Origin of the sequence: Helicobacter pylori NCTC 11637 = CCUG 17874 = ATCC 43504 = JCM 12093, from assembly GCF_900478295.1 — a bacterium.
Classification (GTDB): domain Bacteria; phylum Campylobacterota; class Campylobacteria; order Campylobacterales; family Helicobacteraceae; genus Helicobacter; species Helicobacter pylori.
In genome coordinates, this window is the sequence record NZ_LS483488.1 from 230,686 (window position 1) to 346,028 (window position 115,343).

Annotated in this window: 100 protein-coding genes, 2 tRNA genes and 8 pseudogenes (1 of these 110 running past the window's edge); 52 read left to right on the forward strand and 58 right to left on the reverse strand. The window is 39.5% G+C overall.

Going from position 1 to position 115,343, the window contains the following annotated elements; genetic code table 11:
- Positions 1 to 67: 67 nt before the first annotated feature.
- Positions 68 to 2,143 (reverse strand): Hop family adhesin SabA/HopD, encoded by a 2,076-nt coding sequence (sabA, locus tag DQL14_RS01105; protein WP_108169549.1) that lies wholly within the window; start codon positions 2,141 to 2,143, stop codon positions 68 to 70.
- Positions 2,144 to 2,724: 581 nt separating this feature from the next.
- Entirely contained in the window at positions 2,725 to 4,005 is a 1,281-nt protein-coding gene (locus DQL14_RS01120; protein ID WP_000117433.1) for a citrate synthase, read from the reverse strand.
- A 198-nt stretch (positions 4,006 to 4,203) separates the two neighbouring features.
- Between DQL14_RS01120 and icd the strand changes: the two genes are divergently transcribed.
- Both icd and DQL14_RS01130 read left to right on the forward strand, forming a co-directional pair.
- Positions 4,204 to 5,481, forward strand: coding sequence for an isocitrate dehydrogenase (NADP(+)) (gene icd / locus DQL14_RS01125; protein ID WP_000323961.1), 1,278 nt, complete (start codon positions 4,204 to 4,206; stop codon positions 5,479 to 5,481).
- A gap of 71 nt (positions 5,482 to 5,552) precedes the next feature.
- Positions 5,553 to 6,080 carry a DUF1523 family protein gene (locus DQL14_RS01130; RefSeq protein ID WP_162296841.1) on the forward strand — a complete coding sequence of 176 codons (528 nt, stop codon included), beginning with the start codon at positions 5,553 to 5,555 and terminating at the stop codon, positions 6,078 to 6,080.
- Here the strand turns inward: DQL14_RS01130 and bioD are convergent.
- Entirely contained in the window at positions 6,057 to 6,713 is a 657-nt protein-coding gene (gene bioD, locus DQL14_RS01135) for a dethiobiotin synthase (protein WP_108169552.1), read from the reverse strand. The two genes, DQL14_RS01130 and bioD, sit on opposite strands and share 24 nt — an antisense overlap.
- A gap of 3 nt (positions 6,714 to 6,716) precedes the next feature.
- The gene (locus DQL14_RS01140; protein ID WP_108169553.1) at positions 6,717 to 8,441 is read right to left on the reverse strand and encodes a hypothetical protein; all 1,725 of its coding nucleotides are present in this window, start codon (positions 8,439 to 8,441) and stop codon (positions 6,717 to 6,719) included.
- Between the two features lie 109 nt (positions 8,442 to 8,550).
- Here DQL14_RS01140 and DQL14_RS01145 point away from each other — a divergent pair, with 109 nt between their 5' ends.
- The 14 genes from DQL14_RS01145 (at position 8,551) to DQL14_RS01210 (ending at position 20,752) form a co-directional block, all read left to right on the forward strand.
- Entirely contained in the window at positions 8,551 to 8,964 is a 414-nt protein-coding gene (locus DQL14_RS01145; protein WP_033587787.1) for a universal stress protein, read from the forward strand.
- A 14-nt stretch (positions 8,965 to 8,978) separates the two neighbouring features.
- Positions 8,979 to 9,254, forward strand: coding sequence for an ATP-dependent Clp protease adaptor ClpS (locus DQL14_RS01150; protein WP_000784903.1), 276 nt, complete (start codon positions 8,979 to 8,981; stop codon positions 9,252 to 9,254).
- Positions 9,254 to 11,479: an AAA family ATPase gene (locus tag DQL14_RS01155; RefSeq protein WP_108169554.1), complete on the forward strand. Its 2,226-nt coding sequence runs from the start codon at positions 9,254 to 9,256 to the stop codon at positions 11,477 to 11,479. Before DQL14_RS01150 ends, DQL14_RS01155 begins: the two co-directional genes overlap by 1 nt.
- Positions 11,469 to 11,822, forward strand: a complete 354-nt coding sequence (gene panD / locus DQL14_RS01160) for an aspartate 1-decarboxylase (protein WP_000142226.1) — start codon at positions 11,469 to 11,471, stop codon at positions 11,820 to 11,822. The genes DQL14_RS01155 and panD overlap by 11 nt, the downstream gene beginning before the upstream one ends.
- Positions 11,823 to 11,824: 2 nt before the next feature.
- Complete coding sequence (locus tag DQL14_RS01165; RefSeq protein WP_000347928.1) at positions 11,825 to 12,127, forward strand: YbaB/EbfC family nucleoid-associated protein; 303 nt, start codon at positions 11,825 to 11,827, stop codon at positions 12,125 to 12,127.
- Positions 12,127 to 13,122, forward strand: coding sequence for a PDZ domain-containing protein (locus DQL14_RS01170; RefSeq protein WP_108169555.1), 996 nt, complete (start codon positions 12,127 to 12,129; stop codon positions 13,120 to 13,122). The genes DQL14_RS01165 and DQL14_RS01170 overlap by 1 nt, the downstream gene beginning before the upstream one ends.
- Positions 13,123 to 13,129: 7 nt before the next feature.
- Positions 13,130 to 14,185 carry a type IV secretion system protein gene (locus tag DQL14_RS01175; RefSeq protein WP_108169556.1) on the forward strand — a complete coding sequence of 352 codons (1,056 nt, stop codon included), beginning with the start codon at positions 13,130 to 13,132 and terminating at the stop codon, positions 14,183 to 14,185.
- Between the two features lie 15 nt (positions 14,186 to 14,200).
- Positions 14,201 to 14,314, forward strand: a complete 114-nt coding sequence (locus tag DQL14_RS01180) for a hypothetical protein (RefSeq protein ID WP_001217873.1) — start codon at positions 14,201 to 14,203, stop codon at positions 14,312 to 14,314.
- Complete coding sequence (locus DQL14_RS01185) at positions 14,311 to 15,048, forward strand: VirB8 family type IV secretion system protein (RefSeq protein WP_000660523.1); 738 nt, start codon at positions 14,311 to 14,313, stop codon at positions 15,046 to 15,048. Before DQL14_RS01180 ends, DQL14_RS01185 begins: the two co-directional genes overlap by 4 nt.
- The gene (locus tag DQL14_RS01190) at positions 15,048 to 16,028 is read left to right on the forward strand and encodes a TrbG/VirB9 family P-type conjugative transfer protein (protein WP_108169557.1); all 981 of its coding nucleotides are present in this window, start codon (positions 15,048 to 15,050) and stop codon (positions 16,026 to 16,028) included. The genes DQL14_RS01185 and DQL14_RS01190 overlap by 1 nt, the downstream gene beginning before the upstream one ends.
- Positions 16,021 to 17,157 (forward strand): DNA type IV secretion system protein ComB10, encoded by a 1,137-nt coding sequence (locus DQL14_RS01195; RefSeq protein ID WP_108169558.1) that lies wholly within the window; start codon positions 16,021 to 16,023, stop codon positions 17,155 to 17,157. The genes DQL14_RS01190 and DQL14_RS01195 overlap by 8 nt, the downstream gene beginning before the upstream one ends.
- 70 nt (positions 17,158 to 17,227) lie before the next feature.
- A complete protein-coding gene (locus DQL14_RS01200; RefSeq protein WP_108169559.1) occupies positions 17,228 to 18,640 on the forward strand; it encodes a mannose-1-phosphate guanylyltransferase/mannose-6-phosphate isomerase in 1,413 nt (470 codons plus the stop codon).
- Between the two features lie 41 nt (positions 18,641 to 18,681).
- Positions 18,682 to 19,827, forward strand: a complete 1,146-nt coding sequence (gene gmd / locus DQL14_RS01205; RefSeq protein ID WP_111735917.1) for a GDP-mannose 4,6-dehydratase — start codon at positions 18,682 to 18,684, stop codon at positions 19,825 to 19,827.
- Entirely contained in the window at positions 19,820 to 20,752 is a 933-nt protein-coding gene (locus tag DQL14_RS01210; protein WP_108169561.1) for a GDP-L-fucose synthase family protein, read from the forward strand. The genes gmd and DQL14_RS01210 overlap by 8 nt, the downstream gene beginning before the upstream one ends.
- A 350-nt stretch (positions 20,753 to 21,102) precedes the next feature.
- On the opposite strand, the gene DQL14_RS08485 is transcribed toward DQL14_RS01210, so the two are convergent.
- The 13 genes and pseudogenes from DQL14_RS08485 to DQL14_RS01290 form a co-directional block, all read right to left on the reverse strand.
- Entirely contained in the window at positions 21,103 to 21,561 is a 459-nt protein-coding gene (locus DQL14_RS08485) for a hypothetical protein (protein ID WP_331837352.1), read from the reverse strand.
- A gap of 118 nt (positions 21,562 to 21,679) precedes the next feature.
- Positions 21,680 to 22,678, reverse strand: coding sequence for a hydrogenase expression/formation protein HypE (gene hypE, locus DQL14_RS01235; protein WP_108169563.1), 999 nt, complete (start codon positions 22,676 to 22,678; stop codon positions 21,680 to 21,682).
- Positions 22,679 to 22,680: 2 nt separating this feature from the next.
- Entirely contained in the window at positions 22,681 to 24,933 is a 2,253-nt protein-coding gene (hypF, locus tag DQL14_RS01240; protein ID WP_162296904.1) for a carbamoyltransferase HypF, read from the reverse strand.
- Positions 24,930 to 25,922: an agmatine deiminase family protein gene (locus DQL14_RS01245; protein WP_108169565.1), complete on the reverse strand. Its 993-nt coding sequence runs from the start codon at positions 25,920 to 25,922 to the stop codon at positions 24,930 to 24,932. Before DQL14_RS01245 ends, hypF begins: the two co-directional genes overlap by 4 nt.
- A 51-nt stretch (positions 25,923 to 25,973) precedes the next feature.
- Positions 25,974 to 26,672, reverse strand: a complete 699-nt coding sequence (locus DQL14_RS01250; protein WP_108169566.1) for a DNA-methyltransferase — start codon at positions 26,670 to 26,672, stop codon at positions 25,974 to 25,976.
- A complete protein-coding gene (locus DQL14_RS01255; RefSeq protein ID WP_108169567.1) occupies positions 26,650 to 27,738 on the reverse strand; it encodes a DNA cytosine methyltransferase in 1,089 nt (362 codons plus the stop codon). The genes DQL14_RS01250 and DQL14_RS01255 overlap by 23 nt, the downstream gene beginning before the upstream one ends.
- The gene (locus tag DQL14_RS01260; protein WP_108169568.1) at positions 27,735 to 28,961 is read right to left on the reverse strand and encodes an HNH endonuclease; all 1,227 of its coding nucleotides are present in this window, start codon (positions 28,959 to 28,961) and stop codon (positions 27,735 to 27,737) included. Before DQL14_RS01260 ends, DQL14_RS01255 begins: the two co-directional genes overlap by 4 nt.
- 357 nt (positions 28,962 to 29,318) lie before the next feature.
- A complete protein-coding gene (locus DQL14_RS01265; protein ID WP_001180462.1) occupies positions 29,319 to 30,350 on the reverse strand; it encodes a site-specific DNA-methyltransferase in 1,032 nt (343 codons plus the stop codon).
- Positions 30,351 to 30,359: 9 nt separating this feature from the next.
- Positions 30,360 to 31,141: pseudogene (locus tag DQL14_RS01270) on the reverse strand (restriction endonuclease).
- Between the two features lie 135 nt (positions 31,142 to 31,276).
- Positions 31,277 to 31,369, reverse strand: a pseudogene (locus DQL14_RS08805) (DNA cytosine methyltransferase); the annotation flags it as partial.
- Positions 31,370 to 31,433: 64 nt separating this feature from the next.
- Positions 31,434 to 31,556 (reverse strand): annotated as a pseudogene (locus tag DQL14_RS01280) (DNA cytosine methyltransferase); the annotation flags it as partial.
- A gap of 37 nt (positions 31,557 to 31,593) precedes the next feature.
- On the reverse strand, positions 31,594 to 33,084 hold the full coding sequence (gene putP, locus DQL14_RS01285) for a sodium/proline symporter PutP (RefSeq protein ID WP_108169569.1): 1,491 nt from the start codon (positions 33,082 to 33,084) through the stop codon (positions 31,594 to 31,596).
- Positions 33,085 to 33,110: 26 nt separating this feature from the next.
- A complete protein-coding gene (locus DQL14_RS01290; RefSeq protein WP_108169570.1) occupies positions 33,111 to 36,668 on the reverse strand; it encodes a bifunctional proline dehydrogenase/L-glutamate gamma-semialdehyde dehydrogenase in 3,558 nt (1,185 codons plus the stop codon).
- Positions 36,669 to 36,994: 326 nt separating this feature from the next.
- On the opposite strand from DQL14_RS01290, the gene DQL14_RS01295 reads away from it, so the two are divergent.
- The 11 genes and pseudogenes from DQL14_RS01295 to DQL14_RS01365 all read left to right on the forward strand — a co-directional run bounded on the left by DQL14_RS01295 (position 36,995) and on the right by DQL14_RS01365 (position 47,003).
- On the forward strand, positions 36,995 to 37,204 hold the full coding sequence (locus tag DQL14_RS01295; RefSeq protein ID WP_108169571.1) for a hypothetical protein: 210 nt from the start codon (positions 36,995 to 36,997) through the stop codon (positions 37,202 to 37,204).
- Positions 37,205 to 37,502: 298 nt separating this feature from the next.
- Positions 37,503 to 38,269: pseudogene (locus tag DQL14_RS08570) on the forward strand (M protein).
- Between the two features lies 1 nt (position 38,270).
- A complete protein-coding gene (locus DQL14_RS01310; protein WP_108169573.1) occupies positions 38,271 to 39,044 on the forward strand; it encodes a centrosomin N-terminal motif 1-containing protein in 774 nt (257 codons plus the stop codon).
- A gap of 34 nt (positions 39,045 to 39,078) precedes the next feature.
- Positions 39,079 to 41,507, forward strand: a pseudogene (locus DQL14_RS08575) (hypothetical protein).
- Positions 41,504 to 42,073 carry a hypothetical protein gene (locus DQL14_RS01335; RefSeq protein ID WP_108169576.1) on the forward strand — a complete coding sequence of 190 codons (570 nt, stop codon included), beginning with the start codon at positions 41,504 to 41,506 and terminating at the stop codon, positions 42,071 to 42,073. The pseudogene DQL14_RS08575 and the gene DQL14_RS01335 overlap by 4 nt, the downstream one beginning before the upstream one ends.
- Before the next feature lie 15 nt (positions 42,074 to 42,088).
- Positions 42,089 to 42,349 carry a type VII secretion protein gene (locus DQL14_RS01340; RefSeq protein WP_108169577.1) on the forward strand — a complete coding sequence of 87 codons (261 nt, stop codon included), beginning with the start codon at positions 42,089 to 42,091 and terminating at the stop codon, positions 42,347 to 42,349.
- A gap of 10 nt (positions 42,350 to 42,359) precedes the next feature.
- A pseudogene (locus DQL14_RS08435) lies at positions 42,360 to 43,840 on the forward strand (HNH endonuclease).
- Complete coding sequence (locus tag DQL14_RS01355) at positions 43,810 to 44,235, forward strand: SMI1/KNR4 family protein (protein WP_108169578.1); 426 nt, start codon at positions 43,810 to 43,812, stop codon at positions 44,233 to 44,235. Before DQL14_RS08435 ends, DQL14_RS01355 begins: the two are co-directional and overlap by 31 nt.
- Before the next feature lie 23 nt (positions 44,236 to 44,258).
- Positions 44,259 to 44,585: a hypothetical protein gene (locus DQL14_RS01360; protein WP_231952869.1), complete on the forward strand. Its 327-nt coding sequence runs from the start codon at positions 44,259 to 44,261 to the stop codon at positions 44,583 to 44,585.
- Positions 44,578 to 45,006, forward strand: a complete 429-nt coding sequence (locus DQL14_RS08810; protein WP_331837354.1) for an ATP-binding protein — start codon at positions 44,578 to 44,580, stop codon at positions 45,004 to 45,006. The genes DQL14_RS01360 and DQL14_RS08810 overlap by 8 nt, the downstream gene beginning before the upstream one ends.
- Positions 45,007 to 45,104: 98 nt before the next feature.
- Complete coding sequence (locus tag DQL14_RS01365) at positions 45,105 to 47,003, forward strand: FtsK/SpoIIIE domain-containing protein (protein ID WP_331837355.1); 1,899 nt, start codon at positions 45,105 to 45,107, stop codon at positions 47,001 to 47,003.
- A gap of 56 nt (positions 47,004 to 47,059) precedes the next feature.
- Here the strand turns inward: DQL14_RS01365 and DQL14_RS01370 are convergent, their stop codons facing one another.
- The 10 genes from DQL14_RS01370 to glmM form a co-directional block, all read right to left on the reverse strand.
- Positions 47,060 to 47,857, reverse strand: coding sequence for an urease accessory protein UreD (locus tag DQL14_RS01370; RefSeq protein WP_108169580.1), 798 nt, complete (start codon positions 47,855 to 47,857; stop codon positions 47,060 to 47,062).
- Entirely contained in the window at positions 47,857 to 48,456 is a 600-nt protein-coding gene (ureG, locus tag DQL14_RS01375; RefSeq protein ID WP_000238761.1) for an urease accessory protein UreG, read from the reverse strand. Before ureG ends, DQL14_RS01370 begins: the two co-directional genes overlap by 1 nt.
- Before the next feature lie 28 nt (positions 48,457 to 48,484).
- The gene (locus tag DQL14_RS01380; protein WP_111735918.1) at positions 48,485 to 49,204 is read right to left on the reverse strand and encodes an urease accessory protein UreF; all 720 of its coding nucleotides are present in this window, start codon (positions 49,202 to 49,204) and stop codon (positions 48,485 to 48,487) included.
- 68 nt (positions 49,205 to 49,272) lie between these two features.
- Entirely contained in the window at positions 49,273 to 49,785 is a 513-nt protein-coding gene (gene ureE, locus DQL14_RS01385) for an urease accessory protein UreE (protein ID WP_000583042.1), read from the reverse strand.
- Between the two features lies 1 nt (position 49,786).
- The gene (gene ureI / locus DQL14_RS01390; RefSeq protein WP_108169582.1) at positions 49,787 to 50,374 is read right to left on the reverse strand and encodes an acid-activated urea channel protein UreI; all 588 of its coding nucleotides are present in this window, start codon (positions 50,372 to 50,374) and stop codon (positions 49,787 to 49,789) included.
- Between the two features lie 220 nt (positions 50,375 to 50,594).
- Positions 50,595 to 52,304, reverse strand: a complete 1,710-nt coding sequence (gene ureB, locus DQL14_RS01395; RefSeq protein WP_000724287.1) for an urease subunit beta — start codon at positions 52,302 to 52,304, stop codon at positions 50,595 to 50,597.
- 3 nt (positions 52,305 to 52,307) lie between these two features.
- On the reverse strand, positions 52,308 to 53,024 hold the full coding sequence (gene ureA / locus DQL14_RS01400) for an urease subunit alpha (protein ID WP_000779223.1): 717 nt from the start codon (positions 53,022 to 53,024) through the stop codon (positions 52,308 to 52,310).
- A 251-nt stretch (positions 53,025 to 53,275) separates the two neighbouring features.
- Positions 53,276 to 53,351 (reverse strand) — tRNA-Val (locus tag DQL14_RS01405).
- An 18-nt stretch (positions 53,352 to 53,369) separates the two neighbouring features.
- Positions 53,370 to 53,843: a signal peptidase II gene (lspA, locus tag DQL14_RS01410; protein WP_108169583.1), complete on the reverse strand. Its 474-nt coding sequence runs from the start codon at positions 53,841 to 53,843 to the stop codon at positions 53,370 to 53,372.
- Complete coding sequence (glmM, locus tag DQL14_RS01415) at positions 53,837 to 55,174, reverse strand: phosphoglucosamine mutase (protein WP_108169584.1); 1,338 nt, start codon at positions 55,172 to 55,174, stop codon at positions 53,837 to 53,839. The genes lspA and glmM overlap by 7 nt, the downstream gene beginning before the upstream one ends.
- An 89-nt stretch (positions 55,175 to 55,263) precedes the next feature.
- On the opposite strand from glmM, the gene rpsT reads away from it, so the two are divergent.
- From rpsT to DQL14_RS01440, 4 genes are all read left to right on the forward strand, one after another.
- Complete coding sequence (gene rpsT / locus DQL14_RS01420) at positions 55,264 to 55,533, forward strand: 30S ribosomal protein S20 (protein WP_108169585.1); 270 nt, start codon at positions 55,264 to 55,266, stop codon at positions 55,531 to 55,533.
- 109 nt (positions 55,534 to 55,642) lie between these two features.
- Positions 55,643 to 56,701: a peptide chain release factor 1 gene (gene prfA, locus DQL14_RS01425; protein ID WP_108169586.1), complete on the forward strand. Its 1,059-nt coding sequence runs from the start codon at positions 55,643 to 55,645 to the stop codon at positions 56,699 to 56,701.
- A 413-nt stretch (positions 56,702 to 57,114) separates the two neighbouring features.
- Positions 57,115 to 57,897, forward strand: a complete 783-nt coding sequence (locus tag DQL14_RS01435; RefSeq protein ID WP_108169587.1) for an outer membrane protein — start codon at positions 57,115 to 57,117, stop codon at positions 57,895 to 57,897.
- A gap of 251 nt (positions 57,898 to 58,148) precedes the next feature.
- Positions 58,149 to 59,930 (forward strand): dentin sialophosphopreproprotein, encoded by a 1,782-nt coding sequence (locus tag DQL14_RS01440; protein WP_108169588.1) that lies wholly within the window; start codon positions 58,149 to 58,151, stop codon positions 59,928 to 59,930.
- A 275-nt stretch (positions 59,931 to 60,205) separates the two neighbouring features.
- Here DQL14_RS01440 and tlpC read toward each other — a convergent pair whose 3' ends face one another.
- The 9 genes from tlpC to fabD all read right to left on the reverse strand — a co-directional run bounded on the left by tlpC (position 60,206) and on the right by fabD (position 70,396).
- Positions 60,206 to 62,227 (reverse strand): methyl-accepting chemotaxis protein TlpC, encoded by a 2,022-nt coding sequence (gene tlpC / locus DQL14_RS01445; RefSeq protein WP_108169589.1) that lies wholly within the window; start codon positions 62,225 to 62,227, stop codon positions 60,206 to 60,208.
- Between the two features lie 140 nt (positions 62,228 to 62,367).
- Positions 62,368 to 62,757, reverse strand: a complete 390-nt coding sequence (rpsI, locus tag DQL14_RS01450) for a 30S ribosomal protein S9 (RefSeq protein ID WP_001227269.1) — start codon at positions 62,755 to 62,757, stop codon at positions 62,368 to 62,370.
- Positions 62,754 to 63,179 (reverse strand): 50S ribosomal protein L13, encoded by a 426-nt coding sequence (gene rplM / locus DQL14_RS01455; RefSeq protein ID WP_000167671.1) that lies wholly within the window; start codon positions 63,177 to 63,179, stop codon positions 62,754 to 62,756. Before rplM ends, rpsI begins: the two co-directional genes overlap by 4 nt.
- Before the next feature lie 353 nt (positions 63,180 to 63,532).
- Positions 63,533 to 63,721, reverse strand: coding sequence for a DUF5408 family protein (locus DQL14_RS01460; protein ID WP_001168428.1), 189 nt, complete (start codon positions 63,719 to 63,721; stop codon positions 63,533 to 63,535).
- A 6-nt stretch (positions 63,722 to 63,727) separates the two neighbouring features.
- Positions 63,728 to 65,080, reverse strand: a complete 1,353-nt coding sequence (locus DQL14_RS01465) for an FAD-dependent oxidoreductase (RefSeq protein WP_108169590.1) — start codon at positions 65,078 to 65,080, stop codon at positions 63,728 to 63,730.
- 53 nt (positions 65,081 to 65,133) lie between these two features.
- On the reverse strand, positions 65,134 to 66,507 hold the full coding sequence (locus DQL14_RS01470) for an SH3 domain-containing C40 family peptidase (RefSeq protein ID WP_108169591.1): 1,374 nt from the start codon (positions 66,505 to 66,507) through the stop codon (positions 65,134 to 65,136).
- A gap of 20 nt (positions 66,508 to 66,527) precedes the next feature.
- Positions 66,528 to 68,567 carry an RNA polymerase sigma factor RpoD gene (rpoD, locus tag DQL14_RS01475; RefSeq protein WP_108169592.1) on the reverse strand — a complete coding sequence of 680 codons (2,040 nt, stop codon included), beginning with the start codon at positions 68,565 to 68,567 and terminating at the stop codon, positions 66,528 to 66,530.
- A gap of 193 nt (positions 68,568 to 68,760) precedes the next feature.
- Positions 68,761 to 69,456, reverse strand: a complete 696-nt coding sequence (locus DQL14_RS01480; protein WP_108169593.1) for a 5'-methylthioadenosine/adenosylhomocysteine nucleosidase — start codon at positions 69,454 to 69,456, stop codon at positions 68,761 to 68,763.
- Between the two features lie 10 nt (positions 69,457 to 69,466).
- Positions 69,467 to 70,396: an ACP S-malonyltransferase gene (gene fabD / locus DQL14_RS01485; RefSeq protein WP_108169594.1), complete on the reverse strand. Its 930-nt coding sequence runs from the start codon at positions 70,394 to 70,396 to the stop codon at positions 69,467 to 69,469.
- Between the two features lie 129 nt (positions 70,397 to 70,525).
- Here fabD and DQL14_RS01490 point away from each other — a divergent pair.
- The 3 genes from DQL14_RS01490 (at position 70,526) to DQL14_RS01500 (ending at position 72,646) form a co-directional block, all read left to right on the forward strand.
- Positions 70,526 to 70,617, forward strand: a tRNA-Ser gene (locus tag DQL14_RS01490).
- Positions 70,618 to 70,833: 216 nt separating this feature from the next.
- The gene (locus DQL14_RS01495; RefSeq protein WP_108169595.1) at positions 70,834 to 71,811 is read left to right on the forward strand and encodes an HTH domain-containing protein; all 978 of its coding nucleotides are present in this window, start codon (positions 70,834 to 70,836) and stop codon (positions 71,809 to 71,811) included.
- A gap of 13 nt (positions 71,812 to 71,824) precedes the next feature.
- Positions 71,825 to 72,646 carry a DNA-methyltransferase gene (locus DQL14_RS01500; RefSeq protein ID WP_108169596.1) on the forward strand — a complete coding sequence of 274 codons (822 nt, stop codon included), beginning with the start codon at positions 71,825 to 71,827 and terminating at the stop codon, positions 72,644 to 72,646.
- A 22-nt stretch (positions 72,647 to 72,668) separates the two neighbouring features.
- Here the strand turns inward: DQL14_RS01500 and futC1 are convergent, their stop codons facing one another.
- The 3 genes from futC1 to DQL14_RS01515 form a co-directional block, all read right to left on the reverse strand.
- Positions 72,669 to 73,109, reverse strand: a complete 441-nt coding sequence (futC1, locus tag DQL14_RS01505; RefSeq protein ID WP_108169597.1) for an alpha-(1,2)-fucosyltransferase FutC1 — start codon at positions 73,107 to 73,109, stop codon at positions 72,669 to 72,671.
- Positions 73,106 to 73,570 carry an O-fucosyltransferase family protein gene (locus DQL14_RS01510; RefSeq protein ID WP_111735919.1) on the reverse strand — a complete coding sequence of 155 codons (465 nt, stop codon included), beginning with the start codon at positions 73,568 to 73,570 and terminating at the stop codon, positions 73,106 to 73,108. Before DQL14_RS01510 ends, futC1 begins: the two co-directional genes overlap by 4 nt.
- A 98-nt stretch (positions 73,571 to 73,668) precedes the next feature.
- Positions 73,669 to 74,199 (reverse strand): hypothetical protein, encoded by a 531-nt coding sequence (locus tag DQL14_RS01515; RefSeq protein WP_001922709.1) that lies wholly within the window; start codon positions 74,197 to 74,199, stop codon positions 73,669 to 73,671.
- Between the two features lie 72 nt (positions 74,200 to 74,271).
- Between DQL14_RS01515 and DQL14_RS01520 the strand changes: the two genes are divergently transcribed.
- Positions 74,272 to 75,216 carry a D-2-hydroxyacid dehydrogenase gene (locus tag DQL14_RS01520; RefSeq protein WP_108169599.1) on the forward strand — a complete coding sequence of 315 codons (945 nt, stop codon included), beginning with the start codon at positions 74,272 to 74,274 and terminating at the stop codon, positions 75,214 to 75,216.
- 157 nt (positions 75,217 to 75,373) lie between these two features.
- On the opposite strand, the gene DQL14_RS01525 is transcribed toward DQL14_RS01520, so the two are convergent.
- Positions 75,374 to 76,087, reverse strand: coding sequence for a hypothetical protein (locus DQL14_RS01525; RefSeq protein WP_108169600.1), 714 nt, complete (start codon positions 76,085 to 76,087; stop codon positions 75,374 to 75,376).
- A gap of 104 nt (positions 76,088 to 76,191) precedes the next feature.
- A complete protein-coding gene (gene thrC / locus DQL14_RS01530; RefSeq protein WP_108169601.1) occupies positions 76,192 to 77,652 on the reverse strand; it encodes a threonine synthase in 1,461 nt (486 codons plus the stop codon).
- 203 nt (positions 77,653 to 77,855) lie between these two features.
- Between thrC and DQL14_RS01540 the strand changes: the two are divergent.
- The 3 genes and pseudogenes from DQL14_RS01540 (at position 77,856) to DQL14_RS01555 (ending at position 82,105) form a co-directional block, all read left to right on the forward strand.
- Positions 77,856 to 80,119 (forward strand): annotated as a pseudogene (locus DQL14_RS01540) (methyl-accepting chemotaxis protein).
- Positions 80,119 to 81,225, forward strand: coding sequence for an epoxyqueuosine reductase QueH (locus tag DQL14_RS01545; RefSeq protein WP_108169602.1), 1,107 nt, complete (start codon positions 80,119 to 80,121; stop codon positions 81,223 to 81,225). The pseudogene DQL14_RS01540 and the gene DQL14_RS01545 overlap by 1 nt, the downstream one beginning before the upstream one ends.
- A gap of 118 nt (positions 81,226 to 81,343) precedes the next feature.
- On the forward strand, positions 81,344 to 82,105 hold the full coding sequence (locus tag DQL14_RS01555; protein WP_108169604.1) for an outer membrane beta-barrel protein: 762 nt from the start codon (positions 81,344 to 81,346) through the stop codon (positions 82,103 to 82,105).
- On the opposite strand, the gene DQL14_RS01560 is transcribed toward DQL14_RS01555, so the two are convergent.
- The 6 genes from DQL14_RS01560 to DQL14_RS01585 all read right to left on the reverse strand — a co-directional run bounded on the left by DQL14_RS01560 (position 82,088) and on the right by DQL14_RS01585 (position 89,284).
- The gene (locus DQL14_RS01560) at positions 82,088 to 82,870 is read right to left on the reverse strand and encodes a glycosyltransferase family 2 protein (RefSeq protein ID WP_108169605.1); all 783 of its coding nucleotides are present in this window, start codon (positions 82,868 to 82,870) and stop codon (positions 82,088 to 82,090) included. The genes DQL14_RS01555 and DQL14_RS01560 overlap by 18 nt on opposite strands.
- A 31-nt stretch (positions 82,871 to 82,901) precedes the next feature.
- The gene (gene tlpB, locus DQL14_RS01565; RefSeq protein ID WP_108169606.1) at positions 82,902 to 84,599 is read right to left on the reverse strand and encodes a methyl-accepting chemotaxis protein TlpB; all 1,698 of its coding nucleotides are present in this window, start codon (positions 84,597 to 84,599) and stop codon (positions 82,902 to 82,904) included.
- 206 nt (positions 84,600 to 84,805) lie between these two features.
- Positions 84,806 to 86,530, reverse strand: a complete 1,725-nt coding sequence (locus tag DQL14_RS01570) for a bifunctional metallophosphatase/5'-nucleotidase (protein WP_331837384.1) — start codon at positions 86,528 to 86,530, stop codon at positions 84,806 to 84,808.
- A 172-nt stretch (positions 86,531 to 86,702) separates the two neighbouring features.
- Positions 86,703 to 87,170, reverse strand: a complete 468-nt coding sequence (locus tag DQL14_RS01575) for an S-ribosylhomocysteine lyase (RefSeq protein ID WP_001919603.1) — start codon at positions 87,168 to 87,170, stop codon at positions 86,703 to 86,705.
- Positions 87,171 to 87,203: 33 nt separating this feature from the next.
- The gene (locus tag DQL14_RS01580; RefSeq protein ID WP_108169608.1) at positions 87,204 to 88,346 is read right to left on the reverse strand and encodes a cystathionine gamma-synthase; all 1,143 of its coding nucleotides are present in this window, start codon (positions 88,344 to 88,346) and stop codon (positions 87,204 to 87,206) included.
- 20 nt (positions 88,347 to 88,366) lie between these two features.
- Positions 88,367 to 89,284 carry an O-acetylserine-dependent cystathionine beta-synthase gene (locus DQL14_RS01585; RefSeq protein WP_162296842.1) on the reverse strand — a complete coding sequence of 306 codons (918 nt, stop codon included), beginning with the start codon at positions 89,282 to 89,284 and terminating at the stop codon, positions 88,367 to 88,369.
- 114 nt (positions 89,285 to 89,398) lie between these two features.
- On the opposite strand from DQL14_RS01585, the gene DQL14_RS01590 reads away from it, so the two are divergent.
- A complete protein-coding gene (locus DQL14_RS01590; RefSeq protein ID WP_108169610.1) occupies positions 89,399 to 89,977 on the forward strand; it encodes a hypothetical protein in 579 nt (192 codons plus the stop codon).
- Between the two features lie 244 nt (positions 89,978 to 90,221).
- On the opposite strand, the gene dnaK is transcribed toward DQL14_RS01590, so the two are convergent.
- The 3 genes from dnaK to DQL14_RS01605 are packed head-to-tail and all read right to left on the reverse strand — an operon-like array spanning position 90,222 to position 93,521.
- The gene (dnaK, locus tag DQL14_RS01595) at positions 90,222 to 92,084 is read right to left on the reverse strand and encodes a molecular chaperone DnaK (protein ID WP_108169611.1); all 1,863 of its coding nucleotides are present in this window, start codon (positions 92,082 to 92,084) and stop codon (positions 90,222 to 90,224) included.
- A 31-nt stretch (positions 92,085 to 92,115) separates the two neighbouring features.
- Complete coding sequence (grpE, locus tag DQL14_RS01600) at positions 92,116 to 92,691, reverse strand: nucleotide exchange factor GrpE (RefSeq protein WP_108169612.1); 576 nt, start codon at positions 92,689 to 92,691, stop codon at positions 92,116 to 92,118.
- Complete coding sequence (locus DQL14_RS01605; RefSeq protein ID WP_108169613.1) at positions 92,691 to 93,521, reverse strand: HrcA family transcriptional regulator; 831 nt, start codon at positions 93,519 to 93,521, stop codon at positions 92,691 to 92,693. Before DQL14_RS01605 ends, grpE begins: the two co-directional genes overlap by 1 nt.
- 210 nt (positions 93,522 to 93,731) lie before the next feature.
- Here DQL14_RS01605 and DQL14_RS01610 point away from each other — a divergent pair, with 210 nt between their 5' ends.
- Both DQL14_RS01610 and DQL14_RS01615 read left to right on the forward strand, forming a co-directional pair.
- Positions 93,732 to 94,370 (forward strand): class II aldolase and adducin N-terminal domain-containing protein, encoded by a 639-nt coding sequence (locus tag DQL14_RS01610; protein ID WP_108169614.1) that lies wholly within the window; start codon positions 93,732 to 93,734, stop codon positions 94,368 to 94,370.
- A gap of 20 nt (positions 94,371 to 94,390) precedes the next feature.
- A complete protein-coding gene (locus tag DQL14_RS01615) occupies positions 94,391 to 94,687 on the forward strand; it encodes a hypothetical protein (protein ID WP_108169615.1) in 297 nt (98 codons plus the stop codon).
- 10 nt (positions 94,688 to 94,697) lie between these two features.
- Here DQL14_RS01615 and DQL14_RS01620 read toward each other — a convergent pair whose 3' ends face one another.
- The gene (locus DQL14_RS01620) at positions 94,698 to 96,581 is read right to left on the reverse strand and encodes a motility associated factor glycosyltransferase family protein (RefSeq protein ID WP_162296843.1); all 1,884 of its coding nucleotides are present in this window, start codon (positions 96,579 to 96,581) and stop codon (positions 94,698 to 94,700) included.
- Positions 96,582 to 96,630: 49 nt separating this feature from the next.
- Positions 96,631 to 98,175, reverse strand: coding sequence for a flagellin B (locus tag DQL14_RS01625; RefSeq protein ID WP_000010021.1), 1,545 nt, complete (start codon positions 98,173 to 98,175; stop codon positions 96,631 to 96,633).
- A gap of 165 nt (positions 98,176 to 98,340) precedes the next feature.
- On the opposite strand from DQL14_RS01625, the gene topA reads away from it, so the two are divergent.
- Both topA and DQL14_RS01635 read left to right on the forward strand, forming a co-directional pair.
- On the forward strand, positions 98,341 to 100,551 hold the full coding sequence (gene topA, locus DQL14_RS01630) for a type I DNA topoisomerase (protein ID WP_108169617.1): 2,211 nt from the start codon (positions 98,341 to 98,343) through the stop codon (positions 100,549 to 100,551).
- Positions 100,544 to 101,479 (forward strand): radical SAM protein, encoded by a 936-nt coding sequence (locus DQL14_RS01635; protein ID WP_108169968.1) that lies wholly within the window; start codon positions 100,544 to 100,546, stop codon positions 101,477 to 101,479. Before topA ends, DQL14_RS01635 begins: the two co-directional genes overlap by 8 nt.
- A 139-nt stretch (positions 101,480 to 101,618) precedes the next feature.
- On the opposite strand, the gene DQL14_RS01640 is transcribed toward DQL14_RS01635, so the two are convergent.
- The 3 genes from DQL14_RS01640 to ppsA all read right to left on the reverse strand — a co-directional run bounded on the left by DQL14_RS01640 (position 101,619) and on the right by ppsA (position 106,796).
- Positions 101,619 to 102,737: a DUF874 family protein gene (locus DQL14_RS01640; protein WP_108169618.1), complete on the reverse strand. Its 1,119-nt coding sequence runs from the start codon at positions 102,735 to 102,737 to the stop codon at positions 101,619 to 101,621.
- A gap of 278 nt (positions 102,738 to 103,015) precedes the next feature.
- Entirely contained in the window at positions 103,016 to 104,245 is a 1,230-nt protein-coding gene (locus DQL14_RS01645; RefSeq protein ID WP_108169619.1) for a DUF874 family protein, read from the reverse strand.
- 112 nt (positions 104,246 to 104,357) lie between these two features.
- Positions 104,358 to 106,796, reverse strand: a complete 2,439-nt coding sequence (gene ppsA / locus DQL14_RS01650) for a pyruvate, water dikinase (RefSeq protein WP_108169620.1) — start codon at positions 106,794 to 106,796, stop codon at positions 104,358 to 104,360.
- A 187-nt stretch (positions 106,797 to 106,983) separates the two neighbouring features.
- Between ppsA and DQL14_RS08760 the strand changes: the two genes are divergently transcribed.
- From DQL14_RS08760 to DQL14_RS08580, 8 genes are all read left to right on the forward strand, one after another.
- Positions 106,984 to 107,115, forward strand: coding sequence for a hypothetical protein (locus DQL14_RS08760; protein ID WP_001892720.1), 132 nt, complete (start codon positions 106,984 to 106,986; stop codon positions 107,113 to 107,115).
- A 41-nt stretch (positions 107,116 to 107,156) separates the two neighbouring features.
- On the forward strand, positions 107,157 to 108,995 hold the full coding sequence (gene thrS / locus DQL14_RS01660; protein ID WP_108169621.1) for a threonine--tRNA ligase: 1,839 nt from the start codon (positions 107,157 to 107,159) through the stop codon (positions 108,993 to 108,995).
- Positions 108,992 to 109,603, forward strand: coding sequence for a translation initiation factor IF-3 (infC, locus tag DQL14_RS01665; protein ID WP_108169622.1), 612 nt, complete (start codon positions 108,992 to 108,994; stop codon positions 109,601 to 109,603). The genes thrS and infC overlap by 4 nt, the downstream gene beginning before the upstream one ends.
- Positions 109,584 to 109,778, forward strand: coding sequence for a 50S ribosomal protein L35 (rpmI, locus tag DQL14_RS01670; protein ID WP_001125542.1), 195 nt, complete (start codon positions 109,584 to 109,586; stop codon positions 109,776 to 109,778). Before infC ends, rpmI begins: the two co-directional genes overlap by 20 nt.
- Before the next feature lie 93 nt (positions 109,779 to 109,871).
- Positions 109,872 to 110,222: a 50S ribosomal protein L20 gene (gene rplT, locus DQL14_RS01675; RefSeq protein ID WP_001264175.1), complete on the forward strand. Its 351-nt coding sequence runs from the start codon at positions 109,872 to 109,874 to the stop codon at positions 110,220 to 110,222.
- A gap of 200 nt (positions 110,223 to 110,422) precedes the next feature.
- Complete coding sequence (locus tag DQL14_RS01680; RefSeq protein ID WP_000750185.1) at positions 110,423 to 111,283, forward strand: outer membrane protein; 861 nt, start codon at positions 110,423 to 110,425, stop codon at positions 111,281 to 111,283.
- A 349-nt stretch (positions 111,284 to 111,632) separates the two neighbouring features.
- Positions 111,633 to 112,058 carry a DUF1104 domain-containing protein gene (locus DQL14_RS01690; protein WP_108169624.1) on the forward strand — a complete coding sequence of 142 codons (426 nt, stop codon included), beginning with the start codon at positions 111,633 to 111,635 and terminating at the stop codon, positions 112,056 to 112,058.
- Positions 112,059 to 112,192: 134 nt separating this feature from the next.
- Entirely contained in the window at positions 112,193 to 112,372 is a 180-nt protein-coding gene (locus DQL14_RS08580) for a hypothetical protein (RefSeq protein ID WP_080218734.1), read from the forward strand.
- On the opposite strand, the pseudogene DQL14_RS08890 reads toward DQL14_RS08580, so the two are convergent.
- Positions 112,352 to 112,544 (reverse strand): annotated as a pseudogene (locus DQL14_RS08890) (hypothetical protein). The gene DQL14_RS08580 and the pseudogene DQL14_RS08890 sit on opposite strands and share 21 nt — an antisense overlap.
- Between DQL14_RS08890 and DQL14_RS01700 the strand changes: the two are divergent.
- Entirely contained in the window at positions 112,468 to 113,328 is an 861-nt protein-coding gene (locus tag DQL14_RS01700) for a hypothetical protein (protein ID WP_108169625.1), read from the forward strand. The pseudogene DQL14_RS08890 and the gene DQL14_RS01700 sit on opposite strands and share 77 nt — an antisense overlap.
- A 646-nt stretch (positions 113,329 to 113,974) precedes the next feature.
- On the opposite strand, the gene DQL14_RS01710 is transcribed toward DQL14_RS01700, so the two are convergent.
- A complete protein-coding gene (locus DQL14_RS01710; protein ID WP_108169627.1) occupies positions 113,975 to 115,342 on the reverse strand; it encodes an L-serine ammonia-lyase in 1,368 nt (455 codons plus the stop codon).
- Positions 115,342 to 115,343 carry a 2-nt sliver of a serine/threonine transporter gene (locus tag DQL14_RS01715; RefSeq protein ID WP_108169628.1) on the reverse strand. The gene runs 1,240 nt beyond the window's last position, so a 2-nt sliver of its 1,242-nt coding sequence is all that appears in the window; its start codon lies off the right edge, out of view — the gene reads right to left on this strand; only part of the stop codon is in view: it crosses the right edge, with 2 bases visible at positions 115,342 to 115,343. The genes DQL14_RS01710 and DQL14_RS01715 overlap by 1 nt, the downstream gene beginning before the upstream one ends.

The following is a 115,343-nucleotide window of genomic DNA, read 5'->3' on the forward strand; positions in this document are numbered from 1 at the left end:
TTAAAAGAAAAGTCAGTTAAAAGGGTTAAACCCCCTAAAAAGAGGGTTTAAAAAGGGGTTTAAGCTTTTAGTAAGCAAACACATAGTTGAGATACACGCTATAAAGCCTTCTGTATTGCAAGGTAGTGCCTAGCAAAGAATAGTAATTCGTGTTGATCGTGGGGATCTTCACGCCTAATTCCATGCCATGTTGCGCGCTATGATCAGCGCCTCTTCTCTTATTTCTAGCGAGATTGGTCCTTAAGCCTAGATTGAATAAGAACTGGAAGTTAGAGGTGTTGATTTTAGCTTTGTAGTAATTATTCACATTCGCTAAATTCACATACTGGGAATTAAGCCATGAAGTCCCGGCTAGTTGGATACCGCCAAACGCGCCAAAAGAAATTTTATTGTTTTTAGTGGCTTTATCGTTGATGAAATTCACTAACAAATCGCTCCCCACGCCATAAGTCCAAACATCAGAATCGGAGTTGAAAAATTGGGATTTATTATAGGTGTGGTTGTAATCCACAAAGCCGTAGTATCTCGCGCCCCATCGTTTGTTTTTCCCAAAGAATTGCTTATAGCCCACTTGAAAGCCGATCCCATTCATCGCGCCGTTATTGGTGGTAGAAGCAGCGATTAGCCCGGCGCGTCTGAAAGGGTTGCTACCGAGTTCTTGAGTCCTAGATTGCACTTGAGAATGGATGTTGGAGTCAATGTAGTAGTTATCCTGTATGCCTTGCGGGCTGTTAGGGTTAGTCTTTTTGCTCACCACATTTTGTAAAGATTGCGCGTCAGGCAAGCTAGAGATCGCTGCTGTGATGCTGTCATAATGTTCGCCTAGCTTTTTATACTGACCGCTGAAATTCGCTAAAGTGTAGGCGAGGTTTCGCGCGTTATGGATTTGCTCGGCTTGGTCGCCAAAATGAGCGATGCTGTTTTTTAGATTCGTTACGGTCTCTCCCACATACGCGCAACCGGCTCCCCAAGTGTTAGAAGTAACCGTGCCAGATGGCGTGCCACGGAGATTGCCGTCGCTACCCTTTTCATGGCATACTCCTAAAGAGTCTTTCACGAACGCTGCAGGGATTCTTTCAAAATCCTTCACCACTGCTTGAGCGCGGTTTAAAATCTCCGCTTGCGCTCTAGCGTTAGCGAACATGCTTTGGGCGAAGTTGGCGTCTTTATAGGGGTTGAATGCTTTCCCAGTGTCTAGGTTGTGCTGGTTTTGCGCGTTGGCGGCAACGATTTTGGATTGCTCTACGGCTATTTCAGCGTTTTTGATCATGTCTTGAATCGCGCTGATTTCATTTTTAAAAATCCCGCACGCGCTCCCATCGCCTTTCAAATATATTCCTTCCCATAAACTACCACTACTCGCACCACCTGCACCACCATTATTGATCCATGGGCATGCGCTATTAAGGGTAGTTATAATGGTGCTAGCCTGTTCTAAAAGAACTTGAGCGTTATTTTTTGTAACAATTTCTTCTCCATTATTATTCGTATTCGTGTTTCCATTACTTTTATTGATTGTAAATTTGAGTTCTGTGTTGGTGTCGCTTAAAGCAGGAATATCTTGCCCGCTTGCTCCAAAAGCCTTTTGGATGATTTGATAGGCTTTATTGATTTTCGCGTAATTTTCAGTGGACATAATACTATATGGTCCTGGTTCATAATTAGTAGTGCCACAAGTAATGGTAGTCCCTCCCCATTGATTTGTTGGTGTGTTTTCAAAGGTTTGAACGCCCCCATTTTTGCTGCTGTCTTTGCCAGGGCCACAAGGACTGATCGCATAGCTCATGACTTGCCACAACCCCGCTGCAGCATTGAGCGCTAAAAGCACCGCTTGATAGGCTGGGGAGTTGGTTTTATCATTGATTAAATTCTTCGCGCTCGCGTTCAAATTAGTCCTTGCGTTATTGATAGCGTTCGGATCGGCGGACTGCCTGATGAGAGTGTTTAGGGCGCTATAATTCGTTAAAAGATTGTTCAATCTTTCATAACTATCTGAAAGATCTTGAATGCCTTTAGTGTTTTTCACCATTTGAGCGGATTCGCCGATTTGATAGCCCGCACTCACAAAAAAGCCGTTGTCTTCAGCGCTTAAAGCGGAAACTAAAAGCGAACCTAGGGTTAATGACAGAAATTTTTTATTCATGTTTTCTCCTTTTATTACTTGAAATAAGATTGATTTTATCCGTCAAATCTTGCAGAAGTGTGTCTTTAAGTAAGACCATAGCGCAAGCTTTCGTTAATATAGTATAAATTCATGGGATTTTGATATTAATCAGGCGTTTTTGCCCTTTCAAAAAAAAAAAAAAAAAAAAAAAAGGTTTTTGTGGTATTTCTAAACAAATATTAAACCAATAAAGGTCATTTTAAAAGAAATGAGGTTGTTTGAATGGAGGTAGTGATAAAAAAAGGGGTTTTTAACTTTGATTGTTTGGTTGCTTTAGATTTGTTGTAAAAATGATTTTTTCTTTAGATTTGTTGTAAATTTTGTTGTAAAAAGGATTTTCTTAAATTGTAAAAAGGATTTTCTTAAATTTTCTTAAGAGAGGCGTTTTGCAACCATTTTCCCCAAAAACTCAAGGGTTTGCTTGTAAAAGTGGGGTTATCCTTGAGTTTTGGTTGCATGCGGTTAAATTATCGCTCGCTTGGTGCGAAGACGCTTTGCTCTTTTAAACAAGCTTTGAAGCGTTTCTTAAAGCTTAACCAACGCTCTATTCAAACAAAGCCTTAATCCCCTACATAGACTTGTCTTGGGCGCGTGATCCTGGCTTGCGGGCTTTTGACATGCTCTAAAAGCTGAGCGCACCAGCCTACGGTTCTGCCAATGACAAACACCGGCGTGAAAAAACGCACTGGGATTTTTAAAGCCCTTAAAATCGTGCCGGAGTAGAAATCCACATTAGGGTAGAGATTCCTTTCAATGAAATACTCGTCTTTTAGCGCGATTTCTTCCACTTTCGCAGCGATTTCGCTCAACCTCTCGTCCATTTTAACGCCTTTTTGGTGCAGTTCGTCTTTCAAGCCTTTTAAGATTTTGGCGCGCGGATCGTAGCTCTTATACACCCTATGCCCAAAGCCCATGAGTTTGAAATTGTCGTTTTTGTCTTTCACTCGCGCGATGTATTTATCCACATTTTTCACATCGCCGATTTCTTCTAATTGTAAAAGCACTTTTTCATTCGCTCCGCCATGCAAATGCCCCCATAAAGCGCTAATGCCTGCGCTAATGGCTGCATAAGGATGCACACCGGTGCTAGCGACATTCCTTACCGTGGTAGAAGAGGCGTTTTGGCTGTGGTCAGCGTGCAAGGTTAGGATTTTATCAAAGGCTTCCACTTCTAGGGGCGTGATTTCTACTTCGCCTTGAGTGGTGTGTTTTAAACGGCTGTAAGGATACCCTCTCAGCATGAAAAGGATATTTTCCACATAAGAGCGTGCGATATCTGGATAAATAATGGGTGCTCCCACTTCATTGCGATAGCAAATAGCTGCAAGCGTGGGGATTTTAGCGACGATCCTTCTGGCCATCGTTTGGTAATCTTCTTCAGTGTGCATGTTTTGGTGCGTGGAATAAAGGGTGGATAAAATAGACACGCCGCTAGAGAGTTTCGCCATAGGGTGGGCGTTACTAGGGAAAGCTGAAAACATGTTTAACAAGCTCTCATGCACAAAGCTTCTGTGGCGCAATTCCAATTCAAATTCCAAGCTTTCTTCTTGATTTTTGGGTAACTCCCCTGTGAGGAGCAATTTGCACACATCTACATATTTGTATTTGGCGACTAAATCTTCTATTCTATGCCCTCTGTAATACAATTCGCCTTTTTTGCCATTGACATAGCTGATCTTAGATTGGCACCCAGCGGTAGAAGAATACCCTGGATCGTAAGAAAAAAACCCGGTCGTTTCAAAAAGCTTGGAAAAATCCACCGCTTTAGGCCCACGGGTGGATTCAATCGTTTCAAATTCATAGCGTTCATTATTTTCATTATTGATTAAAGTAACAGACATTTGACTTCCTTAAGTTTTTAGAATGATAGCACCCCATTATAAGCCAAAAAATTAAATGATTTCTTTTTAAAAACATTGCGTTTTTTCAAGTTATTTCCAACCGCTACTTTTAAACACGCATTCAAAAAAAGATTTTTAGGGGTTATATAGTATTTTTGCGCTAGTATAGTTACTTAAATTTTATAAAAAGGATAAGAGATGGCTTACAACCCTAAAATTTTACAAAAGCCTAAAGAGGGCGAAGAAATTACGATTAAAGACAACAAATTGCATGTGCCAAACCACCCCATTATCCCTTTCATTGAGGGCGATGGCATTGGATCAGATATTACCCCAGCGATGATTAAAGTCGTGGATAGTGCGGTTCAAAAAGCGTATAAGGGCGAGAAAAAAATCGCATGGTATGAGGTGTTTGTGGGCGAAAAATGCTATCAAAAATTTAAAGATCACAAGGAATTAAGCCCAGAAGAGCAATGGCTGTTACCGGACACTATTGAAGCGATTAACCATTATAAAGTTTCCATTAAAGGGCCTTTGACCACGCCTATTGGTGAGGGGTTTAGATCTTTGAATGTAGCGTTACGCCAAAAAATGGATCTGTATGTGTGCTTGAGACCGGTAAGGTGGTATGGGAGTCCAAGCCCGGTTAAAGAACCACAAAAAGTGGATATGGTGATTTTTAGAGAAAATTCTGAAGACATTTATGCGGGCATTGAATGGCAAGAAGGCAGCGCGGAAGCGAAAAAACTCATCCATTTTTTACAAAATGAACTAAAGGTTAAAAAGATCCGCTTCCCTGAAAGCAGTGGCATAGGGGTAAAACCCATTAGCAAAGAAGGCACAGAGAGGCTGGTGAAAAAAGCGATTGAATACGCTATTGATAACGACAAGCCAAGCGTAACTTTTGTGCATAAAGGCAATATCATGAAATACACCGAAGGGGCGTTCATGAAATGGGGCTATGCGCTCGCTCAAAAAGAATTTAACGCTCAAGTCATTGATAAAGGCCCATGGTGTTCTTTGAAAAACCCTAAAACCGGTAAAGAAATCATCATTAAAGACATGATCGCTGACGCGTTTTTGCAACAAATTCTCTTACGCCCTAGCGAATACAGCGTCATTGCGACCATGAATTTGAACGGGGATTATATCTCTGATGCATTAGCGGCGATGGTGGGGGGCATTGGTATCGCTCCTGGGGCTAATCTCAACGACACAGTGGGCATGTTTGAAGCCACCCATGGCACCGCTCCTAAATACGCTGGGCTGGATAAAGTCAATCCGGGGTCTATTATTTTGAGCGCGGAAATGATGTTAAGGCATATGGGTTGGGTGGAAGCGGCTGATTTGATCGTCTCTGCTATGGAAAAAGCGATTAAAAGCAAGAAAGTAACTTACGATTTCGCTCGTTTAATGGATGGGGCTAAAGAAGTGAAATGCTCTGAATTTGCTAGCGTGATGATTGAAAACATGTGAAAGAGCGTTTTTTAAGCTTTTAAATGGTGTTTGAATGCGAAAAAAGGCTAATACTATCATAAGGAATGAAGTTGATAAAATTTGTGCGTAATGTGGTTTTGTTCATTTTAACGGCGATCTTTTTAGTGCTCATGCTCTTAGTGAGCTATTGCATGCCCCATTATAGCGCGGCTGTCATTAGCGGGGTGGAAGTCAAAAGAATGAATGAAAATGAAAACACGCCCAATAATAAGGAAGTAAAAACCCTTGCTAGAGATGTCTATTTTGTGCAAACTTACGACCCTAAGGATCAAAAAAGCGTAACCGTTTATCGTAACGAAGACACGCGCTTTAGCTTCCCTTTTTATTTTAAGTTTAATTCGGCTGATATTTCAGCTCTCGCTCAAAGTTTAATCAATCAGCAAGTGGAAGTGAAATACTATGGTTGGCGGATCAATTTGTTTAACATGTTCCCTAATGTGATTTTTTTAAAGCCCTTAAAAGAGAGCGCTGACATTTCAAAGCCCATTTTTAGCTGGATTTTATACGCTTTGCTGTTAATGGGCTTTTTTATCAGCGCGCGTTCTGTCTGCACTTTATTTAAGAGCAAAGCTCATTAATTCTTTCAGGCTTTGTTGGAAAATCACAATGGGGTTATTGGAGCGTGTATTAAAAAGCTCAATATAGGGCAAACTGATGCTGTGAAAAGCGGTGTTATTTTCCCTCAAATTGATAGCGATTTTATAGTCTAGTTGGTGGGATTTCAATAAAAAATCATTCAGCAAACAATCATTAATCAAGCCCAAATTGTCATGGCTAATCAAAAGCATTTTGGCTTTTAATTTTAGGGCCAAATTTAGCATGTTTTCTTCTACAGTGATAGGCACGCATAGCCCCCCAGCCCCTTCAACGATGACTAAATCGTAAGTTTTGGTGAAATTTTGGAGGCGTTGGATTAAATGATTTATATCAATGGGGGCGTTTGGATCTTCTTCTTGTTGGGCGATGAGGGGGGCTGAAGCTTTAGCGTAACGATAGAATGAAATGTCTTTTAAGGTTAAAGAGCGATCTAAAAGGCGGTTATCTTGCAAGAACAGATGCGTGTCGCTAAAGGGGCTGGTTGCATCATTGACGCCTGTTTCAATGGGTTTTAATAGAATCGTTCTGACGCCACAAGCGTTGCAATATTGGGCTAATAGCCTAGCGCATGTGGTTTTTCCGGCATTCGTGTTAGTCGCACTGATAAAGAGCATGGTTTAACTTTTAAATTGGTAAGCGCCCTCAAAGATTTGAGCGGTCAATACATTTTTGATTTGTGGCAACTTCACATTCTTTAGCGCTTCTCTTGGGACTTCAATAACCAACTCATCAAACGCTTGGTCGCTTAAAGGGTTATCAATATCAAAAATGAAACTTAAGATATTGTGGAGCGAATTATACGAAACCTTGTCAATCAACGCATAAGTTAGCCTAACGCCCTCTGCTTGCTCAATAGCGGTAACGATGCTTTTAGATAGTCTAGGGCTGATGTTGTTAAGTTGTGTCGCTAAATCTGTCGGTGAAATAAAGCAATAACCCGCATCGGTGTCTGTGGTGTTAGCAAGCACTTTAGCAATCAATGTCCTACTCACTTTCTTACCTTGTCGCATAGCTTTGACAAGGTTATTGACTTTAATGTTGTGGTTGTAGCTTTGTCTAAAGCTTTTACTCATAGCGCATTTTCGTTGTTCTCTTGTTTTAGTTGCTTGTTGCTCCCAATTTTCTATCTCATCAACATTGAACGACTTTGGATACCCATACGCACGAAGCCTACTTTGTGTCCTTTTAATAAATCCTTTAATTTCATTTTCAAATGTGTCTGTAAGGTTGCCAATAATGTGGGGCATATAAGTCGCTTTTATTTGTGTCTTAACAATGTCTTTAAAAGCTATACCATAATTGTTTTTTTCAGGGTTTCTCTCAAAGAATGTATAGACTTTGTTTTTTAGTCTTGTGAGAGAGTGTGGTAATTCTTTAGGGACAGAGAATGTGATGTCAGTGAATTTAGCCTCTACCTTACCAAATCTCTTTGGTGTAGCATTCACCAATTCCACATAGTATCTGTCTTTGTTGTTATAAACACTATTTTGGCAATAGCAAATCGCCGCTTGATTGAATTGTCTCGCCCATAATAACAAATGATTTCTTAAATAAAATGTGCTACTAGGTTCATTGACAAACACAAAAAAGCTAGTCTCTTTATCAGGGATAAGGTCGTCCTCGAGATTGTCTTTCCAATAACCGATTACTTGAATATAACCTAAAAAGTGTCGCTTACTATCCAATAGTGATTTTAGCTGTTGTGTCCTTTTCATATTGTCTTTTTGAGTGTAGCGGTATTTTTTAACAAATTTATCGCTAGACATAAAGTCTTTCATTGTGGCTTCACTTTTAGGGTTTAAGAATTTACTAACAAAAGACTTACCTAGTGCTGTGGATAGTTTGAGAGCGATAGTCCTATACTCTCTCAAAAAGGCGTCAGCAAGATAGGAAGCGTCTATGGGGTTAGGGTCGTCATTCCAATTTTTAGCTACTTTGTCTAATTGAGATGCCTTATAACCGCTCTTATACGCTTCTATCAATAATTCTCGTTCCTTTTCAGTAAAGTCTTTTTCAAAGGCAGGTTTAAAAGGTCTAAACGCCGAGATAGTCCCAAAAGGTAGTCCGCTTTTGATTTTATTGACAATGCTATTAAGATTAGCGCTCTCAATTGTAGAGCCTTTAATAGTCTCTGTGTTTTGTTCTCTTTTAAGTCGTGAGAGTTCCTCACCAAACGCATCTAGTGCCGCTCTTAAAGATAAGTTATCTTTTATCTTTACTTTAGGTTTATTTTGTCTAGCTAATTTCCTGTCCGCTAACGCCTTATCAATAGATGCTGTCAAAGAAGTGTGTCTTTGTCGTGGCTCATCAACAAATTCTAAAAAGTCGTAATTCAATAGCATTTTGTGTCCTTTTCTTTAAGCGAGATTGTAGCGCTTTATCTTTGAGCTTTCAGCGGGTCATTAGGGTTTATTTGGTATAATACCAAAACTCCATTTAAGGTTGGTTCTTATGAATATTTTATTTGGGATTAGCGACACGCAAGAATGTTATAACGCTATTAAATTCGCTGTCAAATTAGCCCATTCGCTTAAAGAGGTCCGTTTCACTCTATTGCATGTGAGCATGGAAGTGTTTATTTATAGCGAAAGCGGGATGATGGATTATGGCCAGACAGAAGCCTTAGAAGAAGAAAAAGCTAATGCTTTGTTGAAGCAATTTGAAGACGCTTTCAAAAAAGAAAACATAGAGTGCGAGAGCGTTCTAAAAAGCGGCGATTTGATTGATGTGGTCTTGGATATGGCGAAGGATTATGATTTGTTATTGATTGGGGCGAGCGAATCTAATTTGTTGTATCGTTTGTTCATTTCGCACCAAAATAGCTTGGTTGAACAATCTAGTATCCCTGTTGTGATCGCCAAATAGCATGAATAAGCGACATGAAAATGTATAACATACCCACCCCAACCATGGCGCAAGTGATCATGGTTGATGACCCCATTACGACAGCGGAATTCGTGATCTCTGCTTTGAGGGATTTTTTTGACAAGTCTTTAGAAGAGGCCAAAGCCCTCACATCAAGCATCCATCGTGATGGCTGTGGGGTTTGTGGCGTCTATCCTTATGATATTGCCAGGCATAGGGCAGCATGGGTTAGGGATAAAGCCAGAGAGCTAGATCTCCCTTTAAAATTATTGGTAGAAGAGATAAAATAATGGCTAAATTCAATCAAGATCTCAATGAAGTCCTGAACCAAGCTTTAAATTTAGCCCTGGATCTTAACCACGCCCTTTGCACCACAGAGCATGTGCTACTAGTCATTTTAGAGCATGAGAGCGGGGAAAAGATTATTGGCGCTTTAGAAAGAGATGACTATGATAAATTAAAACAAATCCTTAAAGACTATTTGTTGCAATACGTGCCTTTAAAGAGCGATCCAGCCAAAATGCCTGCTAGGAGTTTTGTGCTATTAAGAATGCTTAAAAGAATGTATGCGAGTGGTTTTGAGAGCGTGGGCGTGGAAGAATTGCTTATTTTAATGCTGGATCACCCCGATTGTTACGCTTCAAAACTCATGGATAGTTTTGGCATCGCTCGTTTGTATTCTAATCCTGCTTTATTGGATTTGGATAACCATGGTATTCCTAATGACATTAATGATAATGAAGAAGCGCCCAAAAACACTCCCCTAAAAAAATACGCTAAAAATTTGAGCGCTTTAGCCCAAGACAACGCTTTAGATCCAGTCATTGGCAGAGAAGAAGAGATTTTAAGAGTGATAGAAATTTTAGGGCGCAGAAAAAAGAATAACCCGCTTTTAATTGGCGAAGCGGGCGTAGGGAAAACCTCCATCGCTGAAGCTTTAGCTTTAAAAATCGCTCAAAAAGAAGTGCCGGAGTTTTTGCAAGAATATGAAGTCTATTCTTTGGATTTAGCCTTAATGGTGGCTGGGGCAAAATACAGAGGGGATTTTGAAAAACGCTTGAAAAAAACGCTCAAAGAAATCCAACAAAACGGCCGTATCATTTTATTCATTGATGAAATCCACACCCTTTTAGGCGCAGGGAGCAGTAACGCTGGGAGCTTGGATGCGGCGAATATATTAAAACCGGTTTTAACGGATGGGAGCTTGAAATGTTTAGGAGCGACCACTTTTGAAGAATACCGCAGCGTGTTTGAAAAAGACAAGGCTTTCAACAGGCGTTTTTCAGTCATAAAAGTTGAAGAGCCTTCTAAAGAGGCGTGTTACTTGATTTTAAAAAAGATCGCTCCCCTTTATGAAGAACACCACCAGGTGCGTTATGATGAGAGCGTGTTTAAGGCATGCGTGGATCTAACGAGTGATTACATGCATGATAAATTCTTGCCGGATAAAGCGATTGAATTATTAGATGAGGTGGGATCGAGGAAAAAAATCAGCCCTAAAAAGGGCAAAAAAATCGGCGTTGATGATGTGAAAGAAACACTCGCTTTAAAGCTTAAAATCCCTAAAATGCGTTTGAGCAGCGACAAAAAAGCCCTTTTAAGGAACTTGGAAAAATCGCTTAAAAATAAGATTTTTGCCCAAGCAGAAGCGATCAATCTTGTCAGCAATGCGATTAAAATCCAGCATTGCGGGCTTTCTGCAAAAAATAAGCCTGTGGGGAGCTTTTTATTCGTGGGGCCTAGTGGGGTGGGGAAAACAGAATTGGCTAAAGAATTGGCCTTGAATTTGAATTTGCATTTTGAACGCTTTGACATGAGCGAATACAAAGAAGCCCATAGCGTGGCAAAACTCATCGGGAGTCCTAGCGGTTATGTGGGGTTTGAGCAAGGGGGGCTGTTGGTGAATGCGATTAAAAAACACCCGCATTGTTTGCTGCTTTTAGATGAAATAGAAAAAGCCCATTCTAATGTGTATGATTTGTTGTTGCAAGTGATGGATAACGCCACTTTGAGCGATAATTTAGGCAATCAGGCGAGTTTTAAGCATGTGATACTGATTATGACTTCAAATGTGGGGAGTAAGGATAAGGATGCGCTAGGGTTTTTTAGCGCTAAAAATACCAAGTATGATAAAGCCGTTAAAGAGCTTTTGACCCCTGAATTACGATCTAGGATTGATGCGATCGTGCCGTTTAACGCGCTCAGTTTGGAGGATTTTGAACGCATTGTTTCTGTGGAATTAGACAAATTAAAAGCCCTAGCGCTAGAGCAAGACATAGCCTTAAAATTCCATAAAGAAGTTTTGAAATCCATCGCGCAAAAAAGCTACCAAACGACTTTAGGAGCGAGAGAAATTAAAAAAATCATTCACAATGAGATCAAAACCCCATTAAGCGATCTACTGCTCTTGCAATCGTTTAAAAAACCTTGTAAGATCGCTTGCTTGCTAGAAAAAAACCAATTGGTTTTAAAAGAAATCAAGCGTGCACAAAAGGTGAAAGAAAATGACTTTTGAAATGCTTTATAGTAAAATCCATAGGGCCACTATCACAGACGCTAATCTCAATTACATAGGCTCGATCACCATAGATGAGGATTTAGCCAAGTTCGCTAAGCTTAGAGAGGGCATGAAGGTAGAAATCGTGGATGTTAATAATGGCGAACGCTTCAGCACCTATGTGATTTTAGGGAAAAAAAGGGGCGAAATTTGCGTCAATGGCGCAGCGGCCAGAAAGGTGGCCATAGGCGATGTGGTGATCATTTTAGCTTATGCGAGCATGAATGAAGATGAAATCAATGCGCACAAGCCATGCATCGTGCTAGTGGATGAAAAAAACGAAATTTTAGAAAAGGGTTAGAGATGGATTTTAGTCAATTGGGCGGGTTAAGCGGGTTGTTAGACGGCATGAAAAAAGAGTTTTCCCAACTAGAAGAAAAGAATAAAGACACGATCCACACTTCCAAAAGCGGTGGGGGAATGGTGAGCGTGAGTTTTAATGGGGTGGGGGAGTTAGTGGATTTGCAAATTGATGACAGCCTGTTAGAAGATAAAGAAGCGATGCAAATCTATTTGATGAGCGCTTTGAATGACGGGTATAAAGCCGTAGAAGAAAACCGAAAAAATTTAGCCTTTAACATGCTAGGGAATTTTGCTAAATTGTGATGCTTCACAAAGCCTTTATCGTTCTATGGTTTTTTTTGAATGGCTTAGGGGCTTATGATTTCAAGCATTGTCAGGCTTTTTTTAAAAAAGCGAGCCTTCAAAAAGGGGGCGTGGCTTTAAAAGAATTGCCTAAGGGCGTGTATTTGTATTATTCCAAAACCTACCCTAAACACGCCAGAGTCATCAAATCCGATCCTTTTGTAGGGCTGTATTTGTTGCAAAGCGCGCCAAGCGAGTATGTTTATACATTAAGGGAATTAGACAAAGACGCCCTTATAAGGCCTATGGCTAGCATAGGGGATAAAGAAGCCCTAGAAGCACGATTATTAGTGGGGCAAAAAGGCTATGACCGCTACGCTCAAATTTCGCAAAAGATCCAAAAAAATGGCGTTATCAGCAATATTTGTTATCAAATGTTAGGGCTAGGGGTAGGGGGGAATGGCTTTATAGAAACGAAATTTATCAAGCGCTTTTTAAACCAGCAAGAGCCTTATTATGGGGATATTGGGGTGCGTTTAAAAGAAGATAATAAGCGTTTAGTGGTAGCGCAATTTGATCCCTTTTTCCCTAAAAACCCTTTTTTAAAAAACGATGAAATCCTAGCGATCAACCATCAAAAGATCCACTCATTAGCGGAGTTTGAATGGGTGGTGAGCAATCTTAAATACCAAAGCCTTGCAAAAGTGGGAATCAAACGAAACCATAAAATCAAAGAAGTAACGCTCAAAGTCAATAAGCGTTATGGGGGGTTTTTACTCAAAGACACTTTTTTAGAGCGCTACGGCATCGCTTTAGATGAGCGTTTTATCATCACTAAAATAGGCAGTCATTTACCCAAAGGCTTGGATTTTTTAAGGCTTGGGGATAGGATTTTATGGGTAAATCGTAAAAATGTGGCGTCCAACCCAAAGGCTTTAAGAGAAGTGTTAAGCGCGCCTAAAATTGAATTATTAGTCTTGCGTAAAGGCTTTGAATTTTACATTAAAGTCCGTTGAAGTATTGATGAAAAATGACGCTTATGAAATTATCCTTTCTTGGTTTATCACGCCTCTCACGGCGATTTTAGGGCGTTTCGCTGAATTTTTTCTCTACACTTTGCATGCGCAATTGGTGTTTAATAGCGTGGTCGCTTTGGCGTTCATGCTCTTTGCTTATAGGAGCTTGAAAGAACAGAATTTCTTCAGCGCTAGCGTGCTAACAGAAGCGTTATTATTTGTGGGGTTTTTTGTGCTTTTTAACTACGCTTTAAAAAATCCCATGCGTTTTTATGAATTTTTCCAAAACGCTATTTTTATTGCGCCTAACATGATCGCGCAAAGCCTCTCTCAAAGCTTGAGTAACTTTTCTAACCACGCGCTTTCTTTAGATTTTATCTTTAATCATGGTTTTTATGCCCTTAGCTTTATCAGCGATTTGAGCCATAATGAAATGTCCGTGTGGCTTTTTTTAAGCATCTTGCAAGCGCTTTTTTTGAGCGTGCTGTTTGCGATCATCATTTTAGTGTATTTGGAAGTGCATGTGTGGTGCTCTTTAGGGGTGCTGTTTTTAGCGTTTGGGTTTTTTAAAACCTGGAGGAGCGTTGTGGTTATATGCCTAAAAAAATGCTTCGCTCTTGGATTTTACAAGCCTCTTTTGTTGTTGGTGGGGTTTTTGAATGTGTCGGTTACTAAGGCTTTAATAGACGCTCATATGCAAGAAAAACAAGATTTAAGCCTTTTATTGGTGGTAGCGTTATTTTTGTGTTGCGTTTTTATCATAGGCGTGCCTTTTTTCATCAACGCTTTGTTTAGGGTGCAAAACAGCCTTAAAGAAACTTACAAACTCGCCACCAATTTGAGCGCTAACCTCAGCCAAAACGCTTTCAATTCCTTACAATATATCACGACCTCGCCCGCTCCCTCTAGCGTTTCTACTTCTACAAGCGGTAGCGTCTCTAAAGAAAAAGAAACGCATTCCCCCACTTTTAAGGTAGAAACCACTCAATTAGATGTAAAAATCCCAAATTTCAAGCAAAAAAAGGTTAAAAAGGATACAATAAATACAAAAAATGAAATTTAAATAAATAGGAATTTAATGAGAATTTTTTTTGTTATTATGGGACTTGTGTTTTTTGGTTGCACCAGTAAGGTGCATGAGATGAAAAAAAGCCCTTGCACATTGTATGAAAACAGGTTAAATCTCGCATGAAAGAAAAGCCTTTCAATAGCGAGCAATTGATCTATTTAGAAGAGCTTTTAAGCCACCAAGAAAAGCATTTAGAAAACAAGCTTTCTGGTTTTTCGGTGAATGATTTGGACATGCAAAGCGTGTTTCGGTTGGAGAGAAACCGATTGAAAATCGCTTACAAGCTCTTAGGCTTGATGAGTTTTATCGCTCTTGTTTTAGCGATCGTGTTAATCAGTGTTCTACCCTTACAAAAAACCGAACACCATTTCGTGGATTTTTTAAACCAGGACAAGCATTACGCCATTATCCAAAGAGCGGATAAAAGCATTTCCAGTAATGAAGCGTTGGCTCGTTCGCTCATTGGGGCGTATGTGTTAAACCGAGAGAGCATTAACCGCATTGACGATAAATCGCGCTATGAATTGGTGCGCTTGCAAAGCAGTTCTAAAGTGTGGCAACGCTTTGAAGATTTGATTAAAACCCAAAACAGCATTTATGCGCAAAGCCATTTAGAAAGAGAAGTCCATATCGTCAATATTGCGATCTATCAGCAAGACAATAACCCCATTGCGAGCGTGTCTATTGCGGCTAAACTCATGAACGAAAACAAGCTGGTGTATGAAAAGCGTTATAAAATCGTATTGAGCTATTTGTTTGACACCCCGGATTTTGATTACGCTTCCATGCCTAAAAACCCTACCGGCTTTAAAATCACCCGCTACAGCATCACTGAAATCACTAATAGGGGCGATTGATGCGTAAGGTTTTATACGCTCTCATGGGCCTTTTGTTGGCTTTTAGCGCTTTAAAAGCCGATGATTTTTTAGAAGAAGCTAACGAAACAGCCCCAGCGCATTTAAACCACCCCATGCAGGATTTAAACGCCATTCAAGGGAGCTTTTTTGATAAAAACCGCTCCAAAATGTCCAACACCTTGAACATTGATTACTTTCAAGGGCAAACTTATAAAATCCGCTTGCGTTATGCGATGGCGACCTTATTGTTTTTTTCAAAACCCATTAGCGATTTTGTTTTAGGGGATAAGGTGGGCTTTGATGCGAAAATCTTAGAAAGTAACGATCGTATTTTGCTCATCAAACCCCTACAAATTGGCGTGGATTCCAATATCAGCGTGATTGATAATGAAGGTAAGATTTTTTCTTTCTATGTGTTTTCTACCACTTTCACCAGCTCCAAACACCCTAATTTACAGGTTTTCATAGAGGATAAAAACTATTATTCCAACGCTTTTATGAAGCCGCAAAATAAAGAAAATACCCTTGAAAATACCCTTGAAAATACCCCCACAAACAACAAACCCTTAAAAGAAGAAAAAGAAGAAACCAAAGAAAAAGAAGAAGAGACTATAATTATTGGCGATAACACTAACGCCATGAAAATCGTTAAAAAAGACATTCAAAAAGGTTATAGGGCTTTAAAAAGCTCTCAAAGGAAATGGTATTGTTTAGGGATTTGTTCTAAAAAATCCAAGCTCTCTTTGATGCCTAAAGAAATTTTTAACGACAAGCAATTCACTTATTTCAAATTTGACAAAAAATTAGCGCTCTCTAAATTCCCGGTGATTTATAAAGTCGTTGATGGCTATGATAACCCGGTGAATACTAGGATTGTGGGCGATTACATTATCGCTGAAGACGTTTCGGCTAAATGGACTTTAAGGTTGGGCAAGGACTATTTGTGTATCCGTTTTGTCAAAAAGGGTAAAGATGAATAAGTGGCTTAAGGGGGTGATTGTTTTTGTAGGGGGTTTTGCAACGATTACAACCATTTCTTTAGTCTATCATCAAAAGCCAAAAGCCCCCTTAAATAACCAGCCTAGCCTTTTAAATGACGATGAGGTGAAATACCCCTTACAAGACTACACTTTCACTCAAAACCCACAGCCAACTAACACAGAAAGCTCCAAAGACGCCACCATCAAAGCCTTACAAGAACAGCTCAAAGCCGCTTTAAAAGCCCTAAACTCCAAAGAAATGAACCATTCTAAAGAAGAAACTTTTAAGAGCCCTCCCATGGATTTAAAAACAAACACAACCCCCCTAAAAAAAGACTTTTCTTCAAAGCAATGGGATTTATTAGCCGCTCGCATCACCCCTTTCAAACAAAGCCCTAAAAATTACGAAGAAAACCTGATTTTCCCCATGGATAACCCTAATGGCATTGATGGTTTCACTAACCTTAAAGAAAAAGACATCGCCACTAATGAAAACAAGCTTTTACGCACCATTACAGCCGATAAAATGATACCCGCCTTTTTGATCACGCCTATTTCTAGCCAGATCGCTGGTAAAGTCATCGCGCAAGTGGAGAGCGATATTTTCGCTCACATGGGCAAGGCCGTCTTAATCCCCAAAGGCTCTAAAGTCATAGGCTATTACAGCAACAACAACAAAATGGGCGAATACCGCTTGGATATTGTATGGAGCCGCATCATCACTCCCCATGGCATCAATATCATGCTCACTAACGCTAAAGGGGCGGACATTAAAGGCTATAACGGCTTGGTGGGGGAATTGATTGAAAGGAATTTCCAGCGCTATGGCGTGCCGTTACTGCTTTCTACTCTCACTAACGGCTTGTTGATTGGGATCACTTCGGCTTTAAACAACAGGGGCAATAAAGAAGGAGCCACCAATTTCTTTGGGGATTACCTCTTAATGCAATTGATGAGGCAAAGCGGCATGGGGATCAATCAAGTGGTCAATCAAATTTTAAGAGACAAGAGCAAGATCGCTCCTATTGTGGTGATTAGAGAGGGAAGTAGGGTTTTCATTTCGCCCAATACTGACATCTTTTTCCCTATACCCAGAGAGAATGAAGTCATCGCTGAGTTTTTGAAGTGACTCAAAAAATGCCCAATTAAAAACGCTATAATAACCCTAAAAAACAAAAGAGAGCCTGACAAGAAAACGCATGAAAATTAAAAATATCTTACTGAGTGGGGGGAGCGGGAAACGCCTATGGCCTTTAAGCCGTAGCCTATACCCTAAGCAATTTTTAAAGCTTTTTGACCATAAAAGCTTGTTTGAATTGAGTTTTAAAAGAAACGCTTCCCTAGTAGATGAAACGCTCATTGTGTGCAATGAAAAGCATTATTTTTTAGCCCTAGAAGAAATAGAAAGCGAAATCAAAAACAAAAGCGTGGGTTTTTTATTAGAGAGCTTGAGTAAAAACACCGCTAACGCCATCGCTTTGAGCGCCTTAATGAGTGAGAGGGAAGATTTACTCATCGTTACGCCAAGCGATCATTTGATTAAAGACTTTCAAGCGTATGAAAATGCGATAAAAAAAGCGATTAATTTAGCCCAAAAAGGCTTTTTAGTCACTTTTGGGATCAATATTGAAAAGCCCAACACGGAGTTTGGGTATATTGAAAGCCCTAATGGTTTAGATGTGAAGCGATTCATTGAAAAGCCAAGCCTAGAAAAAGCGATAGAGTTTCAAAAAAGCGGGGGTTTTTATTTCAATAGCGGCATGTTTGTTTTCCAAGCGGGCGTTTTTTTAGACGAACTAAAAAAGCATGCCCCTACTATTTTAAAGGGGTGCGAAAGAGCGTTTGAATCTTTAGAAAACGCGTATTTTTTTGAAAAAAAGATCGCTCGTTTGAGCGAAAAGAGCATGCAAGATTTAGAAGATGTGAGCGTGGATATAGCCTTAATGCAACAAAGCCACAAAATCAAAATGGTAGGATTAAACGCCAAATGGAGCGATTTAGGGAATTTTAACGCTCTTTTTGAAGAGGTGGCTAACGAGCCTAAAGAAAATGTCAGCCTGAATCAAACGCCTATTTTTGCCAAAGAAAGCGCAAATAATTTAGTGTTTTCTCATAAAGTGAGCGCTCTTTTAGGCGTTGAGAATTTAGCCATTATTGACACTAAAGACGCTCTTTTAATCGCTCATAAAGATAAGGCTAAGGATTTAAAAGCTTTGGTGAGCGAGATAGAAATGCACAACCAGGAATTGTTGCAAACGCACACTAAAGTGTATCGCCCTTGGGGGAGCTATGAAGTCTTGCATGAGAGCGGGTGTTACAAGGTTAAGATTTTGGAAGTCAAACCAAACGCTAGGCTTTCTTTACAAAAGCATTTCCACAGGAGCGAACACTGGGTGGTGATTAGCGGGATGGCGAGCGTGGAGTTGGATCATAAAATGTTTGAATTGCAAGCTAATGAGTCCACTTATATCCCTAAAAACACCCTACACCGCCTGGCTAATTACGGCAAAATCCCTTTAATCATCATAGAAGTTCAAGTGGGCGAGTATGTCGGCGAAGACGATATTGTGCGCATTGATGATGATTTTAACAGACAAAATCAAAACGCCTAATAAAGGAAATTTAATAAATAAAATTCAATAAAGGAACAATAATGAAAGAAAAAATCGCTTTGATCACCGGGGTTACCGGGCAAGACGGGAGCTATCTGGCTGAATACTTGCTCAATTTAGGTTATGAAGTGCATGGGTTAAAAAGGTGCTCTTCTAGCATCAACACTTCTAGGATCGATCATCTGTATGAAGATTTGCATAGCGATCATAAAAGGCGTTTTTTCTTGCACTATGGGGATATGACCGATAGCTCTAACCTCATCCATTTGATCGCTACCACTAAGCCCACAGAGATTTATAATTTAGCCGCTCAAAGCCATGTGAAAGTCTCTTTTGAAACCCCAGAATACACCGCTAACGCTGATGGTATTGGCACGCTAAGGATTTTAGAAGCCATGCGGATTTTAGGCTTAGAAAAGAAAACACGATTCTATCAAGCCAGCACGAGCGAATTGTATGGCGAAGTCTTAGAAACCCCGCAAAATGAAAACACCCCCTTTAACCCACGAAGCCCCTATGCGGTCGCTAAAATGTATGCCTTTTACATCACTAAAAATTACAGAGAGGCTTATAATTTGTTTGCGGTTAATGGCATTCTTTTTAACCATGAGAGCAGGGTAAGGGGCGAAACTTTTGTCACTCGTAAAATCACACGAGCCGCTAGCGCGATAGCGTATAACTTAACGGATTGCTTGTATTTAGGGAATTTAGACGCTAAAAGAGATTGGGGGCATGCCAAAGATTATGTGAAAATGATGCATTTAATGCTCCAAGCGCCCATCCCACAAGATTATGTGATCGCTACAGGAAAGACCACAAGCGTGCGCGATTTTGTGAAAATGAGCTTTGGATTTATCGGTATTGATCTAGAATTTCAAAATACAGGGATTAAAGAAATCGGTTTGATTAAAAGCGTTGATAAAAAAAGAGCGGACGCTTTAAAATTAAACTTAAGCCATTTAAAAACGAGCCAAATCGTGGTGCGCATAGACGAACGCTATTTCAGGCCTACCGAAGTGGATTTGCTTTTAGGCGATCCCACTAAGGCAGAAAAAGAGCTAGGCTGGGTTAGGGAATACGATTTAAAAGAGTTGGTTAAGGACATGTTAGAATACGATTTAAAAGAATGCCAGAAAAACCTTTACTTGCAAGATGGGGGTTATATTTTAAGGAATTTTTATGAATGAGATTATTTTAATCACCGGCGCCTATGGCATGGTGGGGCAGAACACGGCGTTGTATTTTAAAAAAAATAAGCCTGATGTTACTCTACTCACCCCTAAAAAGAGCGAATTGTGTTTGTTGGATAAAGACAATGTTCAAGCTTATTTGAAAGAATACAAGCCTACAGGCATTATCCATTGCGCTGGGAGAGTGGGGGGCATTGTCGCTAACATGAACGATCTTTCAACTTACATGGTTGAGAATTTATTAATGGGCTTGTACCTCTTTTCTAGCGCTTTAGATTCGGGCGTGAAAAAAGCCATTAATCTAGCGAGCTCTTGCGCCTATCCTAAATTCGCCCCCAACCCTTTAAAAGAGAGCGATTTGTTGAACGGCTCTTTAGAGCCAACGAACGAAGGCTACGCTTTAGCCAAACTCTCTGTGATGAAGTATTGCGAGTATGTGAGCGCTGAAAAGGGCGTTTTTTATAAAACATTAGTGCCTTGCAACCTTTATGGCGAGTTTGACAAATTTGAAGAAAAAATAGCGCACATGATACCCGGGCTTATTGCTAGGATGCACACCGCTAAATTAAAAAATGAAAAAGAGTTTGTGATGTGGGGCGATGGCACGGCCAGGAGAGAGTATCTAAACGCTAAAGATTTAGCCAGGTTCATCGCCCTAGCTTATGACAATATCGCTTCAATCCCTAGCGTGATGAATGTCGGCTCTGGTGTGGATTACAGCATTGAAGAGTATTACGAAAAAGTCGCTCAGGTTTTAGACTATAAGGGCGTGCTTGTGAAAGATTTATCCAAACCAGTGGGCATGCAGCAAAAGCTTATGGATATTTCCAAACAAAAGGCTTTAAAATGGGAATTAGAAATCCCTTTAGAGCAGGGCATCAAAGAAGCTTATGAGTATTATTTGAAGCTTTTAGAGGTTTGAAATAAAATCAAGGCTTTTATAGAGCTATAAAAACGCTTTGCTATTAAGCGTTGGACTAGCGATTTTACGATATTGTGATTATCAATTCGCTTCAAACAAGCTTGAGCCATTAATGGGGGTTTGGTCGCTTTACTCTCAATCTCAAACGCTTTCAAAAAGCAAGGCGTGTTAACGCTTTAATTTTTCATAAAGAGCTAGGGGGTGGGGGAAAGTGGGGGCTTTTTTTATGAGATTAACCACCGCTTGCTTTGCATGAAAAATAAACTCCCAAAGGGCTATGACAATAATTTCTAAATTGTATTGTCTGTTTTAGATTGTTAGTTTGTTTTTATTTTGTAGAAATCATGACATCATTTTCTAGCAAATGTAAAATTCCAAGTCCCTTTATCGGTCTTAACGCTAATTTCTTTGACATACCGACAAAACGATGGAAGAATGCGAAACTCATAACTATTGCCAAATCCTAGTTTTCTATCAATCCTACTGATTCCACCACAATCCCCACGATTGATCTTTGTGCTCAATATAGTGATACTATCAACATTTGAAATGATGCTTATCCAATAAGGATTGTATCCAAAAGTCATTCTAAGATCTATTGGTGGTTTTTTTGGCAGTTTTTCATCAAACGCTTCTTTTATCTTTTCCTTTATCTTTTCTTTTTTTATTGTCTCTTCTTCTTTTATCTTTTTTTTAATTCCCTTCTCTTTTATCTTTTTTTTTGCGTAATCACTCTTACACCCAGAAAAAAACACAGCAAACCCAAAAATGACTGCTAATATCAAGCCCGCTTTTTTATAACCCGCCACTAACACCCTCTTATTGCAAGTTTTCTTTCAAATAGCTTGAGTATAGTAGACTTAGCTTAGGTGATCTCTAAAAAAATTAGAGATCAAGGGCGGTAGGGTTTTAAAAAGCGCTTTAGCTTTAACAAATCCTAGGCAATAATTCGCCTTCTGGCACCTCTAAAATCCTTTCAAAACCCCATGCGTTCTTTAAAACCACGCTAGGATAAGGGTTTTCAAACACTCCGCCAATCACGCAAGCGTTGTTAGCTTTTTCGTTACTTTTTAAAATTTCTAAGGCTTTAGGGGCGTCTTTTTGATTGAGCGCTAAAACAAACACCCCCTCATTGGCTAGCGTGTAGGGTTCTAGCCCTAAAATCTCGCAAATCCCTTTCGTTTCTTCTTTTAAGGGGATTTTTTCTTCTTCTATAACGATTTTCACTCTAGAGCTGTTCGCCCATTCGTTCAGCACGCTCGCTAACCCGCCCCTAGTCGCATCTCTTAAAGCATCAATTTTGAGATCGCTTAAAAATAGGGGTTTTAATAAGGGATAGAGCAGTTGGCAATCGCTTTCTAGATTCGTTTTAAGTTTGATTTCATGACGCATCGCAAACAAGCTTGCCCCATGATTGGCGATAGTGTCGCTTAGGATAATGGCTTGGCCTTGTTTTAAATGGCGCGAAGAAATCCCTGGCTTGATGATTTTACCAATACAGGTTGTGTTGATAAAAAGCTTATCCACGCTCCCCTTTGGCACGACTTTAGTGTCTAGGGAGAGGAGTTTCAGGTTGGCTTTAAACAATTCTTTTTGTATGGATTGTAAAATTTGTTTTAAAAGAGAAATTTCTAAGCCTTCTTCTAAAATAAAACCCATATTCAAATACAAAGGTTCGCCCCCTTGCACGCTCACATCATTCGCACTCCCGCAAACGCAAAGCTTGCCTATATCGCCCCCATTAAAAATCAAGGGCGTGATGACAAAACTATCCGTGCTCACGCAATATTCCCCACTAGCTTTAAATGTGGGGGCGTCTTCATCAAACGCAACGATAAATTCTTTTAAATAAGGCATAAAGACTCGCTCAATCAAAGCGTTTGTTTCTTTCCCCCCGTTCCCGCATGCTAGAGTTACGCTATCCATTTTTATCCTTTTTTGATGATTGTAGGGTTGAAATACGCCATTAAGGCTTGACCGATAGGGATACTGCTATCGTTAGGAGGGAAATGCTTGTGGAAAAAATACTGCCTTTTTAGCCCCCTCAATCGTTTGGCTAATTGTTCGCACAACAATTGGTTACAAAACACGCCCCCACTGCACACCACCACATACTCTTTAAAAGGCGCAATCAAAGCGGTAATGATTTCTACTAGGCTGTTAAAAAATTTCTTAGCGATGCGTTCAGGCTCTAAAACGCCCAAATCCTTTTCAAACGCTTGATAAAAATCTTTTAAACCCACCACGCTGTTTTTGATTGTAAAAGGGTAAAAAGCACTCTCATCGCTTTGTAAGGCTAGATTTTCTAAAACCTGCCCGCTCTCGGCTTCAAAGCTAATCGTTCCTGTTAAACCCAAACTAAACGCTACTATATCAAACAAACGCCCTATGGAATTGGTAGCGACGCTTTGAATTTTTTTGTCATGCATTTGTTGGAAAATTCCTAATTCGTCTTCTTTAAAATGCTTTTGAACGCGTTTTAAAAGCTTGTTGAGTTGGTGTTTTAAAGCGATCTCTAAAACCAAGCGTTTAGGCTCTTTGATCGCTTTTTGCCCCCCTAAAAGCCAAAATTCTTCAAACCTAGCCACTTCTTCAATGCGTTCAAAATCCCCCACAAAACACTCCGCCCCATAAATCTTATTGTCATAAGCCCCACTCCCATCCCAGATGATACCTATAAAGGGGTGATTTAAATGCGGATCTTGTAACAATGCGTCTAAGACGCTCGCTAAAAAGTGGGCATGGTGGTGCTGGACTTGCAATAAGGGCGTATTAAGTTTAAAAGCCATTTTAGTGGTGGCGTAGTTTTGATGCTTGTCGCAAGCTAAGAGCGTGGGCTTGAAATCATAGGTTTTTAAGAAAAAATTCAAAGTTTCTTTAAAGTGTTTTTCATTTTCTAAAACGCTCAAATCCCCACAAAAAGGCGAGAGTAAAAGAACAGAAGTTTCGCTATCCAATAAGCTAAAATGCCCTTTTTGCTCCGCTCCAAGCGCTAAAATCTTTTTGGGCGAACCATTAGAGCGTTTGGGCAAAGTGAGATAAAGGGGGGCAAACCCTCTAGCCAAACGCATGGGGCGAATGATATTATCCACGCGCTGCACGATACTATCATCAATCCTGTGGATGATAGCACGGTTGTGCGTGAGCTTAAAATCAAAAATAAAATGAAGCGAATCGATTTCTTTTTCATCGCTTGCTAAAGGGATGGAGTTGAAATTCGCACTCGTGAACACAATAGGGAAATCCAATAAATCTAGTAATAAAGCATGCAAAGGGGTATAGGGCAAGATCACGCCATAAAAGGGGGAGTTTTTAGCGATATTGGGGGCTAATGGTGTGTCAGGTTTTTTACGCGCTAAAAGAATGGGGGCGCTTGCAGAAATTAAGCTTTCGCATTCTAATTCATTTAAAAACGCATGCTGCTTGGCTGCGTTTAGATCTTTAAACATGAGCGCAAAAGGCTTTAAGGGGCGGTTTTTTAAAAGCCGTAATCTTTCTATGGTTTGAAAATTTCTCGCATCGCACAAGAGAGCAAAGCCTCCCAAACCTTTAAGAGCGATGATTTTACCCTTTTGAATGTCTTTAGCGCATTCTAAAAGAGTGTCATCATTTTTGAATCGCTTATAAGTGAGCGCGATACCGCACTTTTTGCAGCTGATGCCTTGAATGTGGAATCGCTTGTTATGAGCGTCTTTATAAACGGATGTGCAAAATTTGCAGAGTTTGAAAGGTTTTAGGGCGGAGTTTTCTCTGTCATAGGGCATGGCGTTTAAAAGGCTGTATCTCGCCCCGCACTTCGCGCAAGAATTGAAAGCGTAATGAAAATAGGGGGAGTTTTTATCTCTAATTTCGCGCAAGCAATCCTCACACACGCCTAAATCTTTAGGGATTTGACTGAGCAAATTTAAAGGGTGGTTCTTGCTTTCTAAAATCCTAAAACCATTGAATTTTAGCGCCTTATCATAAGGGCTAATAATGATTTTTTCAACCAACGCTAAAGGGGGTAACCCTTTTTTTAGGGCGTTTAAAAAAGACTCTGTTTTGTGAGCGGGTAAGATGATCTCTAAAGCCGCTTGGGTGTTACGCACAAAGCCCACAAGCTCTAATTTTTGAGCTAGGGTATAAATAAAAGGGCGCATGCCCACGCCTTGAACCACGCCAAAAAGCGTGATTTTGTTCAATAAAGTTGCATCGTTACGCAATGCAAGCTTCCATGCTGTTTGATTAAGGTGTTGCAATCAACCCCTATCACTTCTAAGGGCGTGTGTTGTTTTAAGGTTTCTAAAATGAGCGCGTCTTTAGGGTCGTTATAAGTGGGAACGATGAGAGCGTCATTGCACAATAAAAAATTCACATAAGTTGCTGGCAAGCGTTGTTGGTTTTCATCAAAAATGGCTTTGGGGATTTCTAGGGGGATGAGTTTATAGGGCGTTTTGTCTAATTTTTTAAAGGTTTTTAATTCTTCTTGCATTTTTTTTAAGGCTGTGTAATGCTCATCGTTTTTATCTTCGCATGCGCTATAAACAATGGTGTCTTTATCCAAAAAACGAGCGAGCGTGTCGGTATGGCTATCCGTATCATCGCCCTTTAAATAGCCATAAGAATACCACAGCACTTGTTTAGCCCCTAATTCCTTTTTAAGCATGGTTTCTATTCCATTTTGATTCAAATGGGGGTTACGATTTTTTTCTAGCAGGCATTGGGTGTTGGTTAAAATGCTCCCGGCCCCATCGCTTTCTATGCTCCCGCCCTCTAAAACATAGGGCATCGTTTTTAAAGGGTGTTTTAAAAACCCTAAACTTTTGAGTTTGAAATTCACCTGATTGTCCAAATTAGACGGGTATTTTAACCCCCAGCCATTAAAACCAAAATCCAAGCACTCTAAAACGCCATGGTTTTCAATACTGATCGCTCCAAAATCCCTAGCCCATGTGTCGTTAGTGTCGACCTTTGCGATTTCTACACCCGGTAAATTTTTAAGCATCTCATAGCCGATAGTGTCGTTAGTATGGACGCACACTAACACTTTAGCGTGTTTGGCTATGGTTTGAATGATGTTTAAAAAACTTTCCCTAGCCTCTTTGATGCAATACGCCCAGTCGCTAAACTCATGGGGGAACGCCATTAGAATCGCTTGGATTTTTTCAAACTCCGCTAACATTCTTTTCATTAAAAATATCCTTTTAAATAACTATAACACAATCTCATTCAAATAGCGTTTTTAAAGCAGATTCAAACGCTTTTGTGCGGTTTGAAAATATTCTTTTTCTGATTCTATGCCGATAAAATTTCGTTCTAAATTTTTGCACGCTAAGCCGGTGGTGCCGCTCCCCATGAAAGGATCTAGCACGATGTCATTAGGGTTTGTGTGGATGGAAATGATTTTTTCCATTAAGGCTAGGCTTTTTTGCGTGGGGTGTTTCACTCTTTCAAACCCGCTCACCACAGGGCTTTTTAAAATCAAGGGCCGTAAATATTTTTCATTTTTGGGTTTGTTAAACACCCATTTGGCTTTCTTTTTAACCGCCCATAAGGCAAATTCCGTGTCTTGGACATAGCGCCGGTGGATATTTCTTGGCATGGGATTATTTTTAACCCATTGGATAAAGTCTTTGACTACAAAGCCGTTTTCTTCTAAAAAATCAGCGATATAGCTTATGAATCTGTAAGAGCAAAAAATAATTATGCAGCCGTTTGGATTGACTAAGGGGGCGTAGCGCTTGATCCATTCTAAAAGCTTGAAATTTTTATCCCATTCCCCAAAATCTATGCCTTGCCTTTTAGCGCTCTTTAGGGTGGAAAAATTGTTTTTAACCGAAATGTTATAAGGAGGATCCGTGATGATCGCATCCACTTTTAAATTTTGCTGGTAAAAATCTTTGATGATTTCAAAAGCGTCAGCGTGATGGATTTGTATCATTTTCTTTTAAGCTTTTTAAGATCGCTTTGCCTAAAGCTAGGGCTAGAAGAGGAGGCACAGCGTTACCGATTTGCTTGCAAACGCTCGTTTTATTGCCATAAAAGATATAATTATCGCTAAAACTTTGTATCCTGGCGGCTTCTCTGGGCGTGATAGAGCGGTGCAATTCAGGGTGGGAGTTGGTGCCATTACTGGGAGTGTCAAAGCGTGTGTCTATGGTGGGGCTGATTTTATTCCAATTCAAACGCCCCCATGTGCTTTTGAATTGCTGTTTGCCATGCAAGTTTTTAGGCAAGCATTCTTTGCCTTGCTCTTTGTCAATGAGCTTTAATTTCTCTAAAGCGGCTTGGGAGTGGTTGGTGGCTTGATGGTTGTATAATTTAGGGCTATTTTTTCGCATCAAGGCTTGATAGCTTGATTGGATAGGGTTTAAATAATCGCTCTCAAACGCCCCCTCATTAGAACAAAGATAGGCTAAATCGCTTATCGCATCTTGAACATTCACGCTTTGAGAAGGCTCTAAAAGATTGAAATCAAAACTGAAACGACTAGCCCCAACAATAAAAGCCCTCTCTCTGTTTTGAGGCACGCCATAATCTTTAGCGTTTAGGATTTGATAGCTTAATTGATACCCTAAAGCGTTCAACCTTTCTTTAATTTCTTCTAAAAAATAGCCTTTAGCGCAAGAGATAAGGTTTTTCACGTTTTCAATGATAAAAATTTCTGGTTTTATGGCTTTCACTATTTCTATATATTCTAAGAATAAAAAATTCCTAGGGTCTTTTAGCCCTAAATTTTTCCCTTTATTAGAAAAGCCTTGACATGGAGGCCCGCCAATGATCATGTTAACTTCTAATGTTTGGGCTAGTTTGATGACTTTTTCTTTAATTTCAGCTTGAGTGATGTCCCCACAAACGCCTATAGCGTTTTTATGGTTGTTTTCAAAAGTGATTAGGACTTGTTTATCGCAATCTAGCCCTATTAAAGCGTCAAACTCTTCTAAACGCTCTAACCCAGCGCTAAAACCCCCAGCCCCACAAAACAAATCTAAAATTTTATAACTCATTTTAAGCTTTCATAAATACGATCAATAAGCGTTGGAAAATCATCGGTTTCAAAACGCAATTGCGCAAACTCTAAGTTGTCTTTATTGTGGTTTAAAATGTTTCTAATCAAGCGTTTTTGAAACTCTTCTTCGCTAGATCCTTTTTTTAAAGCCCTATGACAAGCGGGGCAAAGTTTAGCAAGATTTGCTAAAACATCTAATTCTTGGTCTTTGCCTAAAGAAATCACATGGTGTATTTCAGTGTAGTAGGAATCGGGATTTTGAGTGATTTTATACAAAGGTAAAGAAATAAAACTCCTTTCTTTAATGTCATAATCACCACAACATGCGCTACAAACATTAGGCGTTGAAATACGATAAAAATTGATGATTTTGCTATCTCGTCTAAACTCCTCACTCTTTTGAATCCATCCTAACTGCTCCCTTAATCTTTCAATGCTTTTCTTATCTAAATCTTGTTGATAAACACTTTTCAAATAAAAACGAACGCGTCTTATAAAGCTATTGCCACGATACTTTGTTCTTGGCGGATAGCTTAATTTATAATAAATGCCATCATGAGCAAGAGTGGTTTTAAAAACATGTTCAGCGATTCGCGCTTTATAAGGGTTAAACAGACCGATATGGTGTGAATACCAATCTAAATAAATCCTGAATTGAGCGTTTCGTTGGTTAATGCCTTGCGCGTATTCAGGTTGTAATTCCCTAAAGTTGAAATTCAGCGCTTCGCTAGGGATATTGAAAAAATCAATTAAATAATGGAACTTTTTAAACTCCAAAGGGCTATGAAAGAAGTAATCTGAAGTCAAAAAGTTTCGTTGCGTATCAATGCTGCCCCTGCTTTCAAAAAAGCCGCTTAAAAAGCGTTTTTGATTGGGGGTCATTGAATGGGAGCGGTTAAAAAAATCGTTGTCTATGAGCGAGTTTAAAAGTTTCTTGTAAAAAGCGTTTTCGTCTAAATGCAAGTCGTTTTCTAAAATGAAAACAAAAGTTCCTTTGATTTTTGTAACGCTTTCTTGATTGGATTTCCAAATTGGATGCTTGCTTAAAGTGTTGAGAGCGTTTAAAACCTGCGCTTTGCTTTCTTCATAGCCATGGACAGATTTTGAAGCCTTGTAAGAATACACCCTATAAATACGATCATTTTTAATTTGAAAACGGCTCAACAACACCCCTAAATTAAAGGGGTCAATATTGTCATTTAAAAAGTGAGAAACAAGCAACAATAACCTTTCATTTTTTAAAGGATTATAAAATAGCGCTCATTAGTTTTTGTTTAAAGGTTTTATCATACTGCTAACAGAGCATGATTTAAAAGAATCTCAATCTAAGCTCTCATCAAAGAGTTTTAAGTTAAAAGACTTACGATATTGAATAAGCGCATAATTGGATTTATTAGGAGTGTCATTTAAATTTTTAAACACATCGTAGGGCTTTAGCATTTAAAAATAGGTTTGCAAAAGAATACAATCATATCAATTAACATGTGAGTTTTTTGACTCCATTTAAAAGAACACAAGTTTAGGTATAAAGAAAACTTGTATCAAGTCTTATTGGAGTTATTCTGACCCAATACGATTCTAAAAAACAAGGAAATCATAAAAATTTTGAGAAACAAATAAGTCTTTTGTTATTGTTTCAAGCTTGTTTTTGCAAGCTTGGATAGCTAAATTGGAATTATCAATGCCTATAAATTTTCGTTGCAATAAAAACGCAGATTTTAAAGTTGTTCCAGAACCACAAAAACAATCTAAAACAATGCTATCTTTATTAGAAGAGGTTTTAATGATTAAGTCTAATAATTGAGCGTTTTTTTCTGTAGGGTAGCTTGGATATTGTGGGTCTTTAAATTCCCAGATGTCTTGGACTCTTTTGCCAACTTGTTCTAAGGCATAAATTTTTTTTCTAGGGTTATTATTGTTAGAATACTCAATCAAGCCTTCTTTGTCCCAACGCTCAAGTGTGGCAACATCAGTGCGCCAATGCCGCCCTTTTGGAGGTAGCATACCTTTAAATGCTTTAGAACATTCGCCACTTTCTACTTCTCCTGGAGCATGTATTGGAACGGTAGTGTAACGCCTTTTATCTTTGTCAATTTTAGGGAATCGTTTTTCTAAATCTTGTGGAGTATAAGGAATCTTAGGTTCGTTAAAAATGGGATTTTTTCCTTTGGAGTAAAATAAAATCATATCTTTTATGTTGCCATAGCCCATCCTTTTAAAATTTTTAGGATTGCACTTTATACGTGTGATTTCATTTCTAAAATTTTGTATGCCAAATATTTCATCTAACATCACCTTAACATAATGCCCTATCTTACAATCTGTATGCACATAGATAGAGCCTTGTTCTGAAAGCAATTCTTTAAGCAATACCAGGCGTTGCTTTAAAAATTCTATAAAATCCATACCCACTACTTTGTCGCTATAAGCAATATCGCCATTCTTAGAATTGCTAATTGTGGTTGCTCTACCATTTGTGATAGTAAAATGGTTGTTTGTAGCAAATGGAGGGTCAATATATATCAAATCTATTTTTCCTTTTAGGTTTTTATCATTCAATAAAAAAAGTAGAGCGATTGCATTTTCTGCTTGTATTAATAAGTTTTGCATTTCTCTCATTTAAATTTGATATAAAAATTCTCGTAACACTAACGCGCTCATAATATTATAGTTTCTATAAGTAGTATCTAGTAATTTACGCATTTTATTATTGCTTTCAATATATAATACGCCATCTAAAATAGCCACTTTAATTGCTTTGATGTTGGGCGTTTCAATTGTGCTAATAGCGTCGTTAAATTGAGCGTTTTGGTGTCCTCCAAAATCAGTTAAAATTTAGCTTCGCCAATAATATATTTTTTGTTAAATCTTGCCACAAAGTCTAGCCCTTTATGATGGTGATAATTTAAATGAGATTTGGCAAATTCTGCCATGATATTATCGCTTGCTCTTAAAATGGCATCGTTTTCATTCGCTATAAAATCATTTAAATCTACAGGCTCAACACCTAAAGATTTATTATTGAGCCAATCTTTAAACATAGGACCGATTTGGCGGTTTGTTTCTTTTGGCTCACTGCATTTTTCAAAAATTTTATTAAGCCCCATTTCATACAATCTCCCACAAATACGATTGATTGTTCTTGGATTGCGTTCTAAGGCACTTTTATCCCGTTTTAAATAGGCAATGTAACTATCTTTAATAGGAAATAAATCTAAATTAAGCAATTCAGTTATTAAGGCTAAATTGTCTTTTTGTTTAAAATGATATTCAATATTAGACCAAATCTTTGAATCAATTTCTCTCAAACCTTCTGGAATTGTAGGATATACTTGAAACAAGTCATCCAAATAGGAGCGTTGATTAGCGTATTCTATGCTTAGCTTTGTCCAATAATTCACCAATTTAACCTTTTTGAAAAATAGTTTCACTGCATGGATTGTAACAAAAATATTGCTTAAATTTCTAAAAACAATTTTAGGATAAGAAGTGTTTTTGATTGAAAAATAAGTTGTTAAAGTTCGCTATTTTATCAAATAAATACAACCATTTTTAATTTGGAAACGGCTCAACAACACCCCTAAATTAAAAGGGTCAATATTATCATTTAAAAAGCGAGAAACAAGCAACAATAACCTTTCATTTTTTAAAAGGATTATAAGATAGCGCTCATTAGTTTTTGTTTAAAGGTTTTAGAATGCTATCTAAAATTTCATTGGTAGCAACGCATTCAAACCCTTCTTCTAAAAGCCCATAGCACCCCACTCCTGCCCCAGAAAATAAAGAAATATAGGTTAAGGTTTGATCAAAGAGCATAGGGGGATTAGGGATTAAATTAAACTCATTTGAAGCATTAATGTTTCAAGCTTTCAATTTCTTTAAGCATGGTTTCAAAAGCCTCTTTAGTGCCTGCTCGCACGCTAGAAAACAAACTAAACACCACAATGGCTATGCTCGCCACAATAAAACCCGGAACGATTTCATAAATATCCAAAAAGCTTTTGCCGAATTTATCGTATAAAATCACCGTGCTAGCCCCAGAGAGCATGCCAGCAATCGCGCCAATGCGCGTCATTCTTGACCAAAAAAGCGAGAATAAAATCACAGAGCCAAAACTCGCGCCAAAGCCAGCCCATGCGTAACTCACGATGCTAAGGATGCTAGCGTTTCTATCCGTTGAAATGAAAAAAGCGATGCAAGCCACCCCTAAAACCGAAAGCCTAGAAATGACCATCACTAGTTTTTGGGGGGCGTTTTTATTGAAAATCGTCGCATAGAAATCTTCAGCAATGGTAGAAGAGCTTACAAGCAGTTGCGAACTGGCCGTACTCATCACCGCCGCTAAAATCGCGCTCAATAAAATGCCTGTGATCCAAGGGTTAAAGAGCAATTGACTCATCACAATGAAAATCTTTTCAGGGTCTTGTAAGCTCAAATCAAATTTATGCACATACGCAACGCCTAAAAGCCCCATAACGCATGCCCCAATCAAAGAAATAACCATCCAAGAAATCCCAATAGTGGTCGCTTTAGGCACATCTCTAATGGAGCGGATAGACATGAAACGCACTAAAATATGGGGTTGTCCAAAATAGCCTAACCCCCAAGCAAGGCTTGAAATAATGGCGACTACGCTAGAGCCTTGCAAGAAAGAAAGGTTTTCAGGCTTGATCTCTCTAATGATCTTAATCCCCTCTCCAATCCCTCCAAGATGGATTATCATAACGATCGGCACCACGATTAAAGCGCTCATCATCAAAAGCCCTTGAATCAAATCCGTCCAACACACCGCCTTATACCCCCCTAAAAAGGTGTAAGAAACAATGATCAGCGTGCCAATGCTTAAAGCGTAGTTGTATTGAATGCCAAAGGTCGCTTCAAAGAGTTTAGCCCCACTCACCAGCCCTGATGAAATGTAAAAAATAAAAAAGATTAAAATCACAAAAGCTGAAATCAAGCGCAAGATGTGTTTGTCATCGCTAAAGCGCGTTTCAAAATAATCTGAAATGGTGATGGAATTAGCGATCACGCTCGTATAAATGCGTAAGCGTTTAGCCACAAAAACCCAGTTAATGAGTGCACCCAAACTCAACCCTATGGCGATGTGCGAGTTGATTAAGCCCCCCACATATAAAGCTCCCGGTAATCCCATTAAAAGCCACCCGCTCATATCGCTCGCTCCCGCGCTCAAAGCGCTAATCACAGGCCCCATAGAGCGATCGCCTAAGAAATAATCTTCAGTCGTTTCATTTTGTTTGTAAAAATAAAAACCAATATAGAGCATTAACAGCGAATAAACGATAAACATCGTAACAATAGGGGTGCTTAAAACAACATGTCCCATTTTGATCTCCTTATTTAATACAATATTTATTTTTCAGCACAACATGAATTGCGGCAAGGGTGTTGCCTTAAAACCCTTGAGCCTAAATTCCCGTAACGATGATAAGAAATGCTAATCGATCGCTCTAAGTGGTAATACAGCAATTCAAAACGCCCATTCAAGCAGGGTTTAGCCGTGGCTAAAACCATCCCTAAAGCGCTCGCTTGTTCGTGCAATAAATCCAAATCGCTTTTGAGATAACGGACACGATTGAAAGCGTTCAACTTCTCGCTAAATTTTTGCAAGCTTTCATAAACGATAGGGGCGTTTGCTTGGAGTGCTTTTAAGCATTCTAAAAAAAAGGTTAAATCTTTGTTCGCTCGTTCGTTTTCTATGCTGAGCGTTAAAGGGATTTGAGAGATTAAACACGCTAGAGCCACGCCTAACATGTCGCTTAAAGTGTCCTTTTCGGTGATGCGATAGCCCACGCTTTTAACTTTAGTGTAGGAAAAGAGGTTGTCTTCGCCTCTGATTTTGACATAGTCTTTAGTTTGGCTGAATTCATGCTTGTAATGATAAGCGTAGCTCTTTGCCATAAAAATCGCGTGCTTCAACTCATGCGTATGCTCATCATAGCCTTTTTGAGTCAAGCCCTCTAAAGCTTCGCTTAAGGGGTTTTTTAGAGCGTTTTCATCTTCTTCTTCTTGGTGGATACCCACAAATTGCGTGATATAGTTAAAAATGCCCACCTTCCTCCCAAACCCCACAGCGGATTTTTTAACCCCTCCAAAAGGCTGGCGCAAAACGATCGCTCCTGTGGTGGGTTTGTTGATATAGATATTACCGGCTTCAATGCGTTCTAAATAATATTCCCACTCCCTTTCGTCCAAAGACTCTAACGCGCTAGTCAGCCCGTAACCGGTAGAATTGACTATCTCTATCGCTTCGTCTAAATCTTTTGCTTCCATCACGGATAAAATGGGCGTAAAAAGCTCAGTTTGGTGCGTGAAATCGCCTTTTTTGGTGCCGTATTTGATGCTTGGCTTCATCAAATAGGGGTTATCATTGACAAAGCTTACCGGGATTTCGTAATTTTCATAGCTTTTCAATTCATCTATGGCTTTGATGACCTTTTCATTGGGCTTGTCCGCTAGAGTGCCGATTTTGTTTTTGAAATCAAAAGGATCGCCCACGCTAAGGCTTAAAGTCGCATCTATTAGAGTCTTTTTAAAGTTCTCATCTTCATAGACTTCTTTTTCCAACACTAAAAGCGAAGTGGCGGAGCATTTTTGCCCCGAATTGCTAAAAGCTGAATGGATAACATTCTTAATCGCCTGGTCTCTGTCTGCCATTTTGCTCACAATGGTGGCGTTTTTACCGCCTGTTTCAGCGCTCAAGGCTAAAGTGGGGTTAGCTTTTAACATTTTATAAGCGGTGTCTTCGCCCCCTGTTAAAACGGCAAACTGGATGCTTTCATCTTTTAAAAGGTGTTCGCTAATATCGCTCCCTTTAGAGGGCAAGTAAATGAGCGCATCTCTAGGCACGCCCGCATCCCAAAAGCACTCACAAAGCTTATAACCCGTTACGCTAGACAAACTTGAGGGCTTGTAAATCACCCGATTGCCCGCAGCTAGGGGGGCAGCGATAGTGCCTACAGAAATGCCCACAGGGAAATTCCAAGGGGCAATGACCACACCCACGCCTTTAGGGGTGAATTTCGTTTTTTTATTTTGCTCTTGCAACACCCTTAAGCTGTAAGGATAAAACTCTAAAAAGTCAATGGCTTCGCTCACTTCAGCGTCCGTTTCAGCGAAAGTCTTACCCACTTCTAAAGCCGAAATCCCTACTAAATCGCCTCTTCTTTCTCTAAAAAGCTGAGCGGTTTGACTCAATAAAGCATGGATTTCTGTGAAGCTTTTTTGACTGAAATGACTCTTATCGCTTTTAGCCACTTCTAGGGCTTTTAAAATCGCTTCCTTATCCGCTAAATGCACACTAGCGATTTTTTTATGATGGATTCTATCAAAGACTTCTAAAGGGGTTAAATTAGGATCTTCAAACCTCCCATCCATCTCTGGGTAAAGCTCTAAAATAGGGGCGTTATGCATTTTCTCGCGCACTTTTTTAGCCCATTCTCGGTTGGCTTTTAAAATAAAATCGGTATCGCTTTCGTTTTTAAAGGAGTGGTTTGGGTAAGTGGTATGCCCGCTTTGTTTGGCGTTCCTATCTTGAGTCCTGTGGGTGGCGTTGTCTAAAGTAGCGATTCCTTTAAGGCTGTTTAAAAAGCGTTGTTCTTGGTCTTTCCATTCGCTCGTGCCTACTTTGAGGTTGAAGAAAGCTTTCATGAAATTATCGCTTGAGGTGTTTTCATCTAGTCTCCTCACCAAGTAAGCGATCGCATTGTTAAAATGTGCTTCATCGCACACCGGCGCATAAAGAATGAGTTTGTGCATCTCTTTTAGTTCCTGGCTCGCTTGCAAGCTCATGCCCTCTAGCATTTCAAAGCTGAAATGCTCTAACACAACAGGGTCGTTAAGGGCATGGATGCGCGTATAAACGTAAGCGATTTCAAAAATATTGTGGCTCGCTGCACCGATATGAATGTATTTATAATTATCGCCCTCTAAAACAAAATCCAGCATTTTATTGTAATTAGAGTCGGTGTCTTGTTTATTAGAAAATGTGGGTAACGCCCAGTCTTTCACGGAAGCGATCGTCTCTTCGCTCTCCATGTTCGCTCCCTTAACAAAGCGGATTTTAATGGGCTTTAACCCTTTTAAAACCCTTTCTTTAGAAAAAGCATGCAGTTTTTTCAAATATTCATAAGAATCAGGGATATAAGCTTGCAACACAATACCGGCGTTCAAATCAAATTTAGCGATGGATTCCATAAAAGACTCCACCGTAAGCTCTAAATCCCTAAATTCCTCCATATCCAAATTAATAAATTTAGGCATGCCTTGCTTTTTTTCTTCTTCTAAAGCTAGGGCATAAAGAGCGTCTAAGCGTTTGACAATCTCTTTTTTAGAGTATTCAAAATCAAGGATATTGATTTGAGAAAAAATCGTCGTGATTTTAATGGAAATGTATTGGATGTAGTTGGATTTTAGGGCTTGAGAGTATTTTTCAAAACGCGCACTAGCTTCTTCTTCGCCTAAAACCTCTTCGCCAATAAAATTCACATTCAAAATGATTTTTTCATTTTTTCTTTTTAAAATCCGCTCTTTTAATTGGCTCTCTTCTTGATCCAAGACCATCGTTTTCGTGTCGCTTCTGATTTTATTGACAAAGAAAGGCACGCTCATATCAGGGAGCATTTTCCCAAAGCTTAAAAACCCCATTAAAAGCAATTTTTCAAACGGAGAAAAAATCTCACGGCTTTTGTATTTGTCCAAAACATGCTCAATCATTTCAAAGCGGGCTTTATTGTCCAGGCATCTAAAACTCCGATCCATAAGCTCTATGAGCATGACTTTGTTTTCAGGGTTGTTTAAAAGCTTTTGCATTTTAGAGTGGAACGCTTTTTCTTGCTCGCTCAAATGGTTACTGATATTATCTTGCAGTTTTTTAGCTAATTCTAGTGAATCGTCAATGATTTTTTGCATGAGCTTACCTTTTATTTAAGAATTTGGCTTGATTGTAGCATGTTTTAAGCGGGTGGCTTTAAGTCTTGTGGGTTGGTAATGTTTTTTAATTTTAAATTTTGTTCTAGCGGTAATTAATTCTCATTCCAACCTGTTTGAGTTTATCACGCATTTTTACACAATGATAAAAATTTGAGTGATAATTTGTATTGTTTTTAGCTTCATTTACTTTTCGTTTAATAATAAATTATATCATTCGCATCGTGTAATTTAAAGTTTAGCTTATTCAATTAAACGATTTTAAATTAAACGAATTTATAACAAATTTTACAAACAAAGGATATAAAATGAAAACAATTAAAAATGGTATGATGATTGGCACACTCGGTGCGTTGTTATTGAGCGGTTGTTCTAGCTTTGATACTCAGCGTTTCGCTTGTCTTCCTAAAGACCATTCTCTAAAAAACGCTTCTACAAAAAAAGAAGCGCAATACACGCCTAAGGGCTTTTTTGACCCTTATTCTTCTAATTTAAACCACTGGGATTCTACATTCTAGGGGTTTATAAAGAGGGGGCCAAAAAGGGGCAAAAAAAGGGGGGGATAATAAAGCTCATTTTAAGTTTTCTCAAATTACAATAACAACCTTTTTAACATTGATATAAGATAAAAGGAGATATTCTTATGAGTGGTGCTCATATTGTAGAAAACACGAATACAGAAAATACGAATATTTCAAGAACGACTGCTTCCACCCCCCCCCCAATAATGAAGAGCTTTTAAAACTTGTTGGAGATCTTACAGATCGCTTTAAAAAATTAGAAATCCAATTAGAAGACCTTGAACCCCTTATCAAAATCTCTCGTTGTGTAGGTTGCTTTTTTAGAAAATCCTCTAACGACACCCAAGAAAACCCAAAAGACGCTCAGGGAAGAGAGGAAGCGCTTAAAGCCCAAGAAGAAAACGCCAAACTAAATAGAGAAAGAAATGATCTAGCTAGAGAAAAAGATAAGTTAGCTAGCCAAAACACCGCTCTAACCACAGAAAAAGATAAACTAGCTGACAAAAATAAAGAGTTAGATGATCAAGTTGGCTTATTAAAAGAGCAAATAAAATCGTTAGAACAATCTCAGCAAGTTTTAGAAAATGAAAACACTGATCTAACTAACAAGATCGCCGAGTTATCAAAAGAAAAAGACAAGTTAGAGCAAAAACACGCTCCATACAAAAAATTAGAAAACTCTATGAAGTCTTTTTGGAAGTCAAAGGGTGCTTGAATTTTAATTTTGTAGCAACAACTCACAGCGCAATGGATTTGATCGCATACGTTCTTAGCGATAGCAAATACTATTTAGAAAGCCTTTATAACAAAGCGAGCCAAGAATTAAGCGATAAGAAGAGCGATAAAGGCGAAAAATTAGCTGAATTGTTTGATTTGCTTTTTGAATATATTAAGGATAAGAAATTTGAGCGTTTGAAAAAACCAAGCACTTATGACTATTCATGCAAAACGCTATACCCAGAGCAAAACACTTCTCAAAAGATGCAAAGAGTGGTCTTAATCGGCTATACATACGACAAAAAAACACCACCATATTATACTATCGTGGATATGGGATCATAAAATGGGAACATTCATTGAAAAATGTTTTGGCTTCTATCAAATAAGAGAAGAATTAGAAGCTCGCATCGGTGGGTTAGAAGATGAAAACGAAAACTTAGCTGTAAAAATCAGTGGGTTAGAAAACTCTAACGATCAATTATGGCAAGCTAAAGAAAATCTAACTAAAGCAAACGCCGAGCTGAAAACCGAAAAAGAAAATCTAAACAATCAGCTTAATGCATCACAAAAGCAAGTGACAGAGTTAGAACAATCTCAGCAAGTTTTAGAAAATGAAAACACCGATCTAACTAACAAGATCACCGATTTATCAAAAGAAAAAGAAAATCTAACTAAAGCAAACGCCGAGCTGAAAACCGAAAACGACAAGCTCAACCACCAAGTTATCGCGCTCACCAAAGAGCAGGGTAGTCTCGAACAAGAGCGAGCGCAATTGCAAGATGTGCATGGGTTTTTAGAAGAATTATGCGCTTATTTAGAAAAAGAAAACCAACACCTAACCGACAAACCCAAAAAGTTAGAAAGCGCTCAAAAAGATTTAGAAAACTCTAACGATCAGCTATTACAGGCTAAAGAAAACATAGCCGAAGAAAAAACAGAATTGGAGCGAGAAATGGTGCGCCTGAAGAGCTTAGAAGCCACAGACAAAAGCGATCTGGACTTGCAAAATTGGCATTTTAAAAGCGTAATAGAGGATCTCAAACGCCAAAACAGAAAATTAGAAGAAGAGAACATGGCGCTCAAAGAGAGGGTTGATGGCTTGAAAGAGCAACCCTAAAAAACAACCAAAACCACAATAAAGGAGAAATATCATGGTAACACCCTTAAAAAGTTTAAAACTGCCTATTGGCCACCCGTTAGTAGAGATTTTGTGCGAGCTGTCTTTAAACAATAAAGCCGCATTCAATGAAAAAGCTACGATTAATTTCAAAAAAGAAGTGTCAGAAGAAGAGAAAATCAAGTTCAAGCAAGCGTTAAGGGTGCTTCATGCGATTGTCAATAATGAGGCTTCTTTAAGGTATCTTTCTGATGAGAATCAAAAATTCCTAGAGGGTTTAGCTCAAGCTGAAAAGATCACTAATGAGCAAATAGAAAAAGCCTTAGAGATCGTTTCTTATAGCGATGTGGATGTGGATTTTGAAAAGTTTAAAGAAAAGATGCTCAATGTGGATCACATAGCGGTAGGCCTTAAGAGTTATAGTCAAAGCCAATTGCTTGATTTAAACGGAGGGAATTGGGATTTATGGGTGCCTAGCTTGTCTAAAGAAAGCGTAACCTTTAGGTTTGATAATTTAGACTCTAACGGCAAAGAAGAGAATTTCTATGCCCGTTCAAGTTTGAAAGACTTAAACAAGCAGGGTGTTGTCGCTATTGACTTTGGGACTAAAAGCACGACTGCAGCCTACATGGATAACAACGGAAAATACCGCTTGCTCTCTATTGGCGGGCTAGTAGATGATGCGAGCCCAGAAAAGTTTGAAAACCCTACGATCGTAGAGTTCAGATACAGAAAAAAATTTATTACAGAATACGACGCGCTAGATCACCGCCCTTTCACAGAAAAGAACGATATAGAAGTGGCGCATGAAGCCCAAAAGAATGCTGCAGGCGTTAAAGGCAATGATTTGTATCGGTTTTTTTCTTAATTGAAGCAATGGGCTGGAGCGGATGAAAAACGGAATTTTAGGGATTTAGAAGAGGATTTTTCTTTAGAAAGCTTCACTCATTGCACGGATTTTAACCCCATAGAAATCTATGCTTACTACATTGGCCGTTGCATCAACAACATGCACAATGGCGTGTTTTTGAAATACTTTTTATCCTATCCCATCAAGTATGAAAAGCATCAGGCTGAAAAAATCAGAGAAAGTTTTGAAAAAGGCTTGAAAAAATCCTTACCCAGGCATGTTTTTGACGATGAAAAAACGGCTAAAACGTTCAAAGTGGAATTAAAAGCGAGCGAGCCTTGCACGTATGTCATTAGCGCTTTAAAAAGCTACGGGTTTGATAAATCAGCAAAATTAGACAAGCCCATTTATTTACGGGGTGTTTGATTTTGGGGGTGGGACGACGGATTTTGACTTTGGCAAATGGGAAAAAAGCGCCAATCCCAAATTCCTTTACAAAATGACGCATTTTAGCAGTGGAGGGGATAAGTATTTAGGCGGTGAAAATTTATTGGAATTGTTGACTTTTGAAGCGTATGGCCAAAATTTTCAAACGCTAAAAGAAAAAGACATTGCCATCGCTAAGCCCAACTATGACAGGATCGATACGCAACGCTTTGGATCTTTTATGCAAAACTCCAATACAGCGCGCTTGAATTTGCAAGAGATTGCTTCTAAATTGCACCCTTTTTTAGAGAATCTAGATGCTAATATCATAAAGCGATAGAAGAAAATGAAGAGTTTGAGATAGAAGGCTTTGAAAAGGAATTTAAAATCCAGCTGTTTGATAGGAATGGGGAAATTTAACATCAGTAGAAGACTTTAAAGTGGATTGCAAAGAGCTTTTAAAATTCTTAAAAGACAAGATAGATGACGGCGTTGCCAACTTCTTTGCCGGATTTTCTAAAGTGATGGCTGAAAATATTGATGATCAGTGTCGGGCGTTTCATATTTTCTTAGGAGGGAATGCTAGCAAATCGGTGTTGGTCAAACAAGCGTTTGAAAACGCTAAAGAAGAGCAGCTCAAAGCTTACAAGCAAAAGACTTCTAAAGATGATTTCACATTCATTCTTTATGAGCCGCTAGGCACAGAAGCCTCAGACAAACAGATTTTAGAGCTTACGGGAGAAGACGTTTCTAAGATCCCGCCTTATTTAAAGCCCACTTGCAAAACCGGTGTGGCTTTTGGGCTTTTAGAAAGCAGACCCAAAGCAGGCGGGATTGAAAGGCCCTCTATAGATTCCAATCCTGTGTTTAAATACGATTTAGGTATTGAGAGAGAAGGGAAATTCCACACTAGAATCAGTCGGGATTCTTTAAAGCCTAATGAATACCAGATTTTCCAAACTAAAGAGGAATGGGGAGGCTTTGATGGGTTAGAGATACGCTACAGCGATAAACCTCTCGCCAACACCAACACTTTAGACATTGAAGACACACAACTGATTTTCATAGCGTTAGAAGAGCATGAAGAAGTGGATGTGAAAGTGTGCTGTGTGGATTCACAAAGCATTAAAGTGGGGCTGTTTAAAGATAACCAATTAATCTATGAAAGCGAGGCAGAAAAATTATGATGAGTAAGAACGCGTATGCGTTTGTCGTGATTGAAGAAAGCGTTATGGTGTTTAAACACACCAAAGATGAGGGGCTAATGCCTATCTTTGAAGGCTTTGTGCCTTTAAAAGAGGGCTTTTTGAAAAGCTTTAAAGAGCGTTGCAATTTGGAATTTTTAGAAAATTTAGACCTTTTGTTTTTGTATGACAAACCATCCGCGCATGAGATTTTTTCCTTGTGTAAGGAGCTGAAAAATTCCATCTGGGACAGGAAGCTTGTGGTGGCGCTAGTGGAGGCTTTAGAGGGGTTTAAGGATTGGAATTTGTCGCTTAAAATAGAAGACAAGCGTTCTAACAGCTTGGGTAATGGCACCAAAAAATTGCTCACCAACGCTGATTTAGGGAGCAGCCATAAAGCAATCGTGATAGACAGCATGAAAACATACCACCAAAGCCAGCAAGAAAAATACAAAAGAGAAAGAGGCGAAACGCTAGAAGTTCGCCCCACAACACCCCCTAGCTATGGGGGTGGGAGCATTAGAATCAGCGGCGATAAAAAGCCTGATTTTGATGAAGAAAATTTTTAAAAGAAAGGACAACCGATGAGCAGAGTGCAAATGGATACCGAAGAGGTCAGGGAATTTGTAGGGCATTTAGAACGCTTTAAAGAGTTACTAAACGAGGAAGTGAACAGCTTGAGCAACCATTTCCATAATTTAGAATCATGGCAAGACGCTAGGAGAGACAGATTTAGCGAGGTGGTGGATAACTTGAAAGGCACTTTCAATGAATTTGATGAAGCCGCGCAAGAGCAAATCGCATGGCTTAAAGAGAGGATTAGGGTTTTAGAGCAAGATTATTAAGGGGTGGTTTATGGCTGAATGGAAAACGGACACAGAAGAAGTCAAAGAGGTTGTTAGAAGATGCAGGGATTTTAAAGAATCCCTGCAAGAAAAAAGGTGTGGTGGTTTTATCAAAGACCTTGATAGTTACGCGCTAAAAATCATAGTGGAGCGCAGAAAAATTGAAATGCAATTGGAAAAAGCCATAGGAGAATTAAAAAAAGCCATAAAAAAGCGAAAGGGCTTTTGGGGATCTGTTTTAGATTTTTGTGGAGGTGTTTGTGATGCAGTCTCGACTATTTTCCCTCCTGCTAAATTAGGCGCTGAAGCTTGTGAAAAGGGCTTAAACCTTATGGAAGACAATATAGAAAGATGGGAACACAATGTAAGGTTATTAGAACGAATGCTTGAAATCTACTCCACTCAAGCCAAAGCGAGCGTGGAGCTTGTGGAGGGGACTTGGGAGAGCGTTAAAAAGAGGTTGCACTTTTATACTGATAAGCACTAGGAATTTATCAAGCGTTTGAACTATGCGAGTGCGGCGATAGATAATGAATGCAACTTTCCAACCCCAGGCGTTTTAATGGAATACGATTTTGAAAGCCCTAAGATTGCTTATAGCCCTAAAAAAAGCGTTTTTAATGAGCGATTGAAGGATTTGAGGGAAGATTTTAGCACTTCTTTATACGCTGATTGGAAAGACAAGATCAACGCTTTTTCTCATAGGGAACGCGCTAAAGCCTCTAAAGAGCGAGAGTTGGAAAATTTAGAGGATTTGATGGGTGCATCTTCTTATGATGAAAACCCTAACGATGAACTGGATCGCATGGCAAGCTCTAAAGAACAAGAATTTGAAAAGAGTTTAGAGGATTTGATGCCAAGCGTTTTAGGCGTGCCTTCTTATAACGAAAGCTTGACTCTAGCCAAAAAGCATTGCGTTAAAAATTGTAAGAAAGCTTTAGAAGGTTTTACAGAAAAAATCAAAGAAGCCCCCAACGATTCAAACGCTATCAATGAAGCTTTTGATAATTTAGAAACAGAGTTGGAGCGCGCTACGGAAAATTTGAGTCAAAAAATCGATCCCATTTTAGAACGCAATGAAAATTATACGCAAAAAGCGTTGGAGTATAGGGAGTTTTTAGAAAGCCGTAAAGAGGGCTTTATTGTAGATGAAAAAAACCCCTATCCGGAAGAAGTCAGCTTTAATGAGTGGCGTTTGGCGGAATTTGATAGCGTTTTTAGCGCCATTGTGCCTTTAGAAGATTTAAATAAAACCGCATGCGCTCATCATGCCCTAAAGGCTTTACAAGCTGTGCTTAAAGACAACGATTTGGGCTTTGATGCGACAGATTTGGAACAAATCGCAAAAGGTTCATCCCTAGGGGTTATTTATGGCATTTTGACGCGAATGTTTTAGGGAATGTGGCGTTGGTGAGAGAAGAATTATTATTAGGCGTGAAACACACGAAAGGATACAAACTATGGGAGAAATTCCTGCAAACACAGAACTGAATTGGGAATTTGTAGAGCCGCTCAATAACAATGCGTTGAACGGGTTAGAAGAGCGATTAAAAATAGGCTTTAGCGATGCGTTTAAGGACTTTATCAAACGATCGAACTATGGTTTTAGCCAATGGCGTTATTTCATGGTGGGCAGTGAATCCTACATGTTCAAACATGTTTTGAACTTCAATTTAGAGGGCAAGGGCTTATTGATTGATTTCATGCAGAGCTTAAAAGAATGGTTAGAGCCTGAAGAAATCATTTTTGCTAATGACGGGTATGGGGGGTATTATCTTTGGAATACCACCACTGATGTGGTGCTGTTTTTAGACACCGATAATGGTTCAAAAAAAGCGCTATTAAATCTTAAAATGTTTTTAAAAAAATTGGAATCAAGGGGTTAAAATGTTTTCTCAATGAAGTTTTTTTGGAGGGTTGCACCAATGAGTTAAGAAGGATTTGCGACTATTTCGTAGAAAACGCCATGCAAGATGATTTAGGGCAGAAACTTAAAAGTGAGACGCTAGAGAAGATGCTAAAAATCGCGCATGACTTAGAAAATTTAGAGCAGGACACTCAATACCAAAAAAGAAAAATCAACGAGCAAATTGAAGAAGCCAAGCGTTTGGAGAAGCAAATTGATATGAATTTCCATCCATCAAGCGAGATCGATAGGCTTATGCGTGAAGCCAAAGAGCATGAAAGAGAAGCCAAGAGGCGCTATAATGAATATCTTAAGGATAAAGATGATTGATGTGAATGGTTTATTAAAAGAACTGGACGATGCCTTAGATAAAGTTGTTGCTAAAAAAGAGCCAGAGAGTTTTCTCAAGCCGATCGCCTCACAAATAGAGGAGTATCAAAAGAGTATCAGGCAAATTCAAGCACAATTCACAGACGCGCCAAAGTTCAATGAAGAGGGCGCTTACCCACAATTTTTAAGATGTGGTTTATTGGAAATTAAAGGCAAAAATGGCGCTAATATGGAATTTTTATTGCCTAAAGTTTATCCTTTCCCCCCTAAAAGCTTGTATATAGAGCATGAAAAAGACGGGCAGTTTTTGAGAGAAATGCTCATGCGCTTACTCTCCAGCACGCCTTTAGTGCAATTGGAAGTGATCTTAATTGATGCGTTGAGCTTGGGGGTATTTTCAATCTGGCCAGAAGGCTTTTAGATAAAAACAATGACTTTATTTACCAGCAAAGGATTTTAACTGAAAGCAAGGAAATAGAAGAAGCCCTAAAGCATTTGTATGAATATTTAAAGGTTAATTTGCAAGAAAAATTGGCCGGCTTTAGAGATTTTGCGCATTATAATGAAACCGCCAAAGACCCCTTGCCTTTAAAAGCGCTTTTTTTAAGTGGGGTAGATGCTTTGAGTAAAGACGCGCTTTATTATTTGGAAAAGATCATGCGTTTTGGCTCTAAAAATGGGGTTTTGAGCTTTGTCAATTTGGAGAGCGAGAAAAATAATCAATCCGCAGAAGATTTGAAAAAACATGCGGAGTTTTTTAAAGATACGACAAGTTTTGAACGCTTAAAATACCTTAGTGTAGAAGTGATCAATGATCATGGTATCCAACCCCAGCACATGCAAGACTTCGCTGATAGAATCAAAGCGTATTACAGGCAAAAAAAAGAAGTTAAAAGGGAATTGAAAGACTTACAAAAAGATAAAGAATTTTGGACTAAAAGCTCTCAGTATGAAGTGGTTGTGCCGGTAGGGTGGGATATTAACCATAAGGAAGTGTGTTTTGAAATCGGTAACGAACAAAACCACACGCTCATTTGCGACCACAGCGGGAGCGGGAAATCCAATTTCTTGCATGTGTTGATCCAAAATTTAGCTTTCTACTACGCGCCCAATGAAGTCCAACTCTTTTTATTGGACTATAAAGAGGGGGTGGAATTTAACGCATACACAGATCCGATTTTAGAGCATGCGAGGTTGGTGAGCGTGGCGAGTTCGGTAGGTTATGGCATGAGTTTTTTAAGCTGGCTTTGTAAAGAAATGCAAAAAAGAGCCGATCGGTTCAAACAATTCAATGTGAAAGATTTAAGCGATTACCGCAAACATGAAAAAATGCCCAGACTGATCGTGGTGATTGATGAATTTCAGGTGCTTTTTAGCGATAATAAATCCACTAAAGCGGTAGAGGGGCATTTAAACACCCTGCTTAAAAAGGGCCGTAGCTATGGGGTGCATTTAATTTTAGCCACTCAAACCATGCGCGGCACTGACATCAATAGAAGCATTATGGCTCAAATTGCTAACTGCATCGCTTTGCCTATGGATGCAGACGACAGCGCTAAAATTTTGGACGATGATGTAGCTTGTGAGCTTGTCAGGCCAGAAGGCATTTTCAACAACAACGGAGGGCATCAAAAATACCACACCAAGATGAGTATCCCTAAAGCCCCTGATGATTTCAAATCTTTTCTCACAAAAATACACGCTGAATTTAACCAAAGAAATCTCGCATCCATAGATCGTAAAATCTATAATGGCGAGACACCTTTAAAAATGCCCAACACCCTTAAGGCTAATGAAATGCGTTTGCATTTGGGCAAAAAAGTGGATTATGAGCAAAAGGACTTGATAGTGGAGTTTGAAAACAACGAATCGCATTTGTTGGTGGTGAGCCAAGATTTAAACGCTCGCATCGCCTTGATGAAACTTTTCGCTCAAAATTTCAAGACTGCCAACAAAGAGTTGCTCTTTTATAACGTCGAAAAACGCCTTGTGAGGGAACTTGATGAATTGAAAAAACACCACATCACGCCCATGCAAGGCTCTCTAGGGAGCGTTCTAGACACCGCTATGAACCCTAATAGCGTGCTGATAATAGACAATTTAAACGAAGCCAAAGAGTTGCACGACAAAATAGGGGTGGAAAAATTAAGATCGTTTTTAGAAAAAGCCACAGACAACGAGCAGTATTGCATCATCTTTGCGCACAATCTCAAACAAATTCAAGCTAATTACGATTCTGTCAAGTTAAAAGAATTGTTAAACAACCACTTCAAACAACGCCTGGCCTTTAAGTGTAGTAGGGAAAACTTAGGGGCTATCACAAAAAACGATTTACCTTCATTAACAAACAAACTCAACGCACTATTTGTAGAGCTTTCTAAAGACAGCTATACTGAATTCAGACCTTTCAGCTTATAGGGTCAAAAAAGGGGGGGTTAAAAAGACTAAAGGGATTTAATCTTTTTGAAGCGCTTTTAAATCTTTTGCGTGATGGTTTGCGTGGTGAGGCGAGCGATTTTTTCTCTTAAATGCAACAAGGGTTCTGAGCCTTTCGCTAAAGCTTTCACGCATAAATGAGAACTAGCAATCTCGCTCACGGCTCCATCCACTCCTTCGCTTTCTTCAATGCATTCTCGCACACCAGAGAGCTCTATGGGGCAATTGACAAGCACCAAATTCAAATAATGCGTATAGCCATCAAACATGCACATGTTATTCATGTCGGTGGTTTTGGGATCTAAAATCGTATTATCATAATAGATCGGTTGGTTATCTTTTAAAATAGAGATTTTAGTGTGCAAGCGGTTGAATTGGAACAACTCGTTTCGCGCCACTCGCCCTGCGACAATGATTTCACTATAAAGCAATTGAGAGCTAGAGCGTAAAGAAATCGTGGTGTTGCCCTTAAAATGCGCGTTTTCAAAGGGGATTAACGGGAAGGGCGCGAAGTCCAAAAAGGCGTTTTCCCCCACAACGATATGCATGTCTCTGCTGGCAAACCCGTCTTCAGTGTTATGGATTTTTTCAAAGGATTGCGAAGTGATCCTTAGCTTGCAATTTGGACCGATGCTTAATTGCACATCTTGTGCATCGCCTTTCATTAAACCAGGGCTTACCGCTAAAAGCATGATTTCAGCTAAATCGTCTTTAGGGTAAAAGGGTGCCATGAGCTTAAAGGGGGGCGTGAAGAAATTGTCTTCAATCACGCACCGCCCATCAGCCCCTATTTTGGTTTTTAACCTGAGCTTGGATTCTTGAGCGTAAGTGTTCATCAATCTTCCAATAAAGCGTTGTGCTTGATCCAAGCGATCACATCGTCTAGGCCTTCTTTAGCACGGATATTCGTAAAAATGAAAGGCTTTTCGCCGCGCATTTTTTTAGAATCCCTTTCCATGACTTTCAAGTCCGCTCCCACATAGGGGGCTAAGTCAATTTTATTGATGACAAGCAAGTCTGAGCGCGTGATTCCTGGCCCGCCTTTTCGGGGGATTTTATCGCCCTCAGCCACATCAATCACAAAAATCGTAAAGTCCGCTAGCTCTGGGTTGAAAGTCGCTGAAAGGTTGTCGCCTCCGCTTTCAATCAAAAGCAATTCCAAATTAGGGAAACGGCCATGCATTTCTTCTACGGCTTCTAAATTCATGGAAGCGTCTTCTCTAATGGCCGTGTGCGGACAGCCTCCCGTTTCTACGCCAATAATCCTCTCTCGTGGCATCACCGAATTTTTACACATAAACTCTGCGTCTTCTTTAGTGTAAATATCATTAGTGATGACCGCCATGTCGTAATCCTTTGACATGTGGCGCGTTAAAGCTTCAATCAAGGCGGTTTTACCGCTTCCTACAGGACCACAAACTCCAATTTTTACCATAAAATTCCTTTCAATTTGAGATTAAAATTCAAGACATATAAAGGCGCGAGTATAAACTCTCATGCTGCATCGCCTTAATGTCGTTTTGAACGCTTGCTGCGCACAAGTGGCTTTCGTCTAGTTCTAGGGTTTTTTCTATGAGCTGGTTAAAAGGGCTTTGCAAGCTCAATAAGATTCTTTGCCCATCGTTTTGGGATAAGGGGACGCTTTTAACGCAGTTGATCACCATGTTAGAAGTTTGCGCATAAAGATAATGCCTTAAAGCCTTTTTCAATTCAATCCCCAAACTCGCCGCAAAAACGCCATAGCTAGTGGCATGGGTTGGATCTTTGGTTTTTTGAGCGTAAGCGTTAAAAAAGGCGCCCATGTCTAATTCGTTCATGGCTTGTAAGGTTTTAATGAAACGATTGCCTAGCTTTTGATTGGCTAATCGTAATTCCATGGGGCTTGTGGATAGCGTAATCACTTCTTCAACCCCTAAAATTTTTTTTAAGTCTTGTTGGAGAGTGCTTTCATAGGTTAATTTCAAGCTCAGCATTTCCGTGTAAAGGAACTGGCTAGAGAGATTGGCTTTTAAATACTCTAAAGCGCTTTCTTTATTGCTAACCTTTTTTTGCTGGATGTAAGTTTCTAGCCCAAAAGAATGCGTGTAAGATCCAATGGGGAACACCGCATCATTGACTTGTAAGATCAGAAATTCATTATCCATATGAGCATGGTTGTCTGCCTTTGGAGTTTTTGGGGGCATGCCCACGCTTTTTTTTAGTGCTTTTCACGATTTTTCCTTTATCCATTTGTTATTTTTCTATTTCTTTTCTATTTTACGACCACTTTAAAATCGCTTGCTAGTGAGACCTTAAAATTAGGCTCACTATGGGGCATGCTCACGGTTAAGCGTTCTTTGGAATCCAATTTTGAACTTAAAACACGATTTTGAACCCCTAGCTTTTCTAGTAACGCTAGTGTGGGCTTTTCAAATGGTGTTTTAAATTCAAATTGAGACTCGCCATAGTATAAAGCCGCATGGCGGTTTCCTATTTCGTAGCATATTTTTGCTACTTCTGCCACGCTCTTAGCTTGGATGTGAATGACTTCAGAATCCAAGATATTAACGGCGATAATTTCCTTCTCTTCTTTAAATAAAATATCCCCTTGAGAGAGACCCAACTTGGGAGCGTCTTTAAGGCGTATGGCTATGTCTTTGCCTTGCCTGGTTTTAAAGCGAGCGATCTTCTTCCTCGTTTCAAACCATTCTAAATCCACATAATCCACGCTGAAATCCAAGGGGTTTAAATCCCTTAGATTGCCTATTAAACGCTCTATGATCATCTCACACCCAGTGTTGGATAAAGAGTAACCAAGCAGGGATCCAAGCGGTTAAAATACCCTCAATGATAGTAAGCCATGGAGTGAATTTCCCTAAAGGGATTTTCAAGATGTTTTCAATGAAAGCGGTAAGCCACAAAACACCCCAAGCCAACCAAATGATCGCCCACCAATCGCCTTCAGTGATGCCTAACACTTTGTGGTCATCAAGCATATCGCTATAGTGGGATAAAATCGCAGCAGGAATCGCGTTGATCGCTACGAATAAGCTATACCAAGAATAAGGCCTCCAATCCAAACCAAAAGTGTGGTTGATAGCCGCATACAAGTAGGTAAAACCGAACAATAACCCAGTCGCTGGCCCATAGAAATTAGTCAAATGGTGCGATACTTGAGCGATATCTTCAGCACCTTCTACAGGGGCTGTAGGGTTGAGAGCGGAATAAGTGATGACAACCACATTACAAACAATGGAAAGCCCGCCCACAAAAAAGTTCATCACCGCAGTGCTTTTAGGATCGACTTTGGTTAACCCGCAAATCCCATTGCTGATTAAAACAATCCCAACATATAACAATACAAGTCCTAGCATTGCCTTTTCCTTCCAAACAAAAATTTTTACAACAAACGCACCTTACGAATAACTTTTGTTGCTTGAGCTAATCATAAAGAAAAATAGTAAATTGACAAAAAATAAAAACAAAAAAAGCCCCCAATTTTTTGATAAACAAAAAATCAGAGAGCTAAAAACTAAGGATTTAAGGAGGAACGCTCCTTAAAATCCTAGAAAATTAAAAATCCTAGAGAAAATCCTAGAAAATGCTAAAGAGTTGAGCCAAGCTCACTTTATTGGCTGGTTTAGAAGTTACTTCTTTGCCATCCACGAACACATGGTAAGTTTCAGGATTGACTTCAATGTGAGCGGTAGTGTCGTTGAATTGCATGTCTTTTTTAGTGATGTTTCTGCAATTTTTTACCGGCAACACTTGTCTTTCAAGCCCTAATTCTTCTTTAATGCCTTTGTCATAAGCCGCTTGAGACACAAAAGTGATGTTTGCATCGTATTTAGCTTTACCATGATGAGCGAACATTTCTCTGTAATAAACCGGTTGTGGGGTAGGGATAGAAGCGTTCGCATCACCCATTTGACTCAATGCAATGAATCCGCCTTTGATGATCATGTTGGGTTTCACACCAAAGAATGCTGGACTCCACAATACCAAGTCAGCCACTTTGCCCACTTCTACAGAACCGACATACTCGCTAATCCCATGAGCGATCGCTGGGTTAATGGTGTATTTAGACAAGTAGCGTTTGATCCTGAAGTTGTCGTTATCGCCTTTTTCTTCTTTCAAGCGGCCAAATTCTTTTTTGTTTTTGTCAGCTGTTTGCCAAGTTCTGGTGATAACTTCACCCACACGACCCATAGCTTGAGAGTCAGAACTGGTGATTGAGAAAATCCCCATGTCATGCAAAGTGTCTTCAGCCGCAATGGTTTGAGGGCGGATCCTTGAATCAGCGAACTGAACATCTTCTTTAATGCTTTTATCCAAGTGGTGGCACACCATAAGCATGTCCATGTGTTCGGCTTCTGTATTCACGGTGAAAGGGATAGTGGGGTTAGTGGAAGCAGGTAGAATGTTGTGTTCACCGGCCACTTTAATAATATCAGGAGCGTGTCCGCCGCCAGCGCCTTCAGTGTGGAAAGTGTGCATAGTGCGTCCGGCAATGGCTGCCATAGTGTCTTCCACGCAACCGGCTTCATTCAAAGTGTCTGTGTGGATAGCGACTTGCACATCGTATTTGTCTGCAACATCTAACGCATGATTGATTGCAGAAGGAGTGGTACCCCAGTCTTCGTGGATTTTAAAGCCAATCGCACCAGCTTCAATTTGATCGGCTAAGCTCGCATCGTTAGAAACGTTACCTTTAGCCAAGAAACCAAAGTTCATAGAATATTCTTCAGCCGCTCTGAGCATGAATTTTAAATTTCTTCTGCCTGGAGTGATAGTGGTTGCGTTAGTGCCATCAGCAGGGCCAGTTCCGCCACCAATCATGGTTGTTACACCGCTTGCAAAAGCTGTAGGGATTTGTTGGGGGGAGATGAAGTGGATGTGTGTGTCAATACCACCAGCAGTTACGATCAAACCTTCACCGGCTAAGGCTTCAGTAGCAGGACCCACGCTAAGATTGTTTTTAACGCCATCTTGCATGTCTTTGTTACCGCCTTTACCAATGCCAGCGATTTTGCCATCTTTAATACCAATATCCGCTTTATAAATACCGGTGTAATCCACGATTAAAGCGTTAGTGATGATTAAATCCAGTTCTTCTTTGCTAGGATTGTTAGATTGGCTCATGCCTTCTCTTAGGGTTTTACCGCCACCGAATTTAAGCTCTTCGCCATAAATGGTGTAGTCATGTTCTACTTCAGCGATCAAGTCTGTATCGCCCAATCTCACTTTATCGCCTGTAGTAGGGCCATACATAGAAACATATTCTTTTCTGCTAATCTTTTTCATTTCTTACTCCTTAATTGTTTTTACATAGTTGTCATCGCTTTTAGCGCCATGAAAACCACGCTCTTTAGCTCTGTGTAAAGCAATTTTTTTGCTTTCGTTGTCTGCTTGCCTATCAACCAACGCGTTAAATCCAAAGATTCTCCTGTTACCGCCAATGTCAATCAATTCTACGGATTTTTCTTCGCCAGGTTCAAACCTTACTGCTGTCCCGCTCGCAATGTCTAAGCGTTTGCCGAAAGTTTTTTCTCTGTCAAAGTCTAAGCATCTATTCACTTCAAAGAAATGGAAGTGTGAGCCGATTTGAACCGGTCTGTCGCCAACATTTTTAACTTTCACGCTAACGGCTTTTTTGCCTTCGTTGATAGTGATGTCTTCATTTTTTAAGAACAACTCACCAGGAACTAATTTACCATTGGCCTCAATAGGGGTATGCACGGTTACGAGTTTAGTCCCATCAGGAAACATCGCTTCAATACCCACTTCATGGATCATGCTTGCCACGCCATCCATCACATCATCCGGTTTTAAAAGAGTGCGCCCTTCTTGCATCAATTCAGCCGCAGTCTTTTTACCAGCTCTCGCTTCTTCCATAATATGGGCACTAATCAAAGCTACCGCTTCTACATAGTTAAGCTTAATGCCTTTTTCTTTGCGTTTTTTAGCCAATTCTCCAGCGTAGTGGAGCATCAACTTGTCTAACTCTTTTGGGGTGAGTTTCATCTCATTCTCCTATTCTTAAAGTGTTTTTCCTTGAAGACATAACGAAATCAAGGTTGGATGTAATTGTAGCAATGTTTTGATTTACTAAGATTAACAGAAGCGTTCATTAACTAATTATTATTTAAAATGAATTAGTGTTATAGTTTTGAAGCGTTATAAAAGCGTTATTGGAAGCGCATTTAATACCCTTTAGAATCATTTGATAAAATCAAAAACTCGCAAAAAAATGAGAATTAAAATTGGAGTGATAATGGTGGCCACGACTGGACTTGAACCAGCGGCCACTACCATGTCAAGGTAGTGCTCTACCAACTGAGCTACGCGACCTTTTATTATAATGGGTGATTATGCCTTAATTTTGTTTTGTTTTTGCTTAAAAAAGAATTGTCTTAACAATAAAACGCCCACGCCCACATCTATCATGACATCAGCGAAATTAAAAATGGCAAAATCAAACCCATAATGATAATACACATAATCCACCACACCCCCATGCACAAACCGGTCTAAAACATTAGAAACCCCAGCGCCAAACACCATGCCAAACTCTATGGCATGGCTTTTAAAAAGCTCCTTTTGGCGCATTAAAAAGATAAAAAGCCCTAAAATCAAAAGGATTTGCAAGTATTTCAAACCCCCCTCTAAAAAACTGAGTAAGGAAAACGCCACGCCTTTATTGAACACCAAAACAATATCTATAACCAAACTTTCATAGCGAAACCCCTCTAAAATAGCGTGTTTAATCGCTTGATCCACGCCAAAAATAAGAAAAAAAACCCCTATAAAAACCAACAGGCTTTTTTTAGTGGTTTTTAGCACAAATGCCCTTCAAAAAATTCTTTCAATTCTTGCATTTTGGATTCTAAAAGCTTTTCATCTTTAGCTTCTAAAAGGATTCGTAATTTGTTTTCAGTGCCGCTATAACGGATCAAATGGCGGATTTCTAGCTTGTCTAATTCTTTTAAAAGAGCGCTATAACCTTTCAGGCTTTCTAAAGGAGGCTTTTTTTGGATATTCAAATTCACTAGGTTTTGAGGGTATAATTCAAAGGGGTTTAACGCAACAGAGCTCACTTGCTTACTTTCTAACACAAGTGCACTCACTTGCAAAGCGCACACCAAACCATCGCCGGTTTTAGCGTAATCGCTAAAAATGATATGCCCGCTTTGCTCGCCTCCAAAATTGGCTTTGTTCAATCGCATGCATTCGCTCACAAACTTATCCCCAATCGCGCAATGCTTCAATTCTAAATCTTGGGATTTTAGGTATTCTTTAAGGGCTAAATTGCTCATGCTCGTAGCGACAATTGCTTGAGAAGAAAGGGCGTTTTTAGACTTTTGATAAACCCCTAACACCCCTAAAAGCTTATCCCCATGCACGATATTCCCTAAATTATCCACCACCACTAGCCTGTCAGCATCGCCATCAAAAGCAAAGCCTAGATCCGCGCGGTATTTTTTCACTTCCTGGCTCAACTGGTTGGGGTGTAAAGCCCCACATTGCTCATTAATGTTACACCCATTAGGCTCATCATTAATCACTAACACATCAGCCCCAAGCTCGCTAAAAACGACCGGAGCCACCTTATAAGCCGCGCCATTAGCGGTATCTAGCACGATCCTTAAACTCTGTAAATTCAAATGTTTGGGGAAAGAGTGTTTCAAATGCACGATATAGCGCCCTATGACATCATCTATCCTTTTAGCGCTACCGACGCTCTCGCCCACTTTATAGCTAGAATGCAGTAATCCTTCATCATGAAAGATTTCTTCAATCGCTCTTTCTTCTTCTTCTTTAAGCTTATAACCATAAGAATTGAAAAACTTAATGCCATTGTCTTCAAAAGGGTTGTGGCTCGCGCTTATCATAATACCCGCATCACAGCGCATGTCTTCGGTTAAAAACGCGATCGCAGGGGTAGGCATAGGCCCTATTTGAATCACATTATAGCCTATGGAAGTTAAAGCGCTCACTAAAGCGTTTTCTACCATATAGCCGCTTTTTCTGGTGTCTTTACCAATTAAAATTTTATTCGTTTGAGAATGTTTTTTAAAATACAACCCGGCAGCAATGCCTAAACGCATCACAAACATGGGGGTGAGTTTCACCCCTGCTTTACCCCTCACGCCATCAGTCCCAAAAATTTTCATCGTTATAAAATACCTTTTAAACTATTTTTAATCAATTTTTAGATAGAATTATGCCAAATTTTATATTACAAAGGGATTAAAACAAGGCTATGGCAAATCATAAGTCCGCAGAAAAGCGAATCAGACAGACCATTAAAAGAACCGAACGCAACAGGTTCTATAAAACTAAAATTAAAAATATCGTTAAAGCCGTGCGTGAAGCGGTCGCTGTCAATGATGTAACAAAAGCTCAAGAGCGTTTGAAAATCGCTAATAAAGAGTTGCATAAATTTGTCAGCAAAGGGATTTTAAAGAAAAACACCGCTTCTAGGAAAGTCTCAAGGCTTAACGCTTCAGTGAAAAAAATCGCTCTCGCTTAGTTTTGGAGCGTTTTTGACTTCTTTAGCTCAGTAATGGGTTTTTGTTATTGGGCTTCTTTTTAAGTTTTGCGTTTTTTAGATTGTTGCATCTTTTTATAGGTAGTCTTGCATGTCTATTCTAGCTGAAAAGCTTTCTTCCATTCTCAAACGATACGACGAACTCACAGCCTTGCTTTCTAGCGCTGAAGTGATTAGCGACATTAAAAAACTCACCGAATTGAGCAAAGAGCAAAGCTCTATTGAAGAAATCTCTGTAGCGAGTAAAGAGTATTTGAGCGTTTTAGAGGGTATCAAAGAAAATAAAGAGCTTTTAGAAGACAAAGAATTGAGCGAACTGGCTAAAGAAGAGTTAAAAATTTTAGAAATCCAAAAAAGCGATCTAGAAACTGCCATTAAGCAACTCCTTATCCCCAAAGATCCTAACGACGATAAAAACATTTATTTAGAGTTAAGAGCCGGCACGGGGGGCGATGAAGCGGGCATTTTTGTAGGGGATTTGTTTAAGGCGTATTGCCGTTATGCGGATTTGAAAAAATGGAAAGTAGAGATAGTGAGTTCTAGCGAAAACAGCGTAGGGGGCTATAAAGAAATCATCGTTTTGATTAAGGGCAAGGGCGTGTATTCAAGGCTCAAATTTGAAGCAGGCACGCATCGAGTCCAAAGAGTCCCTGAAACAGAATCTCAAGGGCGTATCCACACTTCCGCTATCACAGTAGCGATCATGCCTGAAGTAGATGATGTGGAAGTTTCTATCAACCCTAGCGATTTAAAGATTGAAGTGTTTCGTGCTGGCGGGCATGGGGGGCAATGCGTCAATACCACAGACTCTGCGGTGCGCATCACGCACCTTCCCACCAATATCAGCGTGAGCATGCAAGATGAAAAATCCCAGCATAAAAACAAGGATAAAGCCCTAAAAATCTTAAAAGCGCGCCTTTATGAAAAACAAATTGAAGAGCAGCAACTCGCTAACGCCAAAGACCGAAAGGAGCAGGTGGGTAGTGGGGATAGGAGCGAAAGGATCCGCACTTATAATTACCCGCAAAACCGCTTGAGCGAACATAGAATCAATTTAACTCTGTATAGTTTAGAAGAAATCATGCTTTCAGGGAATTTAGATGAAGTGATTAACCCTTTAATCGCTCACGCCCAAAGCCAGTTTGAATGAGGTTTTTACACGATACGCCCAAAAGCGATAAAACACCCAAGCCTTTTTTAAGACAGCCACCCGCTACTACCAAAAACCCTAACATGCTCTAAATTTTCGCCCCACAAAAACAGCGTAAGAGCTTCCATAAAATCTAGTTAAATATAATTTTAAATTCTTTATATATATAAATACATTTTTAAAAAATAAAACGATTTATTTAACCCATTCTTAACAAAAAATTCACTTTTTTGTGATATAACTCCAAAGCTCAATATTTGTAAGAGCGAATTGTATTCTGTAGAAGCGAATGTATTCAAGGACAACTCTCAAATTTTGATAGCTCCCTATATTTTTGCACCATAGCATGAATACAATAAAAGAATGCAATAAAAAAAGAAATCCTTAGAATTTCTCACATTAAGGAGTTTTAAATGAAAAAGGTTTTTTTAGGTATGGCGTTAGCCTTTAGTGTGTCCATGGCAGAAAAAAGCGGCGCGTTTTTAGGAGGGGGGTTTCAATATTCTAATTTAGAAAACCAAAACACCACCCGCACCCCAGGTGCTAACAATAACACCCCGATAGACACTTCAATGTTTGGCAGCAATCAAGTAGCTCCAGCCCCTCAAGCCCAGGCAACCTACACGCCAAGCGTGATCAACACCAATAATTACGGGCAAATGTATGGGGTAGATGCGATGGCAGGGTATAAGTGGTTCTTTGGCAAAACCAAACGCTTTGGCTTTAGATCTTATGGATACTACAGCTATAACCATGCGAATTTAAGCTTTGTGGGGAGCCAGCTTGGAATCATGGAGGGCGCGTCTCAAGTGAATAACTTCACTTATGGCGTGGGCTTTGATGCGCTCTATAACTTCTATGAAAGCAAAGAGGGCTATAACACAGCAGGGTTGTTCGTGGGCTTTGGATTAGGAGGGGATTCGTTTATCGTTCAAGGAGAGAGCTACTTGAAATCTCAAATGCACATTTGCAACAACACCGCCGGCTGTTCAGCGAGCATGAACACAAGCTACTTCCAAATGCCTGTGGAATTTGGTTTTAGGAGCAATTTTTCTAAACACAGCGGGATTGAAGTGGGCTTTAAATTGCCTTTATTTACCAACCAATTCTATAAAGAAAGGGGCGTAGATGGATCGGTAGATGTGTTCTATAAAAGAAATTTCTCTATCTATTTTAACTACATGATCAACTTCTAAGCCTTTCTCTTCTTTCCAACAGAGGGTTTTCTCTCTGTTGGTTTCTTTTTTCTTTTTTTGTGATATTTATTTTGTTGTATTGGGGGGGGTTAGGTTTTTGTTTAAGAAAGTTTTTTAAAACTAAAAAAGCGCTTAAAACAGAACCTTTTGTTTTGGGATTTGATTTTTTACTTTGGCTTGTTTTTTAAAAGTCATTTTGATTTCTAAAAATAGTCTATAATGCTCGCAAGAGATATTTTTTAAGGTTATGAATGAAAGCTATAAAAATACTTTTTATAATGACACTCAGTTTGAACGCTATCAGCGTGAATAGGGCGTTGTTTGACTTAAAAGATTCGCAATTAAAAGGGGAATTAACGCCAAAAATAGTGGATTTTGGGGGTTATAAAAGCAGCACCACAGAGTGGGGAGCTACGGCTTTAAACTATATCAATGCGGCTAATGGCGATGCGAAAAAATTCAGCGCGCTAGTGGAAAAAATGCGCTTTAACTCTGGCATCTTGGGGAATTTAAGAACGCATGCGCGTTTAAGGCAAGCCCTAAAATTGCAAAAGAATTTGAAATATTGCCTTAAAATCATCGCTAGGGATTCTTTTTATAGCTACCGCACCGGTATTTATATCCCCTTAGGCATTTCTTTAAAAGATCAAAAAACGGCTCAAAAAATGCTCGCTGATTTGAGCGTGGTAGGGGCGTATCTTAAAAAACAGCAAGAGAATGAAAAGGCTCAAAGCCCTTATTACAGAAACAACAACTATTACAACTCTTACTATAGCCCTTATTACGGCATGTATGGCATGTATGGAATGGGCATGTATGGAATGTATGGCATGGGCATGTATGATTTTTATGACTTTTATGATGGTATGTATGGATTCTACCCTAACATGTTTTTCATGATGCAAGTTCAAGATTACTTGATGTTAGAAAATTATATGTATGCGCTCGATCAAGAAGAGATTTTAGACCATGACGCTTCTGTCAATCAACTTGATGCGCCCACTGATGATGACAGAGACGATAAAGACGATAAATCTTCGCAACCAGCAAATCTCATGAGCTTTTATCGTGATCCCAAATTCAGCAAAGGCATTCAAACCAACCGCTTGAATAGCGCTTTAGTCAATTTAGACAACAGCCGCATGCTCAAAGACAATTCGCTTTTCCACACTAAAGCCATGCCCACTAAAAGCGTGGATGCGATAACTTCTCAAGCCAAAGAGCTTAACCATTTAGTGGGGCAAATCAAAGAAATGAAGCAAGATGGGGCGAGTCCTAGTAAGATTGATTCAGTGGTCAATAAAGCTATGGAAGTGAGGGACAAATTAGACAATAACTTGAACCAACTAGACAATGACTTAAAAGATCAAAAAGGGCTTTCAAGCGAGCAACAAGCTCAAGTGGATAAAGCCCTAGACAGCGTGCAACAATTAAGCCATAGCAGCGATGTGGTGGGGAATTATTTAGATGGGAGTTTGAAAATTGATGGCGATGATAGAGACGATTTGAATGATGCGATGAGTAACCCTATACAACAACCCGTGCAGCAAACGCCTATTAGCAACATGGCCAACACCCATGCAAATGACAGCAAAGATCAAGGGAGTAATGCGCTCATAAACCCTAACAGCACCACTAACACCGACGACACTCACACCGATGACACTCACACCGACACTAACACCACAAACGATGCCAGCACCACTGACACCCCCACTGACGATAAAGATGCTAGCGGCATGAACAATACCGGCGATATGAATAACACGGATACCGGCAACACGGACACCGGCAATACGGATACCGGTAACACTGATGATATGAGCAACATGAACAACGGCAACGATGATGCGGGTAACGCTAATGACGACATGAGCAACGGCAACGACATGGGCGATGACATGAACAACGCGAACGATATGAACGACGACATGGGTAATGGCAACGATGACATGGGCGATATGGGGGATATGAACGACGATATGGGTGGCGATATGGGAGACATGGGGGATATGGGCGATATGGGGAATTGAGATTAACCCTCCAATATCAAAGATTGATAGCCAAAACTTTAAGGAATATTTTTATCCCACTAGCACGAAAAATTCCGTCCTTTAGGGTACAAGATGCAAGCGTTTAGCCGTTAGGCTATATTCAAGCTAAAAGATGACAAAATACCTCTAGTCTTTTTAGGCTAGAAAATGCCCATGCAGGCTTTAAAGAGCCTTTTATATTAGCGTTCGTTAGGGCGAAAGCCCCTTGCTTTAGGCGGTTTTATATTTTAGACGCTCAAAATTAAAAGCAGAAATTAAAATTTCTTCTTGCTCACGTCTTCTAAAATATCTTGGGAGATCCCATCAATTTTAGTGCTGACTTGTAAAGAATGATTAGCGATAGTCAAATTATCCTGCACATCTTGTTGCAAGGCGTTAATGGAATTGTGGATGTTTTCTACGCCCTTGTTTTGCATTTTAATGGATTCAGCGTTATCGGCAATGCTTTGAACTAAAATATTGATATTGGCTTCAATCTCGCTGAGCGATTTTTGCGTCCTTTCAGCGAGCTTCCTCACCTCATCAGCCACCACCGCAAAGCCTCTGCCATGCTCGCCAGCCCTTGCGGCTTCAATAGCAGCGTTTAGGGCTAAAAGATTGGTTTGATCAGCGATGTCTCTAATCATATCCACCACGCTTTTAATGTCTTCGCCTTGAGAGATCATCTCTTGGCTTTTAGAATCAATGGTTGTAATAATATTAGTGATTTCTTCTAAGGATTGGGTGGTGTTTTTCAGGCTTCTTTCTTGTTTGTGAGCGGTTTTGGTTAAGTTATCCACGCAAGTTTTTAAATCTTTGGATTCATGATTGAGCGCGTTCGCAAACCCTAAAGAAGCTTTAAGCATGCTAGAAATTTCTTGCCCTAAAGTGTTGAGCGCTTTTTCCATGTTGGCTTTAGGATTTTGGATGTGGTGGGTGAAATCCAGGTTTTTATAATGCTCTAGGGCGTTATTTAGGGATTCAATATTGGCGCCAATTTGGTTGCGAAAATACTGGATAATGCTATTAATCGTATTTCTTAAAGCTTGCAAATCTTTATTTTTAGGCACGCATGCGATTTCTTGCGTGAAATCCCCATTTTCCACATAATTTGTTACTTCAATGCTGTTTTGAATGGCTTTGTTATCGGCTTGAATGCTTTCTTGGGTTTTAAGAATGTTTTCATTGATAGAAGCTTGCATTTGCCCGATTTCATCATAAGCGCTTGGGGGCGTTAGGCTTATGGCATGGTTATTTTTGGGGTTATTAAGCAAGTTGAAAAAATCATTTAGGGTGTTATTGACCCTACTGATGCGTTTGGTTATGAGATTGGAAACGATGATAAAGACTAAAAAGGCTAACACCAGCACGCCTAAAATCAAAGTGGTGATAATAATGAATTTGGTGTTTGTCGCTTCTTTAAAGACTAAAGATTTATTGACATATTTCCCAATTGCCCAACGCCAATGATTGCCGTTATTCCCTTTTTCTTCAAAAAAATCAAAGGGCTGTATGGCTAAAAAGGTTTCTGTATTCCCGCTCAATGAATGGTAGCTCAAAGTGCCCGCTTCGTTTTGATTGTAATACTCCACAGCTTTAGCGACTCTTCTATCCGGATTGATAGCGCTTAAAATCTTGTCTTGGATCTCACGATTAGGGCTGATTAAAAGCCTGCCATCTTTCCCCATTAAAAAGGTGTTGCTCTTTTTCTTGCCTACCACATCGGTATAAAAAGCGTCAATGTTTAAAAAGAAATTCAGTGCGCCTATAATCTTTTGATTCTTACCCATTAGGGGGAGGGTAATATCCATGCCATAGATTTTATCGCCATTAACCTCTTTATAATAGGGATCTGAACGGGTTATACTTTTGAGCGAACGGATTTGGTTGGTCATGTTTTCATTGAGCGTGGTATTAGGGTAGGCGATTTTTGAATCCATGTTCATTGCAGTGATGACTCGTTCGTTATTATTCGTATAAATCGCGCTAACCAATAACACATGAGGGTTTGCTAACAAAAACTCAGAGAGCATGCGCCTTTTTAGGGTGTCATTAATAGCGCTATTTTCATCGCTTAAAAATTTTTCAAGGGTGTTAGCACCCATAAAAATGCGCTTAATGATGCCTTGAATTTTAAAACTGACTAACTGAGCTTTTTTTTGCAGCAATTCTGTGGCTTGGCTTTGCAACACGCTTTCAACCTTGTAGCTGATAATAACGCCCATAACAGCGCTAATGACAATAACAACCGCACACACCATCATGACAATTTTAGAACCAATTCTTGTAGATTTCATTCCCTTTACCCTTTTAAAACTATTGATAGAGAACGATTATTATATATTAATTTTGAAATTTTAATAAAACAAGAGAGAACAAAAAGTAGAATAAAAGAGAGCCAAAGCCCCCCCAAAGGAGAGGCAAAAAGAAATAAAAATTACCTTTTGGAGAATTGCGGGCTTCTTCTGGCCTTTCTTTTACCATATTTTTTGCGTTCAACCACCCTTGAATCCCTAGTGAGCAAGCCTTTAGGTTTTAAAATGGCTCTAAAAGCAATATCATAAGCGTTCAAAGCCTTAGAAATACCATGCCTTAAGGCTTCCGCTTGCGCTGAGTAGCCCCCACCAAAAACCACCGCTTTAATATCCACAGATTGTTCTTGTTTGGTTAAAAGCAAGGGTTGCATGACCTTCATTTTAATGGCTTCATGCCCGCCTAACCATTGATTCAGGCTCTGCTCATTGATACTCAATTCGCCTTTACCCGGAGTGAGCCACACTTTAGCGATAGCGGTTTTTCTTTTACCGGTAGCATAGATTTTTCTCATTTAGCGTCCTTTTTGCTAGTTTGTGCGGTGTGAGGGTGTTTATCATCACGATAAACTTTGAGTTTTTTAATCATCGCTTTCCCTAATTTCGTTTTAGGGAGCATGCCCCTAACGGCTAAGTGGTAGAGCTTTTCAGGGGCTTTTTCTAGCATTTCTTGGAGAGTCTTGCTCTTGGTGCTGCCAAAATAGCCTGAATGGGTAAAATACTCTTTATCCTCTAATTTCATGCCTGAAAATTTAACCTTATTGGCGTTGATAACCACCACAAAATCCCCACAATCCACATTAGGGGTGTAAAAAGGGCGGTGTTTGCCTCTTAAAAGCACAGCGATTTCAGTGATCAAGCGGCCAAAAACCTTGTCTTTAGCGTCCAAAACGACCCAATCACGAACGATGTCATTGACTTTAGCAGTCTTTGTCATAAGAATCCTTTGATAAAATTAAAGCACCCATTATAAGGAAATAAGCTTAAATATTGCTGAATTTAAGGAAAGTTTAAAGTTTAAAAATAGGGTTTTTTAAAAAAATTGTTTGATTGCTTTTGATTTTATGGTCAAACTCATTTCTTAAGTAAAACCCATTTTCTTAAAGGGATAGGAGGGTATTTTACAATAACCCTCCCCTACAACCCCCAACTAAAAACCCCCTAACCCCAAAAGACTGCTTTTAAAGAGGCTATCACTTGCTTTTCGCAAGCTCTTTTATTGTATTGATTTTAAAAGATGCCTTTGAGCATTTTTTAATTTTGTTACTCATGCTTAATAAACCAGAGTCTTTATTTTTGCTCTTGGTTAAGCCTTTCTTCTATCTTTTTGATTTGTTGGCTCATTTGAGCGCTCGCGTTGATTTGATTGATGAGCATGTAAAGGTTTATCATCATCAAAAGCACCACCACAAGCCCTAAAAAAAACACGATTTTAACGGCCTTTTTAGCGATTTCTTGGGCTTCTTGTTCTTTTTGCATGCGTTTTTAATTTTCCAATTCTTCTGGGGATAAATCTTTATAAAAGCGTTCTAATTCAAAGCTCTCGCCCAAATACGCAACGATTTCTTGGGAATCCACAAGGGCGTTTTGCAAGCAACTCGTCGCGCCTGGAGAGGGGGTCATGTTAAAAGTGATGCCTTTATGGGTGCAAATCTTTTTTTCGCCTAATTCCAGTTTTCGCTTGGTTCTGTCTAAAACTTGCGGGCGCACTTCGCCAAAACCATGAGCGTATTCTAAATCTTCCAGGCTAAGAGAGGGGATGATTTTTTGAGCGTCTTTTAAAAATTTCCTTTTACCGATAATAGGCAATTCAAAAACCATGTTTTTAAACACATAATTACGGATTTCTTTATCGCTCATCAAATCAAACGCAATTTTAAACACATCTTTATTCAAATCCATTTTCAACAATTCCAAGCTAATGCCCTTAAGCCAGCATTTGTTGCGTTCTAATTTAGGCATCGTTAAAGCGGTAGGCCCGATTCGTGTTTTTCCTTTAATGACGGCATCAGGGTCGCCATGCACGGCTGCAAAAGGGAGCTTGGGGTTTTGGACGGTATAAACCTTGCCCCTTAATAAATCCGGCACAAAATAAAAGCTACCCGCCACAGGCAAGCACCCTAAATCTAGGCCATAGCCCATGCTCTGAGCCAAAGGCAAAGCGTAAGAGCCGGCATTAACTAGCACGAATTTAGCATACACTTCTTCAGCGTCTTCTGAAATTACGGCGTAAGTGTCGTTGCGTTTTTCAATCTTTTTCACTTTGAAATTCAAAAACACCTGGTTGTTAGGCTTTAATTTTAGAGCTTCTTCAACGAAGTTTTCACTCAACTTCGCAAAATTCATGGTGCTCCAATCTTTTTGATAACCATGCCCGACAATATTTTCATGCCTGTCTATGCCATTAGCCCCTAAAATCACATTAGGCTCTAATTCTTTAATCTTTTGTTTGTCAAATTCTTCCAACCCCACAAAGATTTCTTTAAAGGATTCGTAGCGCTTTTTCATGAACTCGCATTCTTCATCGCCCACGCCTATGGCCATTTTCTGGGTTTCAAAAATCACTTCATTTTGCAAGCCTTTATTGAGCGCGTATTGTCTGGTTTTATAAGCGCTCAAACGCACTTTTTTAGCTTTTTCAGGAGTGTAATTCGTTTCAATAGAGCCATCATGAATGGTTTGTGAATTAGCCTTAGCGCTGGAGCTGATTTGAGCTAATTTAGAGCATTTTTCCACGATAGCCACGCGCTTTAAAGAGCTGTATTCGCTCAAAGTATAAAAGGTCGCACACCCTGAAACCCCGCCTCCAATAATAACGGCATCAAATTCCATACTCATTGTCTTTCTCCAAATGTTTTAAATTGATAAATCGTAATCATAGTATAAGAAAATCAATTCGCATTCAAAGGGCTTGAAGTTTTATTGACAAAATCTTTCAAATCGCTCATTCCAAGCACCCTATCAATCAATAATTTCTTTTTAGAAAACGCCCCGTTATGTTCTTCGGCTAACCATAATGAAGTGATCACCACGCCTCCTATTTTATGGCTCAAGGTTTTAAAATGCTTTTGGGTTTGCACCGACCAAATGCTGTGAGCGACTATCGCTTGATGGTTGTGTGCGCCTAAATAGAGCATGATATGCCCTTTTAAATAGATGAGCGTTCCAAAAGGCGTGGCGTTTTTAAGGATGTAATCTTCTTTTTCTTTAGCTTTCATGGAGCTTAAATCCATATAATTGTTCGCGTAACGGCTTTGCGCGTAGGAATTTCTGGGGAGCAAAATACCAAAATTAGCAAAACTATCCCTAGTGAAAGCCGAGCAATCCCTATTGCCTAATAGCCCACCCCAGCCGTATTTTTGCCCTAGCATGGTGTCTATAAAATACGCCATGTTCTCGCTGTTAAAAGCCTTAGGGAAAACAAAAAAATCCTTTTCTTCTAAGATCACGCTTTGTAAAGCTGCATAACCCTTAGCGTCTCTCAAAAAACCATAGGCTTTCAATTCCTTTTTTGGGGGGTTTTGAGGTGTTTTTTGACTTTGGGGGATGAGAGCGAACAATTCGCCCACCCTAGCATCGGTGTAAAAATCCCCATAGTCTGTATAAAGGGGGATCTTGTCTTTTATAGGCATGACATAATTTTTGATCTTGGTTAAAAGCTCTATGTCTTTATCGCGCATGTAGGCTAAATCGCTAACTTTGATCCAACCATAAACAAAACTGCTCTGAATGTGGGCGTAAGTTTTATCCGTGTTGAAATGCGTGACTAAAACCGGCGTGCCTTGAAAAATCAGCGAATTTTGATACCTGTCAAAAGGATAGCCTTTTTGAGAGAGATAAAAAGGTTTGTTAGTAGGCACAGCCCTAACATCGCTATCTCGCACCACAACGGCCTTAATTTTAACGCTTGGGTAATGCTCAATATCCATGCTTTTAATAAGCGCATCATTGAAAGCTTTTGCGTTGGGTTTTAGATCTTCGCCATAACCGGTGGATTTATTCATCTCTTTAAAGATCCAAAACACTTCTTTGTTATTGCTTTTGACTTTCATATCTAGCCATGGGGAATACCACGCTTTGAGATAGCTCTCTTTTAATTTTTCTCTTAACGCTTGGGGGTCAATGCTTTGGTTGTTGTTACTGCCATTTTGAGGGCTTGCAAGATAGCTTGAAGCCTCTTGAGGCAAGGATAAATCTTTGAGCGTGAAATCTTTTTTCATGCAACCCACAAACAAAAACAAGAAAACTACAAGAAAATAACGCATGCTTTAGAGGAACCTCAACATCAAATGCGCAAATAATTTCTTAAAATGCGCCCGTATTGTGGGCTTCTCAATTTTTTAATCGCAGAGCTTTCAATCTGGCGTACCCTTTCTCTAGTAACATTCAATTCCTTGCCGATTTCTTCTAAAGTTCGATCGCTTTCATCGTCTAAAAGCCCAAAACGCATGCGGATCACCGCTTTTTCTCGCTCATTCAACTGATCCAAAACGCTTTCAATTTGCGCTTTTAAATCTTCTCGCATGATGTGATCAATGGAGCTAACGATATTTTTATCTTCCACGAAATCCCCAAATTTGCCGTCATCATCATTGCCGACTGGGGTTTCCAAACTGATAGGCTCTTTAGTCACCTTAATCACATTCTTCACTTTATCTAACGAAAGCCCCACTTCTTCAGCCACCACTTCCAAATCAGGCTCTTTGCCGTTTTCTTGAATGTGTTTGCGCATGACTTTATTGATGCGATTAATCGTGTCAATCATGTGAATGGGGATGCGGATAGTGCGGGCCTGATCGGCTATGGCTCTGCTGATAGCTTGTTTGATCCACCAGGTCGCATAGGTAGAAAACTTGAAGCCCTTTTCATGCTCAAACTTATCCACCGCTTTCATCAAGCCGATATTGCCCTCTTGAATCAAATCCAAGAAGGGTAAGCCTCTGCTCGTGAATCGTTTAGCGATGCTCACCACCAACCTTAAATTGGATTTAGCCATTTTGTTTTTAGCGCGATCGGAAATCAATTTCCCTCTTTTGATTTGCTCTAAAATTTCTTTTAGCTTGTTGGGGTCTAAATCAAAGCCTTCTTCGCTCGCTTCTTTAGTCAAAAAAAGCTTTTTAAGATCCATATACACGCTCACCATAGTCGCTTCTGGCACTTGAGCGATAATATCTTCTTTAGTCATGTTAGTGATATTGGCAAGGATTTTTTTATGGTTGGCGATGAGAGTGTCATTGAATAAGGGCAGTTTGTATTCCAAGCGTTTCAACTCTTTTTCAAACCCATCGCCGCTTTTTAAAGTGGTTTCCATTGTTTTGACTAATTCATTAATCAGTTTGCTAGTAGGCTCTAAATCATAGAGTCTGTCTTTGAGCGTTTGGCGTTTGTAGGCTAGAGTCAATAAACGCACCAATTCGTCTTCTTTTTCATCTATGGGGGCTTCAAGGGCTTTAAGCCATTCTTTTTTAGCCTTGTCTAGGGCTTTAAAACTTTCTTGAACCTTTTCTACACGCTTCTTGTCTTTTTCAGAAACGACTTTTTTCCTTTCTTCGTTTTCTTCATCTTCTTCGCTGTCGTCATCTTTTTTAGAATTGCTCACGCTATTTTCATCGTCATCATCAAAGCTCCCGAAAAGCTCTTTAACCCTTCTTTCACGATTGATTAAGGCGTCTTTATACGCATAAATAAAATCAATCAAATACGGCACCGAGCAAATCGCGTCTAAAATAATGTCTTCGCCCAAGCGGATTTGCTTGCTCAATTCAATCTCTTCATCTTTGCTTAAAAGTTTTATATCCCCCATTTCGCGCAAATACATGCGCACCGGGCTATCGCTCCTGCTCCACTCTAAAAAATCCTTTTCTTTCAAAAAGTCATAGCCATCTTCTAATTCTTCATCTAAAACTTTTTGCTTTTCTTCGGTGTTTTTAATCTTGTCAATCGCATTGAGTTTTTTAGCGTATTCTGAAGAGCTGACCAATTTCTTTTGGTATTTTTGGCACAATTCTTTGATTTTTTTGACTTGGGCTAGAGTGGGGACTTTCGCACTGATTTGAATGATGGACTCATAAGAAACGCAATCGCTTAAGGAATTAGCGAACAATTCTTCTAACGCTTCATTAAAACTAAGCTTTTTAACAGGAACAGGTTCTTTCGCTGTTTCTTTGACTTTGCTTTCTTTGGTTTTATTTTCTTTAATTTTGCTCTCTTTGGCTTTATTGCTTTCTTTAGCTTTGTTCTCTTGTTTATTTTCTTGTGTGGCTTCTGCTTTGGCTTCCTGTTTAGCTCTTTTTTGGGCTTTTTCTTCGTTAGCTTTCTTTTTCATTGGACACTCCATAAAATAAAGAACCCATGCTTTTTGCAAGCTAGGTCTATAAGATAAGATACACCTAATCCTTTTTTATTTTACTAAAAAATAGCTTAAATTCTAATTATAAAATGAGTTTAAAATAAAATTTAAAACCCCCCATTTTTTAAAAAATAGGGTTTTAATGGTTTGCGTTTGGTAAAAACAAGCCCTAAAGCTTATCCACCATGCTTTTTAAGAATTTCGCTGAAGTTTGAGCGCTTTTTTCTAAAAACGCATCAAAACTCATGTTAGCTTCCTCATCAGCGTTATCGCTAATGCTCCTTAACACACAGCATGGCACGCCAAATTTTTGGCACACAAACGCCACGCTCGCTCCCTCCATTTCCACCGCGCTCGCTTTAAATTCGCTAACTAAAAATTCTTTCCTTTCTTTGCTATGCACAAACTGATCGCCTGATGCGATGACGCCTTCTTTGAGCGCGATATGCTGCTCATTAGCGACTTCTTTAGCCAAAGCGTTCAAACTTCCGCTCGTTTCAATAAAAATCGCGCTTTCGGGGATGAACCCTAAAGGGTGATCAAACGCGCTCAAGTCCACATCATGCTGGACTAATTGAATAGCCACTAACAAATCATTGATTTTTAAATCTTTAACTAAACTTCCAGCCACCCCGCTAAAAAGCACCTTTTGAACGCCAAACGCTAAAATCATGCTCGTTGTGGTTAAAGTGGAATGTACCTTGCCAATCTTGCTATAAGCGACAATGATTTCTTTATCATTATAAACGCCTTTATGGAAAACATTCCCCCCTAAAGGGATCTCTTCAAAATCCACGCCAAACAATTCTAGTATAGGGGTTATTTCTTCTCTCATCGCCCCTAAAATGCCAATTTTTTGCACCATTTTCTCCCCATCACACGTATTCTTCTAAAAACTCAATCGCTTCATCAAGCCCTTTATTATCCCCCACGCTTATGGTAGGCTTGTTGCTTAAGCGCTTGTTAAGCCCCTTTAACACACTCCCACAGCCTAATTCAAAAAAGACACCCACTCGGTCATTGTTGGATTTCACGCAGTCTTGATAACGCACCGGCTGAGTGAGTTGCAAGCTCAATAGTTCAACGGCTTTGGCTTTGTTATGATACGCTTCGTTAATCGCATTGGAGATGATTTCAAAATGGAATTTATCTTTCAGGCTTTTTTCTAGCAATTCCTGGAATTTAAAAATCATAGGCTCTAAAAAAGGGCAATGGCTCGCCACGCTCATTTCTAAAAAAACCACTCTTTTAGCCCCCATTTCCTTTAAAGTCGGCTCTAGGGCTTTCAAATCGTCTTTAATCCCGGCTAAAACCACTTGCATGCCGCCATTGAAGTTCGCGCACCACACATTTTTGGTTCTTTGACACAAACTCAAAAGGCTTTCTTCAGAAACGCCCAAAACGACCATCATGGAAGCGTCTTTATTCGCGCACGCTTCTTGCATCATTTTGCCTCTTTGGTGCGTGAGTTTAAGGGCTTTTTCAAAATCTAACGCCCCGCTCAAAGACACCGCGCTCACTTCGCCGAGCGAATGCCCTAAAGCAAAAACGGGTTTTAACTCTCCATTTACTTGCTTGTTGAGCAATTGGTAAGCGATATAGCTCACTAAATAAATGGCAGGCTGGGTGTAAGCGCTCTCTTTTAAAAGCTCATTTTCTTCAAAAAGCGTTTTTTTCATATCTACTTTAAGCGCGTTAGAAGCCCTTTCAAACAATTCTTTAGCTAGGGTGTGGCTCTCATAGAATGACTTTCCCATTCCTATACATTGCGAGCCTTGCCCTGGAAATAATAGCGCGTATTGCATGGTGTTATCCTTTAAATTTTATTAATCCATAGTTTAAGATTGTAATATAAAAGCCCTTAGTTTTGTTTAGAAACCATTAAAGTTTAAGGTTTATTTTAACTTATTTTTACTATAATTCTACTTTTTAAAGGACAGGTGGGTGAGTTGGCTGAAACCACATCCCTGCTAAGGATGCGTAGCCGTCAAGGTTACCGAGGGTTCGAATCCCTCCCTGTCCGCCAGCCTTTTTGCCTTTAAAAACTTTTTGTTTAGAATGTATTAACGAGACACCATAGTTTCTAAGCATTCCTTTTACGACACTCCTTTTACAGATTTTACAAATACAAATTTTAGGTTGGGTGAAGAGAGACACCCAGCCTAAACCCTATATCTACTGCGGTATTTTCAAATATTTTGAGTATAATTGCTTCTGCTCATAATCACAAAAAAGAAAGAACATGACTTACATAGAATTAGGTAAAAAAGTTTTAGAACAAGCAGAGAAGCCTTTGAAACCTAAAGAAATTTGGGAGGAAGCTTGCAAAATGGGATGGGATAAAGAACGCCCAAGCATAGGAAAAACACCTTGGAGTACAATTGGAAGTGATCTTGGTAAAGACAAGAAGCAATTTTATGTCGCACGCAAAGAAGGAAAATCCTTTTTCTATTGGCTCAAATCTCGTGAAAGAGAATTTCCCCCACAAGAAACTCCAGATGCCAAAGAAGAAGATGATGAACAGAGCGAGTGTTCAGGCACAGCCAAAAAACAAAAAATCTCTTTTCATGAAAGGGATTTGCACCCACTGCTTGTGGAATTCCTCAGCGAAGATCCAAATTTCAGGCTCCTATGCAAAACCATCTACCATGAAAATTGTAAAAAAAGTAAAGGGGGCGAATGCAAGTGGAATTATCCTGACATCGTGGGCGTGTATTTTCCCTATAATAAATATTTTCCCTACAATGGATATAAAGAAGAAACTTTGAAATTTTTACACCATACCGGTCAAAAAAAACACAAGCTTTTTTCCTTTGAACTTAAAGTTAAGATTAATTTTTCCAATCTGAAAGAAAGCTATTTCCAAGCGGTGAGCAATTCTACTTGGGCTAGTGAGGGGTATTTGGTGGTTTTTGAAGAGATTGAAGATAAAGTTTTGGGCGAATTAAGGCGGCTCAACCAAAGCTTTGGTATAGGGGTCATCAAGCTAGAATCTGAGATTTCAAACTCCAAAATCTTGTTGCCAGCTAAAGAAAGAGAGATTGATATACTCACACTTAACATGCTTATAGAACAAAGTCCGAAAGATTTTGAGCCTTTTATGGCAAATATTAACAAGCAAATTGAAAAAGGACTTGATACGCCAATCCAGATGGAAAGTTTTGATAAAGTGCTTAATGATGAAGCAATGCAAAAATGCATTAAAGATATAAGGCATTAACGCAGAATAAAAAATGGGAGCACCTTATCTTTCTCGCCCCATTTTTAAAAGCACAGACAGGCTTTTCACCCTTTATCAAGGGGATTGTAATGAGGTGTTGCCCCAATTTGAAAACCAATTTGATTTGATTTTTGCTGATCCGCCTTATTTCCTTTCTAATGACGGCTTAAGCATACAGAGCGGTAAGATTGTGAGCGTCAATAAAGGCGATTGGGATAAAGAAGATGGGATTAATGACATTGATGAGTTTAATTACCAGTGGATAAACAACGCCAAAAAGGCTTTAAAAAACACAGGAAGCCTTTTAATCAGCGGGACTTACCACAACATCTTTTCTTTGGGGCGCCTTTTACAAAAATTGGATTTTAAGATCTTAAATCTCATCACCTGGCAAAAAACCAACCCTCCTCCCAATTTCAGTTGCCGTTATTTGACGCATTCAGCTGAGCAAATCATTTGGGCGAGGAAAAGCCGCAAACACAAGCATGTTTTTAACTATGAGGTTTTAAAAAAGATCAATAATGATAAACAAATGCGCGATGTGTGGAGCTTCCCAGCGATCGCTCCTTGGGAAAAAGTTAATGGCAAGCACCCCACTCAAAAACCCCTCGCTTTATTAGTGCGCTTGCTTTTAATGGCGAGCGATGAAAATTCTCTCATTGGCGATCCTTTTAGCGGGAGCTCCACCACAGGCATTGCGGCCAATCTTTTGAAGAGGCAATTTATCGGCATAGAAAAAGAAAGCGGATTTATCAAAATATCCATGAACAGAAAAGTAGAATTAGACGCTCGCTATCAAGAAATCCGATCTAAAATCAAAGATTTAAACCTCTAGTAAGCCCCTTTTTTAAGCCGCTTTAAGCGTTATACTTTTGGGATTTCACCTCAAAATGGGATTCTATTTTCACCCATTCCTTACAAAGGATATTCTCATGCCCAAAAAGCCAGTGTTTGGGGCCAATAATGATTTTTTCTGGATTGTTTATCAAATAAGCCGCCCACCAGCTATAAGTGCTATTAGCGATAATGCCATGCTGACAAGATTGCATGAGCAGCATATCCCAATACGCCTCTTCTTCTCTATCTCTAGTGGTCATGTCCATAAAAGGGTAGCCAAGATCAAGGTTTTGCGTGAATTCTAAGTCTTCGCAAAACACAAAAAGTTCCATGTTTGGCACGCGCTTTGCCATATACTCAAGCGCCTTTTTTTGATAATCAATACCAAGCTGACAGCCAATCCCCACATAATCCCCTCTTCTTACATGCACAAATACGCTGTTTTTAGCGGCTAAAATCAAAGCAAGCTTGCGCTGATATTCTTCCTCTTTTTTTTTATTATTTCCATTTTCGGGGGGGGGGGGGGTAGAGTGAAGGTTTGCTTGATTAAAGGGGATATAGCATCAAAATATCGTGGATCTTGGAAATAGCCAAAAAAATAAGTCAAGCGGCTTGGCTTTAATAATTTAGGCTCGTATTCAAAAACGATTTCTTTGCTCACCCTATCAAACCCCATGCATTTGAGCGCCTCTCTTACTAGCTTGGGGAGGTGTTGCATTTTAGCTATAGCGATTTCTTTTTCACTCGCATAGGGCAAATCAATAGGGAAAAGCTCTAATTGCATTTTCCTATTGCTCCAATCAAAAGAAGTGATATCTAATAGCACGGGCGTATTAGAGTGTTTTTGCAAACTTTTAGCGAAAGCATATTGAAACATTTGATTCCCAAGCCCTCCGCAAATTTGCACCACCTTAAAAGCCATTCAATCCCTTTATTTTTCAAATAAAACGCTCATTTTAGCTTATTTTAAAGCTCTTTTTCAATAAAAACCTAAAAAGTGGGGTAAGTAACGCTTTCAAATCATTTGAATTTTTTATTTGAAAAAGACGCGTATGAGGGTTCTAGCAAGCGTTCTTGGTATTCTAAAAGAATCTTATCTTCGCTATTGAGCGAGTAGGCTTCATCGTATTTGCGCTTGATGATGCCCTTTAAAATGGTGTGCTGGACTTGGTATTTATCTTCTTTAAGCATTTCATCGACTAAAGCGTAAAGCTGAATGTCTTGAATGAGTAAATCTGAAATTTTAACGCTCTCTTTATCAAACAATTCTTCATTAGCGCAATATTCATTCACTAAAATAAGCACCCGGTTATACACATCCGATGCGATTTTAGCGTTTAGGGTCCTATAAATGTAATCTTTGATTTTTTTGAGTTGCTCTTCTAAATCTTCACTGGCCTTGCTCGCTAAGGCTAGAATGCTTAAGATTTGAATGAGAGTCATCATTTTATGGCTTAAAGAGCGGGTGCGCCATTTAATGAGAAAACGCATGAAATAAGACATTTTGACAGAAAGGCTACAAGGGAGGGTGTTTTTCTTGGGTTTTGGCATGCTTAGTTTCTTTTAAAAAAGGATTTTGTGGTTTAATTATATAACTTTAAAATTAAATCTAGGAGTAAAGAGATGAAAACATTCAAAAAAGGCGTGGTCTTAGACGCTAAAAGCGTGGGGTTAAAAGCGCTAGAAGTTTTAAAAGAAGTGGCGGATTTTGATTTTTATGAGATCACTTCGCCCAGTCAAATCGTTGAACGATCAATTGAAGCTGAAATAATGGTATTGAATAAAGTCGTGATCACCCAAGAGGTTTTAAGCCAATTGCCTAAACTCAAACTCATTTGCATCACCGCTACAGGCACGGATAATGTGGATATAAAAAGTGCGAAAGCTTTAGGCATAGAAGTCAAAAATGTGAGCGCTTATTCTACAGAATCCGTAGCCCAGCACACTTTAGCGTGCGCGTTGTCTTTGTTGGGGAGAATCAATGATTACGATCATTATTGCAAAAGCGGGGAATACAGTCAAAGCGATATTTTTACGCACATTAGCGATATTAAAATGGGGCTTATTAAAGGGAGTCAATGGGGGGTTATTGGTTTAGGCACAATCGGTAAAAGAGTCGCCAAACTCGCTCAAGCTTTCGGGGCAAAGGTGGTGTATTATTCCCCTAACGATAAAAAAGAAGAGTATGAGCGCTTGAGTTTAAAAAATCTGCTCGCAACAAGCGATATTATCAGCATCCATGCCCCCTTAAATGAAAGCACGCGCGATTTAATCGCTCTGAAAGAATTGCAAAGCTTAAAAGATGGGGCGATTTTAATCAATGTGGGGCGTGGGGGCATTGTGAATGAAAAGGATTTGGCTGAAATTTTAGAAACCAAAGATTTATATTACGCGAGCGATGTGTTTGTGAAAGAGCCTTTTGAAAAAGATCATGCGTTTTTGAACCCAAAGATCCAAAATAAATTGCTTTTAACTCCCCATATCGCATGGGCGTATAGCGACAGCTTGAAAACCTTAGTAGAAAAAACCAAAGAAAATATCCAGGATTTTTTAGCTTCTCAAAAATAAACGCAAAAAAAAGGGGGGGGGTTTTAATTGTTGGGCTTTTTCCCCTTTCACCATCAAATAAAATCTAAAAAAATGGGTAAGGTTTAATCGTTTTTAACCCAATTAAGAAAAAACCTTTAGGTGGATTGGCCCAAAGGCTTTTATTAAAGGGGGATGATTACATCTTAGAAATATCAATTTTAAAGGTGTGGATTTCATCTTCTAAAAAGACTTTAACCACCACCACACCCGGGGTTTTAAGGTTTTTGGTATCCACCACCACAAACCCTCCCTTAGCCTTGTTTTCAACATTAAGGGTGTTGTTTTTAAGGTAATTGATCGCTAGGATTTTTAAAGCTTGGCGGCTTTCTTGCATGACTTCTTGCTCTTCTACATCATCCATCATCATCATGCCAAAGCCTGGCCCATACATGCCCATTCCCCCATACATCATGCCGTTATAAGCTAAAAATCCCCCTTGCCCGTAATAAAACATAGGCGGGGTGATCATATTGACATTATCAATAGGGGTGGTCGGCACGGCAATATTAAAACTTTGTAAAATACCCTCAAAATCAAAACTGGATTTCATCACTTGTCTCAGGCTTAAGACCGGTAAATTCGTTTGGTTGATAGACACCGAAATGGCTTTACGGCTAAACACCACAGGATTTCCCTCTATAACTTGCGCCGCTACATACAGCACTAAGGGGGATTCATTCAAACCTTTCAATTTGCTTTGAGCGATTTCTAACTGGACTTTAGACTTGGCTTGCGTGGAGGTCATCACTTGAATCCCATTATTATAGGAAGTAACATGTTCAGGCGTGATCTTATAGCTCGCACAACCACTTATCAGTAAGGCTATCGCTACTAAAACGATTTTTTTCATTCAAACTCCTTTCATTCAGTTTAATTTTCGTTTAGAATTTCCTTATTATAGTGTAGTTTGACTTAAAATTAAGATTTTATTAGGAATAAGGGCTTAAAAAAGATTTAATGTAGGCTTTCTAGCCACAAAAGAATAGAAGATTTGATCTCATTGAGTTTTAAAACTTCTTGGTGCTTGATCCCTCTTTCAAACAAATCATCAAGGCGTTGGCTATCTGGGGTATTGTAGCTGTTTTTAAGCGTTTCTAGGGCGGCTTTATCGTTATCGTTTTTCTTTTGCTCGTTTAGGGCTAAAAGGGTGGTTTTAGGGAATTTTTCATAAGAGGCGGTGGCAGAAACAAGGGTTTTTTCGTTGGTTTTCAAGCTGGCGTTTAAAGCGGTGGCGGTGTGGGGGTCAATCAGGTATTGGTGCTCTGCATAAACTTCTTGAATTGTTTTCAAACAAGCTTCATCTGAGCAGCTCGCGCAAGAAAAATGCTCCTGTAAAAGGGCTAATTCTTTAGGCTTTAACGCATAAAATTTCTCTTCTTCTAAAGCTTGCATCAATTCTAGCGTGCGTTCAAACCCAAAAAGGCTAAAAAGCACCCTTTCCACATTAGAGCTTTTTAAAATATCCATAGCCGGCGAGTAAGTTTGCTTTAAAGAGCGGTGGGTTAAATCGTAACGCCCTGTTTCTATAAACTCCCTTAAAACATCATTGCTGTTGGTTACGACCTTGATTTTATCAATATTCAAGCCCATTTTTTGAGCATAAAACGCCCCTAAAGCGTTCCCAAAATTACCGCTAGGTATGGCTAGGGTGATTTTTTCTTTAGAATTGATCGCGCCTTTTTTATACAATTCCAAAAAGCCCCAAATATGATAGACGATTTGAAAAGCGATGCGCCCAAAATTCACGGAATTAGCCACGCTTAATTTCAATTGGCGCATCTTTAAAGCCTCGTTAAAATCATCGTCTTTTAAAAGGTTTTTGAGCGCGTTTTGCGCATCATCAAAATCCCCACTCACCCCAAACACCTTTAAATTGCTAGCGCTTTGGGTTACCATTTGGAGTTTTTGCACTAAGCTTGTGCCGTCTTTGGGGTATAAACACACCACAAAAACATTAGGCATGCCCGCTAAACTTTCTAAAGTCGCAGGGCCGGTATCGCCGCTCGTAGAAACGAGCATTAAATACTTTTCATTTTTTCCTACCGCTAGGTTAGAAAACAAGCTCGCTAAAGGCTGCAGTGCCATGTCTTTAAACGCCAAACTAGGCCCATGGTAGAGCTCTTGGACAAAAAGCCTTTCATTGAGTGCAAAAATAGGGGCTGGATTTTTAGGGTTATCAAAATTTTCATAGCGTTTTAAAGCGCTTGTTAATAAGCCCTTAGGGATCTCTAAACCCAACCGCTCAAACACGCATTCCACTAGCTCGTTATAGCTCAGATTCAAACAATCTTGCCATTGTAATGTTTCAAAACGCTCTAAAGTGTAAAGCCCGCCTTTGGGGGCGTTGGGGTTTAATATTGCTTCAATAAAATCAATCTTTTTTTCTTTCAAAGAACGCGTGGAGACAAAAGGCATAATGATTCCTTTTTATATTTGGATAATTTCAAGTCGTAGCATACCCTAAAAGAGCGAATGCAACCTTAAATGGTTTTTTAATGAGAACGATTGATCGCCTTTTTAATCCGGTTTAATTTTGGATTTATGCTTATAATACTATAATGCGGTTTAAAATTTTGCCGCAAATGGGCAAAAAATTTCATCATAGTTAAGGTTGTGTTTTGTCTAAAGGTTTGAGTATCGGTAATAAAATCATATTGTGCGTGGCGTTGATTGTGATCGTGTGCGTGAGCATTTTAGGGGTATCCTTAAACAGCAGGGTGAAAGAGATTTTAAAAGAAAGCGCTCTGCATTCTATGCAAGATAGTTTGCATTTTAAGGTTAAGGAAGTGCAAGGGGTTTTAGAAAACACCTATACGAGCATGGGCATTGTCAAAGAAATGCTCCCTAAAGACACCAAAAAAGAAATCAAAATCCACTTGTTAAAAAACTTCATTTTAGCCAATTCGCATGTCGCTGGGGTGAGCATGTTTTTTAAACCACCCAAGCAGAAATCCCAAACATCTTTAGTGTTTGGGATGAATGCTGCTAATTTGTAGTATAATATCTCCATACATTTGTATCTAGCGTAGGAAGTACGCAAAGTTACGCCTTTGGAGATATGATGTGTGAGACCTGTAGGGAATGCGTTGGAGATCAAACTCTGTAAAATCCCTATGATTAGGGACACAAAGTGAGAACCAAACTTTCCCTATGGGCAACATCAGCCGAGGAAGCCCAATCGCTTTAGCGTTTGGGTGCTTCACGAGATAACAATACGATTAAGCTAATGGAAAATCCGTCATTAGAGAATAGCCCTTTAGCGCAAAAAGCGATGAAAAATAAAGAAATTTCTAAAAGCCTGCCTTATTATAGGAAAATGCCTAATGGGGCGGAAGTTTATGGGGTTGATATTCTTTTACCTTTATTGAATGAAAACGCTCAAGAGGTCGTAGGGGCTTTGATGGTTTTTATTTCCATTGACAGCTTCAGTAATGAAATCACTAAAAACAGGAGCGATCTCTTTTTAATTGGCGTTAAAGGTAAAGTGCTTTTGAGCGCGAATAAGAGTTTGCAAGACAAACCTATCGCAGAAATTTATAAGAGTGTGCCTAAAGCCACCAACGAAGTGCTGACTATTTTAGAAAACGGCTCTAAAGCGACTTTAGAATACCTGGATCCCTTTAGCCACAAGGAAAATTTTTTAGCCGTTGAAACCTTTAAAATGCTAGGCAAAACAGAAAGTAAAGACAATCTTAATTGGATGATCGCTTTAATCATTGAAAAAGACAAGGTCTATGAGCAAGTAGGATCGGTGCGTTTTGTGGTGATCATAGCGAGCGCTATCATGGTGTTAGCCTTAATCATAGCGATCACTTTACTCATGCGAGCGATCGTGAGCAATCGTTTGGAAGCCGTTTCTAGCACCTTGTCTCATTTCTTTAAATTATTGAACAATCAAGCCAATTCTAGCGGTATTAAATTGATTGAAGCGAAATCCAATGACGAATTAGGGCGCATGCAAACAGCGATCAATAAAAATATCTTGCAAACCCAAAAAATCATGCAAGAAGACAGGCAAGCCGTCCAAGACACCATTAAAGTGGTTTCAGACGTGAAAGCGGGGAATTTTGCGGTGCGCATTGCAGCTGAACCTGCAAGCCCTGATTTGAAAGAATTGAGAGATGCGCTAAATGGGATCATGGATTATTTGCAAGAAAGCGTAGGGACGCACATGCCAAGCATTTTCAAAATCTTTGAAAGCTATTCTGGATTGGATTTTAGAGGCCGGATCCAAAACGCTTCGGGTAGGGTGGAATTGGTTACTAACGCTTTAGGGCAAGAAATCCAAAAAATGCTAGAAACTTCGTCTAATTTTGCCAAAGATTTAGCCAACGATAGCGCGAATTTAAAAGAATGCGTGCAAAATTTAGAAAAGGCTTCAAACTCCCAACACAAAAGCTTGATGGAAACTTCTAAAACGATAGAAAATATCACCACTTCCATTCAAGGCGTGAGCTCTCAAAGTGAAGCCATGATTGAACAAGGGCAAGACATTAAAAGCATTGTAGAAATCATTAGAGACATCGCTGATCAAACCAATCTTTTAGCCCTAAACGCCGCTATTGAAGCCGCAAGGGCCGGCGAGCATGGCAGAGGCTTTGCGGTGGTGGCTGATGAGGTGAGGAAGCTCGCTGAAAGGACGCAAAAATCGCTCAGCGAGATTGAAGCCAATATTAATATTTTAGTTCAAAGCATTTCAGACACGAGCGAAAGCATTAAAAACCAGGTTAAAGAAGTGGAAGAAATCAACGCTTCTATTGAAGCTTTAAGATCGGTTACTGAGGGCAATCTAAAAATCGCTAGCGATTCTTTAGAAATCAGTCAAGAAATTGACAAAGTCTCTAACGATATTTTAGAAGATGTGAATAAAAAGCAGTTTTAATGCTCATTCATATTTGTTGCTCAGTGGATAACCTCTATTTTTTAAAAAAGGCTAAAGAGGCTTTTGCGGGTGAAAAAATTGTAGGGTTTTTTTATAACCCCAATATCCACCCTTATAGCGAATACTTGTTGCGTTTAGAAGACGTGAAACGCACTTGCGAGATGCTAGGAATTGAATTGCTTGAAGGCGATTATGAATTAGAAAAATTTTTAGATAGAGCTAAGGGTAAGGAATTGTTAGGGGAAAAAAGCGAACGCTGTTTTGAGTGCTTTGATTTACGCTTAGAAGCGAGCGCTCTGAAAGCCTTTGAATTAGGGGAAGAAAAATTCACCACCACCTTACTCACAAGCCCTAAAAAAGACCCTAACCAGCTCATCGCTAAGGGACAACACATCGCGCAAAGGCACAATTTGGAATTTGTTGTATTTAGAAACGATAATTTTGAACATTTTAAGAGCGAGTTGGATTTAAACTTGCAAGCTTTGGCGAGAGAAAACGAGCTTTATCGGCAAAATTATTGCGGCTGTCAATTCGCTTTAAAAATCCAAAAAGAATCCCAAAACAGAAGCCCCTTTGAGCTTTACTCGCCTTTAAAACGCCAGATTTTACCCGCAAGCGTTGAAGAAAGAACGCAAGTTTTTAGAGGATTGGAAGCGGCTAAAAAGAATGGCAATAAGCCTTTTTTAGCCCAAAAAACGATCGCAACTTACCGCTTATTGAATGGAGGCGTGTGGCTTTCTAAAAATTCAAACCCCTTGAATTGCTGCATTCTAGCGCGTTCTAAGAGTAAGGCTAAAGTTAGGATTAACGATTTAAGGTGGGTTTTTTCTCAGCGTTTAAGCGCGTTAGTAGGTTATAGCCAAAGAGATGAAACCTTGTTTTTAACTTTAGAAGGCCTTAATACGCTTATGGCAAAAAACTACGAAAATTTAAAAGAGTTAAACCTTAACCCCTTAAATTATGAAGAAGAGTTGTCTTTAAGGGCGTTAGTGAGCGGGAGCGAGAGTATTAATCCTATTATCGTGCTAGAAGAACGCACAGAAAAAACCCTTTTTGTAGAAATTAAAAGCATTTTTCAAGAAGAAAAGGTGTTTTATTTGCTCTAAACTAAACTTTAAAATATAGCGTTGCGTGTGAGTGGGGGTTATAGTAAAAACATACAAGTAATTTAAAGTTAATTTAAGATAATTAGGCACAATAGCCACAAAAAGTTTAAGGCTGTATTTGAAAACTCTATTTAGTGTTTATCTCTTTTTGTCGTTGAATCCACTCTTTTTAGAAGCTAAAGAAATCACTTGGTCTCAATTCTTGGAAAATTTTAAAAACAAGAATGAAGACGAAAAACCCAAACCCCTAACCCTTGAAAAAAACAATGAAAAACAGAAAATCCTAGACAAAAACCAGCAAATCTTAAAAAGGGCTTTAGAAAAAAGCCTTAAATTTTTCTTTATTTTTGGATACAACTATTCGCAGGCCACTTTTTCAACTTCTAACCAAACCTTGACTCTTACGGCGAATAGCATAGGGTTTAACACCGCTACGGGCTTAGAGCATTTTTTAAGAAACCACCCTAAAGTCGGTTTTAGAATCTTTAGCGTCTATAACTATTTCCATTCCGTTTCGCTCTCCCAGCCTCAAACCTTAATGGTGCAAAATTATGGGGGCGCGTTAGATTTTTCTTGGATTTTTGTAGATAAAAATATTTATCGTTTTAGGAGTTATTTAGGGATCGCTTTAGAACAAGGGGTGTTGTTAGTGGATACGATTAAACCAGGTGCTATCACAACGATTATCCCAAGAACCAAGAAAACCTTTTTCCAAGCCCCTTTGCGTTTTGGTTTTATCGTGGATTTTATCGGCTATTTGTCTTTGCAATTAGGGATTGAAATGCCCTTAGTGAGGAACGTTTTTTACACCTACAACAGCCATCAAGAAAGATTCAAACCACGATTTAACGCTAATCTTTCTTTAATCGTTTCGTTCTAATCCCCCTTTAGATCCCCTTTTAAATAAGCCCATGATCTTTCTGGGGTATTTTAAAAGCATGGAAAAAACATTCGCTTGAATGCCGTTTTCTTGGCATGCTCTCAAATTTTCTTTATTCCTTAATAAAAGGCTTTTAAACCCGCTCGCACTAACCCCACCGGTGCGCATGATGACTAACACTTCTTTCAAATAAGAAAAGCTTATTTTTTGCACCACAAACAAGCGGATGATCATCTCAAAATCCGCTGAAATCTTATAATCGGTTTTGTAAAGCCCGTAGCGTTCATAAATGGCTTTTTTGACAAAAAGCGTAGGGTGCGCTGGCACTACGCCATAAAGCAAGGTTTTAGGGCTAAACTCCCCGCTTTCATAATAGCGCACCACTTTTTCTAAACAATCAGGTTTGACAAACACCAGATCCGCATACACGCTATCGCAATTTTTGTTTTCAAACTCATGCACCACTTTTTCTACCACAAACTCATCTTTGTAAAAATCATCGCTATTCAATAAAGCGATAATATCCCCACTAGAACGCTGTATGCCTTTATTCATGGCGTCATAAATGCCCTTATCTTTTTCACTCATTACGCAAGCGATTCTATCTCTATATTTTTGAATGATTTCTAAAGTGCTATCCGTGCTAGATCCGTCTATAATGATGTATTCAATGTTTTTATAAGTTTGATGAAGCACGGAAAGAATGGTGTCTTCAATGGTTTTTTCGCTATTAAAACACGCCGTGATCACAGAAATTTTTAACAATCCAACCCTTTGTTGATAAACTCCCCCCTGATTAAGTTTTAAACAAATTCACTTGTTTGTCTAAATTCATGGTCGTTCCACTCACATGCGTAGCGATGTTTAAGATATCTGAAGAATCGGCTAAAGTCTTAGAAGCCACTTTTTCCACTTCTGCAAAATCGCTTACCATAGCTTCAATTTGGTGTCCGGATTTGGCGTAATCGTCCATGGTTTGATTGCTATCTTGCACGACTGAGCTTAAATTAGAACTCATTTTTTCGTAAGTTTCTTGCACGCTTTTACTCATATCGCTCAAACGCTCCATTTTTTGCGAATTGAGATTCATTTGCGAACTCACGGCATTGATTTCTTGGACAATCACCATGATAGTGGAATTGATTTCAGCTAAAGATTTTTGAGTGCGCCCGGCTAAATTCCTGACTTCATCAGCCACCACCGCAAAGCCTCTGCCATGCTCGCCAGCCCTTGCGGCTTCAATAGCAGCGTTTAGGGCTAAAAGATTGGTTTGATCGGCAATATCATTGATAATATCCAGAATGGATTTGACATCATCAGCGTTACGGCTTAGTTGCTCCACTTTGCTAGAGAGCTCCTCTTCAGTGTGCGCGCCTTCTGTGATTTGAGAAAATAAATCCCCGATCGCATCCTTGCTTTCTTTGACAAGCCCTTGCGTTTCAATCAAACGCTTCCTTAACCCTTGAGACTGCTCTATGGAAGCATTCATCATGCTCGCTACATCCGTGGCTTTATTTTTTACGGAATTTAGGGTGGTTGATGAATTTTTCATGCTCTTTTGGGTTTCTTGCGCGATTTGGACTAATTTATCCATTGAAGTTTTATTGGAAGTGGAAATCCCTTTAATCTCTTCCATAATCAAGCGAGCGTTTTCCACAAACAAATTGATCCCACGGCCCACTTGCGAGATTTCATCGTTGCGATCACCCACATCAATTTTGGCCCTCAAATCCTTATCCCCATGGCTAAAAGCGTTGATTTTAAGGACCAGTTCATCAATGCGTTTCACGATCCTTAATTTAGCGTATATGAGCGTCAAAACCACTAACGCTATCGTCGCTGTCAGTATCCAAAGGAATAGTCTTGTGGTGTTTTCATTAAAGACCTTATTTACGCCTTCTTTGATCGCTTTATTTTCTGTGTTAATGTCAGTGTAATAGGAAGTCGTTGCGATCACCATTTGAGACACCTCGTCATAATGCGAGTAGGCGAATTTTTTCTCCGGCACGCCTCCATCGTATTTAGGCATCTTATAATAAGTGTAGCCTCCCCCTTTTTTAGCCGCTTCCAAATACCCCCTAACGTAATACACCCCATCAACGCTCTGAGCGTCAAGCCCTGATTGGCCTACGGTTTTGGGATTGACCGGATCAAACAATACCACCCCGTTTTTATCCACCACCACCATATAAATCATGCCCTTATCGTCGTTAATGCGTTTGAAATAATCTAGCGCCATTTTTCTTGCAGTAGCATTGTCAAAATTTTTGTAATACTCATGAATGCCCTGTTCAATAATTTTTGTCATGTAAGCGAGCGTTTTTTCACGCTTTTTGTATTGCCCGGTTTCTAAATGCTCCATGAGTTGCGCTAACACATCTTTTTGCATAACCTTTACAAAACCAATAAAAAGCCCCCCTAAACCCAAAAGAGCGGCTAACACGACTAGCATAATACGAGTCCCCAACGAAGCAAACATTGAAGAAAACATCATTTATCTCCTAAATAAATCATTTTTAAGTCAAACCCTAATTTTAGAGTTTAGCTTCCAAATGCACCCCCCCCCCCGAAAAACGAGTGGCACAAAATAAAATTAAAACCCGGTTGTTTGAAAACGAAACAAGAGAACAAACAAGCTAAAATTATAGAACACCCTTTTTTAAGTTAGGCTTAAAAATAAAATAATGAAAATAAAAAATTTTATTTAACTTCACTTTCCTTAATGGATTTGACATTCAAAGTCCTTCCGTCTTTTGAAGTGGGGATTTTGATGCTCCCCTCTTTTAATTTTTCTCTCAATTTTTTTAGCAGCGGGTTTTTGAAATCATAGTTGATGATTTCCCAGTTATGTTCCAATTCAGGGGTTACCTTCCCCCCTTTTTCTTCCGTGATGTATTTGATGATCAAATCCCGTATTTGCCCGTTATCTTGCAATGCATCGTAAGAATTATAATACCTATCAGCGTCTGTAACCAAATTCAATGTCGTGGATAATGTCCCAAATCGGTAATTGTTGATCGCTAATTTATAGATGGCTTTGGGGTCAATGGGTTTTCCGTTAATTGTCGGATTAATAATCCTTTGTCCGGCAGGTTTGGTAACATCAACCTGGTATTTCACGCCAGAAAACATATCAAAGTTATAGCTGCGAATATTTTCATTAAAACTGATCGTCAAATCGCCCGGTTGCAACTGGTTGTAAAATTGATACGACCATTCCATGTATTTCAACAGATTTTCACCCGTTATTTTCACTCCAATGAGCGTGTTATCGAACTTGTAAATATAGGCGACATCTTTTCTTTTGAAAGGCCCTTTTTTCAAATTCGCCCCAAAATTGAATAAGGCTGCCGCTGAAACATCGGCTTTTGCATAGTATTTTTGCACTTTATTGATCAATTCTATCACCGGTGTTTCTTGCAAGGCGGCGGTTGGCATTGTAGTGATTTTTTCTCCTCCTGTGATAAAATCAGGCCTGTCAATAAAGGTTTTTGTAACTTCGCCAACCACTTCATTAGCGTATTCTTTTGATTTTTTATCCACATATTCGTATTTTTTCGCTAATTCTTCATCTTCTGGCACGCCTTTTGTGGGTAAATTTTCAGTCGTTACGATTTTTTTCTTCGTTTGGGTGTCAAACATCACCACGCCCTTTGCCAGATAAGCCCCATACGCTCCAGGCTCAATGGTATGCACCTTTCCTATTTTAGTGTTATAAACCGCATGCTCATGCCCTGCAAAAATGATGTCAAATTGCGGGAATTTTTTCGCCAGATCAGGTATCCCATCGCCACCTTTCTCATCTTCTCGCCCCAAATGAAAAGCGCCAATCAAAATATCATACTTCCCTTTCAGCTCTTTCAAGGTCTTTTTTAACGCTTCTTCAGCGTCCAAAAACTTCAATCCTGCAAAATGTTCAGGCATAGAGGCTTCCCAAGTTGGGATGTGCGGCACCAAAAACCCCACAACCGCCACCCTCACGCCATCAATTTTTTTAATCATATAAGGCTTCACAAACGGCTTACTGTCTGCAATTTTGATAATATTCGCATTCACGACACCGCCATTAAACCCCTTAATATTCTTTTCTAAAAAATCTTTGCTGAAATTAAACTCGTGATTCCCAAGCACACGAATGTCAAATTTCAAATCGTTTTCGGCTCTAACTAGCGGGTGGATAGGCTCATCGTTAAACAACTCCGCACTATTACCCTGCAACAAATCCCCGCTGTCAATCAAAACCACATTTTTATTCTCAGCCCTTTGCTTTTTGATTAAAGCCGCAATCCTTGTCAAGCCGTTATTGGGTTTTTGTTCGCCAATTGCATAATCATACGAAAAAAGCCGCCCATGAATGTCTGAAGTTTCTAAAAACACTATTTTGACTTCTTTTGCAGAGATTGAAAGCGCTAGCGTTAAAAAGATGACTAAAATCAATTTTTTCATTGAAATCCTTTTAAACCAAGAGATTCATAACATTAATTTTTACATAATATTAACACTGATACGATGATTTTTACTAGAATTTAACGCCTATGGGCAAAATGGGTAAAATAATGGGTAAGGGGGTAGGGGAGTAAAATCATTCCCCCACCAATCAAACCCCCACTTCAGACCACTCAGCGCGTTTGTCTAAAAAAGCGCGCGCTAAATTCTGTGCGCCCTCTAAAGTGTGGTTAGCCGCCCAACCGCATTGCTTTTCATTGCTGGCAGGCACTTCTGTAGCCTTTAGCACATCTTGCATCGTCTTTTCTAAAACCTCTAAAATCTCTGTGTAATTGTCATGGTTTAACACCGTGAGATAAAATCCCGTTTGGCAACCCATAGGCGACCAATCCACGACATAATTAGCATGGTTGCGGATGATCTCAGCGACTAAATGCTCTAAAGAGTGCAAGCTTGGCATGTCCATGTGATCTTTGTTGGGCTGCTTGAAGCGCACATCGTATTTGACAATCAAATCCCCATTAACGCCCTTTTTGCGATCAGCGATACGCACATAAGGGGCTTTGACTTTGGTGTGATCCAAATTAAAACTCTCTACATTCATTTTTGGCGTTTTCATGTTTTTAACTCCTTAGTTTATAAATGGCAAATTTTAGCCTATTTTAGCGAACGCTTGCTCTAAATCTTCTAACAAATCCTGTTCATGCTCAATCCCTACAGACAAGCGCACCAAGCCATCTCTAATCCCTGCAGCTTCTCGTTGTTCTTTAGGGATACACGCATGGGTCATAAATGCCGGAATCCCCACCAAACTTTCCACCCCGCCCAAACTCTCGCCTAAAATGAATAGTTTAAGGCTTTCTACAAAAGCAACCGCTTCGCTGTCATTTTTGAGGGTGAAAGAGAGCATTCCGCTAAAGCCACGCATTTGGGCTTTGGCTAGCTCGTAATTAGGGTGAGTGGGAAGGCCCGGGTAATAAACCCTTTCCACTTTAGGGTGTTTTTCTAAAAACTCAGCCACACAAAGAGCGTTTTTTTGATGAGCTTGCATGCGTAATGCTAGCGTTTTAATCCCTCTTTGCAACAGCCAGCTGTCTTGAGGGCCTAAAACCCCACCGATAGCGTTTTGGAAAAAAGCGATCTCTTGGGCTAGCGCTTCATTATTGGTGGTTACAAGCCCAGCAACCACATCGCTATGACCGCCTAAGTATTTTGTGCCGCTATGCACCACAATATCCGCTCCCAAAAGAAGCGGGTTTTGGCAATAGGGGGTGGCAAAGGTGTTATCCACGATAGTGAGCAAGCCATGATCTTTAGCAACACCAGCGCATTGCGCTAAATCCGTGATTTTAAGCAAGGGGTTACTAGGGGTTTCTAAATAAAGGGCTTTGGTGTTGGGCTTGATAGCCTTTTTGATTTGGGATAGATCGCTAGTGTCTATAATGGTGCAAGAAAGCCCGTTTTTGACAAGCACTTGATTGAACAAGCGGAAAGTCCCCCCATAAACATCATCACCTAACAACACATGATCGCCTGATTGCAAGAGGGAAAAAACGGCGTGGATTCCAGCTAATCCAGAGGCAAAAGCAAACCCCTTAACCCCCCCTTCTAAATCGGCGATGAGTTCTTCTAAAGCAAAGCGCGTGGGGTTGCCTGAGCGAGAGTATTCATAGCCCTTGTGGCGGCCTATGGCGTCTTGGCGGTAGGTGGAAGTTTGATAAATAGGCACGCTCACCGCCCCCGTTGTCGTATCCTCACTAATGCCCCCATGGATTAGTTTTGTTTGCATGCGCATGATTTTTCCTTTTTATGAATTTATAAATAAATACCTTTAGAAAGATAACGATCGGCAACATCCGGGAAAATGGTTAAAACCTGGCTACCTTCGGGGAGGCGTTGCGCTTCTTTCAACGCTGCCACAAAAGCTGCCCCGCTAGAGCTCCCCACTAATAAGCCGTTTTTCTTGGCTAACTTCCTGGTGTAGCTAAAACCCTCTTCATCTGAGATCGTTTCAAAGCCATCAATATCCAAGTTTTCAAAAAAAGGGGGGATGAACTCCACGCCAATGCCCTCAATCTCATGAGGCCCAGGCTCGCCCCCATTCAAAATAGAACCCTCCGGCTCCACCCCAATCAAACGAATCGCAGGAATGCGTTCTTTCAAATACTTAGCCGTGCCCGCAAAAGTGCCACCACTCCCTATCCCGGCCACAAAGCTCGTAAGATTTGTGCCTAATTCTTGGACAATCTCAGGGGCTAGGGTGTGGTAGTAAGCGGCGGGATTATTAGGGTTTTCAAATTGTAGGGGCAAATAGCTATCAGGGATACTTTCGGCTAACTCTTTGCTTTTTTTAATGGCACCAGAAATCCCTTCGCTAGTAGGCGTGTTGATTACTAAAGCCCCCAAAGCCCTCATGATTTGCTGTTTTTCTGCGCTGAATTTTTCCGGGACAACAAAGATGGTTTTTAAGTGGTGCTTGAGCGCCACTAAGGCTAGAGCGATGCCGGTATTGCCTGCGGTAGGCTCAATGATGGTTGTTTTAGAAGTGATTTTGCCCGTTTTAAATCCTTCTTCTATAAGGTATTGGCCTAAGCGATCTTTAACGCTCCCTCCTGGGTTTAGATGCTCCAGTTTGGCGTAAATGACGGAATTTACGGGAATGGGGTAATCCTTGTTAGTGAATTTAAAAACGGGAGTGCGGCCTATGGCGTCTTGCATTGCGGTGATAATCATCATTCCTCCTATAACAAACAATAAAATTCAATTTTGCGATTATGCCTAAACTCGTTAAATGGAGTAAAATTTAAGATAGAATGTCGGCTTATTAAGATCGATCAGGAGCTGTCAATGGAAACGATAGAATGGAATGAAGAGCAAAGAAAAGCGTTCCAAGACTTGTTAAGAGAGTTTGTAGCGTCAATTGACGCTAAAGCGCAAGAGGAAAAACAAACAGGCAGAACTCCAAAAATACCAAAGTATGGTTCATGCCAAAACGGGCTGAACAAGTTTTTAGCGCCATGGGGTTATGCGTGCAAAATCAGTCTTGGCTCTGGGAACTTATCCAAGAAGCCATCCATCGCCTTTTGCCGTCAGGATATTTTAGGGGAAGGATTTGTCAATGGTGAAATACCAACCCAAAAAAAAGGTTTTTACCTCTGGTTTGCTTACTATTGGAAGAACGATGCAGAAAAGTTTTGTCTCTGTATAGGTCGATCCATAGAGGAGAATGGGGAAAAAGAGTGTCAAAAATGCCTAGCGTATGACAAGATCATTGATCCTAATGGAGATGCATACTACCAAGAGAGCTATGACGATTTAGAAGCCGATCTTGAAAGCATTACCGACTATTTTTTACACCTTGTTAATGAATTTAATCAAATCCCCACTGCGTATTTTGAATTAGAGCCATCTAGCGCAAGCCATTAAGAAATAACTTTATAAAACAACCCCATACCAAAAAGAACTCTCTCATAAGGGATTTTCCTAAAATCCCACCAACGCTTTTAAGCTAAACCTTAAAAAAACTATCGCTTGATTACAATCAGGCTTTGATATTTGGATTAAAAAACGCTATTTTTTAGATTTTGCAATCAGTATCCCATTGATGAAAATGAGAAAAGCAAGCGGGGTTTCATTAAAACCGCCCGCTTAAAAGAAGTTTTAAAGCGTTTCACTCCACTTCCGCATCAATCACGTCATCGTCTTTTTTCTTGGGCTGCTCGGCGTTGTTTTTATTCGCCATGGCTTCGCCTAATTTTTGAGCCGCTTGCGCTAATAATTTGGTTTTGTCTTCAAGCTCCGCTTTAGTAGCGTTATCGTTTTTGACGCACTCTTTAAGAGCGTTAATAGCGTTTTGGATCTCGTTAGCGTCGTTTTCATTCAAATTCGTTTTATGCTCATCAAGGCTCTTTTGGGTTTGGTGCGCCAAACTATCGGCATGGTTTCTCGCTTCAATCACTTCTTTTTTCCTAGCGTCTTCTTCTTTGTGCAATTCAGCGTCTTTAACCATTTTTTCAATCTCGCTATCAGACAACCCGCTAGAACCAGAAATTTTAATCTCTTGGCTTTTGCCGGTATTTTTATCTTGCGCTGAAACGGTTAAAATCCCGTTAGCGTCAATATCAAAGGTTACTTCAATTTGCGGCACGCCTCTTGGAGCTGGAGCGATGCCTTGCAAATCAAATTTACCCAAAGATTTATTATCCCTTGCCAATTCCCTTTCGCCCTGTAAAACCATAATGGACACAGCGGGCTGGTTGTCTTCAGCGGTTGAGAACACTTGAGATTTTTTCGCCGGGATAGTCGTGCCTCTATCAATCACTTTAGTCATCACGCCCCCTAAAGTTTCAATCCCAAGGCTTAAAGGCGTAACGTCTAATAAAAGCACATCTTTCACATCGCCTTTCAACACGCCCCCTTGAATGCTCGCGCCCACCGCTACGACTTCATCAGGATTGACGCTTTTATTCAACTCTTTGTGGATAAACGCTTTCACCCTTTCTTGGACTTTAGGGATACGAGTGGAACCGCCTACCATCACCACTTCTGAAATCTCATTTTTGGTTAGCCCCGCGTCTTTGATCACGCTTTCAATTTTAGAAATCGTTTCTTCCATGAGATCTTCTGTCAAGCTTTCAAATTTAGCCCTAGTGAGTTTTTTAACCAAGTGTTTAGGCCCGGTAGCGTCCGCTGTGATAAAGGGCAAATTGATTTCAGTCTCCATCGCAGAGCTCAGTTCTTTTTTAGCGTTTTCAGCCGCTTCTTTTAGGCGTTGCAACGCCATCACATCGTTTTTAATTTCAATGCCCGTTTCGCTTTTAAACTCACTCGCTAAGAAATCAATCACACGATTGTCAAAATCATCGCCCCCTAAAAACGCATCGCCCCCTGTGGCTAAAACTTCCACGACATTATCGCCTGTTTCTAAAACGGTAACATCAAAAGTCCCCCCACCCAAATCATAAACCATGATTTTTTCGCTCTCTTTTTTATCCAAGCCATAAGCTAACGCCGCGCTTGTAGGCTCATTGATGATCCTTAAAACATTAAGCCCTGCAATCGTGCCGGCTTCTTTAGTCGCTTTTCTTTGGCTGTCGTTAAAATAAGCAGGAACGGTGATCACCGCTTCCGTAACGCTCTCGCCCAAATAACTTTCAGCGTCTTCTTTGAGCTTCATTAAAATTTTGGCTGAAATCTCTTGAGGGGTATAAACTTTACCCGAAATCTCAATCGCGCAAGCCCCATTCCTATCCACAATCTTATAAGGCAAGCGTTTTTCAGCTTCTTTAGCCTTATCTTCATTGAACATCAAGCCCATGATTCTTTTAATAGAATAAATGGTTTTTTCTGGGTTGGTTACCGCTTGTCTTTTCGCACTCTCGCCCACTAAAATCTCGCCCTTATCCGTAAAGGCTACAATAGAAGGAGTGGTGTTTTTACCCTCTTTATTCGCAATAATCTTTGCTTCATTGCCTTCATACACCGCCATTGCGGAGTTGGTTGTCCCCAAATCAATTCCAATAACTTTTCCCATGTGTTATCCTTGTCTTTTAAAATAAATGTTTTTAATCGTTTTTAGCAATGCTCACCATTGCCGGCCTCAAAACCCTACCCTTATACTTGTAGCCCTGCTGAAAAACTTGCACGATTTTCCCGTTTTCTTTTTCTTCGCTTTTGACTTGCATGATCGCATTGTGGAAATGGGGATCAAATTCTTCTAAGCATTCAATCCCCTCAATGCCATGCCTTGCCAAAACTTCATGCAACTTTTCCATCGTAAGCTCCAAGCCTTTGGTTAAAGCGCTCTCTTTATTTTCTTCTACAGCACTCTTATGAGCCCCAAGAAGCGCATCAATCACCGGCAATAGATCCAATGCGATTTTTTCATACGCATACTCTAACGCCATGCTCTTGTCTCTTTCTAAGCGCTTTTTCACGTTTTCAAAATCCGCATGCACTCTCAAGTATTTTTCGTGCATTTCCTGGTATTTAAGCTCAAAATCTTCCTTGATCTCGCCTTCTTTTTCGCCCGCTTCTTGCTTTTCTTCACCTTGTTGTTCTTTGCAAGCGCAAGCCTTTTCGCAAAACTCTGGCTCTTTTTGGCTTAAATGATCGTGTTCTTGGTTGTGTTCATCTTTCATTATTCCTCCTCAGAAATCGTTTGAAAAAACCCTTCATAATCGCATTCTAGTTTCCCCACGCAAAGCAGTTGCATCCGCTTGTTTTGAAATTCTATAGAGCGTGTTACTAGCATGCAATCAGGCTCTATAAAATGCAAACCCTTTTTGAAACGCTCTAAAACCTTACCCCCTAAAATGTCAAAAAATAAAGGGCTGTTTAAAAGCGTTTTTAACCCCATTAGATTAAAGCGTGTGATTTGTGTGTTGGAATACTCCAAACGCTCTAATTGCCTGGCCAAACTCAACGCATTGACAGAAGCAGCGATTGAGCGCACTTCTTTAACGCTCCTGCCCACAAGTTCTAATAAAAATTTCTCCATTTTAACGCTGTAACCCAGCGCGCAAGAAAACGCTAAAAAGTCCAAAATCAAAAAGCGTTTTTCGCACTCAATGACTCTTTCTAAACGCTCCAAACTGGGTTTTTTTAACAGCGTGAAAAGCCCGAAATTTTCACTCGCGTTTTTTAAGCGTTTTTCATTCACCTTTAAAACTTCAAAGCGCAACGACTTGTGCCAATAGTTTTCAAACGCCTTAAAAGTAGGCAATCTAGCACCGCTAGAATGGGCTTGATAGAGCATGCCTTCTTTAGAAAGGATTTGAAAATAATTCCTGATCGTCGCGCAAGATATTTTCAAGTTTGCCAACTCTTTCAAGCGTTTAGAGCTAATGGGTTCTAAAATCTGCAGATAGGTTTTAACAAACGCATCTAACAAACTCTCTTTTTTATTCAAATCAGAACCTACTTTAATTCTTCTTAACATCATTATTTGAAAAATCTCGTCAATCACCATTCTTGATGAAAGAACTCTCGCATTATAGCATAAAAAGTTAATAATCTATCACTTGTTTTAAAAAAGTGATAAAAATTACCCGATTTTTCTTTAAAGTTTAGTCTGTATCACTAAATTTATTTACTAGCATTAAATTAGGATTTTTTATAGAATTGATTTAATTTAGATCTGTTAGGAAACTAATACCTTTTATTAAAAAAACTTGTTATCATGATAAACATGAACACACACACAAGAGGCATTGACAGCAATCTGATTCATTCGCTCAAAAGCATTTCATTATCCATGTTTAGAAAGGGTTTTTTTGGGCTTTATCAAGGCTCTATTTCAGCGCGCATTGGCGCAAATCAATTTGTGATCAACAAAAGAAACGCTGTTTTTGATCAATTGAATGAAAACACCTTACTGGTTTTGCATGACAAGATAGATTACCGCTGGAAAGAAGCGAGCCTGGATTCGCCCGTTCATGCGAGCGTGTATAGGGAGTTTTTGGACGCTAAATTCATCGCTTACGCACGCCCTCCTTATAGTTTGGCGTATTCCTTGCGCCACAACCGATTGCTCCCTAGAGATTATTTAGGGTATCGTTCTTTGGGCGAAGAAATTTCCATTTTTAACCCCAAAGACTATGACAGCTGGCAAGAAAGAGCGGATACAGAAATTTTACGCCAACTGCAAGAGAGCAAAAAATATTTTGTTTTCATTAAGGGGTGTGGGATTTTTGCCTACCACAGGGAGCTTTCTAAACTCATGGAAGTTTTTGATTTGATTGAAAACTCATGCAAAGTTTTACGATTGGGCGATTTAATGGATTATTGCTATAATGATGATCCACGATTGAGCGTGTAAAAAGCTAAAAAGGATAAAACATGACCATCAACACCCATTACGCCCCTAATTTCACACAGCTCCAAACCTTGAACAATATCGATAATGACGCAACCATAAAGGACAGGAATCAAGCAGAGCAGGATTTACAACAAAGCAGTATTCAAGATGGTTTCAGTCAAAATAATACGCAAAACGCCCCTGATTTTGACCGATTAGAAGCTTTAAACGCTATCAATAACGACGGCGAGATTAAAGATAGATCCCAAGTTGAGAAAAACCTTGCTAGTGGCGAAAATATCCCTGAAATTTATTCTAGCCTAGACACATACGCTTAAAAAGGGAGTTTTACCATTCTTTTAAAGCCATTTCGATCGCTTCTATCACGCAATCAATCCCACCCGCCAAACTAAAAAGCCAGTATTTGTGCGCGTAAATGTATTCCAATTGCTTAGCCCTTAATTCGTCTTCATCACTCGTTTTTTTACACACGATTTCAGCGATGTGCAATTCCTGGTGGAAGATGTAAGATTGTATCGCATCCATAAAATACGAATTGAATTTTTTGTCGTCAAAAAGCTCTTTAATGTTATCAATTTCAGCGCTCAAATTTTCTAATTCCTTAAAATCCAACTCTTCTAATTTTTTTTCTTCATGAAGCTTTTCCACTTCTTCTAAAAATGGCGCCACTTTCAAAAACACTTCTTCAACTTGCGTTTTTTTCTCATTGGCGTATTTGATGATCTCTTCGCATTTTTGCTTGGCGATCTTTAAATTTTTAGCCTGTTCTGATTGGGTGGGATAAATAAGATTGATAGGAGGCTTTGGCTTGGATTTATCTACTTTTTCGCACACTTCTTTAAAAGGCATTTCTTTAGTCCCTTTAATCCTAGCCCCCCCTTCAGTAGCGTTAATGACTTCTAGTTTATAAGGCGTGTTAAAAATATCTTTTTCAAAAAATTCTAAGAAAAGCTTCCACACTAAAGTGGTCTCTACTTCCCCATTACCCCCATATTTTTCTATAAAGATCTTGTCTTTATCTTTTTTAGGCTTGATCTCTTTATCGCCATAAATCGCCCCACTAGCATGGCTGTTACCGCTTTGTGAGAAGCTCAAATCTTGCCCAATAAACACGCATCTTTTGAAACGAGAATGCACCACTAATTCATACGCCATGTTCGCTGCGCTCATGCCTATGCCCACATAGCCATACTGGTGCAAATCAAAAATGTTGGTATAACCAAAGGGGCGGAAACTGAATTGCTTAACCCCCTTTTTAATCGCTTGAATCAATCGTTTATGCACAATGGAAGTCAGAGCAAAAATAACGCCTTCTTGAAAATCTAAGGGGGTTTCTTCGTAAAATTTTGCCGTTAAATCCACCCTTTCTAAAGACAGCACAATATCAGGCTTGATACCGGCTTTAGCCAAAATAGGGAAAGAAGCGTCTATGCAAAAAAGCGTGGCGTAAGGAGCGATTTCTTTTAAAAGGGGGAGTTGCTTATTTAAACTGGGCCCGGTTGAAACAATGATAGCGGTGTCTCTGTTTTTTAAAGCGCTCACAAAATCCACTAAACTAGGGCTTTTGATGACTTCAGGCAAATTAGCGGCATGCTGTTTGATGCCTATAAGCGCGTCTTTAGCGTCATTGCCTACGCTAATAGCGCCATGCTCTAAAGCGCGCGTGAAATGCTGGTTGATTCCTATCATTTGATGAGAATATCGTTCATAATAAGCGTTAAAAAGTTTTAAATCATACATTCTTGCGTATAAACGAGACTTTTTATCCATATCAAATAATGAAGCAATCATGTTGTAATTGCAAAAACTTGCATGCAATAAAATCAAACGATTTTCTAAAATCTCAGTGGAAAAATCCAAAAGATTCAACACAATGAAAATAATCTCTATTTCAGGCTCAATGACCACCAAGCGTTTTAAATTGCCATTACCTAAAAGCAAGCGATAAAACACCCCATTACCCAAGCCAAAATAATACAAATAAGGATAAAGCATGTAAATTTCGCTATTTTTGTATAGCTCTAAGCTTGAATCTAGCGGGCTTTTTTCAAATAAGGGCGTGTTTGTTTCTTTATCTAATAAGTTGAAATTCGCGCTATCATTCCCTAAAAACACTTCGTATTTTTTGTTTTCTTTAATGGCTTTGAGCTTTGCGAACAAAAGAGGGTCTTTTTTGAAAAGAGCTTGCAAGTTTTTTTGATAAATATCCATCATTCTAACTTATAAAAAGGGCTAACGCCCCTTTGAATTAAAAGGGCTGTTATTGTAAAAGCCTTAAGACATTTTGTTGCACCGCATTCGCTTGTGCCATAGCAAAACTCCCGCTTTGCGCCAAAATATTGTATTTAGAAAAGTTCGCACTTTCTTCAGCAAAATCCACATCTCTGATTTGAGATTCAGCCGCTTTAACATTCACTTGGGTTACAGAAATATTATTAATGGTTGTAACCAATTCCATTTGCACCGAACCCATATCCGAGCGGATCTTGTCTAATTGCGTGCGCGCTGAGTCCGCCATATCCATCACAATCATCGCTCCTTTAAGGCTTGTTACCCCAGCCCCTATACCTTGAGAATTGGTCTCCGCTTGTGCGCCATTAGCGTTCGCTCCGGCTGCTGAAGCCACATTCGCATCAAAAATGCCCCTAACCGCTCTCAAATTCACGGTGTATTCTGCCACCCCTTGAGCGGAATGAAAGCCCACATGGCTAAAATTCACACCGCTCACAATGATGTCTCTAGCGTCGGTCCTGGTCAAGGTTAAGCGCCCAATAACCGCATGTTGTGTCCCAGAAATCCCTGCAAAATTCCCTCCCCCAAAAACCTGACCGCTCGCGCTCGCTGCATGCACAGAAATCGCACGCCCGTCAATGGAGTGCAAATTAATGCGCCCTTGAATATCCAAGCTCGCTTCCACGCCGGTCCTGTCTTTGACGGAGTTGATCGCATTAGTCAACCTCCCATCAGCGTCATTTTTATGCACATCATTCACGGTCCCAATTTCTACGCCATTAATGGTAAGCTCCCTAACAGTTCCTGATTGCACGGGAGTGCCGCCGGTAGCCATGACATTATAAGACGCCCTAACGCCTAAAGTGTTAGAAAAACGATTGATGATTTCGCTTAACGCTCCGATCCCAGTGCCAGCGCTCGTAGAAATGCGCACGGTTTCAATCTTATAATCGTTCACGCCATTGACTTGTTTGAAATTCAATCCCACTTCAGTCAAGTTTTGCGCCGCCGCGCTAGCGAGCATGCCTTCACCGCTAAAAGAAGAGGTTTCCATGCGCACATGCCCAATCTTATCTGAGCTTGTTGAGCCAATAGACGCTTTAACCGTGGTGTTAGAATACGCGCCAATTTGAAATTCTTTGTTAGAAAAACTTCCTGAAAGCATTTGTTGGCCGTTAAAGCTTGTGGTGTTAGCGATATTGTCCAGTTCTTCTAACAACCTTTGAATATCGCTCTGGAGTGCTCTTCGGCTTTCTAAAGTTTGCCCATCTTGAGCGGCTTGAACGGCTTTGGTTTTAATGGTGTCTAAGATTTTGATTTGCTCATCCATCGCTTTATCAGCGGTTTGAACCATACCAATAGCGTCATTAGCGTTGCGAATCGCCTGGCCTAAATTCGCGCTTTGACTCCTTAAGCTATCAGCGATCGCCATCCCACTAGAATCGTCAGCGGCCTTATTGATCCTAAGCCCTGAGCTTAACTTTTCAAGCGAGCTTGAAAGGTCTCTGTTGTTTTGAACCCCTACCGCATGAGAAGTTAAAGCGGCGATATTGGTATTTATCCTAAAACTCATGTTTGCATCCTTTGCATAGATATTTGCTGTTAATCAAGCAAAGGGTGTTCCAACTCTTTGATTTTTAGCGCCGCTATAGTTTTTATGGTTTAATAGGGCGTTTAGTCAAAATTCTATGCTACAATCATTCATTAATAGGTATAAACATTTTATTAAAGGCGTTCAATGAAGCACCTTATTATTGTAGAATCCCCCGCAAAAGCCAAAACCATTAAAAATTTTTTGGATAAAAATTACGAAGTCATCGCCTCTAAAGGGCATGTTAGGGATTTATCCAAATTCGCTTTAGGCATTAAGATTGATGAAACCGGCTTCACTCCTAATTATGTCGTGGATAAAGATCATAAAGAGCTTGTCAAACAGATTATAGAGCTTTCTAAAAAGGCATCTACCACCTACATTGCTACCGATGAAGACCGAGAGGGGGAAGCGATAGGCTATCATGTGGCATGTTTGATTGGGGGGAAATTGGAGAGCTATCCTAGGATTGTTTTTCATGAGATCACGCAAAATGCGATTTTAAACGCTTTAAAAACCCCACGACAAATTGACATGTCTAAGGTCAATGCCCAACAAGCCAGGCGTTTTTTAGATCGAATCGTGGGTTTCAAGCTCAGCTCATTGATTGCATCAAAGATCACTAAAGGCTTGAGCGCTGGGCGGGTGCAAAGCGCGGCTTTAAAGCTTGTGATTGATAAAGAGAGGGAAATCAAAGCCTTTAAGCCTTTAACCTATTTCACGCTAGACGCTTACTTTGAGCCAAATTTAGAAGCACAACTCATCAGCTATAAGGGTAACAAACTCAAAGCCCAAGAACTCATTGATGGAAAAAAAGCCCAAGAGATTAAAAACGAATTGGAAAAAGAAAGCTACACTATCTCTAGTATCGTTAAAAAATCTAAAAAATCCCCCACACCACCCCCCTTCATGACTTCTACTTTACAGCAAAGCGCTTCCAGTCTTTTAGGCTTTTCGCCCACAAAAACCATGAGTATCGCTCAAAAATTGTATGAGGGCGTAGCCACCCCACAAGGGGTTATGGGGGTGATCACTTACATGAGGACCGATAGCTTGAATATCGCTAAAGAAGCTTTAGAAGAAGCGAGAAACAAGATTTTAAAAGACTATGGCAAAGACTACTTGCCCCCTAAAGCCAAAGTTTATTCCAGCAAGAATAAAAACGCCCAAGAAGCCCATGAAGCGATCAGGCCCACTTCTATTATTTTAGAGCCAAACGCTTTAAAAGACTACCTTAAACCTGAAGAATTAAAGCTCTATACCTTAATTTACAAACGATTCTTAGCTTCTCAAATGCAAGACGCTCTTTTTGAAAGCCAAAGCGTGGTTGTGGCTTGCGAAAAAGGCGAGTTTAAAGCGAGTGGCAGAAAACTCCTTTTTGATGGCTATTATAAAATTTTAGGCAATGACGATAAGGACAAATTGCTCCCCAATTTGAAAGAAAATGACCCCATTAAATTAGAAAAACTAGAGAGCAACGCCCATGTTACAGAACCTCCAGCACGCTATTCAGAAGCGAGTTTGATTAAAGTTTTAGAAAGTTTAGGCATAGGCAGGCCCAGCACCTACGCCCCAACGATTTCTCTTTTACAAAACAGAGACTACATCAAGGTAGAAAAAAAGCAAATCAGCGCTTTAGAGAGCGCTTTTAAGGTGATAGAAATTTTAGAAAAGCATTTTGAAGAAATCGTGGATTCCAAATTCAGCGCTTCTTTAGAAGAGGAACTGGACAATATCGCTCAAAATAAAGCCGACTACCAGCAAGTCTTAAAGGACTTTTACTACCCTTTTATGGATAAAATTGAGGCCGGTAAAAAGAATATCATCTCTCAAAAAGTGCATGAAAAAACCGGCCAATCATGCCCTAAATGCGGTGGGGAATTAGTCAAAAAAAATAGCCGTTATGGGGAGTTTATCGCTTGCAACAATTACCCTAAATGCAAATATGTCAAACAAACTGAAAACGCCAATGATGGAGCCAATCAAGAATTGTGCGAAAAATGCGGAGGGGAAATGGTGCAAAAATTCAGCAGAAACGGGGCGTTTTTAGCTTGCAACAACTACCCTGAATGCAAAAACACCAAATCGCTAAAAAACACCCCTAACGCAAACGAAATAATAGAAAGCGTGAAATGCCCAGAATGTGGGGGGGATATTGCTTTAAAAAGGAGTAGGAAAGGCTCGTTTTATGGCTGCAACAATTACCCTAAATGCAATTTTTTATCCAACCATAAGCCTATCAATAAGCGTTGCGAGAAATGCCATTATTTGATGAGTGAAAGAATCTATCGCAAAAAAAAGGCGCATGAATGCATTAAATGCAAAGAGCGCGTGTTTTTAGAGGAAGATGATGGCTAAAGAAAATCTGCCTATCGTTTTTGGGCCTGTTTTATCCAGGCGTTTTGGGAAGTCTTTGGGCGTGGATCTATCGCCCTCTAAAAAACAATGCAATTACAATTGCATTTATTGCGAGCTGGGTAAAGCCAAGCCAATTGAGTGCATGGAAGAAGTGATCAAAGTAGAAACCTTGATTAGCGCCATTCAAAACGCTCTAAACAACCTCACCACCCCCATTGATGTTTTAACCATTACCGCCAATGGCGAACCCACTCTATACCCTCATTTATTAGAGCTTATCCAAAATATCAAGCCTTTTTTAAAGGGCGTTAAAACTTTGATTTTAAGCAACGGCTCACTCTTTTATGAGCCAAAAGTCCAACAAGCCTTAAAGGAATTTGACATCGTTAAATTTTCTTTAGACGCTATTGATTTGAAAGCCTTTGAAAGAGTGGATAAGCCCTATTCTAAAGACATTAACAAGATTTTAGAGGGGATTTTGCGCTTTTCTCAAATCTATCAAGGGCAACTGGTGGCTGAAGTGCTGTTAATTAAGGGCGTGAATGATAGCGCGAACAACTTAAAACTCATCGCTGCCTTTTTAAAACAAATCAATATAGCCAGAGTGGATTTAAGCACCATAGACAGACCCTCAAGCTTTAAAGCCCCTAAATTAAGCGAAGATGAATTATTAAAATGCTCTTTGTTTTTTGAAGGGCTTTGCGTGAGTTTGCCTAAACGCACCGCCACTCAAACTGCTCAAGCCAAAAAATTGATTTCTTGTGGTATAGACGAATTGCTCGCTTTAATTTCCAGGCGCCCTTTAAGCGCAGAAGAAGCCCCCCTAATACTAGATCCTAACGCCTTTAAGCATTTAGAAACTTTATTAAACCACAAGCAAATTACGATTAAAAAAGTCGGCTCTTTGGAGTTTTATTGCGCGTTTTAACCTCCATTTGTTAGTTTTACCTTACTTTAGGGATAGCTTAAGTTTTTAAGAATCCCTTTTATTACCAAATAACGCTACCATAAAAAGTGTTTTCAAAAGCCGACAGATAATTAAAAACTTGGTGCAATGTTTTTAATCGCTACATCCTTTTACTATAACCATAACCCGCTTTTTCTGCTTTCTTTTCAGTATTAGCAACCGCTTCTATTTCTTTATTAACATCAGCAAATATTTTTTGAACGAACAAAAGGCTTTGAGAGGTTGGAAGGTGGGCTTGTGGGTTTCTCATTTCAAGCATTTTAGCTTGAGCTTTAGAGCGTATTTTTAGATTTTCTTTTTGCCATTCTTCTGTAACCTTAAAATCTCTAGGATCTAGTTCTAAATAAGCGATAGAACTTGGTTTATAAAAATCCACTTGTTTAGCGATAGCTTTTTGTGAATAGGGCAGAGATTCCAGCTCTTTTTGCAAATAAGCGATAAGCTCTTGCGCTTTTGATCCTCTTTGAGAGCGGGGTTGTTTAGAGTTTGGGAGGTGTTTTGGCTGGGTAGGGGTTTGATTGGTTTTTGCAGGTTTAGGGGTTTTGCATTCAGCTTCTACTTCTATAGCAATGCCACCCTTAATTCCTAATTTTTTAATAAAGAATTGACTATGATTTTCTTGGCAATTTTGTTCTGCTTTGTTAACCAAATCTTTTTGTTCTTTAATGGTCTTTTGCTTTTCTTGTTCTGTCTTTTGTTGTTCTTGTTCTGCTTTTATTTGATTGTTAGTCTCTATATTGCTTGTCTTTTGTTTTTCTTGTTCTGTCTTTTGTTTTTCTTGTTCTGTCTTTTGTTTTTCTTGTTCTGTCTTTTGTTTTTCTTGTTCTGTCTTTTGTTGTTTTTGTTCCAGTTCTATCCCACTCTTGTTCGCTCTATCCCTAGCGTTTTCAGCTTCCTTTTGAATTTCAGCCACTTCTTTTTTGGATTGGTCATCAGCAAAACACACATTCATAAGCATGGCTGTTATCGCTGTTACACCTATTGCTGAATTAAACCATGAGTTAGGATGCGTTTTTAAATAATCATCCGCAGTCTTAACATTCCCGCATATCCAATCGCTTTTTTTAATTTGTTTTTTTATTGAGTCTTTTATCGCTTCCCAAAAAGCAATCCCCATTATAGACATTCCCACATTCTTAAAAACTTTCTTTTCTTTTGCCGTTTTTCCTAACTTCATCATCATTGTTGCAAGCATTACTAAAACTCTTATAACAGGCATTTAAATCCTTTCAAAAAACAATCTTACCCATCAAAATCTTATTATTGTAGTATATATAGCCATATTTAATCGCTATTAAACGATTGGTTTGAAAAATTGTAAGGGTCAATCCAATCAGATTTTTCTAATCCATTCCAACAAAACTTGATACAAGTTTTCCTTATACCTTAAACTCACACCCTTTTAAAGGGAGCAAGCTAATAAGCGATTTTTCTATGGCAAGAAACCGAATGATGTCTCCTAGAATATAAAAACGATTTTATGGTGTTTTCTTATGCCTACATCCTTTTACTATAACCATAACCCGCTTTTTCTGCTTTCTTTTCAGTATTAGCAACCGCTTCTATTTCTTTATTAACATCAGCAAATATTTTTTGAACGAACAAAAGGCTTTGAGAGGTTGGAAGGTGGGCTTGTGGGTTTCTCATTTCAAGCATTTTAGCTTGAGCTTTAGAGCGTATTTTTAGATTTTCTTTTTGCCATTCTTCTGTAACCTTAAAATCTCTAGGATCTAGTTCTAAATAAGCGATAGAACTTGGTTTATAAAAATCCACTTGTTTAGCGATAGCTTTTTGAGAATAGGGCAGAGATTCTAGCTCTTTTTGCAAATAAGCGATAAGCTCTTGCACTTTTGATCCTCTTTGAGAGTGGGGTTGTTTAGAGTTTGGGAGGTGTTTTGGCTGGATAGGGGTTTGATTGGTTTTTGCAGGTTTAGGGGTTTTGCATTCAGCTTCTATTTCTATAGCAATGCTAGTAGTAATACCGGTCTTAATTCTTGCTTTTTTAATAAACAATTGACCATGTTTTTCTTGGCAATTTTGTTCTGTTTCTTTAATGAAATCTTTCTGTTCTTTAATCAAATCTCTTTGTGTATTAATTGTCTTTTGTTTTTGCTGTTCTAACTCTATCTCACTCTTATTTGCTTTTTGTTTTTCTTGTTCTGTCTTTTGTCTTTCTTGTTCTGCTTTTATTTGACTATTAGCGAGTTCTATCCCACTCTTATTTGTTTTCTGTCTTTCTTGTTCTAACTCTATCTCACTCTTATTTGTTTTCTGTTTTTCTTGTTCTGTTTTCTGTCTTTCTTGTTCTAACTCTATCCCACTCTTATTTGCTTCCTTTTTTTCTTGTTCTAACTCTATTTGTTTATCAATATCACCAGCGCTACAAGCGGCTAATAATAAACTTGTCGCTATTGTTAATCCTGAATATTTCCACCAATTGATTTGATTTTCTTTTTCAGCTTGTTTGGATTTATCCTGGACTTTATCGTCTAATTCTTTTGCCCTCTTGCATGCAGCATGGGTCAATACTACTAATGCCACACTGCTTTTCTCGGGATGTTTTTTTACAAGTTCTCTAACTTTCTTTACAATTTTTGTAAAAATCCCACCAATTGATCTGAGCGTATTTGTAATGGCACTCGCTTGTTTAAAATGAGCCTCTTTATTTGCCTTTGTGTCAGCTGTCTCTGCGTTTTTGCCAACTTTATTTGTTTTTACTGATTCCATTACCAACCTTTTTTTCAAAAAACAATCTTACCCATCAAAACTAAATCAATGGAAACCAATACGAAAAAATCCACTCAAGTTAGATTGATTTATTTATTATCAATGTTTATTATCAATGTTCAGTTAAGCCATGTTCTTTTAGTTCTTTTTCTAACTTGGCTACGGCGTTCCAAGTGGGGATCACGCTATCAGGGTTTAAAGAAATGGAAGTGATGCCCTCTTTGACTAAAAACTCTGTCACTTCAGGGTAATCGCTTGGGGCTTGCCCGCAAATCCCGCAATATTTGTTGTGCCTTTTGCAAGCTTCAATCGCTTTTTTAAACATTTTTAGCATCGCTTCATTCCTTTCATCAAAGACATGGCTGACTAATTCGCTGTCTCTATCCACGCCTAAAGTGAGCTGGGTTAAATCGTTTGATCCAATAGAAAAGCCATCAAACAAGCTTAAGAAATCATCAGCCAAAATGACATTCACCGGTAATTCGCACATGATATAAATTTCAAGCCCGTTTTTACCGGATTCTAAATTGTTTTTTCTTAAGATTTCTAGGACTTTTTTACCCTCTTCAATGGTTCGCAAAAAAGGGATCATCACTTTCATGTTCGTTAAGCCCATTTCTTCTCTCACTAACGCTAAGGCTTCACACTCCCACGAAAACGCTTCATTATAGCTCTCTGAATAATACCGACTAGCCCCCCTATAGCCAAGCATGGGGTTTTCTTCATTAGGCTCATAGCTAGAGCCGCCAAGCATGCGCATGTATTCATTGGATTTGAAATCGCTCGTTCTCACAATGACGGGTTTAGGGTAAAACGCTGCGCTGATCATGCCAATGCCTTCAGCGATTTTTTTCACAAAAAAATCTTTAGGGTTAGCATAGCCTGCCATAAGGTTTTCAATTTCATTTTTTTCTTTCACGCTTTTTTTGTGGTGCAAATCCACTAAAGCTAAAGGGTGGGCTTTGATTTGATTTAAAATAATCATTTCCATTCTGGCTAACCCTACGCCGTGATTAGGGAGTTGAGAAAAGCTGAAAGCTTTTTCAGGGTTTCCAATGTTAATGTAAATTTTTGTTTGAGTTTCTTGCATGTTAGAAAGCTCTACCCTTTCAATTTCATGCTCATAAATGCCCGCATACACATAGCCCTCTTCGCCCTCAGCGCAAGAAACCGTGATTTCCATGCCGGTATAAAGGCTATCAGTCGCCCCGCTCACCCCAACAATGGCCGGCACGCCAATTTCTCTAGCCACAATAGCGGCATGGCAAGTGCGCCCCCCACGATTAGTGATAACCGCGCTCGCTTTTTTCATGCAAGGCTCCCAGTCCGGATCGGTATTATCCGTAACTAAAATTTCGCCCTCTTTAAAAGAATTCATATGCTCCAAATCATTGATGATGCGCACTTTTCCTGATCCGATCTTACTCCCAATCGCTCTGCCTTGTAAGATAATTTCTTTTTTTTCGTTAGGGTTTTTGAATTTGAATTTTTCAAAGACTTGATTTTCTTCTTTACTTTTTTGGCTTTGAACGGTTTCTGGGCGCGCTTGAACGATAAAGATTTCCCCGCTCTCGCCATCTTTAGCCCATTCTATATCCATGGGGCGGTATTGTTTGGCTTCTTTAGAGTAATGTTTTTCAATTTCAATGGCGTATTTGGCTAAAATCAGCACGTCTTCATCGCTCAATGAAAAGGATTGCCATTCTTTTTTGGTGGTTTTAATGTTTCTGGTGGGGTGTTCGCTACCCCTTGGGGCATAGACCATTTTTTGCGTTTTATTGCCGAGTTGGCGTTTGATAATGGGGCGTTTGTTTTGCTCTAAAGTGGGCTTAAACACATAAAATTCATCGGGGTTTATCGTGCCGCCCACCACATTTTCGCCCAACCCCCACGCTGAAGTGATAAACACCGCGTCTTTAAAACCGGTTTCAGTGTCAATAGAAAACATCACGCCCGCGCTGCCTTTATCCGCTCGCACCATTTTTTGCACCCCCACACTCAAGGCGACTTTTAAATGATCAAACCCACGACTCGCTCTATAACTAATCGCTCTATCGGTAAAAAGCGACGCTAAACAGGATTTGATATAGTGGATCAATTCTGTTTTACCCTTAATGTTTAAATAAGTGTCTTGCTGCCCGGCAAAAGAAGCGTCCGGCAAATCTTCTGCAGTAGCGGAACTCCTTACAGCCACATCGGCTTCTTTCATGTGGTATTGCTGGCTTAAAATCTCATAAGCTTGAAAAATCTCATCTCTTAAATCGCTAGGAAAGGGCGTGCCAAAAATAAGCTCTCTGATTTGTTTGGAGCGGATTTTTAACACATCAATTTCCGTGGCATCAACATTTTCTAAAAGCTCTCTGATTTTTTGTTTAGCCCCCCCTTGCTCTAAAAGATACCAATACGCTTCGCTTGTAATCGCAAAGCCATCAGGCACTTTAATACCAATTGGCACTAATTCTTGAAACATTTCGCCAATGCTAGCGTTCTTGCCCCCAACCAGATTCACGTTCTTATTGTTCAACTCTTTGAAAAACTTGATATATCGCACAAAACTCCCTTAAAATGATCATTAAGTCTCTTAAAACATAAAATATAATAATGATAGCATGATAGAGCTTTAGTTTTAGCTAGTTTGTATCCTAAGCTTTGTTAATAAGAGAGTGTATTCTTTTTGGTTTATGATTTTATTGTATAATGGGCGATTAGTTAGGTATTTTTGAATAGAAAGGGTAGTTTTGTATAGGCGGTTGTTATTGAATTTGCTTTGTATGGTGTTTTTACAAGCGTGTTTAAAGCCTATGAGCGACCCTAAAGCTGAGAAAGTGGATTCGCAAGTGCAATGCGGGTTTGGCTCAAAAGATTGCTAAATTTTAAGGTTTATTAAGAAAGGAAACATAAGTTTTAAAGAATGAGTGAGGAACTGATTGCTGTTTATAAAGACGAGCAAATAATAGATTTAGAGAGCGCGAAAGTCTTAGGGCTGAGCGATGGGATTAAAGCGTTAAAAGGGACAGAGCCGATATATTTTGATGATTCGCCTTTGGCTTTAGAAGTGATCAGGCATTCGTGTGCACATTTGCTCGCACAAAGCTTGAAAGCCCTTTATCCGGACGCGAAATTTTTTGTAGGCCCTGTGGTAGAAGAAGGATTTTATTACGATTTCAAGACCGCTTCAAAAATCAGCGAAGAGGATTTGCCTAAAATTGAAGCGAAAATGAAAGAATTTGCGAAGTCAAAGCTCGCTATCACTAAAGAGACTTTAACCAGAGAGCAAGCTTTGGAGCGTTTTAAGGGCGATGAATTAAAGCATGCGGTGATGAGTAAAATCAGTGGCGATAAATTTGGCGTGTACCAACAAGGCGAGTTTGAAGATTTGTGTAAGGGGCCTCACCTCCCAAACACCCGTTTTTTAAACCATTTCAAGCTCACTAAACTGGCTGGGGCTTATTTGGGTGGCGATGAAAACAATGAAATGCTCATTAGAATCTATGGCATCGCTTTTGCCACTAAAGAGGGCTTAAAAGACTATCTTTTCCAAATAGAAGAAGCGAAAAAACGAGATCACAGAAAGCTAGGCGTGGAGCTAGGGCTTTTTAGTTTTGATGATGAGATAGGGGCAGGCTTACCTTTATGGCTGCCTAAAGGGGCAAGGCTTAGGAAACGCATTGAAGATTTATTGAGCAAAGCGTTACTTTTAAGAGGCTATGAGCCGGTTAAAGGCCCTGAGATTTTAAAGAGCGATGTGTGGAAAATCAGCGGGCATTATGACAACTATAAAGAAAACATGTATTTCACCACGATTGATGAGCAAGAATACGGCATAAAGCCTATGAACTGCGTGGGGCATATTAAAGTCTATCAAAGCGCTTTACACAGCTACAGAGATTTGCCCTTAAGATTTTATGAATACGGCGTGGTGCATCGGCATGAAAAAAGCGGCGTGTTGCATGGGCTTTTAAGGGTTAGGGAATTTACCCAAGATGATGCGCATATTTTTTGCTCTTTTGAACAGATCCAAAGCGAAGTGAGCGCGATTTTAGATTTTACGCATAAGATCATGCAAGCGTTTGATTTTAGCTATGAAATGGAATTATCCACAAGGCCGGCTAAATCCATAGGCGATGATAAAGTGTGGGAAAAGGCCACTAACGCTTTAAAAGAAGCTCTAAAAGAGCACCGCATTGATTATAAGATTGATGAAGGGGGAGGGGCTTTCTATGGGCCTAAGATTGACATTAAAATCACTGACGCTTTAAAGCGTAAATGGCAGTGCGGCACGATTCAAGTGGATATGAATTTGCCTGAACGCTTCAAGCTCGCTTTCATTAATGAGCATAATCACGCTGAACAGCCAGTGATGATCCACAGAGCGATTTTAGGCTCGTTTGAAAGGTTTATTGCGATTTTGAGCGAACATTTTGGGGGGAATTTCCCTTTCTTTGTCGCGCCCACTCAAATCGCTCTCATCCCTATTAATGAAGAGCATCATGTTTTTGCTTTGAAATTAAAAGAGGAACTAAAAAAGCGCGATATTTTTGTAGAAGTGCTGGATAAAAACGACAGCTTGAATAAAAAAGTGCGATTAGCCGAAAAGCAAAAAATCCCTATGATTTTAGTGTTAGGGAATGAAGAAGTGGAGACCGAAATTTTATCCATTAGAGACAGAGAAAAACAAGCTCAATATAAAATGCCCTTAAAGGAGTTTTTAAACATGGTTGAATCTAAGATGCAAGAGGTTAGTTTTTGAGTAGAAACGAAGTGTTGTTAAACGGAGACATTAATTTTAAAGAAGTGCGTTGCGTGGGTAATAATGGCGAAGTGTATGGGATCATTTCTTCCAAAGAAGCACTCAATATCGCTCAAAATTTAGGTTTGGATTTGGTTTTGATTTCAGCGAGCGCGAAACCTCCCGTGTGTAAGGTGATGGATTATAATAAATTCCGCTACCAAAATGAAAAGAAAATCAAGGAAGCCAAGAAAAAGCAAAAGCAAATTGAAATCAAAGAGATCAAGCTTTCCACTCAAATTGCGCAAAACGATATTAACTATAAAGTCAAGCATGCGAGAGAATTTATTGAATCCAATAAGCATGTCAAATTCAAAGTGGTTTTAAAGGGTAGGGAGAGTCAAAACTCAAAAGCCGGGCTTGATGTGCTTTTTAGAGTCCAAACGATGATGCAAGATTTAGCCAACCCTGAAAAAGAGCCAAAAACCGAGGGGCGTTTTGTTTCGTGGATGTTTGTGCCTAAGGCTAAAGAAGCCCCCAAAAACGAAAAGAAAACTAAAGAAAATAACCCGCCTTTTAATCGTATTAACCTTATGAAAGGAGAAAATCATGCCAAAAATGAAGACTAATCGCGGCGCGTCTAAGCGTTTCAAAGTTAAAAAAAACTTGATTAAGCGTGGCAGTGCTTTTAAAAGCCATATTTTGACTAAAAAAAGCCCTAAGCGCAAAGCCAATTTAAACGCGCCAAAACATGTGCATCACACTAACGCGCATTCTGTCATGTCGTTGCTTTGCAGGGCTTAAGAATGCTGATTAGAAAGTGGAGTTAATCCCCTTATTAAGGGAAAGTCGTTTTAAAAACGCACCTAAAAATATTTTAAAAAGAAAGGTAAAGAAATGAGAGTTAAAACAGGCGTTGTGCGCAGAAGACGCCATAAAAAAGTCTTAAAACTCGCTAGAGGGTTTTATAGTGGCAGAAGAAAGCATTTTAGAAAGGCTAAAGAACAGCTTGAAAGAAGCATGTATTACGCCTTTAGGGATCGCAAACAAAAGAAAAGAGAGTTCAGGAGTTTGTGGGTGGTAAGGATCAATGCGGCTTGCAGAATGCACAATACAAGTTATTCGCGCTTCATGCATGCCCTAAAAGTGGCTAACATTGAATTAGACCGCAAGGTTTTAGCAGACATGGCGATGAATGACATGCAAGCTTTTAAGAGCGTGTTAGAGAGCGTGAAAGAGCATCTTTAATCTCTATTGGCTGTTAGGTTTTAGTTTTAGCCTAAAAAAAGGTGAGAGGATTTAGGACTTTTTACTAAAAAGTTCCTAAAATTGATTTTTATTTCAATTTATTCTCATTCAATCGCTATATTTAATCAAAAAGAAAGCAATTTTATAGTAGAATGTGGCATTTAGAACTCAAGTAGAGAAAATGTAGAAGGAAGGAATACATGAAGAAATCTGTTATAGTAGGTGCTATCTCTCTAGCAATGACAAGCTTATTGTCAGCAGAGACCCCTAAGCAAGAAAAAGCTATTAAGACTAGCCCTACCAAAAAAGGTGAAAGAAATGCTGCTTTTATAGGGATTGATTACCAATTAGGTATGCTCAGCACTACCGCTCAAAATTGTTCCCATGGGAATTGTAATGGTAATCAAAGTGGGGCTTATGGCTCTAATACGCCTAACATGCCTACAGCGTCAAACCCAACAGGAGGCCTTACTCATGGCGCTCTAGGGACTCGTGGGTATAAAGGCTTAAGCAACCAACAATACGCTATCAATGGTTTTGGGTTTGTTGTAGGGTATAAGCATTTTTTTAAGAAATCCCCGCAATTTGGAATGCGTTATTACGGATTCTTTGATTTTGCAAGCTCTTATTATAAGTATTACACTTATAATGATTATGGCATGAGAGACGCTCGCAAGGGTTCTCAAAGTTTCATGTTTGGCTATGGGGCTGGCACAGATGTGTTGTTTAATCCGGCTATTTTCAATCGTGAGAACTTGCATTTTGGGTTTTTTCTTGGCGTTGCGATCGGTGGCACCTCTTGGGGTCCAACAAACTATTATTTCAAGGACTTGGCTGATGAATACAGAGGGAGTTTCCACCCATCAAATTTCCAGGTCTTAGTGAATGGCGGGATCCGCTTAGGCACTAAACACCAAGGTTTTGAAATTGGCTTGAAGATCCAAACCATTCGCAACAATTACTACACCGCTAGTGCGGATAATGTGCCTGAAGGGACTACTTATAGATTCACCTTCCACCGCCCCTATGCCTTTTATTGGCGTTACATTGTAAGCTTTTAAGGTGTTTTAGGGCTAATCTTATGGGGGCATAGAAAAGGGCTTTTGCTCTTTATGGCCTTTTATGATTTTCTTGTATCAAAGGCTTTAAAAAATCAATACGGCACAAAAATTAAAGCACAATCCTTACAAGCAATTGAACTTACCAACAACCGCACACAAACAAATCTTTGAAAAATCAAAAATGAGTTCATTATTTTTGAAAATAATGATAGGGGATATAGGTCAGCTGTTTTAATGGAGCGCTGATTATAAAATCTAATAAAATCAATTGGCTATTGAAGCGCTGTAAGTTATCTTTAATCAATCAAATGATAGAATTGATTTTTTATTTTTGAATTGGGAGCATTTGATGAAAAAATTGGCGTTTTCTTTATTATTTACAGGGACTTTTTTAGGGCTTTTTTTGAATGCGAGTGATTTTAAGAGCATGAATGATCAGCAACTATTAGAGCAAGCAGGGAAAGTTGCTCCTAGCGAAGTTCCAGAGTTTCGCGCAGAAGTCAATAAGCGATTAGCAGTGATGAAAGAAGAAGATCGTAAAAATTATAAAGCGGATTTTAAGAAAGCGATGGATAAGAATTTAGCTTCTTTAAGCCAAGAAGATCGCAACAAGCGTAAAAAAGAAATTCTTGAAGCGATTGCTAACAAAAAGAAAACAATGACCATGAAAGAATATCGTGAAGAGGGGTTAGATTTGCATGATTGCGCATGCGAAGGCCCTTTTCATGATCATGAGAGAAAAAAAGGGAAAAAACCAAGCCATCATAAGCATTAACGCTTAAGGTGTGCTAACTTTTTTTGATTTTTGTAAAACCACGCCGTAAGTTTTTAGCTTTTGGCTAGGGGGATATAAGGCGTTTTTTTATTATAATTCTATCGTAGCGTTTGAGCACTTAAAATAGAGGCTACTTGCTTGGTGGGTGGGCTTTGCTACTCTTAAAATCCTTTAGCTGTGAAGGGCATGCCAATTTTTTAGAGTTAAAGTTTTTGGAGTGTTTGTATTTTTTGGATATTTATAGTATCATACCCAATAGTAAAGACCCTTTGAAAGTCTGTATTTTAAGACGGCTAAAACAGCTTGAATTCTAGGTGGTTTTTTATCAATGGAATATTTCAAAAGAGAGCTTTTATGAAGAACAGTATCTATTTTTGTTGCGGTTGTATATTTTAATTAGGAGTTTGGTGTGAAACGGATTTTATTTTTTTTAGTAGCTACGACTTTTTTGTTGAGAGCAGAAACGGATTCTGCCACTATTAACACTACAGTTGATCCCAATGTTATGTTTTCTGAAAGCTCCACAGGGAATGTGAAAAAAGACCGCAAGAGGGTTTTAAAGAGCATGGTTAATTTGGAAAAAGAGCGCGTGAAGAATTTTAACCAGTATTCTGAAACCAAGATGAGTAAGGGCGACTTATCCGCTTTTGGAGCTTTCTTTAAGGGGAGTTTGGAAAGTTGTGTGGATCAAAAGATTTGTTATTATGAGCATAAAGATGGCAAGGTTTCTTTTGTGGTGAATGACAGGGAGAAGTTTTATAAACATGTGCTTAAAGACTTAGGGACAGAGCTTTCACTCCCTTTGTTTAACTGGCTTTACAAAGGCTCGGATTTTGGGGCTTTGCATGAGCAGTTTGGGGATATGTATGATGGGTATATCAAATACTTGATCAGCATGGTTAGAATAAGCCAAAAAGAAAAGGCTAGAAAAGTGGATGCAATCGTTCTTAAGAAAATGGAAGAGCAAGCTGAGAAAGACACTAAGGCAGCGTTTCAAAAGAGGAGCAGTGGGGAGCTTGAAAGCCATACTGATAGCCCTGAATTTATAAGCTCTTCTAAGAGGACACAAAACGCTTCTAATCCGGATCTCAATTCTACGACCAATGCTAACGCGCTCAAAGAAATAGCTTCAAAAGAGCCAGAGGCTTCTTCAAAAAAAGAGAAAAAGTCTAAGAAAAAACGCCGCCTTTCAAAGAAAGAAAAGCAACAACAAGCCTTGCAACAAGAGTTTGAAAAACAAATTAGCGACTCTAGTAAGTCTGAAAAATAGTAAAATAGCCCTAGCTTACCTTTTTAGGGGGCTTTCAATAAATCTCTTAAGCACTCCTTTTTAGGCTTTATATTTGGGCTTTTAGCTCCCTATCACTCTATCCTAGTGTAGGACTATCTTTTTAAAAGCCACCGCTTTTTTAAAATCTTTAGACTTTAAGCTTTTTGGTTTTTTTTTGTGGTAACGATTGGTAACAATTAGCTTAAGGTTTTGTTGAGTAAAAATCTTTGAAATATGGCGATTGATAGAGTTAAACATAAGACATTCCAACGCATTTTATAGAGCGTGTAAAAATATTTTAATGGAGTGTTGGTAATCAAATTGGTGCCTTTGAGTGTTTTTGCAATCAAAATAAAAAAGCTTGCGTAAGCAAGTGAATAGTTTCTCATAACGCACTCTTAGGGGGTTAGGGGGATTTTTAAAAGGGTTAGGGGAATGATTTCAAAATGCCCTATTCTCTTATGAGTTTAAATAAACTTAATGAGTTTTATTATTAAATGGAATTTAAAAACGATGAAACAAAATTTTAAAACCCCTATGCTTAAAAATTTTTGAAGGATATTAAAGTTGGATAGGGCTTATTTGTGTTTGTTAAAAACAAAGCCTTTTTTACGAACTTAAAGCCCTAAAAGTTGAGAGCTATCCCTTAGCATTTTAAGGTTTTGGCTAATCCGCCTAACGAAGTCTCTTTGTATTTTTCATTCATGTCTTTCCCGGTCGCATACATCGTAGCGATCACTTCATCCAGGCTCACTTTAGGCTTGTATTCATCTTCTAATGCCAGTTTAGAGGCGCTGATCGCTTTGATCGCTCCTAAAACATTGCGTTCAATGCAAGGGATTTGCACCAAGCCCCCCACCGGATCGCATGTCAATCCTAAATGGTGTTCCATAGCGATTTCACTAGCGATTAAAACCTGTTGCGTGGTCGCTTGGCACAAATGAGCTAACCCCCCCGCAGCCATAGAGCTTGCCACGCCAATTTCAGCCTGACACCCCGCTTCTGCGCCGCTCAAGGAAGCGTTTTTCTTGTAAAGATAGCCAATCGCCGCACTGGTGAGTAAAAAATCATTGATAGCCTTTTGCGATAAATTTTCAAACAAATGGTTTTTAGCGTATAAAAGCACGCTTGGCACCACCGCGCACGCTCCATTAGTGGGGGCGGTTACCACCTTGCCTCCACTAGCGTTTTCTTCAGCAATGGCGCGAGCGTAAAGCGAAATGTAATCAATCAACGCTAAGGGATCTTTCCCGCTTGTGGGGTGTTTTTCTAAACGCGTTTTAATGCTTGGGGCTAATCGTGTTACTCTCAAAGAACCAGGCAGATACTTTTCTTTAAAATTAGCCCCATTATCATAACACTCAAGCATCGCATGATAAATTTTAGCCATCGTTGCATCAGGGCGGTTTTTCAGGGCATATTCTCTCAAACGCACGATTTCAGCGATGTTTTTTTGGTGTTTTTGGCATAATTCTAGCAATTCCTTAGCGCTTGAAAAATCATAGGCAATACTTTCATTCCCGCCCCCTTCAGACAAGTTGTCTAATTCTTTTTCAGTATAGACAAACCCTCCACCGACAGAATAGTAAGTCTCTTCTTTTAAAACCTCATTTTTAGAGTTAAAAGCTTTTAGAATGAGAGCGTTTTGGTGTCTGGCTAAAGGCTTATTGTCAAAAATCAAATCTTTAGAATAATCAAAATGAATGCGATGTTGGTTAGCGAGTTTTAAAACTTTGTTTTCAAGCGCTTCATGCAATAAGACTTTTTTGGTTGTTACCTCTAATTCGTTAGCGTAAATGCCATGCAAGCCAATTAAAACCGCCTCATCGCTCAAATGCCCTTTACCGGTTAAAGCCAATGAGCCATGCAAGGTGATTTGAATGTGCACAACCTGCTCTAAAATGCCTTTTAACGACTCGCAAAATCTCGCTCCCGCTTCCATAGGCCCTATGGTGTGTGAAGAGCTAGGCCCCACGCCGATTTTAAAAATGGATAAAATAGAAAAACTAGCCATT

What these genes read in the sequence shown, in the direction of transcription:
- sabA (WP_108169549.1), bottom strand. Translation starts at nt 2,143, where the DNA reads ATGAATAAAAAATTTCTGTCATTAACCCTAGGTTCGCTTTTAGTTTCC.
- DQL14_RS01120 (WP_000117433.1), bottom strand. Translation starts at nt 4,005, where the DNA reads ATGTCTGTTACTTTAATCAATAATGAAAATAATGAACGCTATGAATTT.
- icd (WP_000323961.1), top strand. Translation starts at nt 4,204, where the DNA reads ATGGCTTACAACCCTAAAATTTTACAAAAGCCTAAAGAGGGCGAAGAA.
- bioD (WP_108169552.1), bottom strand. Translation starts at nt 6,713, where the DNA reads ATGCTCTTTATCAGTGCGACTAACACGAATGCCGGAAAAACCACATGC.
- DQL14_RS01140 (WP_108169553.1), bottom strand. Translation starts at nt 8,441, where the DNA reads ATGCTATTGAATTACGACTTTTTAGAATTTGTTGATGAGCCACGACAA.
- DQL14_RS01145 (WP_033587787.1), top strand. Translation starts at nt 8,551, where the DNA reads ATGAATATTTTATTTGGGATTAGCGACACGCAAGAATGTTATAACGCT.
- DQL14_RS01150 (WP_000784903.1), top strand. Translation starts at nt 8,979, where the DNA reads ATGAAAATGTATAACATACCCACCCCAACCATGGCGCAAGTGATCATG.
- DQL14_RS01155 (WP_108169554.1), top strand. Translation starts at nt 9,254, where the DNA reads ATGGCTAAATTCAATCAAGATCTCAATGAAGTCCTGAACCAAGCTTTA.
- panD (WP_000142226.1), top strand. Translation starts at nt 11,469, where the DNA reads ATGACTTTTGAAATGCTTTATAGTAAAATCCATAGGGCCACTATCACA.
- DQL14_RS01165 (WP_000347928.1), top strand. Translation starts at nt 11,825, where the DNA reads ATGGATTTTAGTCAATTGGGCGGGTTAAGCGGGTTGTTAGACGGCATG.
- DQL14_RS01170 (WP_108169555.1), top strand. Translation starts at nt 12,127, where the DNA reads ATGCTTCACAAAGCCTTTATCGTTCTATGGTTTTTTTTGAATGGCTTA.
- DQL14_RS01175 (WP_108169556.1), top strand. Translation starts at nt 13,130, where the DNA reads ATGAAAAATGACGCTTATGAAATTATCCTTTCTTGGTTTATCACGCCT.
- DQL14_RS01180 (WP_001217873.1), top strand. Translation starts at nt 14,201, where the DNA reads ATGAGAATTTTTTTTGTTATTATGGGACTTGTGTTTTTTGGTTGCACC.
- DQL14_RS01185 (WP_000660523.1), top strand. Translation starts at nt 14,311, where the DNA reads ATGAAAGAAAAGCCTTTCAATAGCGAGCAATTGATCTATTTAGAAGAG.
- DQL14_RS01190 (WP_108169557.1), top strand. Translation starts at nt 15,048, where the DNA reads ATGCGTAAGGTTTTATACGCTCTCATGGGCCTTTTGTTGGCTTTTAGC.
- DQL14_RS01195 (WP_108169558.1), top strand. Translation starts at nt 16,021, where the DNA reads ATGAATAAGTGGCTTAAGGGGGTGATTGTTTTTGTAGGGGGTTTTGCA.
- DQL14_RS01200 (WP_108169559.1), top strand. Translation starts at nt 17,228, where the DNA reads ATGAAAATTAAAAATATCTTACTGAGTGGGGGGAGCGGGAAACGCCTA.
- gmd (WP_111735917.1), top strand. Translation starts at nt 18,682, where the DNA reads ATGAAAGAAAAAATCGCTTTGATCACCGGGGTTACCGGGCAAGACGGG.
- DQL14_RS01210 (WP_108169561.1), top strand. Translation starts at nt 19,820, where the DNA reads ATGAATGAGATTATTTTAATCACCGGCGCCTATGGCATGGTGGGGCAG.
- hypE (WP_108169563.1), bottom strand. Translation starts at nt 22,678, where the DNA reads ATGGATAGCGTAACTCTAGCATGCGGGAACGGGGGGAAAGAAACAAAC.
- DQL14_RS01245 (WP_108169565.1), bottom strand. Translation starts at nt 25,922, where the DNA reads ATGAAAAGAATGTTAGCGGAGTTTGAAAAAATCCAAGCGATTCTAATG.
- DQL14_RS01250 (WP_108169566.1), bottom strand. Translation starts at nt 26,672, where the DNA reads ATGATACAAATCCATCACGCTGACGCTTTTGAAATCATCAAAGATTTT.
- DQL14_RS01255 (WP_108169567.1), bottom strand. Translation starts at nt 27,738, where the DNA reads ATGAGTTATAAAATTTTAGATTTGTTTTGTGGGGCTGGGGGTTTTAGC.
- DQL14_RS01265 (WP_001180462.1), bottom strand. Translation starts at nt 30,350, where the DNA reads ATGCAAAACTTATTAATACAAGCAGAAAATGCAATCGCTCTACTTTTT.
- putP (WP_108169569.1), bottom strand. Translation starts at nt 33,084, where the DNA reads ATGGGACATGTTGTTTTAAGCACCCCTATTGTTACGATGTTTATCGTT.
- DQL14_RS01290 (WP_108169570.1), bottom strand. Translation starts at nt 36,668, where the DNA reads ATGCAAAAAATCATTGACGATTCACTAGAATTAGCTAAAAAACTGCAA.
- DQL14_RS01295 (WP_108169571.1), top strand. Translation starts at nt 36,995, where the DNA reads ATGAAAACAATTAAAAATGGTATGATGATTGGCACACTCGGTGCGTTG.
- DQL14_RS01310 (WP_108169573.1), top strand. Translation starts at nt 38,271, where the DNA reads ATGGGAACATTCATTGAAAAATGTTTTGGCTTCTATCAAATAAGAGAA.
- DQL14_RS01335 (WP_108169576.1), top strand. Translation starts at nt 41,504, where the DNA reads ATGATGAGTAAGAACGCGTATGCGTTTGTCGTGATTGAAGAAAGCGTT.
- DQL14_RS01340 (WP_108169577.1), top strand. Translation starts at nt 42,089, where the DNA reads ATGAGCAGAGTGCAAATGGATACCGAAGAGGTCAGGGAATTTGTAGGG.
- DQL14_RS01355 (WP_108169578.1), top strand. Translation starts at nt 43,810, where the DNA reads ATGGGAGAAATTCCTGCAAACACAGAACTGAATTGGGAATTTGTAGAG.
- DQL14_RS08810 (WP_331837354.1), top strand. Translation starts at nt 44,578, where the DNA reads ATGATTGATGTGAATGGTTTATTAAAAGAACTGGACGATGCCTTAGAT.
- DQL14_RS01370 (WP_108169580.1), bottom strand. Translation starts at nt 47,857, where the DNA reads ATGAACACTTACGCTCAAGAATCCAAGCTCAGGTTAAAAACCAAAATA.
- ureG (WP_000238761.1), bottom strand. Translation starts at nt 48,456, where the DNA reads ATGGTAAAAATTGGAGTTTGTGGTCCTGTAGGAAGCGGTAAAACCGCC.
- DQL14_RS01380 (WP_111735918.1), bottom strand. Translation starts at nt 49,204, where the DNA reads ATGCCCCCAAAAACTCCAAAGGCAGACAACCATGCTCATATGGATAAT.
- ureE (WP_000583042.1), bottom strand. Translation starts at nt 49,785, where the DNA reads ATGATCATAGAGCGTTTAATAGGCAATCTAAGGGATTTAAACCCCTTG.
- ureI (WP_108169582.1), bottom strand. Translation starts at nt 50,374, where the DNA reads ATGCTAGGACTTGTATTGTTATATGTTGGGATTGTTTTAATCAGCAAT.
- ureB (WP_000724287.1), bottom strand. Translation starts at nt 52,304, where the DNA reads ATGAAAAAGATTAGCAGAAAAGAATATGTTTCTATGTATGGCCCTACT.
- ureA (WP_000779223.1), bottom strand. Translation starts at nt 53,024, where the DNA reads ATGAAACTCACCCCAAAAGAGTTAGACAAGTTGATGCTCCACTACGCT.
- glmM (WP_108169584.1), bottom strand. Translation starts at nt 55,174, where the DNA reads ATGAAAATTTTTGGGACTGATGGCGTGAGGGGTAAAGCAGGGGTGAAA.
- rpsT (WP_108169585.1), top strand. Translation starts at nt 55,264, where the DNA reads ATGGCAAATCATAAGTCCGCAGAAAAGCGAATCAGACAGACCATTAAA.
- prfA (WP_108169586.1), top strand. Translation starts at nt 55,643, where the DNA reads ATGTCTATTCTAGCTGAAAAGCTTTCTTCCATTCTCAAACGATACGAC.
- DQL14_RS01435 (WP_108169587.1), top strand. Translation starts at nt 57,115, where the DNA reads ATGAAAAAGGTTTTTTTAGGTATGGCGTTAGCCTTTAGTGTGTCCATG.
- DQL14_RS01440 (WP_108169588.1), top strand. Translation starts at nt 58,149, where the DNA reads ATGAAAGCTATAAAAATACTTTTTATAATGACACTCAGTTTGAACGCT.
- tlpC (WP_108169589.1), bottom strand. Translation starts at nt 62,227, where the DNA reads ATGAAATCTACAAGAATTGGTTCTAAAATTGTCATGATGGTGTGTGCG.
- rpsI (WP_001227269.1), bottom strand. Translation starts at nt 62,757, where the DNA reads ATGAGAAAAATCTATGCTACCGGTAAAAGAAAAACCGCTATCGCTAAA.
- rplM (WP_000167671.1), bottom strand. Translation starts at nt 63,179, where the DNA reads ATGACAAAGACTGCTAAAGTCAATGACATCGTTCGTGATTGGGTCGTT.
- DQL14_RS01460 (WP_001168428.1), bottom strand. Translation starts at nt 63,721, where the DNA reads ATGCAAAAAGAACAAGAAGCCCAAGAAATCGCTAAAAAGGCCGTTAAA.
- DQL14_RS01465 (WP_108169590.1), bottom strand. Translation starts at nt 65,080, where the DNA reads ATGAGTATGGAATTTGATGCCGTTATTATTGGAGGCGGGGTTTCAGGG.
- DQL14_RS01470 (WP_108169591.1), bottom strand. Translation starts at nt 66,507, where the DNA reads ATGCGTTATTTTCTTGTAGTTTTCTTGTTTTTGTTTGTGGGTTGCATG.
- rpoD (WP_108169592.1), bottom strand. Translation starts at nt 68,567, where the DNA reads ATGAAAAAGAAAGCTAACGAAGAAAAAGCCCAAAAAAGAGCTAAACAG.
- DQL14_RS01480 (WP_108169593.1), bottom strand. Translation starts at nt 69,456, where the DNA reads ATGGTGCAAAAAATTGGCATTTTAGGGGCGATGAGAGAAGAAATAACC.
- fabD (WP_108169594.1), bottom strand. Translation starts at nt 70,396, where the DNA reads ATGCAATACGCGCTATTATTTCCAGGGCAAGGCTCGCAATGTATAGGA.
- DQL14_RS01495 (WP_108169595.1), top strand. Translation starts at nt 70,834, where the DNA reads ATGACTTACATAGAATTAGGTAAAAAAGTTTTAGAACAAGCAGAGAAG.
- DQL14_RS01500 (WP_108169596.1), top strand. Translation starts at nt 71,825, where the DNA reads ATGGGAGCACCTTATCTTTCTCGCCCCATTTTTAAAAGCACAGACAGG.
- DQL14_RS01510 (WP_111735919.1), bottom strand. Translation starts at nt 73,570, where the DNA reads ATGGCTTTTAAGGTGGTGCAAATTTGCGGAGGGCTTGGGAATCAAATG.
- DQL14_RS01515 (WP_001922709.1), bottom strand. Translation starts at nt 74,199, where the DNA reads ATGCCAAAACCCAAGAAAAACACCCTCCCTTGTAGCCTTTCTGTCAAA.
- DQL14_RS01520 (WP_108169599.1), top strand. Translation starts at nt 74,272, where the DNA reads ATGAAAACATTCAAAAAAGGCGTGGTCTTAGACGCTAAAAGCGTGGGG.
- DQL14_RS01525 (WP_108169600.1), bottom strand. Translation starts at nt 76,087, where the DNA reads ATGAAAAAAATCGTTTTAGTAGCGATAGCCTTACTGATAAGTGGTTGT.
- thrC (WP_108169601.1), bottom strand. Translation starts at nt 77,652, where the DNA reads ATGCCTTTTGTCTCCACGCGTTCTTTGAAAGAAAAAAAGATTGATTTT.
- DQL14_RS01545 (WP_108169602.1), top strand. Translation starts at nt 80,119, where the DNA reads ATGCTCATTCATATTTGTTGCTCAGTGGATAACCTCTATTTTTTAAAA.
- tlpB (WP_108169606.1), bottom strand. Translation starts at nt 84,599, where the DNA reads ATGATGTTTTCTTCAATGTTTGCTTCGTTGGGGACTCGTATTATGCTA.
- DQL14_RS01575 (WP_001919603.1), bottom strand. Translation starts at nt 87,170, where the DNA reads ATGAAAACGCCAAAAATGAATGTAGAGAGTTTTAATTTGGATCACACC.
- DQL14_RS01580 (WP_108169608.1), bottom strand. Translation starts at nt 88,346, where the DNA reads ATGCGCATGCAAACAAAACTAATCCATGGGGGCATTAGTGAGGATACG.
- DQL14_RS01585 (WP_162296842.1), bottom strand. Translation starts at nt 89,284, where the DNA reads ATGATTATCACCGCAATGCAAGACGCCATAGGCCGCACTCCCGTTTTT.
- DQL14_RS01590 (WP_108169610.1), top strand. Translation starts at nt 89,399, where the DNA reads ATGGAAACGATAGAATGGAATGAAGAGCAAAGAAAAGCGTTCCAAGAC.
- dnaK (WP_108169611.1), bottom strand. Translation starts at nt 92,084, where the DNA reads ATGGGAAAAGTTATTGGAATTGATTTGGGGACAACCAACTCCGCAATG.
- grpE (WP_108169612.1), bottom strand. Translation starts at nt 92,691, where the DNA reads ATGAAAGATGAACACAACCAAGAACACGATCATTTAAGCCAAAAAGAG.
- DQL14_RS01605 (WP_108169613.1), bottom strand. Translation starts at nt 93,521, where the DNA reads ATGGTGATTGACGAGATTTTTCAAATAATGATGTTAAGAAGAATTAAA.
- DQL14_RS01610 (WP_108169614.1), top strand. Translation starts at nt 93,732, where the DNA reads ATGATAAACATGAACACACACACAAGAGGCATTGACAGCAATCTGATT.
- DQL14_RS01615 (WP_108169615.1), top strand. Translation starts at nt 94,391, where the DNA reads ATGACCATCAACACCCATTACGCCCCTAATTTCACACAGCTCCAAACC.
- DQL14_RS01620 (WP_162296843.1), bottom strand. Translation starts at nt 96,581, where the DNA reads ATGGATATTTATCAAAAAAACTTGCAAGCTCTTTTCAAAAAAGACCCT.
- DQL14_RS01625 (WP_000010021.1), bottom strand. Translation starts at nt 98,175, where the DNA reads ATGAGTTTTAGGATAAATACCAATATCGCCGCTTTAACTTCTCATGCG.
- topA (WP_108169617.1), top strand. Translation starts at nt 98,341, where the DNA reads ATGAAGCACCTTATTATTGTAGAATCCCCCGCAAAAGCCAAAACCATT.
- DQL14_RS01635 (WP_108169968.1), top strand. Translation starts at nt 100,544, where the DNA reads ATGGCTAAAGAAAATCTGCCTATCGTTTTTGGGCCTGTTTTATCCAGG.
- DQL14_RS01640 (WP_108169618.1), bottom strand. Translation starts at nt 102,737, where the DNA reads ATGCCTGTTATAAGAGTTTTAGTAATGCTTGCAACAATGATGATGAAG.
- DQL14_RS01645 (WP_108169619.1), bottom strand. Translation starts at nt 104,245, where the DNA reads ATGGAATCAGTAAAAACAAATAAAGTTGGCAAAAACGCAGAGACAGCT.
- thrS (WP_108169621.1), top strand. Translation starts at nt 107,157, where the DNA reads ATGAGTGAGGAACTGATTGCTGTTTATAAAGACGAGCAAATAATAGAT.
- rpmI (WP_001125542.1), top strand. Translation starts at nt 109,584, where the DNA reads ATGCCAAAAATGAAGACTAATCGCGGCGCGTCTAAGCGTTTCAAAGTT.
- rplT (WP_001264175.1), top strand. Translation starts at nt 109,872, where the DNA reads ATGAGAGTTAAAACAGGCGTTGTGCGCAGAAGACGCCATAAAAAAGTC.
- DQL14_RS01680 (WP_000750185.1), top strand. Translation starts at nt 110,423, where the DNA reads ATGAAGAAATCTGTTATAGTAGGTGCTATCTCTCTAGCAATGACAAGC.
- DQL14_RS01690 (WP_108169624.1), top strand. Translation starts at nt 111,633, where the DNA reads ATGAAAAAATTGGCGTTTTCTTTATTATTTACAGGGACTTTTTTAGGG.
- DQL14_RS01710 (WP_108169627.1), bottom strand. Translation starts at nt 115,342, where the DNA reads ATGGCTAGTTTTTCTATTTTATCCATTTTTAAAATCGGCGTGGGGCCT.